At 70.5% G+C, this 114,807-nt stretch carries 100 protein-coding genes and 1 tRNA gene (1 of these 101 only partly in view); 64 read left to right on the forward strand and 37 right to left on the reverse strand.

The annotated features are described in order from the left end of the window. Positions 1-35: 35 nt before the first annotated feature. The 3 genes from OG892_RS27895 to OG892_RS27905 are packed head-to-tail and all read right to left on the reverse strand — an operon-like array spanning position 36 to position 1,371. The gene (locus OG892_RS27895) at positions 36-239 is read right to left on the reverse strand and encodes a DUF397 domain-containing protein (RefSeq protein WP_371630575.1); all 204 of its coding nucleotides are present in this window, start codon (positions 237-239) and stop codon (positions 36-38) included. A 27-nt stretch (positions 240-266) separates the two neighbouring features. Next, positions 267-491: a DUF397 domain-containing protein gene (locus tag OG892_RS27900; protein ID WP_327339025.1), complete on the reverse strand. Its 225-nt coding sequence runs from the start codon at positions 489-491 to the stop codon at positions 267-269. Between the two features lie 4 nt (positions 492-495). Then, the gene (locus OG892_RS27905; protein ID WP_363221593.1) at positions 496-1,371 is read right to left on the reverse strand and encodes a helix-turn-helix transcriptional regulator; all 876 of its coding nucleotides are present in this window, start codon (positions 1,369-1,371) and stop codon (positions 496-498) included. A 255-nt stretch (positions 1,372-1,626) separates the two neighbouring features. Between OG892_RS27905 and OG892_RS27910 the strand changes: the two genes are divergently transcribed. The 3 genes from OG892_RS27910 to OG892_RS27920 all read left to right on the forward strand — a co-directional run bounded on the left by OG892_RS27910 (position 1,627) and on the right by OG892_RS27920 (position 4,359). Then, entirely contained in the window at positions 1,627-2,274 is a 648-nt protein-coding gene (locus OG892_RS27910) for an ATP-binding protein (RefSeq protein ID WP_371630576.1), read from the forward strand. Positions 2,275-2,566: 292 nt separating this feature from the next. After that, complete coding sequence (locus OG892_RS27915) at positions 2,567-2,941, forward strand: type II toxin-antitoxin system VapC family toxin (RefSeq protein WP_371630577.1); 375 nt, start codon at positions 2,567-2,569, stop codon at positions 2,939-2,941. Between the two features lie 134 nt (positions 2,942-3,075). Then, the gene (locus OG892_RS27920; RefSeq protein WP_371630578.1) at positions 3,076-4,359 is read left to right on the forward strand and encodes a hypothetical protein; all 1,284 of its coding nucleotides are present in this window, start codon (positions 3,076-3,078) and stop codon (positions 4,357-4,359) included. A gap of 110 nt (positions 4,360-4,469) precedes the next feature. On the opposite strand, the gene OG892_RS27925 is transcribed toward OG892_RS27920, so the two are convergent. The 3 genes from OG892_RS27925 to OG892_RS27935 form a co-directional block, all read right to left on the reverse strand. After that, a complete protein-coding gene (locus tag OG892_RS27925; RefSeq protein WP_371630579.1) occupies positions 4,470-7,052 on the reverse strand; it encodes an FUSC family protein in 2,583 nt (860 codons plus the stop codon). Positions 7,053-7,309: 257 nt separating this feature from the next. After that, entirely contained in the window at positions 7,310-7,780 is a 471-nt protein-coding gene (locus tag OG892_RS27930; RefSeq protein WP_371630580.1) for a MarR family winged helix-turn-helix transcriptional regulator, read from the reverse strand. A gap of 90 nt (positions 7,781-7,870) precedes the next feature. After that, positions 7,871-8,467 (reverse strand): TetR/AcrR family transcriptional regulator, encoded by a 597-nt coding sequence (locus OG892_RS27935; RefSeq protein ID WP_371630581.1) that lies wholly within the window; start codon positions 8,465-8,467, stop codon positions 7,871-7,873. 135 nt (positions 8,468-8,602) lie between these two features. On the opposite strand from OG892_RS27935, the gene OG892_RS27940 reads away from it, so the two are divergent. Further along, a complete protein-coding gene (locus OG892_RS27940) occupies positions 8,603-8,899 on the forward strand; it encodes a putative quinol monooxygenase (protein WP_371630582.1) in 297 nt (98 codons plus the stop codon). A 65-nt stretch (positions 8,900-8,964) separates the two neighbouring features. On the opposite strand, the gene OG892_RS27945 is transcribed toward OG892_RS27940, so the two are convergent. Together OG892_RS27945 and OG892_RS27950 are read right to left on the reverse strand one after the other, a co-directional pair. Continuing rightward, positions 8,965-9,558, reverse strand: a complete 594-nt coding sequence (locus OG892_RS27945; protein WP_371630583.1) for a GNAT family N-acetyltransferase — start codon at positions 9,556-9,558, stop codon at positions 8,965-8,967. A 130-nt stretch (positions 9,559-9,688) separates the two neighbouring features. Then, positions 9,689-10,126 (reverse strand): VOC family protein, encoded by a 438-nt coding sequence (locus tag OG892_RS27950; RefSeq protein WP_371630584.1) that lies wholly within the window; start codon positions 10,124-10,126, stop codon positions 9,689-9,691. A 249-nt stretch (positions 10,127-10,375) separates the two neighbouring features. Here OG892_RS27950 and OG892_RS27955 point away from each other — a divergent pair, with 249 nt between their 5' ends. Genes OG892_RS27955 through OG892_RS27970 form a run of 4 tightly spaced genes read left to right on the forward strand, consistent with a single transcriptional unit; the run spans position 10,376 to position 16,585 of the window. Then, the gene (locus OG892_RS27955) at positions 10,376-10,891 is read left to right on the forward strand and encodes an SseB family protein (protein ID WP_371630585.1); all 516 of its coding nucleotides are present in this window, start codon (positions 10,376-10,378) and stop codon (positions 10,889-10,891) included. After that, complete coding sequence (locus OG892_RS27960; protein ID WP_371630586.1) at positions 10,891-11,538, forward strand: hypothetical protein; 648 nt, start codon at positions 10,891-10,893, stop codon at positions 11,536-11,538. The genes OG892_RS27955 and OG892_RS27960 overlap by 1 nt, the downstream gene beginning before the upstream one ends. Further along, positions 11,538-16,148: a putative T7SS-secreted protein gene (locus OG892_RS27965; protein WP_371630587.1), complete on the forward strand. Its 4,611-nt coding sequence runs from the start codon at positions 11,538-11,540 to the stop codon at positions 16,146-16,148. Before OG892_RS27960 ends, OG892_RS27965 begins: the two co-directional genes overlap by 1 nt. Continuing rightward, positions 16,145-16,585 carry a hypothetical protein gene (locus OG892_RS27970; protein WP_371630588.1) on the forward strand — a complete coding sequence of 147 codons (441 nt, stop codon included), beginning with the start codon at positions 16,145-16,147 and terminating at the stop codon, positions 16,583-16,585. The genes OG892_RS27965 and OG892_RS27970 overlap by 4 nt, the downstream gene beginning before the upstream one ends. Before the next feature lie 342 nt (positions 16,586-16,927). On the opposite strand, the gene OG892_RS27975 is transcribed toward OG892_RS27970, so the two are convergent. Then, positions 16,928-17,923 (reverse strand): LD-carboxypeptidase, encoded by a 996-nt coding sequence (locus tag OG892_RS27975; protein ID WP_371630589.1) that lies wholly within the window; start codon positions 17,921-17,923, stop codon positions 16,928-16,930. Between the two features lie 168 nt (positions 17,924-18,091). Here OG892_RS27975 and OG892_RS27980 point away from each other — a divergent pair, with 168 nt between their 5' ends. After that, positions 18,092-19,078, forward strand: a complete 987-nt coding sequence (locus OG892_RS27980) for a linear amide C-N hydrolase (protein WP_371630590.1) — start codon at positions 18,092-18,094, stop codon at positions 19,076-19,078. 11 nt (positions 19,079-19,089) lie between these two features. Here the strand turns inward: OG892_RS27980 and OG892_RS27985 are convergent, their stop codons facing one another. The 3 genes from OG892_RS27985 to OG892_RS27995 are packed head-to-tail and all read right to left on the reverse strand — an operon-like array spanning position 19,090 to position 24,615. Continuing rightward, positions 19,090-20,406 carry an MFS transporter gene (locus OG892_RS27985; RefSeq protein WP_371630591.1) on the reverse strand — a complete coding sequence of 439 codons (1,317 nt, stop codon included), beginning with the start codon at positions 20,404-20,406 and terminating at the stop codon, positions 19,090-19,092. Further along, entirely contained in the window at positions 20,396-23,485 is a 3,090-nt protein-coding gene (locus OG892_RS27990) for a DUF6271 family protein (protein WP_371630592.1), read from the reverse strand. The genes OG892_RS27985 and OG892_RS27990 overlap by 11 nt, the downstream gene beginning before the upstream one ends. Next, positions 23,467-24,615: a phytanoyl-CoA dioxygenase family protein gene (locus OG892_RS27995; protein WP_371630593.1), complete on the reverse strand. Its 1,149-nt coding sequence runs from the start codon at positions 24,613-24,615 to the stop codon at positions 23,467-23,469. The genes OG892_RS27990 and OG892_RS27995 overlap by 19 nt, the downstream gene beginning before the upstream one ends. 534 nt (positions 24,616-25,149) lie before the next feature. Here OG892_RS27995 and OG892_RS28000 point away from each other — a divergent pair. The 4 genes from OG892_RS28000 to OG892_RS28015 all read left to right on the forward strand — a co-directional run bounded on the left by OG892_RS28000 (position 25,150) and on the right by OG892_RS28015 (position 28,057). Continuing rightward, positions 25,150-26,007, forward strand: coding sequence for an aminoacyl--tRNA ligase-related protein (locus tag OG892_RS28000; RefSeq protein WP_073736903.1), 858 nt, complete (start codon positions 25,150-25,152; stop codon positions 26,005-26,007). Between the two features lie 93 nt (positions 26,008-26,100). After that, positions 26,101-26,361, forward strand: coding sequence for an acetyl xylan esterase (locus OG892_RS28005; protein WP_073736902.1), 261 nt, complete (start codon positions 26,101-26,103; stop codon positions 26,359-26,361). Between the two features lie 10 nt (positions 26,362-26,371). After that, positions 26,372-27,022, forward strand: coding sequence for a 4'-phosphopantetheinyl transferase superfamily protein (locus OG892_RS28010; protein ID WP_371630594.1), 651 nt, complete (start codon positions 26,372-26,374; stop codon positions 27,020-27,022). A gap of 300 nt (positions 27,023-27,322) precedes the next feature. Further along, the gene (locus OG892_RS28015) at positions 27,323-28,057 is read left to right on the forward strand and encodes a hypothetical protein (protein WP_371630595.1); all 735 of its coding nucleotides are present in this window, start codon (positions 27,323-27,325) and stop codon (positions 28,055-28,057) included. Positions 28,058-28,111: 54 nt separating this feature from the next. On the opposite strand, the gene OG892_RS28020 is transcribed toward OG892_RS28015, so the two are convergent. Both OG892_RS28020 and OG892_RS28025 read right to left on the reverse strand, forming a co-directional pair. Beyond that, complete coding sequence (locus OG892_RS28020) at positions 28,112-28,495, reverse strand: hypothetical protein (RefSeq protein WP_371630596.1); 384 nt, start codon at positions 28,493-28,495, stop codon at positions 28,112-28,114. 129 nt (positions 28,496-28,624) lie between these two features. Beyond that, positions 28,625-35,986, reverse strand: a complete 7,362-nt coding sequence (locus OG892_RS28025; protein WP_371630597.1) for a hypothetical protein — start codon at positions 35,984-35,986, stop codon at positions 28,625-28,627. A 436-nt stretch (positions 35,987-36,422) separates the two neighbouring features. Between OG892_RS28025 and OG892_RS28030 the strand changes: the two genes are divergently transcribed. Next, on the forward strand, positions 36,423-37,793 hold the full coding sequence (locus OG892_RS28030; RefSeq protein ID WP_371630598.1) for a cellulase family glycosylhydrolase: 1,371 nt from the start codon (positions 36,423-36,425) through the stop codon (positions 37,791-37,793). Between the two features lie 19 nt (positions 37,794-37,812). After that, on the forward strand, positions 37,813-38,286 hold the full coding sequence (locus OG892_RS28035) for a HEAT repeat domain-containing protein (RefSeq protein WP_371630599.1): 474 nt from the start codon (positions 37,813-37,815) through the stop codon (positions 38,284-38,286). A gap of 122 nt (positions 38,287-38,408) precedes the next feature. Here OG892_RS28035 and OG892_RS28040 read toward each other — a convergent pair whose 3' ends face one another. Beyond that, positions 38,409-38,750: an immunity 53 family protein gene (locus OG892_RS28040; RefSeq protein WP_073736897.1), complete on the reverse strand. Its 342-nt coding sequence runs from the start codon at positions 38,748-38,750 to the stop codon at positions 38,409-38,411. A 109-nt stretch (positions 38,751-38,859) separates the two neighbouring features. Here OG892_RS28040 and OG892_RS28045 point away from each other — a divergent pair, with 109 nt between their 5' ends. After that, complete coding sequence (locus OG892_RS28045) at positions 38,860-39,255, forward strand: VOC family protein (protein ID WP_073736896.1); 396 nt, start codon at positions 38,860-38,862, stop codon at positions 39,253-39,255. Between the two features lie 144 nt (positions 39,256-39,399). Here OG892_RS28045 and OG892_RS28050 read toward each other — a convergent pair. Beyond that, positions 39,400-39,471, reverse strand: a tRNA-Arg gene (locus OG892_RS28050). Between the two features lie 251 nt (positions 39,472-39,722). Here OG892_RS28050 and OG892_RS28055 point away from each other — a divergent pair. The 25 genes from OG892_RS28055 (at position 39,723) to OG892_RS28175 (ending at position 65,767) form a co-directional block, all read left to right on the forward strand. Continuing rightward, positions 39,723-40,157, forward strand: a complete 435-nt coding sequence (locus tag OG892_RS28055) for a response regulator (protein WP_242436760.1) — start codon at positions 39,723-39,725, stop codon at positions 40,155-40,157. Between the two features lie 66 nt (positions 40,158-40,223). After that, positions 40,224-41,306, forward strand: a complete 1,083-nt coding sequence (gene nrtL, locus OG892_RS28060; RefSeq protein WP_371630600.1) for an ArgS-related anticodon-binding protein NrtL — start codon at positions 40,224-40,226, stop codon at positions 41,304-41,306. Positions 41,307-41,332: 26 nt separating this feature from the next. Continuing rightward, positions 41,333-42,724: a diaminopimelate decarboxylase gene (gene lysA, locus OG892_RS28065; RefSeq protein ID WP_327339054.1), complete on the forward strand. Its 1,392-nt coding sequence runs from the start codon at positions 41,333-41,335 to the stop codon at positions 42,722-42,724. Positions 42,725-42,850: 126 nt separating this feature from the next. Further along, positions 42,851-44,152 (forward strand): homoserine dehydrogenase, encoded by a 1,302-nt coding sequence (locus OG892_RS28070; protein ID WP_328865373.1) that lies wholly within the window; start codon positions 42,851-42,853, stop codon positions 44,150-44,152. A 6-nt stretch (positions 44,153-44,158) separates the two neighbouring features. After that, positions 44,159-45,229: a threonine synthase gene (gene thrC / locus OG892_RS28075; protein ID WP_073736893.1), complete on the forward strand. Its 1,071-nt coding sequence runs from the start codon at positions 44,159-44,161 to the stop codon at positions 45,227-45,229. Positions 45,230-45,604: 375 nt separating this feature from the next. After that, positions 45,605-46,522, forward strand: a complete 918-nt coding sequence (thrB, locus tag OG892_RS28080; protein ID WP_073736892.1) for a homoserine kinase — start codon at positions 45,605-45,607, stop codon at positions 46,520-46,522. 391 nt (positions 46,523-46,913) lie between these two features. Beyond that, on the forward strand, positions 46,914-48,998 hold the full coding sequence (rho, locus tag OG892_RS28085) for a transcription termination factor Rho (RefSeq protein ID WP_371630601.1): 2,085 nt from the start codon (positions 46,914-46,916) through the stop codon (positions 48,996-48,998). Positions 48,999-49,354: 356 nt separating this feature from the next. Continuing rightward, the gene (locus tag OG892_RS28090) at positions 49,355-50,455 is read left to right on the forward strand and encodes an LCP family protein (RefSeq protein WP_371630602.1); all 1,101 of its coding nucleotides are present in this window, start codon (positions 49,355-49,357) and stop codon (positions 50,453-50,455) included. 142 nt (positions 50,456-50,597) lie between these two features. After that, a complete protein-coding gene (gene rpmE / locus OG892_RS28095; protein ID WP_073736889.1) occupies positions 50,598-50,822 on the forward strand; it encodes a 50S ribosomal protein L31 in 225 nt (74 codons plus the stop codon). A 151-nt stretch (positions 50,823-50,973) separates the two neighbouring features. Beyond that, a complete protein-coding gene (gene prfA, locus OG892_RS28100; protein WP_073736888.1) occupies positions 50,974-52,050 on the forward strand; it encodes a peptide chain release factor 1 in 1,077 nt (358 codons plus the stop codon). A 45-nt stretch (positions 52,051-52,095) separates the two neighbouring features. Then, positions 52,096-52,941: a peptide chain release factor N(5)-glutamine methyltransferase gene (prmC, locus tag OG892_RS28105; RefSeq protein WP_073736887.1), complete on the forward strand. Its 846-nt coding sequence runs from the start codon at positions 52,096-52,098 to the stop codon at positions 52,939-52,941. Positions 52,942-53,005: 64 nt separating this feature from the next. After that, positions 53,006-53,653, forward strand: a complete 648-nt coding sequence (locus tag OG892_RS28110) for an L-threonylcarbamoyladenylate synthase (RefSeq protein ID WP_024490827.1) — start codon at positions 53,006-53,008, stop codon at positions 53,651-53,653. Further along, positions 53,650-54,291 (forward strand): protein-tyrosine-phosphatase, encoded by a 642-nt coding sequence (locus tag OG892_RS28115; protein WP_073736886.1) that lies wholly within the window; start codon positions 53,650-53,652, stop codon positions 54,289-54,291. Before OG892_RS28110 ends, OG892_RS28115 begins: the two co-directional genes overlap by 4 nt. Before the next feature lie 125 nt (positions 54,292-54,416). Further along, positions 54,417-55,670 (forward strand): serine hydroxymethyltransferase, encoded by a 1,254-nt coding sequence (gene glyA / locus OG892_RS28120; RefSeq protein ID WP_371630603.1) that lies wholly within the window; start codon positions 54,417-54,419, stop codon positions 55,668-55,670. 115 nt (positions 55,671-55,785) lie between these two features. Further along, positions 55,786-57,171, forward strand: coding sequence for an MraY family glycosyltransferase (locus tag OG892_RS28125; RefSeq protein ID WP_199884455.1), 1,386 nt, complete (start codon positions 55,786-55,788; stop codon positions 57,169-57,171). Between the two features lie 259 nt (positions 57,172-57,430). After that, positions 57,431-57,868, forward strand: a complete 438-nt coding sequence (locus OG892_RS28130) for a hypothetical protein (RefSeq protein WP_328695560.1) — start codon at positions 57,431-57,433, stop codon at positions 57,866-57,868. 225 nt (positions 57,869-58,093) lie between these two features. Further along, on the forward strand, positions 58,094-58,909 hold the full coding sequence (atpB, locus tag OG892_RS28135) for a F0F1 ATP synthase subunit A (RefSeq protein WP_311303188.1): 816 nt from the start codon (positions 58,094-58,096) through the stop codon (positions 58,907-58,909). A gap of 73 nt (positions 58,910-58,982) precedes the next feature. Beyond that, positions 58,983-59,225, forward strand: a complete 243-nt coding sequence (atpE, locus tag OG892_RS28140; protein WP_024490833.1) for an ATP synthase F0 subunit C — start codon at positions 58,983-58,985, stop codon at positions 59,223-59,225. A gap of 41 nt (positions 59,226-59,266) precedes the next feature. Continuing rightward, positions 59,267-59,812, forward strand: a complete 546-nt coding sequence (locus tag OG892_RS28145; protein WP_371630604.1) for a F0F1 ATP synthase subunit B — start codon at positions 59,267-59,269, stop codon at positions 59,810-59,812. Continuing rightward, positions 59,809-60,624, forward strand: coding sequence for a F0F1 ATP synthase subunit delta (locus OG892_RS28150; protein WP_371630605.1), 816 nt, complete (start codon positions 59,809-59,811; stop codon positions 60,622-60,624). The genes OG892_RS28145 and OG892_RS28150 overlap by 4 nt, the downstream gene beginning before the upstream one ends. Before the next feature lie 140 nt (positions 60,625-60,764). Beyond that, complete coding sequence (gene atpA, locus OG892_RS28155; RefSeq protein ID WP_073736880.1) at positions 60,765-62,336, forward strand: F0F1 ATP synthase subunit alpha; 1,572 nt, start codon at positions 60,765-60,767, stop codon at positions 62,334-62,336. Positions 62,337-62,339: 3 nt separating this feature from the next. After that, positions 62,340-63,254 (forward strand): F0F1 ATP synthase subunit gamma, encoded by a 915-nt coding sequence (locus OG892_RS28160; protein ID WP_073736879.1) that lies wholly within the window; start codon positions 62,340-62,342, stop codon positions 63,252-63,254. Then, positions 63,254-64,696 carry a F0F1 ATP synthase subunit beta gene (gene atpD, locus OG892_RS28165; protein ID WP_073736878.1) on the forward strand — a complete coding sequence of 481 codons (1,443 nt, stop codon included), beginning with the start codon at positions 63,254-63,256 and terminating at the stop codon, positions 64,694-64,696. The genes OG892_RS28160 and atpD overlap by 1 nt, the downstream gene beginning before the upstream one ends. A 109-nt stretch (positions 64,697-64,805) precedes the next feature. Further along, complete coding sequence (locus OG892_RS28170) at positions 64,806-65,180, forward strand: F0F1 ATP synthase subunit epsilon (RefSeq protein ID WP_371630606.1); 375 nt, start codon at positions 64,806-64,808, stop codon at positions 65,178-65,180. 140 nt (positions 65,181-65,320) lie between these two features. After that, positions 65,321-65,767, forward strand: a complete 447-nt coding sequence (locus OG892_RS28175) for a DUF2550 domain-containing protein (protein ID WP_327340723.1) — start codon at positions 65,321-65,323, stop codon at positions 65,765-65,767. 96 nt (positions 65,768-65,863) lie between these two features. Here the strand turns inward: OG892_RS28175 and OG892_RS28180 are convergent, their stop codons facing one another. The 3 genes from OG892_RS28180 to OG892_RS28190 form a co-directional block, all read right to left on the reverse strand. Next, complete coding sequence (locus OG892_RS28180; protein ID WP_073736876.1) at positions 65,864-67,747, reverse strand: glycoside hydrolase family 18 chitinase; 1,884 nt, start codon at positions 67,745-67,747, stop codon at positions 65,864-65,866. A gap of 179 nt (positions 67,748-67,926) precedes the next feature. Beyond that, positions 67,927-68,574, reverse strand: a complete 648-nt coding sequence (locus OG892_RS28185) for a response regulator (RefSeq protein WP_371630607.1) — start codon at positions 68,572-68,574, stop codon at positions 67,927-67,929. Next, positions 68,571-69,767, reverse strand: a complete 1,197-nt coding sequence (locus OG892_RS28190) for a sensor histidine kinase (protein ID WP_371630608.1) — start codon at positions 69,765-69,767, stop codon at positions 68,571-68,573. The genes OG892_RS28185 and OG892_RS28190 overlap by 4 nt, the downstream gene beginning before the upstream one ends. A gap of 151 nt (positions 69,768-69,918) precedes the next feature. On the opposite strand from OG892_RS28190, the gene OG892_RS28195 reads away from it, so the two are divergent. Next, positions 69,919-70,506: a hypothetical protein gene (locus OG892_RS28195; RefSeq protein ID WP_328865368.1), complete on the forward strand. Its 588-nt coding sequence runs from the start codon at positions 69,919-69,921 to the stop codon at positions 70,504-70,506. Positions 70,507-70,584: 78 nt separating this feature from the next. On the opposite strand, the gene OG892_RS28200 is transcribed toward OG892_RS28195, so the two are convergent. The 3 genes from OG892_RS28200 to OG892_RS28210 are packed head-to-tail and all read right to left on the reverse strand — an operon-like array spanning position 70,585 to position 72,712. Next, positions 70,585-71,157 carry a cob(I)yrinic acid a,c-diamide adenosyltransferase gene (locus tag OG892_RS28200; protein ID WP_073736872.1) on the reverse strand — a complete coding sequence of 191 codons (573 nt, stop codon included), beginning with the start codon at positions 71,155-71,157 and terminating at the stop codon, positions 70,585-70,587. A 13-nt stretch (positions 71,158-71,170) separates the two neighbouring features. Next, on the reverse strand, positions 71,171-71,920 hold the full coding sequence (locus OG892_RS28205; RefSeq protein ID WP_371630609.1) for an ABC transporter permease: 750 nt from the start codon (positions 71,918-71,920) through the stop codon (positions 71,171-71,173). Positions 71,921-71,932: 12 nt separating this feature from the next. Beyond that, positions 71,933-72,712 (reverse strand): ABC transporter ATP-binding protein, encoded by a 780-nt coding sequence (locus OG892_RS28210; RefSeq protein WP_073736870.1) that lies wholly within the window; start codon positions 72,710-72,712, stop codon positions 71,933-71,935. An 82-nt stretch (positions 72,713-72,794) separates the two neighbouring features. Between OG892_RS28210 and OG892_RS28215 the strand changes: the two genes are divergently transcribed. The 4 genes from OG892_RS28215 to OG892_RS28230 all read left to right on the forward strand — a co-directional run bounded on the left by OG892_RS28215 (position 72,795) and on the right by OG892_RS28230 (position 77,702). Further along, on the forward strand, positions 72,795-73,436 hold the full coding sequence (locus OG892_RS28215; protein ID WP_073736869.1) for a TetR/AcrR family transcriptional regulator: 642 nt from the start codon (positions 72,795-72,797) through the stop codon (positions 73,434-73,436). A gap of 130 nt (positions 73,437-73,566) precedes the next feature. Further along, on the forward strand, positions 73,567-74,415 hold the full coding sequence (locus OG892_RS28220) for a 3-hydroxyacyl-CoA dehydrogenase family protein (protein ID WP_073737058.1): 849 nt from the start codon (positions 73,567-73,569) through the stop codon (positions 74,413-74,415). Positions 74,416-74,653: 238 nt separating this feature from the next. Continuing rightward, positions 74,654-74,977, forward strand: coding sequence for an STAS domain-containing protein (locus OG892_RS28225; RefSeq protein ID WP_018102617.1), 324 nt, complete (start codon positions 74,654-74,656; stop codon positions 74,975-74,977). A 241-nt stretch (positions 74,978-75,218) separates the two neighbouring features. Continuing rightward, the gene (locus OG892_RS28230) at positions 75,219-77,702 is read left to right on the forward strand and encodes an ATP-binding protein (RefSeq protein WP_371630610.1); all 2,484 of its coding nucleotides are present in this window, start codon (positions 75,219-75,221) and stop codon (positions 77,700-77,702) included. Between the two features lie 168 nt (positions 77,703-77,870). Here the strand turns inward: OG892_RS28230 and nucS are convergent, their stop codons facing one another. Next, the gene (nucS, locus tag OG892_RS28235) at positions 77,871-78,542 is read right to left on the reverse strand and encodes an endonuclease NucS (RefSeq protein WP_024490851.1); all 672 of its coding nucleotides are present in this window, start codon (positions 78,540-78,542) and stop codon (positions 77,871-77,873) included. A 263-nt stretch (positions 78,543-78,805) separates the two neighbouring features. Between nucS and OG892_RS28240 the strand changes: the two genes are divergently transcribed. Continuing rightward, positions 78,806-79,198, forward strand: coding sequence for an SCO5389 family protein (locus OG892_RS28240; protein WP_024490852.1), 393 nt, complete (start codon positions 78,806-78,808; stop codon positions 79,196-79,198). Positions 79,199-79,288: 90 nt separating this feature from the next. Here OG892_RS28240 and OG892_RS28245 read toward each other — a convergent pair whose 3' ends face one another. Continuing rightward, entirely contained in the window at positions 79,289-80,332 is a 1,044-nt protein-coding gene (locus OG892_RS28245) for an LLM class flavin-dependent oxidoreductase (RefSeq protein WP_073736867.1), read from the reverse strand. 210 nt (positions 80,333-80,542) lie between these two features. Between OG892_RS28245 and OG892_RS28250 the strand changes: the two genes are divergently transcribed. Further along, positions 80,543-80,872 (forward strand): ATP/GTP-binding protein, encoded by a 330-nt coding sequence (locus OG892_RS28250; protein WP_073736866.1) that lies wholly within the window; start codon positions 80,543-80,545, stop codon positions 80,870-80,872. Positions 80,873-80,910: 38 nt separating this feature from the next. On the opposite strand, the gene OG892_RS28255 is transcribed toward OG892_RS28250, so the two are convergent. From OG892_RS28255 to mce, 7 genes are all read right to left on the reverse strand, one after another. Continuing rightward, entirely contained in the window at positions 80,911-81,801 is an 891-nt protein-coding gene (locus OG892_RS28255; RefSeq protein WP_371630611.1) for an ABC transporter permease, read from the reverse strand. Then, on the reverse strand, positions 81,798-83,033 hold the full coding sequence (locus OG892_RS28260) for an ATP-binding cassette domain-containing protein (protein ID WP_371630612.1): 1,236 nt from the start codon (positions 83,031-83,033) through the stop codon (positions 81,798-81,800). Before OG892_RS28260 ends, OG892_RS28255 begins: the two co-directional genes overlap by 4 nt. A 191-nt stretch (positions 83,034-83,224) precedes the next feature. Continuing rightward, complete coding sequence (locus tag OG892_RS28265; protein ID WP_073736863.1) at positions 83,225-84,004, reverse strand: ABC transporter permease subunit; 780 nt, start codon at positions 84,002-84,004, stop codon at positions 83,225-83,227. Positions 84,005-84,008: 4 nt separating this feature from the next. Beyond that, positions 84,009-85,025 carry an ATP-binding cassette domain-containing protein gene (locus OG892_RS28270; RefSeq protein ID WP_371630613.1) on the reverse strand — a complete coding sequence of 339 codons (1,017 nt, stop codon included), beginning with the start codon at positions 85,023-85,025 and terminating at the stop codon, positions 84,009-84,011. Between the two features lie 120 nt (positions 85,026-85,145). After that, positions 85,146-86,084, reverse strand: coding sequence for a cellulose-binding protein (locus OG892_RS28275; protein WP_073736861.1), 939 nt, complete (start codon positions 86,082-86,084; stop codon positions 85,146-85,148). Between the two features lie 188 nt (positions 86,085-86,272). Beyond that, on the reverse strand, positions 86,273-90,055 hold the full coding sequence (gene scy / locus OG892_RS28280) for a polarized growth protein Scy (RefSeq protein ID WP_371630614.1): 3,783 nt from the start codon (positions 90,053-90,055) through the stop codon (positions 86,273-86,275). Between the two features lie 224 nt (positions 90,056-90,279). Then, entirely contained in the window at positions 90,280-90,708 is a 429-nt protein-coding gene (gene mce, locus OG892_RS28285; protein ID WP_073736859.1) for a methylmalonyl-CoA epimerase, read from the reverse strand. Between the two features lie 134 nt (positions 90,709-90,842). Here mce and OG892_RS28290 point away from each other — a divergent pair, with 134 nt between their 5' ends. From OG892_RS28290 to OG892_RS28305, 4 genes are all read left to right on the forward strand, one after another. Beyond that, the gene (locus OG892_RS28290) at positions 90,843-92,045 is read left to right on the forward strand and encodes an acetyl-CoA C-acetyltransferase (protein ID WP_328865362.1); all 1,203 of its coding nucleotides are present in this window, start codon (positions 90,843-90,845) and stop codon (positions 92,043-92,045) included. Between the two features lie 49 nt (positions 92,046-92,094). Beyond that, on the forward strand, positions 92,095-93,054 hold the full coding sequence (gene meaB, locus OG892_RS28295; RefSeq protein WP_073736857.1) for a methylmalonyl Co-A mutase-associated GTPase MeaB: 960 nt from the start codon (positions 92,095-92,097) through the stop codon (positions 93,052-93,054). Positions 93,055-93,239: 185 nt separating this feature from the next. Then, positions 93,240-95,696, forward strand: a complete 2,457-nt coding sequence (locus OG892_RS28300) for a protein kinase (protein ID WP_371630615.1) — start codon at positions 93,240-93,242, stop codon at positions 95,694-95,696. Continuing rightward, complete coding sequence (locus OG892_RS28305; RefSeq protein WP_371630616.1) at positions 95,693-97,927, forward strand: protein kinase; 2,235 nt, start codon at positions 95,693-95,695, stop codon at positions 97,925-97,927. Before OG892_RS28300 ends, OG892_RS28305 begins: the two co-directional genes overlap by 4 nt. A gap of 21 nt (positions 97,928-97,948) precedes the next feature. On the opposite strand, the gene OG892_RS28310 is transcribed toward OG892_RS28305, so the two are convergent. Beyond that, positions 97,949-98,575 carry a PepSY domain-containing protein gene (locus tag OG892_RS28310; protein WP_371630617.1) on the reverse strand — a complete coding sequence of 209 codons (627 nt, stop codon included), beginning with the start codon at positions 98,573-98,575 and terminating at the stop codon, positions 97,949-97,951. 119 nt (positions 98,576-98,694) lie between these two features. On the opposite strand from OG892_RS28310, the gene OG892_RS28315 reads away from it, so the two are divergent. Beyond that, the gene (locus OG892_RS28315) at positions 98,695-99,354 is read left to right on the forward strand and encodes a response regulator transcription factor (RefSeq protein ID WP_371630618.1); all 660 of its coding nucleotides are present in this window, start codon (positions 98,695-98,697) and stop codon (positions 99,352-99,354) included. Then, entirely contained in the window at positions 99,351-100,805 is a 1,455-nt protein-coding gene (locus tag OG892_RS28320; RefSeq protein WP_371630619.1) for a sensor histidine kinase, read from the forward strand. Before OG892_RS28315 ends, OG892_RS28320 begins: the two co-directional genes overlap by 4 nt. Positions 100,806-100,866: 61 nt before the next feature. On the opposite strand, the gene OG892_RS28325 is transcribed toward OG892_RS28320, so the two are convergent. The 4 genes from OG892_RS28325 to OG892_RS28340 all read right to left on the reverse strand — a co-directional run bounded on the left by OG892_RS28325 (position 100,867) and on the right by OG892_RS28340 (position 103,502). Further along, positions 100,867-101,337 carry a MarR family winged helix-turn-helix transcriptional regulator gene (locus OG892_RS28325; protein ID WP_073736851.1) on the reverse strand — a complete coding sequence of 157 codons (471 nt, stop codon included), beginning with the start codon at positions 101,335-101,337 and terminating at the stop codon, positions 100,867-100,869. A 124-nt stretch (positions 101,338-101,461) separates the two neighbouring features. Then, a complete protein-coding gene (locus OG892_RS28330; protein WP_073736850.1) occupies positions 101,462-102,223 on the reverse strand; it encodes an AIM24 family protein in 762 nt (253 codons plus the stop codon). Beyond that, complete coding sequence (locus tag OG892_RS28335) at positions 102,220-102,870, reverse strand: AIM24 family protein (RefSeq protein WP_073736849.1); 651 nt, start codon at positions 102,868-102,870, stop codon at positions 102,220-102,222. Before OG892_RS28335 ends, OG892_RS28330 begins: the two co-directional genes overlap by 4 nt. Beyond that, positions 102,870-103,502, reverse strand: a complete 633-nt coding sequence (locus tag OG892_RS28340) for an AIM24 family protein (protein WP_371631704.1) — start codon at positions 103,500-103,502, stop codon at positions 102,870-102,872. The genes OG892_RS28335 and OG892_RS28340 overlap by 1 nt, the downstream gene beginning before the upstream one ends. 177 nt (positions 103,503-103,679) lie before the next feature. On the opposite strand from OG892_RS28340, the gene OG892_RS28345 reads away from it, so the two are divergent. The 10 genes from OG892_RS28345 (at position 103,680) to OG892_RS28390 (ending at position 114,116) form a co-directional block, all read left to right on the forward strand. Next, positions 103,680-104,030 (forward strand): DUF3817 domain-containing protein, encoded by a 351-nt coding sequence (locus OG892_RS28345; protein ID WP_073736847.1) that lies wholly within the window; start codon positions 103,680-103,682, stop codon positions 104,028-104,030. Next, a complete protein-coding gene (locus tag OG892_RS28350; RefSeq protein ID WP_073736846.1) occupies positions 104,027-104,320 on the forward strand; it encodes an MTH1187 family thiamine-binding protein in 294 nt (97 codons plus the stop codon). The genes OG892_RS28345 and OG892_RS28350 overlap by 4 nt, the downstream gene beginning before the upstream one ends. Before the next feature lie 46 nt (positions 104,321-104,366). Beyond that, the gene (locus OG892_RS28355) at positions 104,367-105,224 is read left to right on the forward strand and encodes a helix-turn-helix domain-containing protein (protein WP_371630620.1); all 858 of its coding nucleotides are present in this window, start codon (positions 104,367-104,369) and stop codon (positions 105,222-105,224) included. A gap of 232 nt (positions 105,225-105,456) precedes the next feature. After that, on the forward strand, positions 105,457-106,545 hold the full coding sequence (locus tag OG892_RS28360) for an iron-siderophore ABC transporter substrate-binding protein (protein WP_371630621.1): 1,089 nt from the start codon (positions 105,457-105,459) through the stop codon (positions 106,543-106,545). A gap of 44 nt (positions 106,546-106,589) precedes the next feature. Then, positions 106,590-107,672: a FecCD family ABC transporter permease gene (locus OG892_RS28365; RefSeq protein WP_371630622.1), complete on the forward strand. Its 1,083-nt coding sequence runs from the start codon at positions 106,590-106,592 to the stop codon at positions 107,670-107,672. After that, the gene (locus tag OG892_RS28370) at positions 107,669-108,802 is read left to right on the forward strand and encodes a FecCD family ABC transporter permease (RefSeq protein ID WP_371630623.1); all 1,134 of its coding nucleotides are present in this window, start codon (positions 107,669-107,671) and stop codon (positions 108,800-108,802) included. Before OG892_RS28365 ends, OG892_RS28370 begins: the two co-directional genes overlap by 4 nt. 80 nt (positions 108,803-108,882) lie before the next feature. Further along, positions 108,883-109,707: an ABC transporter ATP-binding protein gene (locus tag OG892_RS28375; RefSeq protein WP_073737057.1), complete on the forward strand. Its 825-nt coding sequence runs from the start codon at positions 108,883-108,885 to the stop codon at positions 109,705-109,707. Further along, positions 109,704-111,398: an ABC transporter ATP-binding protein gene (locus OG892_RS28380; RefSeq protein WP_079193511.1), complete on the forward strand. Its 1,695-nt coding sequence runs from the start codon at positions 109,704-109,706 to the stop codon at positions 111,396-111,398. The genes OG892_RS28375 and OG892_RS28380 overlap by 4 nt, the downstream gene beginning before the upstream one ends. Further along, positions 111,395-113,149, forward strand: coding sequence for an ABC transporter ATP-binding protein (locus OG892_RS28385; protein WP_371630624.1), 1,755 nt, complete (start codon positions 111,395-111,397; stop codon positions 113,147-113,149). Before OG892_RS28380 ends, OG892_RS28385 begins: the two co-directional genes overlap by 4 nt. Before the next feature lie 73 nt (positions 113,150-113,222). Then, a complete protein-coding gene (locus OG892_RS28390) occupies positions 113,223-114,116 on the forward strand; it encodes a siderophore-interacting protein (RefSeq protein WP_073736841.1) in 894 nt (297 codons plus the stop codon). A 10-nt stretch (positions 114,117-114,126) separates the two neighbouring features. Here the strand turns inward: OG892_RS28390 and OG892_RS28395 are convergent, their stop codons facing one another. Further along, positions 114,127-114,807 carry the 3' portion of a DUF5937 family protein gene (locus tag OG892_RS28395; protein WP_371630625.1) on the reverse strand. Its footprint extends 309 nt past the window's final position, so only the last 681 of its 990 coding nucleotides appear in the window; the start codon falls outside the window, past its right edge; its stop codon occupies positions 114,127-114,129.

Raw genomic sequence — 114,807 nt, forward strand, 5'->3', positions numbered from 1 at the left:
GTGCGAGCCTGCCCGTGCCTCGGGTGCGGGCAGGCTCAGCCCAGCACCCCGATGAACGTGCGCCAGGCAGCGGCGCCGAAGGCGATCACGGGGCCGGTGGGGCGCTTGCTGTCGCGGACGGAGACGAGGTGGGGGGTGCCGCGCCCGACCTCGACGCACTCGCCTTGGCCCCCGCTGTACGTGCTGGTACGCCACCTCGCGCCCGAGAGGTCTGGAGTGCTGCGGCGTGCGCCGTTCATATCGCCCCTCAGGTGAGTGTTCCTCGCCTACAGGTTGTCGAAGTCCCCTGCTGTCATCCCCGACTTGAAGGCGCGCCACTCGCCGGGGGTGAAGCAGAGGTGCGGGCCGGACGGGTTCTTCGAGTCGCGGACGGCCACGCCACCGCCGGGCAGGGGGGCCAGCTCGAAGCACTGGCCGTTGTTGGCCGTGAAGCTGCTTTTTTGCCAGGACAGCGCGGAGGCATCGATCGAGTAGAGGTCTGCCTTCTCCATGAGTTCAGTCATCCTTGTGTCTGGTGAATGCGATGATGTCGCGGCTCTCGTCCGGGGAGAGCGCCGCGTCCGTGAGACTGCGGAAGAGGCGGTGCAGGCGCCGCAGGTCTCGGGGATCGTCCATCGTCAAACTACCAGCGACCGACTCGCCGAAGGCCACGTCGGGCACGTCCTCGTCCGCGAACTGCAGGATCATGAAAGCGCCGATCTGAGCTGCTTCTTCGCCCTTGGCGTAGGGAACGACGCGGAGTTCGACGCTCGCATGGGCTGAGATCTCCAGCAGGTGGTCCAACTGCTCCCTGTGCGTGCGCTCGCCGCCCACCTGGAAGTCCAAGGCGGCCTGCGTGATGACATAGCGGCACTCCAGAGGCGTGGCCGCCTCAAGCAGGCAGTGCCGCTGTCGCAGGCCACGTACCTCGACGAGCGCTTCGATCTGATCCGGTCCGAGCGAGGTGAACCCCACACCGGTCACCGCCTGTGCGTACGCCTCCGTCTGCAACAGGCCCGGCAGAATGCCGACTTGAAACTCATGAACGGTCGACGCCGCCGCCTCGAATCCGAGGAACCGTTCGTACTGCGCGCTGATCACGTCGCTGTACGTGGACCACCACGGTGGGCGCCGCTCGCGCGTGGCCGCGTGCAGTTCGGCAAGCTCGTCGCGCTGGGCGGCGGGCACTTCGTAGATATCCATGAGCTGGGCGAAGTGGGCCTTGGAGCACACGCGTTTGCCGGTCTCGATCCGGCTGACCAAGGAGAGATCGCAGGCGAGAGCCGTGGCGACCTCCGCGAGGGTCAGTTGGTCGGCCTCCTTACGGAGGCGCCGCAGAGCGCGCCCGAATGTGACTCGGGACATGAGCAAGGTGCTGCTGCTGTCGGACATGTCTTCTCCCTGGAGCTCAGAGGGCGTAGAGGCCGTAGAGGCCGGTCAGTTGGCGGCAATGCGCGAACGTGATCGGGGTGGGATCGATCAATTTCTATCTGCGTTGTCAATTGCCAGGCAGGCGACTTGACGATGTGTGGCAGAGCGGCCAGTTTAGCTTCCGTGACGTTCCGCATTCAGGAGAATGCCGAGAGTGGTCACTTCCGGTGGGCTGCGCGGGATGCGCGCGACGAGTGACGGACGGCGGGTACGGAGATGAGCGAACCGAACGAAGTGAAGTTCAGGCTGCCTCGTTGCCACGACAGCGTTCCCCGGGCGCGGGCGGAGCTACGGGCCAAGCTCGGGGAGTGGCGGGCGGGCCGGGCGTCGGCGGAGGACGGTGAGTTGGTGCTCTCCGAGCTGGTGACCAACGCGGTGCGCGTGCCCGTCCCCGGTGACCGCCTGGTGGGCGTACGCATCGAGTGCCGGGGGAGGGGCGAGTTCCTGCGGCTGGAGGTGAGCGACGCGGGGGAGGGAAGGCCGGAGGTGCGGCAGCCCGGCGAGCTGGACAAGGGCGGGCGCGGGCTCCTGCTCGTCGAAGCGCTGGCCCACCGCTGGGGCGTGGAGGAGCGACGGGCCGGGATCGGTAAGACGGTGTGGGCAGAACTGCTGGCACCGGGAGCCGACTTCACCCCCGCAGAGAGCCGGATCGCGGCGGTGTCCGTCCGGCCCGGACAATGCGTACGCGCGTGGGGCGCCTGGCACCCGGTCCGCTCGGTCCGGAGCGAGCGGTTCGCGTCGGGAGGGCCGACGGTCGTCATCGTCCTCGACGACGGGGGCCCGGTGCTACGCCTGCACGCCGCGGAGCCGCTGACCGTGCGAACGACACCGGCAGCCGAGGCGGCCCCGGTGGTCCCGTCGTGAGGACGCTCTGGAAGAGGTGGCTCCGAGGCCAAGGCCGAGGCCGAGGCCCTGTACGTGACCGGGCGCCGCGCTTCACCGGCACGCTGACGCAGGTGGTCGACGGCCGAGTGATCGTGATCAGCAGGGCGGGACGGCCCGCTGCGAGGCCGCTTCCCTCGCCGCCACAGCCTCACCCGCAGGTGCCGCCACAGGTGCGACGGCCGGGCCGGGGCTCGCTCCGGGGCCGCCTCCGTATCCCGGCGGACTTCGACGATGCCCGCGCATCGGTGACGGAAGCCCTGGGGATGCGCTGATGCGACTACTTCTCGATACGCGCGTGGCCATGTGGTGGATCGCCGACGCGCCCCAGCTGTCCGCGTCGTACAAGGAACTCCTGGAGACCGAGCCCGCCGTGTACGTCAGCGCGGTGTCCGCCTGGGAGATCACCGTCAAACAGTTCCTCGGCGGCTTCGAGGGCCCCGGAGACCTGGCAGAGCAGGTGCGGGATCTCCGGTTCAGGGACCTGCCGATCACAGCCGCGCACGGCGTACGGGCAGGCCGGCTGCCGATGGTGCACACCGATCCCTTCGACCGGATGCTGATCGCCCAGGCGCAGGCCGAAGGGCTGGCGCTGGTCACCCGGAGCCCGTGGATTCCGCAGTACGACGTACAGGTCATGCCGGTCTGACCGGTGCGCGGGCCGAAGGTGCACACATAAGTGGTGTCACACCCATCATGACAGGTCAGTGAGCGATCTCGTAGGAGCAACGGCACAGGTGAACAGCCTTGTTGGGCCCTCGCCGCGCGCCCAGAATCTCCACCATGAATCAGCTGCGGAAAGTCGATCAGGACGACATCGTGCGAGCCCGCAATGTGCTCCTCGCGTCGGGACGCCGCACGCCGAGCGAGGAGGTCGACGCCTACCGGGTGCTCGCTCACGTCAGCCCCGTCTCGTACCTGCCACTCCTGGCCTCCGCGCTGCAACGTCTGAGCTACGACGGTGGCTCCGGCAAGAGGCATGCGTCCTGTCTGGCGCTGTGCGAGGAGGCGGTGGCCGTGGCGCGGTCCATCGACCCGGCCGAACCCGGCCGTGCGGACGTTCTGTACCGGGCCCTCGATACGTTCCAGGGAGAGCTGTACAGGGTGGGCCGGCACAGCGAAGGGCTCGCCCTGCGCGCCGAGATGCTCGCCATGGGCCGTGCACAGGCCGAACTGTCCGGAGACCCCGTGGTCAAAGGGCTGCATGAATGGGCCGCCGGACTCTCCGAGGAAGGCCGGTATGCCGAGGCTGCCGATGCCATGACCGAGCTGGTCACGGCGATGCTGTCCTACGAGCCCCGCAGCGGGACTCTCGTCTGGTCACTCCTTGAGTGGATCGCCGCTCTCCATGACGCCGGCCGGTCCGGCGAGGCACTCGCCGCATTCGAGACACTCGTCGGCACGGAAGCGGCCGAAGCCGCGGACGACCGCAGGTCGATGGCCGGCCATCTCTACTCGCTCATTGGGTACGCACAGATGCTCGACGCCTACGGCCGGGCCGAGCAGGCGGCTCTCGCGCGGCAAGAGGCACTCGTCCTGCTGGAGCGGCTGGCCGATACCAGTGAGCGGAAATCCTGGAGTGGCTATCGGACCTCGTTCTGGGCGGTGTTGCTGTCCATGTCCGGCGCGGAAAGCGGTCGTCCCGCGTCCGACGGCCCGCATCCGTCTTCGGGTGCCGATCCCATGCACTGGTCGCCCAGAGCCAAGCAGCGCTACTTCGACAGCCGCCATGCCCTCCGCGAAGAGGTGGACACCCTTGCTCTGCGAGCCGCCGAGGACCCGGACCGGCATCTGGCCGAGTTGGTCCGGCTCAACCGCGTCCTCACCATTCGCTCCGCCGTCTACTGGCAGAGCCGCGACCATCGGTTCGCGGAGGAAGCGCACTCCCTGTTCGACGACGGAGTGAGCCTGGCCCGCCGACTGGCCCGGCACGACCCGGGGGAGGGAAAGCGGGCACTGGCCAGGAACCTGATCGACCGATCGACCTTCCACACCGCCGCCGGCGAGTTCGGGTCCGCCCTCGATGACTTCCGTCAAGCCCTGAGCTGTCTGGGGGAGGCCGACTGACCAGTCCTCCCGAAGGAGCGACGCTGCCGGTCCGGAGCCCTGCGGTCCCTGAGCCAGAACGATGACCCGCAGGCGCTCCAACCGTCCGTTCCGTCCGTTACGTTGCCCGGCTACAGCCGCATGTCGTGGTCGATCCGGCCGGTCCCGCCCGCACTCGGCACAGTCAGGAGCTCCGCGTGCGGGGCGTGGGCGGACGCCGACACGATGAGTGTGTGCGGGCCCGGCCGCAGTCCGTCGACGCGGTAGCGGCCCGACTGCACGGACCCCGCCGCGACCCGTTTCCCGCGCCCGTTGATCACCGTGATCCATCCCGCGCAGCCCGCCGGGTGCCGGTCGCACCGGATGCTTCCGGCGACGGTGACGGTGAGGGTGGCTCCGCCGGACGGTGTGGCCGAGGAAGCCGGAGGAACCGGCAGGACGCGTTCCGGCGAGGCCGTCCCCGTTCCCGGACCGGCGGTTGCCGTGACGGTGGCGGAGCGCTCGGAGGCGGCAGCGCTCCGGGGCGCCCGCCGGGTGCCCCACTCCGCCACGAGTGCCTGCGTGCGCCGTTCCATCGGCGAACTCACGATGCCCTGCGGCGAAGCGCTGCGCACGGTGAGCCCGCACCGTTCCGCGTACCCGGCGAGCGAGTCGTCGAGCGCGGCCAGCTCCCGCAGGGCCGTTCGGATGCGCTCGGCGCGGGGTCCGGACGGTGCCGTGTCCAGCTCCGCCTTCAGTTCCCGTACCAGCGGGCCGACCCGCTGCCAGGATTCCTCGGGCTCGCCGGTGGCCAGCGCGTGGTCCAGGGCCCGAAGCGAGCCGGTCAGGACCGTGGTGATGCGGGTGAACCGTTCGGCCTGCCGGGGCGCCAGGTCGATGTCGATGTCGGCCGCAGCCGCGAGGGCGCGGGCGTGACCGGTCGCCGTGGTGAGCAGGGCGGTCCGATTGTCCGCGTCCCGCCCGCGCACCCCGAGCGGCATCCTGACCAGCGGCCGGACCAGGCTCACGACCTGGAACAGCGCGGAGTCGAGCGCGCGAGCCGCTCCCCGCAGCCGGACGGGGGCGTCGGGGTCCTCCCAGCGCAGGGCCAGCTGCGAGACGAGGTCGTCCACGGCGGACACGTAGCCGCGCTCCGCCTCCCGCGTGATCCTGCGGCCGGACAGCGGGAAGATCAGTGCCGCGCACAGGGTCGCGATCAGTATGCCGAGACCGTTGTCCAGCAGCCGTTCGCCGAGCAGGTGGTCCATGCCGGCGTCGGGTGTCGTCATCCCGTACAGCTGCACGAGTGCGACGACCAGGCCCACGACCCAGAGCGCGTAGGCACGCTGCATTCCCCAGGCGCCGAGCGTGATTCCCGCGACGATGATCGTGAGCATCACGTAGACGTGACCGTGGCCCACCAGGTGGAGCAGAGCGATGCCGATCACCGCGCCGATCACGGTGCCCGTCATGCGGTGGCCGAATTTGCGCAGCCGCTCGTGGGTCGTGTTCGTACCGAAGAGGGTGATCATCACGCCGACCAGACCCCAGTAGAAACGCTGCGGGTCTATGGCGTCGGTGATCGGGCAGACGATGGCGGCGGCGACCCCCGCGTGCAGCGGTGCACGGACGAAGGGGACGGCCCGTCGCCAGCTCGTCTCCGTCCCTGCCGCGAGCACGCGCCGCGTCGCCGCGGCGGATCCGGCGGGACGGTCACGCTCCAGCGCGACGGTCGGCTGGAAGGGGACCTTCGCCGGTGACTGCGGGGAGCTCCAGCCCAGCGCGAGCCAGTGGGAGAGCGAACCGGCCAGGGAGTCGAGCAGCTGGGCCACGCGGTAGGCGGGTTCCACGGCCTCCGCCCGCCGGCTTCCGGCATCGGAGCCGTTCAGCGTGGCATCGGCCTGCCGGCGGATGATCTCGGCGGCGGGGCGCAAACCCTGGGCACTGCCGAGGGGAGTGTCCCGCGCGACGACGAGTCCGACCACCAATGCCTCGCGCAGGTGCGGATCCACCGCGAGCCCGGTCAGGTCCTGGACGGCCCGGCCTATCCCCCGCAGGGCGAGTTCCGCGTCGAAGAGGTGGCGATGGAGAAGCTCGGCCATGTCGGGGTCGGCCGCGACCTCCGGCTGGGCGAGCCGTCCGTCGATGGTGACGGTGGTGACGTTGAGACGGCGCAGTGCGCGCGTCATGCGGCGTACGGCACGTTCCTGGTCGGCGTCGGGGTCCAGCGCCTCGACGGCAGCGTCCGCGACCCGGCGGGCTTCCACGACGAAGGCGCGCTGGGTGCGCAGCAGGTCCTCGCGCGGCATCGGGTAGCACAGCAGCAGCCGGGTCCCGAGGACCGCTGCGGCGGACACCAGGGCGACGAGCAACGCCTTGCCCGACATCCCCGCGGGGATGTTCGCCATCATGCCGACCATCAGGCCGTTGAAGAGCATCATGCCCGTGAGCAGGTACATCTGACCGAATCTGGCGAGGAAGAACGTCAGCGCCAGCGCACCGACCATCAGCCCGATCTCCAGACGGCGGTCATCGTGCAGTTCGGCGGCCAGCCACAGGACCGCGGCGTAGGGGAACGGCATCCACAGGATGGCCCGGGTGAGCCGCTGCCAGGTGTTCTCAGCCACGGCGAAGGCGCTCATCAGGCCCATCATCCCGCCGATCATCATGCCGATCATGGCCGGGATGTCGAGGGCGCCCGCCATCGCGTAACCGACCGCGAGGGAGGTCACCATGGCGACCAACGTGCGCCAACCCGACTGCAGTTGACCCAGACCGGGATCTGCCGCCAGCACCCAGTCCCAGCGCCGCCGGGGTCCGCCCACCCGACGCGGCGCGACGGCGCGCGGAACGCCGGCCCCGGATGCGGGGGTGCGCGGCACAGCCGTCCCCGGGGTGGAGGTGGGGGTTGCGATGGGAGTGGGTGTGCCGGTGGGTGGTGCGGGCGCTGCTGGGGCCGATGCCGTGTCCGACGGCGCGGTGCCTGGGCTGATCAACTGGTCTCCGATTCCATCGCGTTCAGCAAGGTGGTGAGGGCTTCGCGGGCGGCGGCCACAGCGCGTTCGGAGTCCTCGACACCGGCGTCGAGTCCCCTCAGGAGCGCCGCGGCCATCCGTCGGCGCCCTTCTTCGAGCAGGGCCCGGCCGGCCGGTGTCAGAGCCGCTTCGACGACACGCCGGTCGGGTGCGCAGCGTTCGCGCGAGGCCAGGCCGCGTTCTTCGAGGCTCTGCAGGACCACGGTCACGCGCGGCTGGGCCATGCCCGTGTACGCGGCGAGGGCGGTCACCCGGAGGGGGCGGTTTTCCAGTGCGTCCAGTACGGCCGCCTGGCTGCGGGTGAGTTCGAATTCGCCCGCGCGGAAGAGTGTCTGCGCCAGTCGTCCGATGCCTCTGAGGAGGCCCCGGGCAGCGCTCTCGATGCGCTGCTCGTCGGTGAGCCCTGAGGCGGATGACGATTGATGCATATGGCAATTATATATATGTCAAGAGGGGTGTCGGAACCATGCGCGGGCAAAATGCCCGGCCTCGTCCTGTCCTGCCCGGTGCCGGACCTCCTACTCGCTCCCACGCGTCCGAGGAGAGTGCCTGGTCAGAAGGGGCAGGGCGATGCCGTCGACGATCCGGACGATCACTTCTTCCGGCACGGGCTTCAGCGTCATCAGGACCTCATGGCGAAAGAGGTCGAACGGAAGCGAGACGAGGCGTGGCTCCAGGACCGAGGGATCGACCTCACCCCGTTCCACGGCCCGCCGCACGATGGACTCGGCTGCCGAGCGGCGGCTGCCGAGTATGTGCTCACGCAGTTGCTCCGGGCTCGATCCCCTCTCGGTGAAGTAACCGTCGAGGAGTACCGCGGTCGCGACGAGAAGACCGACGCGCGACTCGTTGGCCGTCCGCATGATCGCGATCAGATCACCACGGAGTGTTCCGGTGTCGGGGACCTCGATGGCACGCAACGAGCTGGCGTGCGCAATGGCGGCCTCCACCATGACGGCCCTGTTGGCCCAGCGGCGGTAGATCACCGGCGTGCTCGTACCGGCCCGCTTCGCCACCGCCTCCAGCGTGAACGCCGCGTATCCGCGCGCTGTCAGTTCGTCCCACGCGGCATCGAGCAGTGCCGCCTCAAGGGCTTTGCCCCGTCTGCGCTGCATCCGGAAACCTCCAAGACGTGTTGGTGCATCTTATGGCGGCGATGTACGGTCGAGAAATAGGAAGCGTCAGTACTTCTTATTTGACCGCCGGAGCCCCTCCGGTCCTGGAACCAGCGAACGACGGGCGGGACAACCATGAGCAGCCAGGACACAGCGACCGTCCTCATCGAGATCCACGCCAAGGACGGACAGGAGAAGGACGCACGGCACGCCCTGCTGCACGCGATCGAGACCTCGGCGAAGCCTGGCCTCATCAGCTCCACGGAGTACGAGGACATCGACGACTCGGGCGCCTTCTACGCCATCCAGGTATGGGAAGACATGGAGGCGTTCCACGCACACATGGAGGACGCCTCGGAGAACGGCATGAACGAGGCCATCCAGGTCCTGCGCGTTCAGCCGAAGACGGCAGTACTGCGCACCATCGGCTGAACGACCGCCGGTGAACGCCGAACGCTGCACGCCGCACGCCGCACGCCGCGATCAGCGGGTGGCGGTCACAGGTCGAGGATCATGTCGAGTGCCCGCGCGCCGTCGGCATCGGTGAACGAGCCGACGGTTCGGAAGCCCTGCTTCTCGTAATAACGAATGGCGCGCGGGTTGTTGGCAAGCACGCCGCCCCACAGGATGATCCGCTTCCTGCCGAAGCGCCGTGCGACGTCAGCGATGAGTGGGAAGACCTGCGTCCCCACGCCCTTCCCCTGATAGTCGTCAGCCAGGGTCGGGCCGAAGCGGCAGTCCGTCGCCGTCAGGGATACGCCGGCCTCGCGGTAGCGGGTGATGTCCGAGGGGTGCAGATCGAGGCTGAGTTCCAGGAGGCCGACGATCCTGCCGGACACCACCTCGGAGAGCACCAGCCTGAGCTTGTCGTAACGGGCGATTGCGTCACAGAGCTCGCGGGCGGCCCTGAGGTCGTACCCGTCGAACGTGGCCAGTCTCTTCGATGCGGCTGACAACCCATCGAGGAAGGCGGCCAGAGCGTCCGCGTCTCTGTGTGTGAGCGGGCGGAAGACGACTTCCGAACCGTCAAGCAGCCTCACGGACCGCGTCAGGACCAGCGGGTTCTCGGCAACCGCCGACAAGGTGAGCATTCAACCCCCTCCGCTCCAGCATTCGGTGACACGAACCTACTGATCGTCCCACCTCGCCCGCGTAGACGGCCGGTACGCACAGCAGCCGTGTGAACCGATCAGTCGTCAGTTCCGGTCCTGAGCAGGCCCGTCAGCCCTTCTTCAGCTCTTCGGCCAGCATGACAAGGATGCCGCTGGGACCGCGGAGGTACGTGAGCTTGTAGACGTCCTGATAGGTCGCCACACCACGAAGCGGATGGCATCCGTGCTTTGCGGCTGCATCGAGGGCCTTGTCGATGTCGTCGACCGAGAAGGCGACGCGATGCATGCCGATCTCATTGGGAAGCGTCGGCTCCGTCTCGATCGCCTCGGGGTGGATGTACTCGAAGAGCTCAAGACGACCCTGACCGTCCGGAGTCTGGAGCATCGCGATCCTGGCGTGATTGCCATCAAGACCGACGGCGGTGTCGGTCCACTCACCACTGACCGTGTCACGGCCGACGACCGTGAGCCCGAGGTCCGTGAAAAAGGAGATCGTTGCTTCGAGATCGCGAACGGCGATGCCGACGTTCTCAAGTTTGATGGCCATGTTCCGCATGCTAGCGATCCGGTCCGACAGGCGGCCTCAGCCGCAGACGCGGCCGAGGTGTCGTGTTGGCCGACGGGGGTTCCCATCCGTGCGACGGCTCCGAGCCCACACCTCCCCTGTCCATATCCCGCACGCACACACGTGATCCATGGCTCATCGCGCGCTCCCGATTCAGCTACCGGGGCCGGAACACGGCTGACTATTTTTCGTCGTTGCTCTTGGGAAGCGTGACGTGACAGTCTGCAATGTATGTTCGATAACGGGGATGATCTGGCGTATGCCTCTGCCTGGCGTTCGAAGCAGGCCGGTGCGGCGGGATGGACCGACCGGCCTGCTGGCGCAGGGGTTCCCGCGTCGGGTGAGACACCGGACAGGGTCGGTGCCGTGACGGCGGCCGATGATCCGTTGGCGATGGCGCGTCATGAGTTTGCTGTGTTGCTGGGCGAGTTCCGGCGTACGGCGGTGCTGGTGCCGCTGGATGAGGCCGGGGATCTGTGGTCGGCGGAGCAGGGCGGGGTCCGCTGGATCTGTGCGTTCTCGGACGAGGCGGCGTTGGCCCGGTTCGCGCGGGTGCGTGGGGAGGCCGGGCGGGAGTGGGCCTACCGGGCGGTGCTGGGTGCGCGGTTGCTGGACGTGATGGTGCCGTTGTTGCCGGGGCCTGCTGGGGTGGCTCTGGATGCGGGAAGTGAGGACGGCGGGATGCTGTTTCCGCCGGTGGCGGGGATTGTTCCGGATGCGGTCGCTGTGGATCTCGGGGGGCTGTGATGAGCGGGGACGGTGCGGAGCTTCGGGTGCCGCCGGAGGCGTTGGCGGAGATCGCGAAGGGGATCGATCTGGCGCATGCGGAGTTGAAGGATCTCGGCATGATCGGCCAGGCGTCGATGGGTCGGGGTTTCTCCGATCTCGCTTTGTCGGGACTGGAGTTGGGGCATGGCGGGCTCACGACCGAGTTCGGGACGTTCTGCGACCGCTGGGAGTGGGGTGTACGGGCTCTCACGCAGAAGGGCAACGGCTTCGCTCGCGGCGTAGGTCTGTCGGCCGGGGCGTTCGCTGAGCAGGAGCAGTACGTCAAGGACTCGGTCAAGATCGGCGTGAACTCCGTGAACGGGAATCCGCACCTGTCAGAGGACGAGGTCAAGGAGCTGAGCTGGGACACGGTCAGCACCCAGACCGCGTACGACAACCCGGACTGGAGCGGGAAATCGATGCTGGAGGCACAGGAAGAGGTGAAGCAGACCTGGAAGGACACGACCTACGACGTGCAGGATTCCCTGCTCGACTCGATGGAGCGGTCCGGGATGGTGGACCCGGATGTGCGGGAGGCGGCGGACGGGGAGCTGAGGGAGCGGCTTGATCCGTCGCAGGAGACGATCGATCAGGCCGAGAAGCCACGGTGGGGGGAGAACCGCTGATGGTGGACTGGGGGAAGCTCGGCGGAGACCTGTACGACGGTGCGGGCAAGCTGGTCGACAAGGGCAAGAAGGTCGTCGGTGAGGTCGTCGACGAGGGCACCGACATTGTCGGCTCGGGACTGGAGAAGGTCGGTGCGCACGAGTGGGCGGACGCGGTTGAGGACTGGGGGGATGAAACCGCGTCCTCGCTCGGGGCGGAGATCGGGGAGCAGCAGCTCGGGCAGAGCGAGGAAGCGGACGAGCTGGTCCATGGCAGGCCGGAGAAGATCAGTGCGGCGGTGACTAACCTCCGCGACTTCTCCCGGGCGTTCGAGCTTGTCGGCGGGGGGATGAAGCGGCTCGACTCCGGTCACTGGAAGGGTGCGGCGGCCGATGCCTTCCGGGCGAAGTTCGAGACGCTGCCCACGGACTGGATACGTGCGGCGGACGCGTGCGAGGACGCGGCCGCGGCGCTGGAGACGTACGCCGGGACGGTCACAAGTGCGCAGGCCAAGGCCACCGAGGCGATTGCTCTCTACAAGGAGAGCAAGCAGGACTACGAGACCGCGGCTGCCGCGTTCAAGGAGAAGGCGGAGGCGTACAACGCGGTCCGCAACACCGACCATCCGCTCCCGCATCCGGGAAAGTTCACCGATCCGGGCGTGGGAAAGCGCCGTCATGCCCAGGAGATCCTGGAAGACGCGCGGCGGGCCCGCAACGAGGCTGCCGAAACGGCCAAGGCAGCGATCACCGCGGCGATGGCGCATGCTCCCAAGGAGCCCACCGGCCTGGACCGCGCCAAGCAGGAGTTCATCGACTACGAGGTGGGCCAGGGCGTCGAGCTGGCCCACTTCGGCGGCGGCGTCATCAAGGGCACCGCAGGCCTGGTGAACTTCGTCCGGTCGGTCGATCCGCGGGACCCGTACAACCTGACCCACCCGGCCGAGTACTACAAGGGCGTCAACATGACGCTCGCCGGTCTCGCATCCACCGCCGCCAACCCCGACCGGGCGCTGCAGAACGCCTGGTCCGCGGCCAAGGGCGACCCCTCCGAATTCCTCGGCCGACTCGTACCCGAACTCTTCGGTACCAAGGGCGGCGGCTTCCTCAAGGGCGGCCTGCGGGCCGGTATGAAGGACCTCCTCGAACGCCGGAAGGGAAAGAGCCGACAAGGCCACGAGAGGAATCCCGACTCCAACGCCAACCCGTGCAGCAAAGTCAAATGCGCCGGGGACCCCATTGATGTCGCGACGGGCCGCATGCTGCTCCCGCAGACGGACATCGTGCTGCCCGGTTCGCTGCCCCTCGCCTTCGAGCGGGTCTTCGACTCCTCCTACCGGGCCGGTAACTGGTTCGGGTCCGGCTGGTCGAGCACCGTTGACCAGCGTCTGGAGATCGACGCGGAAGGCGTGGTCTTCAGCGGCGAGGACGGCAGCCTGCTGGCCTACCCGCATCCCGCGCCCGGCGTTCCCGTCATGCCGACGCACGGCCGGCGCTGGCCCCTGGACCGGGTCGACGACGGCTACACCGTCACTGACCCGGAAACCGGCCAGGTGCGTTACTTCGCAGACCACTCCAACGGCGAGCTCGCGCTTCTGGCTCAGATCGACGACCGCAACGGCCGATGGATCGCCTTCGAGTACGACGAAGGCGGCGCTCCGACGTCGATCGTGCACCACGGCGGCTACCACCTGAAACTCACCACGGACGAAGGCAGAGTCACCGCCCTGCACTTGGCGGGCGCCGCCCCGGACGGCACCGACCAGGAGATCCTCCGCTACGGCTACACCAACGGCCACCTCACCGAGACCACCAACTCCTGCGGCCGCCCGCTACGGTTCGACTGCGACGAGCTGGGCCGCATCACCGCGTGGACCGACACCAACGGCAGCCGTTACGAGTACGTCTACGACGAGCACGACCGCTGCGTGTACCAGGCCGGCACCAACGGATACCTCGAAGCCCACTTCACCTGGGACGACACCGACCCCGCCACCGGCCTGCGCATGACCTCCATGACGAACGGCCTCGGTCACACCACGCGATACGTGATCAACAACCGCTCCCAGGTCATAGCCGAGATCGACGCCCTGGGCGCGGTGACCCGCTTCGAGGACGACCGGTTCCACCGGATGCTGTCGATCACCGACCCACTGGGACACATCAGCCGCTCTACCTACGACGAGCATGGTCGTCTGACTGTGGTGGAGCGCCCAGACGGACGACAGACACGAGCCGACTACAACGAACTCGGATGCTTGATACGCGTTGTCGGTGCCGACGGCAACGCAACCCAACAAGACTTTGACGACCGCGGCAACTGCACGGCAGTCATCGATTCGAGCGGAGCGACGACGCACTACGCGTACGACGAGGCAGGTCACCTGCGCCAGGTCACCAACACTCTGGGTAGCAGTTCAGCCGTTCGGTGCGACAAGGCGGGGCTGCCGGTCTCGATCACCGACCCACTCGGTGCGAGCACTCGCTACATCCGCGAGGCGTTTGGCCGTCCGGTGTCAGTGGTGGACGAGCTCGGTGCGGTCACCTGTTTCGAGTGGACCGTGGAAGGAAGAATCGCTCGCCGTCTGGACGCCGACGGAAGCGATCAGCACTGGAGCTACGACGGTGAGGGTAACTGTGTCAGCCACACTGATGCCATAGGCGGAGTCACCGTGTTCGAGTACACGGGATTCGATCTGCTGGAGCGTCGAACCGACCCGGAGGGAGCGTGTTTTGCGTTCAGATACGACTCGAACCTCCGGTTGACCGAGGTCACCAATCCGCAGGGACTGACCTGGAGGTACACATACGACCCAGTCGGCCGCCCCTTCCGAGAGACCGACTTCGACGGTCGGACCCTCTTTCAGGCCTACGACCGGGCTGGCCGACTGGCGTCCCGGACGAACGGCCTTGGGCAGGCCATCCGGTTCGAACACAACGAACTGGGCCAACTGGTACTCAAGGACGTTGAGGGCGACATCACCGTGTTCGAGTACGACGCTTTCGACGAGCTGAGCCTGGCGACCAATAATAGTTCCGTGCTTATACGCACACGGGATCGCTACGGACGACTCAAGTCTGAAACCGTGAACGGGCGTACGACCAGATTCGAACACGATGAGCTGGGCCGGCGAACTGGAAGGACGACACCCGCCGGTGCAGTTAGCGCGTGGGCGTACGACCCAGCAGGGCGCCGGACCTCGCTCACGACCTCAGGGCGCAGGCTCTCCTTCGATTATGACTCCGCAGGGCAGGAGGTGGTCCGTCACATTGGTGAGAACATCACGCTCAGGCATTCCTTCGACACCATGGGCCGTCTCGCGGACCAACATGTTATTGGCCGTGGTCGGACCCTTCAGCGGCGCGCATATGAATATCGACAGGATGGCGGTCTCCTCGCCATTGATGACCGATTCTCCGGCATCCGCCGGTTGGACCTCGATCCGATCGGTCGGGTGACTGCGGTTCAATCAGCCCACTGGGACGAACGCTATACCTACGACACTGCCGGGAATCAGATTTCGGCTTCCTGGCCGAATTCGCACCCTGCCCACGAAGCCACTGGCTCTCGCAGCTACTCCGGTACCCTCATTCGCCAAGCCGGCAACGTCCGCTACGAGCACGACGGGCAAGGGCGGATTATTGTGCGTCACAAGACGAGGATTTCACGCAAGGCCGACATCTGGCACTACGAATGGAATGCGGAAGACCGACTGGTTGCGCTAAAAACACCAGACGGCACTCTGTGGAGATATGAATACGATGCCCTGGGTCGTCGTATCGCTAAGAAGCGGCTTTCCGGTGATGGGCAAACTGTGTTGGAGCAGGTAACCTTCGTCTGGGACGGTACTACGTTGTGTGAGGAGGTGAATCAAGGGGTTGAGATGCTCAATGTGGTGACTCTAACCTGGGATTATGACGAACTTCGCCCCCTTGCTCAACTAGAACGCGTCGCTACTACAAATGATCCGCAGGAGGTCGTGGATGAGCGATTCTTGGCCATCGTCACCGATCTGTTGGGCAGCCCCGACGAACTTGTCGAGGAGTCAGGAGACCTGTCGTGGCGAACTCGACGTACGGTATGGGGGTGCACGGCGTGGGCCAAGGACAGCACGGCCTATACTCCGCTGCGCTTTCCGGGGCAATACTTTGACCGAGAAAGCTTGCTCCATTATAACTATCTTCGCTACTACGACCCCGATGTGTCTCGTTACATCAGCTCGGATCCGATCGGTTTGGAGGGTGGTCCGAACCCCCGCTGGTACGGGCCGAATCCATACACTTGGGTGGACCCACTCGGGCTGGCTTTGTGCCGGACAAAGCCGAGATTGGAAGACGGAAACGGAAAGGAGGGGTGGAAGCATATCTATGAGCGTCACATCGGTGGCACGTCCCCCCGTGGGCACGGCGACCTAATGCCGCCTTCTACGACCCGAGCGCAAGTGCAAGAGGCGGCGGATCAGATTGTTAAAAAGGGAAAGCGAGTGTCAGAACCGGAACGCGACATACAGACGCTAGAGAAGCGAATGAAGGTCAATGGCATGCGAGCTGTCTATCGCCTGATTGTTGATTCTTCGGATGGGAATCGCATTATCACCTTGTTTCCGGTAGGAAAGAGTTACGTTCCGTGATTGAGATGATGTTCTCGGTGCGCCCAGGTCAGGGAGAATCGAGTGGGTTTGATCTCGGTGACATTACTTGCAAGGGGGAAAATGGGGTAGCGGGGTCCTTCGGTCATACCCCCGACCAGGGGATGATGATCTATATTTCTGTGACCCTCCTGCTCGACTCGTTGAGAATATTTTTTTCTGGCAAAGAAAGCGCGGTCTCATTCACGGGTGCCGACACGTCGTTTCAACTCGATTTCAGGCGGGATGGAAAGGGGGTCGTTTCGGTGTCGACCAAAGGTGAATTGCTAGGTAAGTCGAGCCTAGATGATCTCGCGCATGCAGTTCTTCGTCCGGCTCTAGAGCTCGCAGATGGGCGACTGTCGGATCTTCCGTTGAGGGACTCCGTGAGAAGGGACTACATTTCGGCCGTGCAGGATTTTGGCGCGGCGATGCCATGAGCTTTCTCCGGCCTCAGACTGAAGGATGAGGCCCGTGAATGACACTCGCGGTTGCCCTGATCACGTCCCTGTCCACGCTGAGGGTGGCAGGGCTCGCAGGTGCCGCTTCGGCTTGGGTGGCCGGTCTGTAGTTGCGTCACGAGTGTGTCCTGGCCCGCGTGGAGCGGGCCGAGCGACGAGCGATCGAGCATCGGGAGATGCGCCGGGAAGCGTACGAGAAGTTCTTGAACACAGGTCCCGGGTTGCTCAATCCGTACAGGGCAGACCCGCTGGGAGGGAAGCCTGGTCGAGAGGCCGGCCCGCATTGGACGCCGATCCGCGTGGCCCAGCCACCCGATCCCGTCAACGTACCGCCGGTTCGAGCAGTGACAAGGTCCGCTGCCGTGCGTCGAGGGCGGCGCGGGTGCCGACGGGCATCGGGAGGTTCGGGCCGGCGTGGCCGAACTCGACGTTGCCCAGGACCGGGATGTCGCGGTCGCCGAGGGCGTCGAGGACCAGCTCTTGCAGTGTGGGGGATTCCTCGGGTGAGCCGAGTCCTTCGATCGCGGTCGGGATGCCCACGACCATGCCGGAGATGCGGTCGAGGATGCCGGCGTGCCGCAGGACCTGGAGGTAGCTCCACACGTGTGAGGCGAGGCCGCCCAACTCCTCCCAGAACAGCACCGCTCCGTCGAACCGTTCGAGCGGCAGCGCGTACCGCGTCGCCTGGTTCAGAGCGATGCGGTTGAGGACCCCGCCGATCAGGTGGCCTTCGGTGCGACCGGTGCGCCAGCACTCCCAGGACGGGCCGGGTGGCAGTGGGCCGATCGGGACCGTGCTGGTCAGCAGCGTCGCGTAGAGCTTTTCGAGTTCCGCCCTGCGTGCGGCGGGCGCGGTCTGCCAGTGTCCGCCGAGTCCGGGTGTGGCCAGGTCGGCGTGGAACCCCACCAGCCCCGTTTGTGCGTAGAGCACCAGATGCAGCAGCGAGATGTCGCTGTAGCCGAGGATCGGCTTGGGGTCGGAGCTGATCGCCTCGACGTCGATCAGGTCGAGGTAGCCGAAAGCCGTCTGGCCGCCGTCGTGCGCGATGATCGCGCGTACCTCGGGATCACGCAGGAGAGCGTTGAACTCCCCGACGATCTCCGCCGGTGTCGCCGCACTCCACCAATGGCGCCTCCCCGCTTCGAGCAGGGGTGCCCGCCGCACGCGGAACCCCATCCGATCGAGTACGGCTACCGCCTCCTCCAGGTCGGGTTCGTACTGTGCGTGCAGCGGCCCGGAGAGCGACGCGATCACGACGAGGTCTCCGGGCTTCAGGGCGCGAGGCAGAAGCGGTTGGGACTGCGTAGTAGTGGTCACCGAGGCAGTATCCAGACGCCCTCGGCACCCTGCGACCCAATTTCCGATCAACCGACCGGTGGGCCCTGCACGGGTGTGTCGCCAGGCTCGGCCTCGCACGAGAGACGATCATGGCTTCTGCCCACTACGGGCCAGTTCGGATCTCTGACGGGCGGAAAGCGAGAACGTATGTGTACGCGAGCACTCTGGGCCGACGCCGGCGGGGCGGTTCTTGCCGGACGCAACATGGACTGGATGGAGGAGATGGCGACGAACCTCTGGGCGTTTCCACGTGGCATGGCCCGTGAGGACGGCCTCGACGGGACGCTGACCTGGGCCTCCGCATACGGCAGTGTGGTCGCCGCCGCACATGACCTGATGACCGTCGACGGGGTGAACGAAGCCGGTCTCGCGGCGCATCAGCTGTTCCTCCCGGAGTCCGACTACGGCGAGCGGGACGAGAGCCGGCCGGCGTTGAGTGTGGCGGTCTGGATGCAGTACGTACTCGACAACTTCGCGACCGTCTCCGACGCGGTCGCCTGGATCGAGAGCTCTCAGCTCCAAGTCGTCGCGCAGACCGACCCGTCGAGCGGGAAACCGGTGACCCTGCACATGGCGCTGGACGACCGGACGGGTGACTCGGCGGTCGTCGAGTACCTGGACGGGACGCCTCGGGTGCACCATGACCGGGCCTACACGGTGGTCACCAACTCGCCTCCGTTCGAGGAGCAGCTCGCTCGCCTGCGCACGGTCGAGGGCTTGGGCGGAGCTGAGCCGCTGCCGGGCGGGACCGACCCCTCGGACCGCTTTGCGCGCGCGGCGTACTACCTGTCCAGGCTCCCGCAGCCCGGTAGCACCACTGAGGCCGTCGCATCACTGCTGAGCGTGATGCGTAACGCCGCTCAGCCCTTCCGCGTGGCCGACCCTGACAAGCCCTACGCCTCGCAGACCATTTGGCGCACCCTCGTGGACCTGACCAACGGCATCTACGTCTACGAGTCGACGTCACGGCCCAACATCGTCTGGGTCCGTATGTCCGGACTCGATCTCTCGGACGGTGCGCCCGCGCTGAAGCTCGATCTGGCCGGCGACACCGGCCTCGAAGGCGGACTCGTCGGAGATGTCACCGGCAGCTTCACCCAGGCACCGCCGATGTCCTTCCTGCCGGCGCGGTAGGACCGGCTCTTTCAGGCAGGCCCGGCCGGACCGACCGCCGGGACCTCCTCCGCGGTGATCGGTGGTTCCGGGGCGTCGGCCTCCCCCGGAGCCCGGCCCAGTCTCCGGATGGCGGGCACGCTCAGCATGACGGCGAGGCACACCACGGAGACGGCCGAGGAGAACAGCAGTACGCGGTCCGCGCCGAAGGCCTCGGACGCCGGGCCGGCCAGGGCCCTGCCCAGCGGGATGGCCATGATGGACCCGGCGACGTCATAGGCGTACACGCGGCTCAGCACGGCGAGCGGGATGTGGGACTGCACACTGGTCGCCCACATCACCCCCCAGAAGGCGAATCCGCAGCCGGCCAGGACCCCGGTGAGCATGGTGACGGTGAAGGACCAACCGAGCGCCGGGGCAAGCGGGTTGAGGGCGAAGCAGAACATCGCGCAGGCGCCCGCGACGAGCGGGCGGGTGGGCCGTACCCGCATGCCGAGCAGACCGCCGACGATCGTTCCGGCGCCGTCGGCGGAGGCGATCCAGCCGTAGCCGTCCGCCCCGTGCTGCTCGGTGAGCAGGGCGGCGCCCAGCGGCAGGGCCGGGCCGAAGACGAACAGGCCGTAGATCGCCCAGATGACGATGACGCCCCACAGCCAGGAGCGGGAGCTGAACTCGTGCCAGCCCGCCTTCAGGCGGTGCAGCACCGGGTCGTCGCCCTCCTCCCGGACGACGCTGAGCCTGCGCAGCGGTACGAGGACCAGCGCGCTGAGCCCGTAGGCCGCCGCGATCACGAAGTAGGAGCCCGCCACCTGCCAGTAGCCGACCAGCAGTCCGGCCAGGCCGGGGCCGACCAGCGCGCTCATCGCCTCGGATATCCGCAGCAGTGCGTTGGCGCGCTGGATGTCCGGCGCGACCTGCGGAACCATGCTGGCCACACCCGGCTGGAACATGGCGGTCGCGGCGCCGCTGAGCGCCATCAGGGCCATGATCTGCCACAGGCGCACCTCGGTGGTGAGGAGCAGCGCCGCGAGCGCGAGCATGGCCAGCATCCGCACCATGTCGGCGGCGACCATCATCAACTGCGGGGTGAACCGGTCCGCGAGTACACCGCCGAACAGCACGAGCAGGGCGATCGGTGCCATCCACGCGGCCAGCGCGTATCCCACACCCCCGGCGCCGTATCCGGCCCCCAGCACGGCCGTGGTCAGCGAGACCATCAGCATGCCGTCGGCGAGCAGCGAGGCACTTCGGGCGGTGAAGAACAGCCGGAAGGTACCCGACTTCCAGGGGCTGGGGAGCTGGGCGGAATCCGGTGACTCCGGCCGGTCCAGCAGTTCGTCAGTGGTCATCTCGCGTCGGCCGGAGACGGCCGTTCCCTTCCATGAGGACCCGCTGCCGGAGCCACGCGGAGCTGTCGCCCGGAGCGGCCGGCGGATCGTGAACGATGACGTACCGCACGGGCGCCAGAAGTCCCGAGGGACTGGGCCCGGAGATCGTTTCCATCAGCGCGGTGTGGGCTCCGTCCGGAGTGAGCGGCGCGCCGCCCGACGCGATGAAGGCCGTCATGCGCTCCCCGTCCGGCGCGGGCACGGAGCCGTCGTCCGTCGTGATGTGTACGGGCAGGCCGCCCAGGGCGCCGCTCAGCGCGTCCGCCACCGCCGCCGGTGAGACCCAGCAGCCGTCGACCTGCCGCCAGTCGCCTTCGCGCTCGGCGGGCCGGATTCCGGTGATCTCCGTCAGTGCGGCCAGCGGTACGTCCTCGTAGGCGACCGCCTCCAGCAGCTTCACCAGACCGGTGAGGAAGGTCTCCGCCTCCTCCCGGGGGAACAGCGCGGGGTCGGCCCACATCCCGAGGTGCAGCAGCGGCTGCGTCCGGTAGGCGAAGCACAGCAGGCGGGTCGGCAGCACCTGTACCGGACCCCAGTCGAGGTCGAGTTCGGCATCCTGCGCGTCGTCCCGGGTGTCCTGGCCCGGGGCGGGTCCGCGGGCCTCGGTGAGTCCGCTCACGTCGTTGAAGACCACGTCGCGCGCGAAGTGGCTGCCCCGCTCGAAGGTGGTTTCGCCGATCGCCTCCCACAGCCGTACCGAGTCGAACTGGCTGTGGCGGTAGGCGCCGAGCGCCGCCCCCCACGCTTTGCGCAGTACGGCGTCGAAGGACGGGCCCCGCACGTCGAGGGAGAGGAGCGCGTCCTGGGACAGGGTGTTCACCGAGCGGGCGAGCCCCGGGCGGGACCGGTTGGACAGCGGTGCGGCGGCGACGCAGGTGGACTGGCCCGCGCGGTGCGCGACGAGCGTGCACCAGGCGGTCAGCAGCACGGTGGGGGAGGGGCTGCCGGTGCGCTTGGCCGCCTGGGCGAGTGCGCGGGCGCCCCGCAGCGAGCGCAGGGTGAGCTGCGGCTGCTGCCCGTCGGCGCGGGTGGCCGCCGGTTCGGCGAACATCTCCTGGGGCCCGGTGCCGATGATCTGCTTCCAGTACCGCAGCGACGCCTCCGACCTGCGCAGTCCTGCCGGCGTTGCCTCTTCTGCGGCGAGGTCGAGCGGGGTGAGCGCCTCCACCGGGGGCAGCACGGCGCCGCCCAGCAGGGCGAGCCACTCCTCGTGCAGGACGGCGAGGGCGCTGCCGTCCGTCACCGCGTGGCTGGAGGACAGGGAGACGAAGGCCGGTGCTCCGCGCAGGCTGAGCACGGTGATGCGGAGGGGGAAGTCGCGGTCCAGCCGGAACCGCCCCGCACGGGCCTGGCGGGCCACCGTCTCCGCGTAGTGCGCGGGATCGGAGCCGAACTCCTCGTGGTCCAGCAGGCGTACGGTGAAATCGCCCTCGGCGGCGACCACTTGGGTGCGGGGCGCACCGGTGGGCGGTTCGGGGAAGGTGGTGCGCAGCGCTTCGTGGCGTACGACCAGTTCGCGCAGCGCGTCGAGCACCCGCTCCGCGGCGGTGCCCGCGGGCACCGGCCAGACGGCGTGGTTGTTGATGTGCAGGGGGTCGTCCCGCAGGATGCAGCGGATCATGTTCGCCTGCCCCATCGTGACGGGGCCCCGGCGTTCCTCGCCGCCCGCGTAGGCGACGGTGACGGTACGTTCCCGCCCCGGCCGGGGTACCCCGCTCGTGGTGGCAGTGGCGGTACCGGTGCCGAGGCCGGCGCGTCCGGCGGCCCGTACCAGGGGTTCCCAGGCATCGATCAGCAGCGCGAAGTCCTCCATGTCCGCCCTGGCCTCGTCGAGGAGGCGCCCGCGGCGCTCGGCGAGGGCCTCCGCGACCGCCGTGTACCGGCCGCCGAGCGCACGGTAGGAGCGCTCGATGACGTCGAACCGCTCTGCGTTCCCCGCCGGGTCGAGCTGTGTACTGCCCCGGACCAGCGCGGCGACGGCGCGGGAACGGACCCGGCCCGCCGGGTCCAGCAGGGTGTCGCCGGCCGCTGCCGCCGCCGCGTACACGGCGTTGAAGTACGGCATCGACAGCAGGAACTTCGCCAGCCGCACCTGGTAGGCGACGAAGCCGGCACCGGTACGGCGTTCACCGGTGTGGTAGTTGACTATGTGGCGGTTGTGCAGCACGCCGGGGAGGCGGGCGTCGTGGACCAGGTGGATGAGGAAGTAGTCGCTGCCGATGGTGTCGGTGGCGGGCGGCAGCGGAACCGCCCCGTAGACCCGGCTGTCGAAGCCGATGTTGCACATGTCCACACGGTTCGGGGCGACCCTGGTGAGGGTCGTGAGGTCGGCGGCGAACGGGCTCTTCCCGGCGCCGCGGAAGGACTCCTCGATCAGGTTCCGCCGCCAGATCTCCGGATAGCCCTCGGGCACCGACAGCCCGACGAGGTCGTGGTGCACGGCGGGGTCGAGCCGTCGGATCTCCTCGACGTCCACGGACATCTCGCCGATGAAGGAGCCCCCGACCATGGCCACCGGCCGGCCGGTGCAGGCGGGGTCGAGTCTGCCGCGCGATACCAGGTCCGCCACGTCGGCGGCCCGCCGCCCCAGGTAGGTCAGTTCCTGGTGGAGAGGGAAGACCGGCTCGCCGTCCAGGCTCTGGTACCGGCTGTCCGAGTCCCGGCGGTGCACCGATTCGCAGCCGAGCGCTTCCGCGATCAGGAAGGCCCGGTTGGTGCAGGCCCCGTACGACACACGCTCGGGCAGCATCAGGTCGAGCACCCGGTCCGCCTCTGCGATGCCGGATCTGGTGGCGATCTCCCGCAGGAAGGCCCGCTGCCGGTCCTCGTCGAGGTGGTGGACGACCACGCCGGGTTCCCGGGGCAGGCCGGAGACGGCCGCCCGGTGCCCGGTGAGCGTCGGGGCGTCGGACGAGTCCAGGATCAGCAGGTGCACCTCGACGCCGAAGTGCCGGGCGCCGTGGGCCGCCTCCGCGGCGACCGCGGCGATGGTCTCGGCGCAGGGCCGGTTGGTCGGGAGGGTCAGGCAGACGCGGCGCACGACGGCTCCTCGCTCCGTCCGCCGGCGAGCGGCTCCTGGTCCTGGCTCCGGCCCTGCTCCTGGCCCTGGCTCTGCTCCTGGCCCTGCTCCTGGTCCCCGTCGCTCCACGAGGTGAGGCCCAGCAGCCGGCTGCCGAGCCCGTCGAGCGTGGCGGTGGGGTAGCGCTTGGACTCGTGCCGGGTGAGATCGCCGACCAGGGTGCGGTTCCAGCGCGGGGTGCGCAGGTGCCGCCAGGACTCGACGCGTGAGTGCCGCAGCCGCTCGTGCTCCTCCAGCGCGGGCATCATGGACAGGTACTGGACCGCCCGGACCCCGTCGCGCGAGGTGTTGCGCGCCACCCCGTGGGCGAGCAGGCCGTTCCAGATCAGCAGATCGCCGGGGTGCAGGTCGGGCCGTACGACCGGGAACTCGGAGCGGTCCACCGAAGGGCGGATCGGGTCCCGGTCCGAGGGACTGGCGGTCTTCCACTCCTCGAACCGCCGGAACAGCTCGGGGTTGCACTGGAAGCCGCCCGTCTCCGGGCTGGTGTCGTTGAGCGCGATGATGCCCTGCACCCGCTGCGGCGGGACGCCCAGCGTGGTGTCGATGTCCCAGTGCAGCTCGATGTCGAAGCCGCGGTCCGTGGGGTCGATGAGGGCGCGGTCCCGGTTCCCGACGTTGGGCGGGTTGAGGTTGAGACGGTCCAGGGTGACCCACAGCTCCTCGCAGTCCCACACGTCGACGAAGGCGTCGTACACCCGCTGGGCCTGGCGGTTGTTCCAGAGCAACTGGTGGTGGTAGGCCTCGACGAAGCCGTAGACGTGCAGCTGACGGTCCAGTTGCGAACGGAACGGACGGTCCTCGTACCAGCTGTCCGGCCGGTCCGGGTCGAGACCCTGGAAGTCCCACGTGAAGTCCAGCAGTTGACGGGCCGTCTGTGCGGGCACCGCCTCACGGACGACGACGTAGCCGTAGGTCTGCCAGTGGGCGAAGTCCTCCTCGGACAGCACCCGCAGCGGCCGCGACTTGCTCAGCTCCCGCAGGGTGGTCTGCGCGAGGTAGGACTCGCCGTCGGCGCTGAAGTAGGGGCGGTCGGACGCCGCCCGGTGCAGCCGGGGGCGGCGGGGGCCTTGCGGGGTGTTGGGTATCACTCTGACCTTCTGGGCAGGGGGCCTTGGGCGTCCTGACGGTGGCCCGGGGTCCGGTTGGCAGGCGCCGGAGGAAGAGCGCGCGGGGGGCGTGAGAAGGGCATGGCGGACACGGACTCCTTCTCGGCCGGGGGCAGCGCGCCGCAGCCCGCGGGGAGGTGCGGACAGCAGGATCGGGGGCGGTCACTCCGGCGGATCGGTGGAGATCCCGCGATCAGCACAGTGGTCCAGACCATTACCTCTGTCAAGCGACGCGCCGGAGCGGGCATACGGGCGGGTTTCGCCGTCGGGGGCAATGTGCCCCTGCCGTAAGGGGTTTCGTCATCTTTGGTCTAGACAAATTATGGAGACCCGTCCTAAGGTCCCTACGTGGCACGGCCCCTGATGGGGCGTCCGCCGGCGCACTGCGTTGCGTTCCGGTGAAATCGCCACCTTCCCGCAGGACTTCACTCCGCCCTGACCAGCGGAGCGGGACGTTCCGCCCTGCCGATGGACCAGCTCCTCGGCGCTTCGCCACCCTCAGAGGGAGCGGTCTGCATGAGCACATCCGACACCACGACGCCGCCGGGCATCACCCTGAAGAGCCCGGCACCCGGACTGGTCCCGCTGGACCCGGTCCACACCGCACTGCTGCACGGCCTCGACTCCCTGCTGACGGGGCTGGCGGCCAGACTCTCGGCCCCTGAGGTGGTGGGCCCGCCGCTGCTCGCCGCGGAGGGGCTGTCCCGGCTCGACTACTTCCGCAACTTCCCCCATCTCGGTGTCGCCGCCGGACGTTTCGCCCCGGACGCCTTCGACGGACTGGCCGGCGGGCAGCAGCCGGGCGGCCTCCCGCTGGAGCCGACCGGCCACCTCCTGCCCTCCGCCACCTGCTACGGACTGCTGCTCTCGCTCGAGGGGCAGGACATCGGCGCCGACGGACTGAGGCTCTCGGCGACCGGCCGCTGCTACCGCAACGAGACCCACTACGACGGGCTGCGGCGGCTCTGGGGCTTCCACATGCGTGAGGTGCTGTACCTCGGCACCCAGGACGGGGCATCCGAACACCTGGACCGGGGAGCGGAGTTCATCCGCGAGGCCGCCGCCCTGCTCGGCCTGGAGCTGACCCGGGCCGCGGCCGACGACCCGTTCTACGACAAGGGCGGCTCCCGTGCCCGCCTGATGATGCTGGACCCGGTGAAGCACGAGTTCAGCGCCCCGGACGGCACCGCGATCGCCTCGGTCAACCGGCACCGCAACTTCTTCGGCGAGCGGCTGGACATCCGCGCGGGCTCCCCGGACCCCGTGTACAGCTCCTGCGTCGCCTTCGGCGTCGAGCGCTGGGTCCACGCGATGGTCCTCGCCCACGGAACCCCCGAGCGGGCCCTCGACCGCCTCCGCCGCGCCCGCGACTGAACGCCTTCCGGCCCGGCGACCGGCCGGTCCGCCCCCGGGCCCCGGCCGGTCCGCCCCCGATAACACCCGTACGACAAGGAACGGTTCCACACCATGGACAGCATCACCGCCTGGCTCCACGAGAAGAACCCCGGCCTCACCGGCACTGTCGCCCCGGACGAGGACCTGATCGAGGCGCGGCTCATCGACTCCATGGACTTCCTGGAGTTCATCGACCTGCTGGAGGAGCTCTCCGGCAACAGCATCGACCTCCAGGAAGTCACCATCGACGACTTCCGGACCCTCGACCGCATACAGCGAACCTTCCTGACCCCGCCCGTCCCCTCGGCGGCCTCCGGGGCGGTGTCCGGTTGAGCGTCCGCCGTTGATCGCTGGTCTCCCACCGCGCCAGGACCACGTGGTGGCCGCGGTGGCCACCACGGCGGAGGTCCTGTCCCACCCGGACCTGGACGCGGACATGCTCGCCCCCTGGGAGCACCGACGCCTGGACCGGATACGGGTGCCGGCCCGCCGCGACGACGTTGTGGCGGCGCGGCTCCTGCTGCGCCTGTGCGCCTCGCGCTTCACCGGCCGCGCCCCGGACGCCCACGAGCTCATCCAGTTCTGCCCCGAGTGCGAGCGGTACGAGCACGGCCGCCCCTCGCTCCGGGACAGCCCCCGCACCGGCGTCAGCATGAGCCATGCCCACGGCCTGGTCGCGGCGGCGGCCGGTCCCGGCGCCGTGGGCATCGACGTGGAGCCCTCCACCCGCCGGCCCGGCCCGATGGCGGTGCTGCGACGGATGCTGCCCGAGGCCGATCTGGAAGCGGCCACCTCGCAGGACCCCGGTCCCGGACTGCTCCGGGCCTGGGTACGCCGGGAGGCCCTGCTGAAGGCGGGCGGCGCCGGTCTCCCGCTGCTGGAATGGGAGGACCCGGGCCGTGGCGCCACGGCGGCGGTGGCGAGCGCCGCACCGGTCGACGTCCTGCCCGGGATTGACGTCCTGCCCGGGATTACGGCCCCCGGCTGCCGGTGAGCCGGCGCCCCCACTACGCAGGATGCCTCCGGCCGACCGGCCGCGGGCGCTACGGCGGCCCGCACAAGCCCTGTTGGGGTTGTGCGGGCCGCCGTCGTGTTGGTTCCCTCCGTGCCCGGCGAGTTCCGTTCCCGTCCGGTTGCGTCCCGCTTTCCCACGACCCGGCCGGCGTTGAGCGGGAGCGTGGTGAAGCCCCGGGGGACCGACCTGCGGCGTAGTCAAAACGTGACTGGAACTCGGCTTATCCCTCGGTAAGATCGTTTCTCCAATGCGTTACTCCGTGAAAATGTCAGGAACAAAATGAGATTGCGAAGGATCCTGCCGGCCGTCGCCGTACTTCCGGCCCTCCTGGTGATATCCGCGTGCAGCAGTGATGCGGACGGGTCCGACGCCAAGAAGGCCACGCCCAGCGCGAAGAGCAAGCAGAGTGCCGAGGAGAAAGAGGCGGCAGAGGCGAAGCGGATCGGGGCCCTTGACACCAAGCACCTCGAAAAGGTGACTCTCACGGGGACGACCAAGGGGATCAACGCCAAGAAGGTGGCCAAGGCGGAGGTTGAGGCCGGGCGGGGAATGAAGGCGGACAAGAAGGCATGCCAGCCCCTCGCCAGCCTCATCGGCGGATTCACGCACATCCCTGCCGTGGGTGAGACGCACCGATCCCTCCAGCCCGTCGAGGCGACCAATGCGACAGTGGGCTCGATGTGGCTCGCCTCGCATTCGGAGGAGAACGCCACCCAGGTCATGAAGGACCTCCGCGCCGCGATTACCGCGTGCCCCAAGGGATTCAAGACGCTGGGCCTTACGTACGGCAAGGTCGAGAAGCTTCCCGCGACGAATCTCGGCGACGAGAGCGTCGACTACCGGATCACCGGTGACATCGGCAAGCAGAAGGTGCCGATGACGTACACGGTCGTGCGGGAAGACGGCGTTGTCGCCGTCTTCTACGGCGTGAACATGCTCGATGCGAAGAAGGCCGCGATCTCGAAGAGCTTCATCCAGACGCAGCTCGACCGGATCGCGGGACAGTCGGGCTGACGCGGACTGCCTGCGCGGGACGGGGGCTCGGTCCCTGTCCCGCGCAGGCGCTGGTCAAGAGCCGTTGACGAACTCTTCCAAGGCTGGGCCCGTCATCTCGACGACGACGGCTTCGTCCCGCCAGGCTTCGTCGGGAAGGTGGGGCCGGTCATCCTCCGCGCGCAGAACCGCCGGCCGGTCCGTCAGGGTGAGACTTGCCCCGAGACGATCCACCAGCCGAGCCAGTATTTCGAAGAACTGGCCGGGCGGGAAACGACTGACTGCGATGCAGACCTCGTTGATGTCGAGCTCCACCTCGTGGCCATCGGCCGTCCGGATCCGGACGCCGGCCGTCAGGTCCTCGTCGGCATCGACGATGTACGGCGTCAGAAGCTGCCGTAGGAGCTCCATATCGAGGGGCTCCGGTTCGCCATTCCGATAGCGGAGCACAAACAGCATACGACTCATTTTCTGGACCTCACCGCAGTCTTTCCTCGAACGATTCCGGTAAAGAATTCCGGCAAACGATTCCGGTGAGGCTTTCCCTGAAGAGTCAACTTCCAGGAAAAGCCTCACCGGTAAAGCATTCTACGGCATGTAGATTACGTCGATCTTCCCTGCGAGTTCAGGGGTGTCGGCGACCATGTGCCGAAATGCGGTCGCGGCTTCGGGTGTGCTCACGTAGTACACGATGGGCGTGTACGTGTTGCTGCCCGCAGCCTTGGCTCCTGCTACCTGGGCCTTGGCCTCCGTCACAGGGGCGGTGATGAACGGTTTGAACTTACCCGTGGCCGGGTCGATGATCTTGCTGTCCTCCCAGAACTTGGCGTCAATCAGCTTGCCGTCCTGATAGCCGTCGAGCTTTACGTACTCGCCCTTCCGTCCGGCCACCGGGTACTTCATCTTGAGTTTGTAGACGAAGCCTTCCGGCACCCCGCCGGTAACCCGCTGCTGGTAGGCGGCGGCACCGGCGGACATGCCTTCGTTCGCCTGCGACCAGGCCCCGGGCCCGTTGAGTCCACCGACCCAGCAACCGGGCCCGGTCTTGCCACCGCTGGACGCGGCGGCGGAGAAGGACGCCTGTCTGAAGGTCGCGGTGCTGACCGTCTCGCACGCATCGTTGAGCTTCCGGACGATGCGGCTGACCATGCCCTCGACGGCAGCCTCGGTCAGGCCGACGGACCGGAGCGCCTTCCACGCGTCGACGAAGCCGATTCCGGTCCTGGCGGCGGCGTCCATCGCCGTCACCGCGGTCTTGGCCGCCTTGAAGAGCGCGCCCGCGACGAACCAGCTGGCCGCCCAGGCGCAGTCGCCCCAGCTGCCGCCCGACACACCAGGGGTGATCAGCTTGGCGCAGCCGATGAAGTCGCCGAGCAGGATGTCGACCGGATCAATGCCCGAGTTGAAGTCGACCATCGACAGCGTGTAGGACATCCGCTTGGTCTCGGCGTCCGAGACCTCCGGGCCGAGGTAGACCGTCTCCGCGTTCGGGCAACTGCCCGAATAGGACTCCGGGGTGGCCATGCACATGAACAGGTCGACGTGCGACTTGTACGTGACATCAGCCGTGATCGTGCAGTCCCCGAAGTGAATGATCGGGTTGCAGTTGTCCTTGACGACGTTCTTGGGATCACCGATGTACTCGATGTGGTCGAGGACCGCCCACACCCCGCCGATCCCAGTGGTGACTCCCTGTGTGATCTGGTCGGTGTTGCCGCTCTTCTCCGTCCGGTCCGCGGCCTCCTGAGCCTCGTTCGCCGCGTCCCACGCGCCCTCGGAGGCCTTCTCCGCCGCCGTCGCGTCGGTCTCCGCCTTGGTGGCGGTGGAGCGGGCACTGGCCGCGTCCTCCTCGGCCTTGGTGGCCGTGGCGCGGGCCGAAGCGGCATCGTGCTCCGCCTCGGTGGCCGCGCTGTCCGCTGCGGCCGCGTCCGTCTGAGCGTCGTTCGACGCCGTCCAGGCCTTCGCTACGTCCGCGCCCGCCGACTGGGCATAGCCGTCGGCGCGCTTGGCCGAGGCCTGAGCGAGCTTCGCGTCCGCCGCGGCCTGGGTGGCCGAGGACTGGGCCCGCTGGTACGCCTTGGCGGCGCGGACCGCGTCGGACGCCGCTGCCGCGGACGCCTCCGCTGCGAGCTTCATGTCCGCCGCGGCCTTCGCGGCGAGGGCCTTCGCCTCCGCGGAGAACCCCTCGGCCATGTCGGCCGTGGCGCCGGCCGCGGCTGCCTGCTGCTGTGCGACCGTCAGGGACTGCTGGCCGAGGAGCGTCGCGAACGCGGCCGAGCTGTCGGTCTCCTGGTACGGGCCGCCGAGGCTGATCGCCTCGTTCGCCGGCTTGTTCACCGCTGCTGCGGAGTCCCGCGCCGCGAGTGACGACTGCACCGCCGCGAGCGCCTTGCCCGCGGTGGTCGCCGCCCAGGACGCTGTCTGGACCGCTTCACTGCGAGCGGCCGCCGCCTCCTCCTTCGCTGTCTTGGCCGCGGCGGAAGCCTTCTCCGACTCCTCCTTGGCTCCCTTGGCGTCGAGCGCCGCCGCCTCCGAGGCGTCGATGGCCTCGGCCGCCGCGGCGTGGGCTGCCGCGGCGGAACCGGCCGCCACCAGGTAGGACGCCCAGGTGGCGTCGGACGCCGCCTTGGCGCGCGCTGCCGCGCCCTGTGCCTTGGTGGCAGCCTCACGGGCGTTGGTGGCCGCGGTCGTGGCCGCGTTCGCCGACGCGCGTGCGTTGGTGGCCGCCGTCGTCGCGGTGTCGGCGGCGCTACGGGCGTCGGTGGCCGCGGCACGGGCCGCCTCCGCCGCGTCCGTACTGTCCACCGCGTCGGCGTGCGCCTCCAGTGCCGCGGCCTTGGCCTTCAGCGAGTCCCGCCGCTGCTCGGCCTCAAGGGCGTCGCCACGGGCGGCGACCGCGTCGCGCTCCGCCTGCTCCGCGTCGGCCCTGCGGGACGACGCCGTGGCTCCGGACGCCTCCGCCGACGCACGCGCGTCCGAGGCTATCCGGCCCTGCGCGACCGCATCCGCCTCATGGCCGGCGGCCTTGTCCCGCTCGCTCTCCGCGGTGGCCCGGTAGGCCGCCGCGTTGGCGCGCTCCAACTCGGCTACAGCACGCGTCCGTTGAGCCTCGGCTGCGGCCTTGCGGGCGTCCTCCTCCTCCGCCAGGGCGGTTTCCTTGGCCTTCTTGGCCGTGGCGGCGTTCGCCGCGGCCGAGGCTGCGTAGGCGTCGGCGCTGTCCGCCGCGGCCTTCGCCTGGGAGGCGGCCTCCTGCGCGGCGATCCGGCGGAACTCGGTGTTGACCGCGTGCGCCTCGGTCTTCGCCAGGGCGAGCAGCGCCTCGGACGTCGACACGGTCGCGTTCGCCGCGTTCAGCGCGGTCTCGGTCGCCTTCGCGGCGGCCGTGGCGGCCGCACCGGAGGCGCGGGCTACCTGGACCGACTGCTGGGCGTAGAGCAGCCCGCGCCCGCGCGGCACCTCTGCGGCGTCTGCGATCGCCCAGGCCTGCTGCTGGCCGGTCACCGCGCGTTGCGCGGCGGCCTTGGCAGCGGTGGCCTGCTGCTGGGAGGTGGTGACGAGCGCCTGGACCTTGCCCCGGGCCTTCGCGAGGTCCGTCTTCGCCTTGTCGAAGAGGGCCTGCTTCGGCTTGAGGATGTCGTCCGGGTCGTTCTCCAGCTGGTCGTGCCAGTACTTCTGCCAGCGCAGGATCTGGTCGGCGAGCCACGCCTGGCCGATGGCCTCGACCATGTTGTCCGCGGTGGACCGGGTCGCGGCGGCGGCGTCCGCCTCCGCCTGCATGATGACCGCACGCGGGGCCGCCTGGCCGGCGTACTCCGCGTCCCACTCGGCCGAGGCCTGCGAGACGACCTCGCTCAGGGAGTTGCGCGGGTCCACCGGGTCCTGGTGGTTGCACGAGGCCCAGTCCTGCTTGAGGCTCTCGACCTCGACGCGGAACTCGGGGGAGTCCTCGGCGACCTTCTTGCCGAGGAAGCCGCCGTGCCGCAGGTAACTGGCGATGTCGGCCGAGGTCGTACCGCCGGAGTACCGGGTGTTGCTCACATTCGAGGGCCGCAGCATGACGTCGGCCTCGAAGTCGTGCCAGCTGTCCTTGCCCCGGTTCTGCTCGGTGACCTCCCGGGCCTTCGCCAGCGCCTCGTCGCCCGCGTTGGTGTGGTCGTCCCAGCCCAGCCGCTGGGACAGCTCGGCCTGGGAGGCCAGGGTGAACCCGAGGATGTCCTCGCCGAACTCCGGCGCGTGCAGGGTGATCCCGTCGTCGAACGAGCTCATCGCGTACGGCCGGTTGGCGTCCTCCAGGAGGGCCTCACGGGCCGCCATCGCGTCCCGGAAGGCGTAGCCGGCCTTCTCGTCCTGGTCTCGGGCCTGCCCCAGGGGCATGAACCCGATCCAGCCGACGTCACCGATGACGGCGTCCAGCTGCTCGTTCGTGCCGGTCAGGCCCTCGATGGCCTTGGCCTTCATCTTGGCGCCGCCCGCGTGCAGGGCGACTCCGGCGAGGCACTGGTTGAGGCGCGGGGTGGAGCGGACGTCACTGATGACCGCGGTCAGCTCGGTGAGCCGGCGCAGGGCGTTGTCGGCGTCGACGAAGATCTGCCGCACGCCTTCGGACACCTTCTCCACCGCCTGGGCGAGCGCGGGCACCCTGCCCACGATCGCGACGGAGGAGGCGATGTCGACGAGATCCCAGAGGCAGTCCTCGACGTCGTAGCCGGCCAGACACTCCTTAACGTCGGCCGCGTCGAGCTGATCGAACAGGATCTGTCCGCCGTTGGCCTTCACCCACGCCACGAGGTCCACCGAGACGGCCTTCAGGCCGCCCCGGTAGTCGTCGACACAGGTCTGGCCGCACGCGTCGAGGAGGATCTTCTCCTCGCGCTCGCCCAGGACCGGCCAGTTGTCGGCGCCGCCCTTGATGGGCGTGACGCCCTCCGCGAGGGCGTCCTGGTGCGCGGCCTCGTTCTTCTCGCGCTGTTCCTTCTCCGCCTGCTCGGCCGCATCCTCGGCGGCGGTGCTGTCGCCCTGTGCGTCGGACGCCTTGCCCTCGGCGTCCTTGGCGTCCTTCTCCGCCTGATCCGCCTTGTCCTGGGCGCCCTTGGCGGCTTCCCCGGCCCGGCCCGCCTTCTCGTTCGCCTCCGCGACGTGCCGTTCGGCGTCGGTCGCCTCGCGGTCCGCCGCGTCGGCGGTGTCGCGCGCGTCGGTCGCGAGGAGAGCGGCACTGGCCGCGTCGGTACCCGCCTGTTCCGAGAATCCGGCCGCTTCGGTCGACGCGCTCTTGGCACCCTTGTGGGCGGCCGACGCCTCGGCGGCGGACGCCTGGGCGCGGGTCACGGCCTCGACGGCACGCACCGAATCGCTCGCGGCACGTGCGGCGGCCTCCGCGGCGAGCTTGGCGTCGCCCGTGGCCTGCGTGGCAGCCTGCTGCGCGGACTCGGACGCCGCTGCCGCCTCGGTGGCCTTGGCCTCGGCAGCCGCCGCCTGCTGCTCGGCGATTGTCTTCGACGACTGGCCGACGAGTACGGCGAACGCGGCCGAACTGTCCGTCACCCGGTAGGGGGTTCCCACCGCGATGGCCTCGTTGGAGGCGGTGATCGCCTCCTTCGCGCTGTCACGCGCAGCCAGCGCCGCCTGTCCGGCCGCGTAGGCGCGGCCGACCGCGGTCGCGGCAGTCTTCACAGCCGCGGCCGCGCCGGTCCCGGCCGCCACCGACTCCTGCTCGGCCTTCTTGGCCAGTTCCGTGGCGTTCCCCGACGCCGTGGCGGCGTTGTCGGCGAGGAGCGCCGCGTCCTGCGAAGCGTCCAGGGCCACGGCAGCGGCGGCGTACGCGGAGGAGGACGCGTCGAGGGACGTGCGGTATGCCGACCACGCCTTGACCGCGTCGGCCTCGGCACGCTTGGCGGCGCCCTCCGCCTTGGTCGCGGCGGTCCGCGCGCCGACGGCGGCGGTGGTCGCCTCGTCCGCCGCGGTCTGCGCGGCGGTGGCGGCCTGGGCCGCCTGGCTCGCCGCCGTACGGGCGGCGGTGGCCGAGGCCCGGGTCTCGGTGGCAGCGGCGGTGCCCTCGGCAGCGGTGGCCGCCGCTTCGAGTGCGGCGGCGCGGGCCGCGACGGCCTGCTTCGCCCGGAGCGCGACGACGGCCTTCTCACGCGCGGTCTGCGCGGCCTTCGCCTTCTCGGTGGCGACCTTGCGCTTCGCCGTCGCGTCGGTGGTCGCGGTCTCGGCAGCCGTATCGGCGCTACTGGCCGTCGTCTGCTGGGTCGCCGCCCGCTGCTCGGCCTCCTGCGCCTTGGCCCGCTCGGTGGCGGCAGTGGCGCGGGAGGCGGCCGCGTTGGCCTTCTCCGTCTGCGCCTTGGCGCGTTCGGAAGCGGCGGTGGCGGCGGCCGTCTCGGCCTTGTTCCGCTTCTGCTCCGCCGTCGTGCGGGCGTCCTTCGCCGTCTTCGCGCTGTCGGCGGCGGCCCCGGCGTTGGTCTCGGCGCTGTCGGCGGCGGCCTTCGCCTGGGCGGCGGCCTCCTCGGCGGCGACGCGGCGGAACTCGGTGCTGATGGCGTGCGAGTCGGTCTGCGCCTTGGCGAGCAGGGCGTCCGCGTTCGCGATCGTCGCGTTGGCGGCGGAGAGCGCGGTCTCGGTCGCCTTCGAGGCGGCTGTGGCGGCGGCCGCGGAGGCGCGGGCCACCTGGACCGACTGCTGGGCGTACATCAGGCCCCGGCCGCGCGGAACATGGGCGCTGTCGGCGACGGCCCAGGCCTCCTGCTGCGCGGTCGCGGCCTTCTGCGCGGCCGTGGCGGCCTTGCCCGCCTGCGCCTTGGCCGAGACGACCAGGGCGGCCACCTTGGTGCGGGCGGCGCTCAGGTCGGCCGTGGCCTTGTCGTAGAACGCCTGGTCGGGCTTCTCGAAGATCGTGTCCGGGTCGTTGGCGAGCTCGTCCTGCCAGTACTTGCGCCAGATCAGGATCTGCTCGACGATCCAGGCCTGCCGGATGGCCTCGACCATGTCGTTGGTCGCGGACTGGGTCGCCGCGGCGGCGTCCGCCTCCGCCTGGATGACCGCGGCCCGCTGGGGGGCCTGCCCCGCGTACTCCGACTCCCACTCGACCATCGCGGTCATGAGCGGGGCGTTGAGCTTGCGGCGCGGGTCGATCGGGTTCTGGTAGTCACAGGCCGCCCAGGCCTGCTTGAGGTCCTCGACCTCGACGCGGTACTCGGGCGAGTCCTCGGCCGGTGCCTCGGTCGAGTATCCGCCGCGCCGCAGGTAGGAGGCGATGTCGCTGGAGGTGGTACCGCCCGAGTAGTCGTATCCGACGTCCCGCAGCATGTCGCTCGCCGCGGCGTCGTTCCAGCTGTCCTTGCCCTCGTTCTCGTCGGTGATGACCCGGGCGCGGGCGATTGCCTCGTCGCTGGCCTCGCTGTGGCCGTCCCAGCCGAGCGGGGAGACGAGCTGGACCTGGTTGATCGCGGTGAAGTAGTTCACGTCCGCGCCGAACGCGGGCGCGTGCCACTCCATGTCGTCGCTGGCCCACGCGGACTCGCGGTAGGGCTTGTTGGCCTCGTCGAGCTCCTCGGTACGCAGGTCCATGGCGTCCCGGTAGGCCTTGCCGTCGTCCTCGTCGGCGGTTCCGGCCGTGCCCAGGGGGCCGAAGCCGATCCAGCCGATGTCGCCGATGGCCTCGCGGAGCTGCGCGTCGGTGCCGGTCAGGGCCTCGATGGCCTTGGCCTTCATCTGCGGTCCGCCGACGTGCAGCGCCACACCCGCGAGGCAGCGGTCACGCCGGGGGGACTCGCCGACGCTGTTACGGGTGTACCCGGTGTCCTCCTCGGGCGCCGGGGCGGCCAGCGCCTGCGGAGCCTGGATCACACCCATCAGTACGGCCGCGGCGGTGACGAGCGCCGTCGCACTGGTGGCTCTTGCCAGTGTGGAACGTATGCGACGCCGGCGTCTGCCGACGTCTCTGAGCATTGACATGTCTGCCTTGCAATCTCTAGACCGTTCGGCAGCACCTCTGCATGAGCATGACAGGCGGCCCGCTGTCCGGGTCAGACTCCCCGCGGCGCGACAACTGCCGGCGTGCTCGCCTCTTCCACACGTCGACGCTGCCGCTTGCTCCGTGAGAGTGCCATGAACACGCCTTCACGTGAAGGTTGAATGATCTTCACTAACCGGGCACAGGATTCAGTAGTGGGCAAAGTGATCCACTTATTGATCATCTTGTTATCCGGTGGGACGCCCGAACCCCGGGCGCGGGCCGGGTCGTCGGAATCTCCCGGTGTCGGATGCCTTCTGCGCCATCGGCGTACGGGTGTACGGTCTCGGGCCAACGGAGAAATGGGAGCGCTCCCATATCCCGCACAACTCCCATGGCTCCCATCGTCGTTGTCCGCTTCGCACGAGGAGGAACGCCTTGAAACGCTTTCTCGCCTTACTGGCGACCTGCGCGACGGTCCTGGGCCTCACGGCACTGGTCACTCCCCAGGCGGCGGTGGCCGCCACCGGCTGCCGGGTCGACTACACCGTCACCAACACCTGGCAGGGCGGCTTCCAGGCCGCGGTGAAGATCACCAACCTGGGCGCCCCCGTAGCCGGCTGGAAGCTCGGATTCGCCATGCCTGACACGGGGCAGCGGCTCGCGCAGGGCTGGAACGCCACCTGGTCGCAGTCCGGCTCCGCCGTCACCGCCACCGCCCCGGACTGGAACGCCGCGCTGGCCACCGGCGCGGCGGCCGACCTGGGGTTCACGGGCTCCTTCACGGGCGCCAACCCGGCCCCCTCCGCGTTCACGCTCAACGGCGTCACCTGCACGGGCTCCGACGGGCCCCCGCCGGTCGTGGACGACGGCACCCCCGTGGGGATCAACGGACGGCTCCACGTCTGCGGAGTGAACCTGTGCAACCAGTACGACCGCCCCGTACAGCTGCGGGGCATGAGCACCCACGGCATCCAGTGGTTCAGTCAGTGCTACAACGCCGCCTCGATGGACGCGCTGGCCCATGACTGGAAGGCGGACCTCCTGCGCATCGCGATGTACGTGCAGGAAGACGGCTACGAGACCGACCCGGCGGGCTTCACGGACCGCGTGAACGGCCTCGTCGACATGGCCGAGGACCGGGGCATGTACGCCCTGATCGACTTCCACACCCTGACGCCGGGCGATCCGAACTACAACCTCGACCGCGCCAGGACGTTCTTCGCCTCCGTCGTCGCCCGCAACGCCGACAAGGCGAACGTGATCTACGAGATCGCCAACGAGCCCAACGGCGTGAGCTGGTCGGCCATCAAGAGCTACGCCGAACAGGTCATCCCGGTCATCCGGGCCGCCGACCCGGACGCGGTCGTCATCGTCGGCACCCGTGGCTGGTCCTCCCTGGGAGTCTCCGACGGCTCGGGCGAGAGCGAGATCGTCAACAACCCCGTCAACGCCGCCAACATCATGTACACGTTCCACTTCTACGCCGCGAGCCACAAGGACAACTACCGCGCGGCCGTGAGCCGGGCCGCCACACAACTGCCGCTGTTCGTGACCGAGTTCGGCACGGTGAGTGCCACCGGCGGTGGGACGATGGACCGGGCGAGCACCACGACCTGGCTGGACCTCCTCGACCAGCTGAAGATCAGCTACGCGAACTGGACCTACTCCGACGCTCCGGAGAGCAGCGCCGCGCTCCGGCCGGGTACGTGCGACGGCACGGACTACAGCACCAGCGGCGTGCTGACCGAGTCCGGAGCACTGCTCAAGGACCGGATCAGCACTCCGGACCACTTCCCGACCGGCTGACCCTTCCTAAGCTCTGGTCATGGACGGATATCAGGGCCTGACGGCATTGATCGAATCGGCCTGGGAAGAACTGAACGGCTCCGATGCGGGCCGCCGGGACCTCTGCCTCGATGTCATCAGCGACGTCCTGGAAACGGGTCGCCTGACGCCGGGTGACGCCGAGCGGGCCGTCGAACACCTCGTCGCAGTCGCGCTTTCCGACGAGAGCCACCCGGTACGGGAGTCCGCGCTGCACGCGGTTCTCACCGCCTCCACGCACTACGAGCTCCCCTACCGGGTGGTGGAGCCGCTCGCCGTCGGTGCGGATGCCTTTGAGCCTGTGCTCCTGGACTACGTCCTGGGCGTACTCGGCTCGACTCATGACCAGGCGGTGCTTCCGGTCGTTGAACGGTTCCTTCAGCATCCCCACCCCGAGGTGCGCCGGGAGGCCGCGGAGGCGGTGAACGAAGTGCGCCGGAGCCGGGAGACCGCTCAGGGAGAGGCTGTCCAGTAGCTCCGGAACTCAGCGGCTGGGCCGCACAGCAACCGCTTCGGCCTGGGGTACACCCCGACGGACTACCTCTCGGCGCGGGCGACTCCCAGCCAGGTGCCCACAGGGTGCGCCGGCCCCTCAGGTCACCGGTTCGGCGTCTCCGGCTCCGCACCGGTCCAGGGAGCGGTCGTTGTCGCCCACGTTCGGAACAGGGCGAGGGCCTCAGTGAGGTTTCCGGGGCCGCACGCGGCGTGGAAGGTCTTCTCGGCGGTCCAGGTACGGACCCAGTCCTGCGTGCTGCGGCTGAACCCCTGGAGGCTGTACTCGCGTTCTTCCAGGTCCGTCTCCTCAAGATCGATCTCGATGGTCCAGCCCGGGTTGTCGAGCGTGGCGATCTTCACGCCCCACTCGTGCTCCCAGTCGCCGTCGCACTGCTGCGCGTACCAGTTCTGCAGCCAGTCGAGAAGGGGCTCCGCATCGCTCATGGCCGGAGATGCTAAGTGAGTCGCGCACAGAGGGCCCGGCCGGTACCGGCCGGGCCCGCAGGCGGCCTGGACAGTACGCTGGCCCCCGTCCGTACGGTCTGGGGGAGTCATGGCGAGTAGGTTCACCGAGTTGTCCGTCGACTGCCACGATCCGGAGCGGCTCGCGGCCTTCTGGTGCGAGGTGCTGGATTTCCAGGTGATCGACCGGAGTGAGGGCAAGGTCGAGATCGGCTCCTGGGCGCCGACCGTCGAAGACGTCCGGACCCGCCAGATGCCGCCCACCCTGGTGTTCATCCAGGTGTCCGAGGGCAAGGCCGTGAAGAACCGGCTCCACCTCGACGTCAGCCCGATCGACGACAGCACCGAGGGCGAGGTGAGCCGCTTGCTCGGTCTCGGTGCCACCAGGACGGACGTGGGTCAGGGCTCGGACCGGAACTGGGTGGTCATGGCAGATCCCGAGGGCAACGAGTTCTGCGTCCTGCGCACCCTGGCGCCGCAGAACTAGGGCCTGGACGCGGGCCTGACAGCGCTGGTCACCGGTCACTGGTCACGCAACGACAAAAGAGCCGGACCCAGTGACACTGGGTCCGGCTCTCGAAGTCTGGCACTTCACCTGTCCAGCGCCGTAATCACGCTGTTCCGGTGGAAGTGCCCCCGGCAGGATTCGAACCTGCGCACCCGGCTCCGGAGGCCGATGCTCTATCCCCTGAGCTACGGGGGCGTATCGCGGTGTTGCTCTGCGACGGGTGAAACACTACCAGCTTCGACGGGGTGGCCGTGAACAGGTATTTCCGCGCCGCCACAGAGTCGCCGCGCAGGCACCACAGAGACAGCGCGGAGCCGCCGCGAAGGGGCTGGACGGCGCGCCCGGACCGTCGCACACACATCCGGCCAACCTTCGCCGCCACCCCTCCGGGGACGGAAGTGGGCAAAACCCGGACGCAGCCACTCCGGCCCGCCTACTCTCGAAGAGTGTCAGTGGCGTCCGGCCGCGTGCTTGTTGTCGACGACAACAAGGTCATCCGGCAGTTGATCAGGGTCAATCTTGAGCTTGAGGGCTTCGAGGTCGTGACCGCGGCCGATGGTGTCGAGTGTCTGGATCTGGTGCATCGGGTCAGCCCCGATGTCATCACGCTCGATGTCGTCATGCCCCGGCTGGACGGTCTGCAGACGGCCACCAGACTCCGCTCCGATCCGCGGACCCGGCATCTGCCCGTCGCGATCATCAGTGCCTGTACGCCGTACGAGGTGGACAACGGCGTGGCGGCGGGGGTCGACGCGTTCCTGGCGAAGCCCTTCGAGCCGAGCGAGCTGGTGCGGGTCGTACGACAGTTGATGGAGCGCGGCCGGCCGCCCGCGCTCGACGGCAGGCAGGGTGCGGGGCGGGCGGAGAGCGCCGCCGGCTGACCGGATGCTGACCGGATGGCGAAACCGGTTCGCGAAAGGCCCCCCTCCCTCCCATACGCTTGTCCCGTGACCCCCGCCGATCTCTCCTCGACCGTGCTGCACGCCGTGCGCCGCGCGGTCGACGAGGACGCCTTGCGCGCGCCCGTGCCCGCGCGCGTGCGAGTGGAGAGGACGCGGCCCGGCGGGCGCGGCGACTACGCCAGTGCCGTCGCCCTCCAGCTGGCCGGGCCCGCCGCACTGCCCGCACGCGAGGTGGCCGAGATCCTTCGGATGCGCATCGCCGGGGCGCCCGGGATCGGGCGGGTCGAGATCACCGGCCCCGGCTTCCTGAACTTCACGCTCGACGCCGCCACCGACGCCGCCGCCCACGGCGCACTCGTCCGCCAGGTGCTGGAGCGCGGGACGCGGTACGGGCACGGCGACGCGCTCGCCGGGGCACCCCTGCAATTCAGCCACGCCCGCGAGGTCCGGGCCGCGGTCACCGCCGACGCGGTGCGCCGGCTGGTACGGGCCCAGGGCGCACCCGTACGCATCAGCTGCGACGAGGCCGCCGACCCGGACTGGGCAGGGCTGGGGATCACCGTCGACGCCCACGGACGGCCCCCCGTACCCCTCACGGAGATACGGCCCGTCCCGGCCGGTGCCGCCGCCGGTGAGCTGCTCGCACGGCTCGGGCCCGACGCCACCCGCTGGGGGCTGCTCCGGCCGGCCGGGCACGACCGCGCCCCGCTCGGGGGCGAGCTCCTCGTCCAGGGCGAGGGCAACCCGCTGTTCCTGGTCCGCTACGCGCACGCCCGCACCCGTGCGCTGAGCCGCGGCGCGAAACTGCTCGGGTTCACGGGCGACCCCGGCCAGGACGCAGGTGAGGCGCCGGGGCCCGAGGCGCTCGCGCTCCTCGCCGTCGTCGCCGACCACCCCGCCGTCCTCGCCGCCGCCGCCCGCCACCGCGCACCCGACCGGCTCGCCCGCCACCTCGAAGCGGTCGCGCACGCGTTCTTCGACTTCCACGACGCCGCGTCACCGCTTCCCGCCGGGGACGAGAAACCCTCGGCCGCCCACCGCACCCGGCTCGCCCTCGCCGAAGCCGCCGGGACGGTGCTGGCAGGCGGCCTGTCCCTGCTCGGCGTCAGCGCGCCCCCGTACCTCTGAGAGACCCGAGAGAGCAGAGCAACACGATGAGCCGATCCGCACACCCCGCCGGTCCCCGTCACGCCGACGTCATGACCGAGGGCCACTACTCCGCCCCGGCCGAGGACCTCAACGTCCTCGACGAGAAGGTCTGGTCCCGCACCGTCACCCGCGACGAGCACGGCGCCCTGACCGTCGGCGGGATCGAAGTCGCCCGGCTGGCCGAGGAGTTCGGGACCCCGGCCTACTTCCTGGACGAGGCCGACTTCCGGGACCGCTGCCGCGCCTGGTCCGACGCCTTCGGCCCCGGCGCCGACGTCTTCTACGCGGGCAAGGCCTTCCTCTCCCGCGCGGTCGTGCGCTGGCTGAAGGAGGAGGGACTCAACCTCGACGTCTGCTCCGGCGGCGAGCTGACCACCGCGCTGGACGCCGGGATGCCCGCGGAGCGCATCGCCTTCCACGGCAACAACAAGACGGTCGACGAGATCGAGCGGGCCGTCACGGCGGGCGTCGGGCGGATCGTCCTCGACTCCTTCCAGGAGATCGTCCGGGTCTCCCACATCGCGCAGCGGCTCGGCCGCCGCCAGCCCGTGCAGATCCGGGTGACCGTCGGCGTCGAGGCCCACACCCACGAGTTCATCGCCACCGCGCACGAGGACCAGAAGTTCGGCATCGCGCTGGCCGGGGGACAGGCCGCGGAAGCGGTCCGGCGGGCGCTCACCCTCGACGGGCTCGAACTGATCGGCATCCACTCGCACATCGGCTCGCAGATCTTCGACATGGCCGGCTTCGAGGTCTCCGCCCGGCGCGTGGTGCAGCTGCTGGCCGAGGTCCGCGACGAGCACGGCGTCGAGCTGCCCGAGATCGACCTCGGCGGCGGCCTCGGTATCGCGTACACCTCGGAGGACGACCCGCGCGAGCCGCACGAGATCGCCAAGGCCCTCGGTGACATCGTGACCCGCGAGTGCGAGGCCGCCGGGCTCGCCACCCCCCGGATCTCCGTCGAGCCGGGCCGCGCCATCGTCGGACCGACCGCCTTCACGCTGTACGAGGTCGGCACGATCAAGCCCCTGGAGGGGCTGCGGACGTACGTCAGCGTCGACGGCGGCATGTCGGACAACATCCGCACCGCCCTGTACGACGCCGAGTACAGCGTCGCGCTCGTCTCCCGCACCTCGGACGCGGAGCCGATGCTCGTCCGGGTCGTGGGCAAGCACTGCGAGAGCGGCGACATCGTGGTCAAGGACGCCTTCCTGCCGTCCGACCTGGCCCCCGGCGACCTGATCGCGGTCCCCGCCACCGGCGCGTACTGCCGTTCCATGGCGAGCAACTACAACCACGCGCTGCGCCCGCCGGTCGTCGCCGTGCGCGACGGCGAGGCGCGGGTCATCGTCCGGCGCGAGACGGAGGAAGATCTCCTGCGTCTCGACGTCGGCTGACGCCGTATTTCCCGGGGCACACCCCAGGTCCCCGGTAAACATCTCAGGATCCGGACGGGTGGCGGGGAACGCCCGTCCGGTGAGTGAGACTGGTCCATACATCAGATGTAAAGGAAACGAGGTCGGATGATGCGTACGCGTCCGCTGAAGGTGGCGCTGCTGGGCTGTGGAGTGGTCGGCTCAGAGGTGGCGCGCATCATGACGACGCACGCCGACGACCTCGCCGCGCGCATCGGCGCGCCGGTGGAGCTCGCCGGTGTCGCCGTGCGCCGGCCCTCCAAGGTGCGCGAGGGCATCGACCCCGCACTGATCACCACCGACGCGACGGCCCTGGTCAAACGGGGCGACATCGACGTCGTCATCGAGGTCATCGGTGGCATCGAGCCCGCCCGCACGCTCATCCGCTCCGCCTTCGAGCACGGCGCCAGCGTGGTCTCCGCCAACAAGGCGCTCCTCGCGGAGGACGGCGCCGCCCTGCACGCCGAGGCCGAGAAGCACGGCCGGGACCTCTACTACGAGGCCGCCGTTGCGGGCGCCATCCCGCTCGTCCGGCCGCTGCGAGAGTCCCTCGCCGGCGACAAGGTCAACCGGGTCCTCGGCATCGTCAACGGCACCACGAACTTCATCCTCGACAAGATGGACACCAGTGGCGCCGGGTACTCGGAGGCGCTCGACGAGGCCACCGCGCTCGGATACGCGGAGGCCGACCCCACCGCCGACGTCGAGGGCTTCGACGCCGCCGCCAAGGCCGCGATCCTCGCCGGCATCGCCTTCCACACCCGGGTGAAGATCGGTGACGTGCACCGCGAGGGCATCACCGAGGTCACGGCCGCCGACATCGCCTCCGCCCGCCGCATGGGCTGCACCGTCAAGCTCCTCGCTATCTGCGAGCGCGCCGCCGACGGCCGCTCGGTCACGGCCCGCGTGCACCCCGCGATGATCCCGCTGAGCCACCCGCTCGCCTCCGTCCGCGAGGCTTACAACGCGGTGTTCGTCGAGGCGGAGGCCGCCGGGCAGCTGATGTTCTACGGCCCCGGCGCCGGTGGCGCGCCCACCGCCTCCGCGGTCCTCGGCGACCTCGTCGCGGTCTGCCGCAACAAGCTCAACGAGGCCCCGGGCCCCGGTGAGTCCGCGTACACGCGTCTGCCGGTCAGCCCGATGGGCGACGTGGTCACGCGGTACCACATCAGTCTCGACGTGGCCGACAAGCCTGGCGTACTCGCCCAGGTCGCGACGGTCTTCGCCGAACAGGGCGTATCCATCGATACGGTCCGCCAGAAAGGCCGTCAGGAAGGCGGCGGCGAGGCTTCGCTCGTCGTCGTCACCCACCGCGCGCCCGACGCCGCCCTCTCCGGGACCGTCGAGGCGCTGCGCAAGCTCGACACCGTACGCGGTGTCGCCAGCATCATGCGTGTTGAAGGGGAGTAAGGACCCATGACCACCAAGGGCACCCACCAGTGGCGCGGCATCATCGAGGAGTACCGGGACCGTCTCCCGGTCACGAGCACGACGCCGGTCGTCACGCTCCGTGAGGGCGGTACGCCGCTCGTACCCGCTCAGGTCCTCTCCGAGCGCACGGGCTGCGAGGTGCACCTCAAGGTCGAGGGCGCCAACCCCACCGGTTCCTTCAAGGACCGCGGAATGACCATGGCGATCACCCGGGCCAAGGAGGAGGGCGCGCAGGCCGTCATCTGCGCCTCCACCGGCAACACCTCCGCCTCCGCCGCCGCGTACGCGGTCCGCGCGGGCATGGTCTGCGCCGTCCTCGTACCGCAGGGCAAGATCGCGCTCGGCAAGATGGGCCAGGCGCTCGTGCACGGCGCGAAGATCCTCCAGGTCGACGGCAACTTCGACGACTGCCTGACGCTGGCCCGCTCGCTCTCGGACAACTATCCGGTGGCGCTGGTCAATTCGGTCAACCCGGTGCGCATCGAGGGTCAGAAGACCGCCGCCTTCGAGATCGTCGACGCGCTCGGCGACGCCCCGGACATCCACGTACTGCCGGTCGGCAACGCGGGCAACATCACCGCGTACTGGAAGGGGTACAGCGAGTACGCCGGGGACGGCCTGTCCACGCACAAGCCGCGGATGTGGGGCTTCCAGGCCTCCGGCTCCGCGCCCATCGTGCGCGGCGAGATCGTCAAGGACCCGTCGACCATCGCCACCGCCATCCGGATCGGCAACCCGGCCTCCTGGCAGTTCGCGCTCAACGCGCGCGACGAGTCGGGCGGCTTCATCGACGAGGTGACGGACCGGCAGATCCTGTCCGCCTACCGGCTGTTGGCCTCCCAGGAGGGCGTCTTCGTGGAGCCCGCGTCGGCCGCCTCTGTCGCCGGTCTGCTCAAGGCCGCGGAAGAGGGCAAGGTCGACCGGGGCCAGCGCATCGTCTGCACGGTCACCGGCAACGGCCTCAAGGACCCGGACTGGGCCGTCGCCGGCGCCCCCCAGCCGGTCACCGTCCCGGTCGACGCGGTAGCCGCCGCCGAGAAGCTGGGCCTCGCCTAGGACACACCTCGCGTCGGCCGCCCGGTGCCTCCTGCGCACCGGGCGGCCGACGCGGCGGCGGATTCGTCAGGAAGACGGCTCAACCGCCCCTTTCGGGGCGGAGAGCGCACCATCGGCGGGCGACACGCATCGTGCGCCTCCTGTGCGCCCTATGTCGCCACAGAACCTTCCTTCGATAAGCTGTACCCAACCCACCCCGCCGCATATGACCGGGGTGCGCGGGCCGTTGCGGCTGTCCGTCCGATCCCGGACTCACGCAATACCCGCCGCCGTAATCGCCCACCCCCAGAAGAAGCCGAAGAGCCGCAAAGAGACCCGAATATCTCGTAGCACTTCGGAATTCCCCGCCGCCTCACAAGGAGAGTCGTCAGAGCGATGGCCGGTCCCGCCTTCCGAGCCGCCGCCGTACGGGTGCGCGTCCCCGCAACCAGCGCCAACCTGGGTCCGGGCTTCGACGCCCTCGGCCTGTCGCTGGGGCTCTACGACGACGTCGTCGTCCGCGTCGCCGACGCCGGACTGCACATCGACATCGCCGGCGAGGGCGCGGACACGCTGCCCCGCGACGAGAACCACCTGCTCGTACGGTCCCTGCGCACCGCCTTCGACCTGCTCGGCGGACAGCCCCGCGGCCTGGAGATCGTCTGCGCCAACCGCATCCCGCACGGCCGGGGCCTCGGCTCGTCCTCCGCCGCCATCTGCGCCGGCATCGTCGCCGCCCGCGCGGTGACGACCGGCGGTGACGCCCGGCTCGACGACGCCGCCCTGCTGGAGCTCGCCACCGAGATCGAGGGCCATCCGGACAACGTCGCGGCCTGCCTCCTCGGCGGGTTCACGCTCGCCTGGATGGACGGCGGATCGGCCCGCGCCATCAGGATGGACCCCGCTGATTCCATCGTTCCGGTGGTTTTCGTCCCCGGCAACCCGGTGCTCACGGAGACCGCCCGCGGACTGCTTCCGCGCACCGTTCCGCACGTCGACGCCGCCTTCAACGCGGGCCGTGCCGCACTGCTCGTCGAGGCCCTGACCAGGCGCCCCGAGCTGCTGCTGACCGCCACGGAGGACCGGCTGCACCAGGAATACCGCTCCCCGGCGATGCCGCAGAGCGTGGAACTCGTGAACCGACTGCGCGCGGACGGCGTCCCCGCGGTCATCTCCGGTGCCGGGCCGACCGTGCTGGCACTGGCCGAGGACGGTGCGGCCGACAAGGTCGCACAGCTGGCGGGCGAGGGCTGGGCGGCCAACCGGCTGACTCTCGACGCCCAGGGCGCGAGCGTGCTGCCGCTCGCCCCGTAGCCGAGAAGTGATTGCCGGTGCGTGAGAGGGGGAATGTTTGTTGGAGCCGGTAGTGTTAACCTCAAGTCTGCAATCGACGTCTATGAGGCGCGTTGCTTCGTGTCCCTTTCCGGGACCACCATTTCTTCCGGGAGCCTCCCCAACTGCCTGAGCAGCCTGCCTGAGCAGTTTCGAGCACGCTCCGGAACCGGCACGACACCCTCTCGCTCGTCCAGGAGTGGGCCGAGCAGGGGGATGCTCGCGCCGGGCCCATGCACACGTTCATCTCTCCGCCGCACCTACCCGGCGGACCACCGCCCCGGCTCGGTCCGCACAACCAAAGACCGTAGTCGGACAGCACAACCGGTCGCCGAGCCAGAAGGCCGACGTCCGCTCCAGGGAAGGACCCTTCGTGAGCGACACCACCGATCTGATGGGCGTGACTGCCGACAAGAGCGTCGACAGTGCCGCGCCCGCCGAAGGTGCTGCCACTGGCACCACCGCACGGCGCCGCCGCTCCGGCACCGGCCTTGACGGCATGGTCCTGGCCGAGCTGCAGCAGGTCGCGTCCGGCCTCGGCATCAAGGGCACCGCGCGGATGCGCAAGAGCCAGCTGATCGAGGTCATCAAGGAGGCCCAGGCCGGCGGCTCCGCCGCCCCCAAGGCCGCCAAGGCCGCCGCCGCGGCCCCCGCGGAAGAGGCCGGGACCAAGCCGAAGCGCCGGGCCACCTCCAAGGCGCGCACCGGTGCCGAGGAGGCCCCGGCCGCCGCTGCCGCCGCCGACAAGACCGCGGACCAGCAACAGATCGACATCCCCGGTCAGCCGGCCAGTGACGAGCAGCCCGCGGGCGAGCGCCGTCGTCGCCGTGCGACCGCTCAGGCGGGCAGCCCGGAGACCAAGGCGGACACCAAGGCGCAGGCCAAGGACCGCACGCAGGACGAGCCGAAGCGCGAGGCCGCCGCCGAGGACCGCTCCGAGCCCAAGGCCGAGGCCGCCGCGGACAACGCGGAGGGCCGCAGGGGCGACCGCCAGGACCGGGGCCAGCGCGGCGAGCGTGGTGACCGCGGCGACCGCGGTGACCGTCGCGAGCGCCAGCGCGACCGTCGTGGCAAGGGCGGCGACGAGCAGGGCGGTGGCCAGGGCGGCCAGCGCCAGCGCCAGGGCCAGGGCCAGGGGCAGAACCAGGGCCAGGGCCAGGGTCAGGGTCAGAACCAGGGCCAGCAGGGTGGCGGCGGTCCGCAGGACGACTTCGACGACGAGGGCGGCCGTCGTGGCCGGCGCGGCCGTTACCGCGACCGCCGCGGCCGTCGTGGTCGCGACGACTTCGCCAGTGACGCACCGCCGGTCACCGACGACGACGTCCTGATCCCCGTCGCGGGCATCCTGGACATCCTCGACAACTACGCGTTCATCCGGACCTCCGGCTACCTGCCGGGCCCGAACGACGTGTACGTGTCGCTCGCCCAGGTCCGCAAGAACGGCCTGCGCAAGGGTGACCACGTCACCGGTGCGGTGCGCCAGCCCAAGGACGGCGAGCGCCGCGAGAAGTTCAACGCGCTGGTCCGCCTCGACACGGTCAACGGCATGGCGCCCGAAACCGGCCGCGGCCGCCCGGAGTTCCAGAAGCTGACGCCGCTCTACCCGCAGGACCGGCTCCGTCTGGAGACCGACTCCAACATCCTGACGACGCGCATCGTCGACCTGGTCGCCCCCATCGGCAAGGGCCAGCGAGGCCTGATCGTGGCCCCGCCGAAGACCGGTAAGACCATGATCCTCCAGGCGATCGCCAACGCGATCACGGTCAACAGCCCGGAGTGCCACCTGATGGTCGTCCTGGTCGACGAGCGTCCGGAGGAAGTCACCGACATGCAGCGGTCGGTCAAGGGCGAGGTCATCTCCTCGACCTTCGACCGTCCCGCGGAGGACCACACCACCGTCGCCGAGCTGGCCATCGAGCGCGCCAAGCGTCTCGTCGAGCTGGGTCACGACGTGGTCGTCCTGCTGGACTCGATCACCCGTCTGGGCCGCGCGTACAACCTCGCCGCCCCCGCCTCCGGCCGCATCCTGTCCGGTGGTGTCGACTCGACCGCGCTGTACCCGCCGAAGCGCTTCTTCGGTGCCGCGCGCAACATCGAGGACGGCGGCTCGCTGACCATCCTGGCCACCGCGCTCGTCGAGACCGGCTCGCGCATGGACGAGGTGATCTTCGAGGAGTTCAAGGGCACCGGCAACATGGAGCTCAAGCTCGACCGCAAGCTCTCCGACAAGCGCATCTTCCCGGCGGTGGACGTCGACGCGTCCAGCACCCGTAAGGAAGAAATCCTGCTCGGCAGCGACGAGTTGGCGATTGTCTGGAAGCTGCGCCGGGTGCTCCACGCGCTGGACCAGCAGCAGGCGATCGAGCTCCTCCTGGACCGGATGAAGAAGACCCAGTCCAACGCGGAGTTCCTGCTCCAGATCCAGAAGACGACACCGGCCCCGGGCAACAACGACTAGTCGCAGCCGCCCGGCAGCCGTACCAGGGCCGCCCCCGCCACTTCGGTGCCGGGGGCGGCCCTGTGCCGTGTCCCGGCCGCTCCCGGCCGTTGCCGATCCGAGACCTTCGCCACACGGCCACCGGGCCCCGCACCCGCCACACGTTGCCTGTACCGGGCAAGAAACCGCAGGTGAACGCCGGATCACCGGCTGTCCCCGGCCTCCGCCCGACTCCCTCCCGCACGCCCCGCGGCCACAGCACGCTGTGCAACCCTTCTTGTCGCCGTGACGTCGTACCCAACAGGGACGACGCGGCGCAGGACCCGCACACCGCAGCAGGGGGTAGCCGGGAGCAGCCGAGGGAACGAGGGAGACGGATGACCGAGCAGAGCGGGAGCACAGGCCGAATACGGGCTACCGGCAAACGCCGGAGGAAGCCGTCCCGCCGTCGCAGGGCGACCGTCATAGCCGCCTGGAGCCTGGCCGGCCTGGTCGTCGTGGGCGGTGGCGGACTCGGTTACGCCTACTTCCAGCTCGACGGCAACCTCAAGGCCGTCGACATCAACAACGCCCTCGGCAAGAACCGCCCCCAGAACGTCGACAACGGCTCCGAGGACATCCTCGTCCTGGGTTCCGACTCCCGCTCCGGCGCTAACAAGCAGTACGGCGCCGACCAGGGCGGCGCCCGCTCCGACACCGCGATGGTCGTCCACGTCAACAAGGGCCACAAGAGCGCCAGTGTCGTCTCCATCCCCCGCGACACCCTCGTCACCCGGCCCGAGTGCACGAGCGACGAGAGCGGCGCGGACGTCTCGGGCGAGCAGCGCGCGATGTTCAACACGGCGTACGAGGTCGGCGGACCGGCCTGCGCGGTCAAGACCGTCGAGTCGATGTCCGGGATCCGGATGGACCACTACCTCGAAGTCGACTTCACCGGCTTCAAGAAGCTGATCGACAAGCTCGGCGGGGTCGAGATCACCACCAAGCAGGCGATCAACGACCCCAAGAGCCACCTGAACCTGGAGCCGGGCACCCACACCCTCAACGGCGAGGAGTCGCTCGGCCTGGTCCGAACCCGCCACAGCGTCGGCGACGGCAGCGACCTCGGCCGCATCCAGCTCCAGCAGGCGTTCATCAAGGCGCTGATGGTGCAGGCGAAGAGCGTCGGCGTCCTCGACGGAACCAAGCTGTACGGCCTCGCGGACACGGCGACCAAGGCCATCACGACCGACTCCGACCTCGGCTCGGTCAAGAAGCTCGCGGGCTTCGCCAACGGGCTCAAGGGCCTCGGCGCCCAGAACGTCCACATGGTGACCCTGCCGGTCGAGTACGACCCGGCCGACCCGAACCGCGTCATACCGCAGGAGAAGGCCGGACAGCAGGTGTGGACGGCGCTCCGGCACGACCGGCCGATCCCCGCGTCCGCCACCGCGAAGTCGGCGGGCGACAAGGGCGACGCGGGCGACATCGTGGGATGACCGGAGCGCCCGGGAATAGTTCCGGGCCGACCCCGGTTTTGGGAGATACGGCCGGTCCTGGCAGACTGGTACGTCGGCCCCGGTTCACGGACGCGCAATCCGCGCGTACGACCCGGCGCCCTCCCGAAACTAGGAGACACCCTTGAAGAGCGAGATCCACCCCCAGTACTTCGAGACCCAGGTCAGCTGCACCTGTGGCGCCTCGTTCACCACCCGGTCCACCCTGGACAGCGGCGCCATCCGTGCGGACGTCTGCTCCGAGTGCCACCCGTTCTACACGGGCAAGCAGAAGATCCTCGACACCGGTGGCCGTGTGGCCCGCTTCGAGGCCCGCTTCGGCAAGGCTGCCGGCTCCGCCAGCAAGTAGCGAGCCAACTGCGCCGGTTCTCGGCGCCCTCTTCCCGGGGGCGCCGAGACCGGCGTTTTTTCCGGCCGGGACACGGCAGCCCCGTATCCCGCCCGGCAGGCATCCCGCCCGGCCGGCAGGCACGTCCAGCGAAGAAACCAGGAGCCCGAAGATGTTCGAGGCGGTCGAGGAACTGATCGGCGAACAGTCCGATCTCGAGAAGAAGCTCGCGGACCCGGCGGTCCACGCCGACCAGGCGAACGCGCGCAAGCTCAACAAGCGCTACGCCGAGCTGACCCCGATCGTCGCCACGTACCGCTCCTGGAAGCAGACCGGCGAGGACATCGAGACGGCCCGCGAGTTCGCCGCCGACGACCCCGACTTCGCCGCCGAGGTCAAGGACCTGGAGAAGGAGCGCGAGGAGCTCACCGAGAAGCTCCGCCTCCTGCTCGTACCCCGTGACCCCAGCGACGACAAGGACGTGCTCCTGGAGATCAAGGCGGGCGCGGGCGGCGACGAGTCCGCCCTGTTCGCCGGCGATCTGCTGCGCATGTACCTGCGCTACGCCGAGCGCGTCGGCTGGAAGACCGAGATCATCGACTCCACCGAGTCCGAGCTCGGCGGCTACAAGGACGTCCAGGTCGCCGTGAAGACCAAGGGCGGCAACGGGGCCACAGAGCCCGGCCAGGGCGTCTGGGCCCGGATGAAGTACGAGGGCGGCGTGCACCGCGTGCAGCGCGTGCCCTCCACCGAGTCCCAGGGCCGCATCCACACCTCCGCCGCCGGTGTGCTGGTCACGCCCGAGGCCGAGGAGGTCGACGTCGAGATCCACGCCAACGACCTGCGGATCGACGTCTACCGCTCCTCTGGCCCCGGCGGCCAGTCCGTCAACACGACGGACTCCGCCGTCCGCATCACGCACCTGCCCACCGGTGTCGTCGCCTCCTGCCAGAACGAGAAGAGCCAGCTCCAGAACAAGGAGCAGGCCATGCGCATCCTGCGCTCGCGGCTCCTGGCCGCCGCCCAGGAGGCCGCGGAGCAGGAAGCCTCCGACGTACGCCGCAGCCAGGTGCGCACGGTCGACCGCTCCGAGAAGATCCGTACCTACAACTTCCCGGAAAACCGCATCTCGGACCACCGCGTCGGCTTCAAGGCGTACAACTTGGACCAGGTGCTCGACGGTGACCTGAACGCCGTGATCCAGGCCTGCGTCGACGCCGACTCCGCCGCGAAGCTCGCCGCCGCGTAAGCTCCACCACCCCGCACCGCTCGTGAACCTGTACGGAGAACCGCGATGAACCTGCTGCTCGCCGAGGTGGCCCAGGCCACCCAGCGGCTGGCCGACGCCGGTGTGCCTTCGCCGAGATTCGACGCGGAGGAACTCGCCGCGTTCGTGCACGGCGTCAAGCGGGGCGAGCTGCACAACGTTCCGGACACCGACTTCGACGCCCGCTACTGGGAGACCATCGCCCGGCGCGAGGCCCGCGAACCGCTCCAGCACATCACCGGACGTGCCTTCTTCCGCTACCTGGAGCTCCAGGTGGGGCCGGGCGTCTTCGTGCCGCGGCCCGAGACCGAATCGGTCGTCGGCTGGGCGATAGACGCCGTCCGAGCGATGGACGTGGTCGAGCCGCTGATCGTCGACCTGTGCACGGGCTCCGGCGCCATCGCCCTCGCCATGGCCCAGGAGGTGCCGCGCTCGCGCGTGCACGCCGTGGAGCTCTCGGAGGACGCCCTCAAATGGACCAGGAAGAACGCCGAGGACTCCAGGGTCACCGTGCACCGCGGAGACGCTCTGACGGCCCTTCCCGAGCTCGACGGACAGGTCGACCTGGTCATCTCCAACCCGCCGTACATCCCGCTCACCGAATGGGAGTACGTGGCCCCGGAGGCCCGCGACCACGACCCGCAGATGGCGCTCTTCTCCGGTGAGGACGGCCTCGACACCATCCGGGGCATCGAGCGCACCGCCCACCGGCTGCTTCGCCCCGGCGGCCTCGTCGTCATCGAGCACGCCGACACCCAGGGCGGCCAGGTGCCGTGGATCTTCACCGAGGAGCGGGGCTGGGCCGACGCGGCCGATCACCCCGACCTGAACAACCGCCCCCGTTTCGCCACGGCCCGCAAGGCCATGCCGTGACCGGCGGACACCACCCGCACGACCCGTACCAGCCCTACCCGTACATGCTTGAGGAGGCCGGCTGATGGCACGGCGATACGACTGCAACGACGCGACCGACCGTACGACGGGTCTGCGCGAGGCCGCGTCCGCCGTTCGCCGCGGCGAACTGGTCGTGCTGCCCACCGACACGGTGTACGGGATCGGTGCGGACGCCTTCGGTTCCGAGGCGGTCGCCGACCTGCTGGACGCCAAGGGCCGGGGCCGCAACATGCCGACCCCCGTCCTGATCGGCTCCCCGAACACCCTGCACGGTCTGGTCACCGACTTCTCCGAGCAGGCCTGGGAGCTCGTCGACGCGTTCTGGCCCGGCGCCCTCACCCTCGTCGCCAAGCACCAGCCGTCCCTGCAGTGGGACCTCGGGGACACCCGCGGCACCGTCGCCATCCGGATGCCGCTGCACCCGGTCGCCATCGAGCTGCTCACCGAGGTCGGCCCGATGGCCGTCTCCAGCGCCAACCTCACCGGACACCCCTCGCCCGAGGACTGCGACGCCGCCCAGGAGATGCTCGGGGACTCCGTCTCCGTCTACCTCGACGGCGGTCCGACCCCGGGCATCGTCCCGTCCTCGATCGTCGACGTCACCGGCAAGGTGCCGGTCCTGCTGCGCGCCGGCGCGCTCTCCGCGGAGGAGCTGCGCAAGGTGGTACCCGACCTTGAGGTGGCCAATTGACCGCCCCTGAGGGGCGTGGCATAGCGGGGCAGACCGACACTTTCCGCATCCTCCACGTCAGCACCGGCAACGTCTGCCGCTCACCGATCACCGAGCGGCTGACCCGGCATGCCCTCGTGGACCGCCTCGGTGACCCGCTCCAGGGCGGCCTGATCGTGGAGAGCGCCGGCACCTGGGGCCACGAGGGCGCCCCGATGGAGGCCAACGCCGAAGTGGTCCTCGCGGACTTCGGCGCCGACGCCACCGGCTTCGTCGGCCGTGAGCTGCTGGACGAGCACGTGATCCGCGCCGACCTGGTCCTCACCGCCACCCGCGACCACCGGGCCCAGGTCATCTCCATGGGGCACTCGGCAGGCCTGCGGACCTTCACCCTCAAGGAGTTCACCCGGCTCGTGCGGGCGATAGACCACGCGACGCTGCCCGACGCCAAGGACGAGGGCGTCGTCGAGCGCGCCCGCGCGCTGGTGCGCGCCGCCGCCGCGCTGCGCGGCTGGCTGCTCGCCCCGACCGCGGAGGCCGACGAGGTGTACGACCCGTACGGCGCCCCGATCACGTTCTTCCGGTCCATCGGTGACGAGATCAACCAGGCCCTGGAGCCGGTCGTCACCGCGCTGACCGGCGTATCGACCCCGCGCTGACCGGCGCGGGGTCCGGCGCCCCCGCCGGACGGGCGTACCGGGAGGCGTGACAGCGGGCAGCGGGCCCGTGGCGGCCCTACATTGGAGCTGACGTCAGCGCACTCCTCCCAGGCCCGGAGCCCCCGATGCCGGTCACCGCTTCCGCCGCACCCCCGGCCACCCTGCCGCAGGACTTCGGCGCGCTGCTCCGGGAGGACCCCGAGATCGCGGACGTGCTGCTGGCGGAGCTGGGCCGGCAGTCCGGCACGCTCCAGCTGACCGCCGCGGAGAACTTCACCTCGCCCGCGGTCCTGGCCGCCCTGGGTTCGCCGCTCGCCAACAAGTACGCGGAGGGCTACCCCGGCAGGCGCCACCACGGCGGCTGCGAACAGGCGGACGCAGCCGAACGCATCGCCGTCCGCCGCGCCACCTCCCTCTTCGGCGCCGAGCACGCCAACGTCCAGCCGCACTCCGGCTCCTCCGCCGTCCTCGCGGCGTACGCGGCGCTGCTACGGCCCGGCGACACGGTGCTCGCGATGGGACTCCCGTACGGCGGGCACCTCACCCACGGCTCACCGGCCAACTTCTCCGGCCGCTGGTTCGAGTTCATCGGCTACGGGGTGGACGCCGGGAGCGGCCTGATCGACTACGACCAGGTCCGGACCCTGGCCCGCACCCACAGCCCCAAGGCGATCGTCAGCGGCTCCATCTCCTATCCGCGCCACCCGGACCACCAGAGGTTCCGCGAGATCGCCGACGAGGTGGGCGCCTACCTCATCGCCGACGCCGCGCACCCAATGGGACTGATCGCCGGGGGAGCGGCGCCCAGCCCCGTCCCGTACGCGGACGTCGTCTGCGCCACCACGCACAAGGTGCTGCGCGGACCGCGCGGCGGCATGATCCTGTGCGGCGCGGAGCTGGCCGAGCGGATCGACCGGGCGGTCTTCCCCTTCACCCAGGGCGGCGCCCAGATGCACACGGTGGCCGCGAAGGCCGTCGCCTTCCACGAAGCGGGGACACCGGCCTTCGCCGCGTACGCCCATCGTGTGGTCTCCCACGCCCGGGTGCTCGCCGCCGGACTGGCCGCCGAGGGCTTCGACGTCACCACCGGCGGCACGGACACCCACCTGATCGTCGCGGACCCGGCCCCGCTCGGCGTGGACGGCCCCACCGCCCGCACCCGGCTGGCCGCCGCGGGCCTGGTGCTGGACACCTGCGCCCTTCCGTACGGAGACGCCCGCGGCATCAGGTTCGGCACCGCGGCCGTCACCACCCAGGGCATGGACGAGGCCGCCATGGCCAGGCTCGCGGCGCTGTTCGGCGCCGCGGTACGCGCGGAGGGCGACGTCCTCGCGGACGTACGGGAACTGGCGGCGAAATTCCCGCCGTACCCGGGGTGACATGCGTCCTATGTCCTGAATGGGGCTGGCTCGTGCAACCATCGCGGGTGGCTTCGTGTCCTCAACCATGAGGCCGACGAAGTTAAGGTGTGGGCTGAGATGGCCGGCGATAGTTGTGGGGCAGCCCGTGCGTGATTACCTGCTGACGCTCTGTGTCACGGCAGCGGTGACCTACCTGCTCACCGGCCCGGTGCGTAAGTTCGCCATCGCGATCGGGGCGATGCCCGCGATCCGGGCGCGCGACGTCCACCGTGAACCGACACCGAGGCTCGGTGGCATCGCGATGTTCGGCGGGCTGTGCGCCGGGCTGATCGTCGCCGATCACCTGGCCAACCTCGACAGCGTCTTCGACCTCTCCAGCGAACCCCGCGCGCTGCTCTCCGGAGCGGCCCTGATCTGGCTGATCGGCGTCCTGGACGACAAGTTCGAGATCGACGCCCTGATCAAGCTGGGCGGCCAGATGATCGCCGCGGCGGTCATGGTCCTCCAGGGCCTGACGATCCTGTGGCTGCCGATCCCCGGCGTCGGCACCGTCGCCCTCACCCAGTGGCAGGGCACGCTGCTCACGGTCGCCCTGGTCGTCATCACGATCAACGCGGTGAACTTCGTCGACGGGCTCGACGGACTGGCGGCCGGCATGGTCCTCATCGCGTCGGCCGCGTTCTTCCTCTACACGTACCGGCTCTGGTACGGGCACATGATCGAGGCGGCCGCTCCGGCGACCCTCTTCACGGCGATCCTGATGGGCATGTGCCTCGGCTTCCTGCCGCACAACATGCATCCGGCCCGGATCTTCATGGGTGACTCCGGCTCGATGCTGATCGGCCTGGTGCTGGCCGCCGGTGCGATCTCGGTGACCGGCCAGGTCGACCCGGACACCATGAAGATCTTCGAGGGCAGCGAGCGGCAGGCGACCCACGCGATGCTGCCGGTCTTCATCCCGCTTCTGCTGCCGCTCACCATCATCGCGATCCCGGCGGCCGACCTGGTGCTGGCGATCGTGCGGCGTACCTGGAACGGCCAGTCGCCGTTCGCCGCCGACCGGGGGCACCTGCACCACCGGCTGCTGGAGATCGGCCACTCGCACAGCCGGTCCGTGCTGATCATGTACTTCTGGTCGGCCCTGATCGCGTTCGGCGCGGTCGGCTACTCCGTGCACTCGGCGTCCATGTGGATCGTCCTGGTGATCGTGGGCCTGAGCGCGCTCGGCCTGATCCTGCTGCTGATGCCCCGGTTCACCCCGCGGGCTCCGCTGTGGGCGCAGCGCATCGTGCCGCCGCGTTACCGGCGCCGGCGCCGCCCGGCCGCGGAGCCGGAAGCGTCCGAGGGCGGTACGGAGAGCCAACAGGGGCCGCTGGATGCCGAGATGGAGCCGGAGCAACAGGAGGCCGCCGCACGGGCCCCGATCGCCGCAGGAGTCTCGGGCGTCAACGGAGCGACCGCCATTGGCCCCCGTTCGCGCTTCGCGGACCGGCGCAAGGCGGATTCCACGCGCCGGTAATTCGGTCATCGCGGGTCATTACCAGACAAGGTGCCGAGTTATCTCGCTCACGCGTGTCAAGTCACTCTCACGTGTGACAGCAACCACACTTTCTTGGTAAAGACCTCATCAAATAGTTTGTGATACCGTTCACGAACCCGGTGACAGAGCCGAAGGACCTGAGTAGCGCGGTCCCTTGGCCCCGAGGCATCGACTCGGACCGGGCCTACGCTCGTCCATGACGACACACTGCCGACCCCCAGCAAGCGGAGCTGCCGCCATGCCGTCCAACGATGTCCGGACCGTCCTTCAAGCCGCCGTACCCACCGCTGTCGCCGGCGCTGTTGCCGCCGCGATCAGTGGTGGCGTCGCCGGCGGCAAGGGGGCTCTGGGATCGGTCATCGGGACGGTGCTGGTGATCCTCTTCATGGGGATCGGGCTCGGCGTCCTGCTGCGGACGGCGCGATCCTTCCCGCATCTGTTCCAGTCCATGGGGCTGATGCTGTACACGGCACAGCTGCTGTTGCTCTTCATCTTCCTCGCCGTGTTCAAGAACACGACGCTGTTCAACCCCCGGGCCTTCGCGATCTCGCTGGTCGTCGCGACCATCGTCTGGGTCGCGGCACAGGCCCGGGGGCACATGAAGGCCAAGATCCTCTACGTCGAACCTGAGTCCAGTAAGGGCGACAAGTCCGAAAAGACGGGCTCTTCGACGTGATGGGTAGGGGCGGAATAAGCGCGGGTGCAGGACCCTGCTATCGTCCGGTTCCAACTGCGGCACTGCGGGCGCGGGCATACGAGCTGACGCCTGCACAATCGCGAGGCTCAATGCCTGACTGCCGCTCACACATCCGTAACACCAGTCCAGTGCCGAACCGCGGCTGCGCGCCGCGCCGACACAACGAGGTTGCCGTACCTATGCGCCACGCTGAAGGAGCCCGCGGTGAGTGCTGACCCGACACAGGTGCTCGCCTTCGAGACCGACTGCCACATCTTCAATGGGTGCGGCTTCCCGGCTCCTGGCCTGCACTCCTTTGTTTTCGAGCCGATGTTCACCGTCGGAGGCGTCGAGATCAACAAGCCGATGCTGCTGGCGGTCCTGAGCACCGTTGTAGTCGTCGGCTTCTTCTGGGCGGCTTTCAACAAGCCGAAGGTGGTTCCCGGGAAGCTGCAGTCGGTCGCGGAGATGGGTTACGACTTCATCCGTACCGGCGTGGTGTACGAGACGCTCGGCAAGCGCGAGGGCAAGAAGTACGTCCCGCTCATGGTCTCGTTGTTCTTCTTCATCTGGGTCATGAACCTCTGGGCGATCATTCCGCTCGCCCAGTTCCCGGTGGTCTCGGTCATCGGCTTCCCGGTGGCGCTGGCCGCGATCGTGTACGTCCTCTGGGTCAGCCTGACCTTCAAGCGCCACGGCTTCGTCGGCGCCTGGAAGAACTTCTCGGGCTACGACAAGACGCTCGGCCCGGCTCTCCCGTTCGTCATGCTCATCGAGATCATGTCGAACCTGCTGATCCGGCCGTTCACGCACGCCGTGCGACTCTTCGCCAACATGTTCGCCGGCCACGTGCTGCTGCTGATCTTCACCATCGCCAGCTGGTACCTGCTGAACGGCATCGGCATCGCATACGCCGGTGTCTCGTTCGTGATGGTCATCCTGATGACCGCCTTCGAACTGTTCATCCAGGCGCTGCAGGCCTACGTGTTCGTCCTCCTTGCCTGCAACTACATCGAGGGCGCTCTCGCCGAGCACCACTGACCAGCCCAGCTCCACCCCGATTGTCGTCCGGTGGCCAACCCCCACCGGTTCTGAAAGAGAAAGAAGAAACGGCATGTCCGCTCTCCAGACCCTCGCCGAAGTCAAGATCTCGGGCAACCTCGGCTCCATCGGTTACGGCCTGGCGGCCATCGGCCCCGGCGTCGGCGTCGGCATCATCTTCGGTAACGGCACCCAGGCGCTGGCCCGCCAGCCCGAGGCCGCCGGCCTGATCCGTTCGAACCAGATCCTCGGCTTCGTCCTCTGTGAGGCGCTCGCCCTGATCGGTCTCGTCATGCCCTTCGTCTACCCGTTCTAGTCGCGGCTTTACAACTGCCCGATGCGACGAAAGGCATTGATGTGAACGCCCTACACCTGGCGGCCGAGGAAAAGATCCAGAACCCTCTGCTCCCGGCGATCCCTGAGATCATCATCGGCCTCATCGCCTTTGTCATCGTCTTCGGCTTCCTCGCCAAGAAGCTCCTCCCGAACATCAACAAGGTTCTGGAAGAGCGCCGTGAGGCCATCGAGGGCGGTATCGAGAAGGCCGATGCGGCGCAGACCGAGGCCCAGAGCGTTCTTGAGCAGTACAAGGCTCAGCTCGCCGAAGCCCGTCACGAAGCCGCTCGCATGCGCCAGGAGGCGCAGGAGCAGGGTTCCGTGATCCTGCAGGAGATGCGGGCGGAAGGCCAGCGGCAGCGCGAGGAGATCGTCGCTGCGGGCCACGCCCAGATCGAGGCCGACCGCAAGGCGGCGGCGTCCGCGCTGCGTCAGGACGTGGGCAAGCTCGCCACCGACCTGGCCGGCAAGCTCGTCGGCGAGTCCCTTGAGGACCACGCCCGGCAGAGCGGCACCGTCGACCGTTTCCTCGACGAGCTCGAGGCGAAGGCCGAGGCCGTCCGATGAACGGCGCGAGCCGCGAAGCGCTGGCTGCCGCGCGTGAGCGCCTCGACGCACTGACCGACAGCACGTCGGTCGACGCGGCGAAGCTCGCCGAGGACCTGGCCGGTGTCACGGCGCTGCTGCACCGCGAGGTGTCGCTGCGCCGGGTCCTGACCGACCCGGCCCAGGCCGGCGAGGCACGGGCCGAGCTGGCCGGGCGCCTGCTGCGCGGCCAGGTGGGCGGCGAAGCCGTCGATCTGGTCTCCGGCATGGTCCGCTCGCGCTGGTCGCAGTCCCGCGACCTGGTCGACGCGGTCGAGGAGCTGGCGAACACCGCAGACCTCACCGCCGCCCAGCGCAACGGAGACCTCGACGACGTCGAGGACGAGCTGTTCCGGTTCGGCCGGATCGTCGCCTCCGACCCGGCGCTGCGCGCCGCGCTCACCAGCCGGACCGCGACCACCGCCGCCAAGGGCGAGCTGCTGCGCAGCCTGCTCGGCGGAAAGGCGCGGCCCACGACCGAGCGCGTCATCGTGCGGCTTGTCACCCAGCCTCGGGGACGTAGCCTGGAAGAGGGACTCGACTCCCTCTCCAAGCTCGCCGCGGAGCGCCGTGACCGCATGGTCGCGATCGTCACCTCGGCCGTGCCGCTGAGCGATCGGCAGAAGCAGCGCCTCGGCGCCGCCCTGGCGAAGATCTACGGCCGGTCGATGCACCTGAACCTCGACGTGGACCCCGAGGTCCTCGGCGGAGTCACGGTGCGGGTCGGTGACGAGGTCGTCAACGGCACCATCGCCGAGCGTCTCGACGAGGCGACGCGGCGGATGGCCGGCTGACCCAGCCCGGCGCAGTAACAGAGACAGAGCAAGACCAGCGGCCCGGTTGGGCCGTGCAGAAATTGCAGAAGATTCCTGGGGGTCGGCCCCCAGACCCCCTTAAGAAACTTCGGGCCCAACAAGGAGAGCAGGGAACCCAGATGGCGGAGCTCACGATCCGGCCGGAGGAGATCCGGGATGCGCTGGAGAACTTTGTCCAGTCGTACAAGCCGGACGCGGCCTCGCGCGAGGAGGTCGGTACGGTCAGCGTTGCCGGCGACGGCATCGCGAAGGTGGAGGGCCTGCCCTCCGCCATGGCGAACGAGCTGCTGAAGTTCGAGGACGGCACCCTCGGTCTCGCCCTCAACCTCGAGGAGCGCGAGATCGGTGCGATCGTCCTCGGCGAGTTCAGCGGAATCGAGGAGGGCCAGCCGGTGCAGCGCACCGGTGAGGTGCTCTCCGTCGGCGTCGGCGAGGGCTACCTCGGCCGCGTCGTCGACCCGCTCGGCACCCCGATCGACGGTCTCGGCGAGATCGCGACCGACGGCCGGCGCGCGCTTGAGCTGCAGGCCCCTGGCGTCATGGTCCGTAAGTCGGTGCACGAGCCGATGCAGACCGGCTACAAGGCCGTCGACGCCATGGTGCCGATCGGCCGGGGTCAGCGTCAGCTGATCATCGGTGACCGTCAGACGGGTAAGACCGCGCTGGCCGTCGACACGATCATCAACCAGCGTGACAACTGGCGCTCGGGCGACGTGAACAAGCAGGTGCGCTGCATCTACGTCGCCATCGGTCAGAAGGGCTCCACCATCGCCTCCGTGCGCGGTGCCCTCGAAGAGGCCGGCGCGCTCGAGTACACGACCATCGTCGCCGCCCCGGCGTCCGACCCGGCCGGCTTCAAGTACCTGGCGCCGTACACCGGTTCGGCCATCGGCCAGCACTGGATGTACCAGGGCAAGCACGTCCTGATCATTTTCGACGACCTCTCGAAGCAGGCCGACGCGTACCGCGCCGTATCGCTTCTGCTGCGCCGTCCGCCGGGCCGCGAGGCCTACCCGGGCGACGTCTTCTACCTCCACTCGCGTCTGCTGGAGCGCTGCGCCAAGCTCTCCGACGAGATGGGTGCCGGTTCGATGACGGGCCTCCCGATCGTCGAGACCAAGGCGAACGACGTGTCGGCGTTCATTCCGACCAACGTCATCTCCATCACCGACGGCCAGTGCTTCCTGGAGTCCGACCTGTTCAACGCCGGCCAGCGTCCGGCCCTGAACGTCGGTATCTCGGTCTCGCGTGTCGGTGGCTCCGCCCAGCACAAGGCCATGAAGCAGGTTTCCGGCCGGCTCCGCGTGGACCTCGCCCAGTACCGTGAGCTGGAGGCGTTCGCCGCCTTCGGTTCCGACCTGGACGCGGCCTCGAAGGCCTCGCTGGAGCGCGGTAAGCGCATGGTAGAGCTGCTGAAGCAGCCGCAGTACGCCCCGATCCCGGTCGAGGAGCAGGTCGTCTCGGTCTGGGCCGGCACCACGGGCAAGATGGACGACGTCCCGGTCGAGGACATCCGCCGCTTCGAGAGCGAGCTGCTGGAGTACCTGCGCCGCGAGCGCAAGGAGCTCCTGACCAGCATCGTCGAGGGCGGCAAGATGTCCGACGACACGCTGCAGTCGATCGCCGACGCGGTCGCCGCGTTCAAGCAGCAGTTCGAGACCTCGGACGGCAAGCTTCTGGGCGAGGGCTGATAGATGGGCGCTCAGCTTCGCGTTTACAAGCGCCGCATCCGCTCCGTCACCGCCACGAAGAAGATCACCAAGGCGATGGAGATGATCGCCGCCTCGCGCATCGTCAAGGCGCAGCGCAAGGTGGCGGCCTCGATGCCGTATGCCACCGAGCTGAATCGTGCGGTCACCGCGGTGGCGACCGGCTCCACCACCAAGCACCCGCTGACCACCGAGGCCGAGTCCCCGGCACGGGCCGCGATCCTGCTCGTCACGAGCGACCGCGGTCTGGCCGGCGGTTACTCCTCCAACGCCATCAAGGCCGCGGAGCAGCTGACCGAGCGGCTGCGCGGTGAGGGCAAGGAGGTCGACACGTATGTGATCGGCCGCAAGGGTGTCGCCTACTACAACTTCCGCGAGCGCAAGGTCGCGGAGTCGTGGACCGGCTTCACCGACAGCCCGACGTACGCGGATGCGAAGCGGGCGGCCGCCCCGATGATCGAGGCGGTCAGCAAGGAGACCGCCGAGGGCGGCGTGGACGAGCTGCACATCGTCTTCACCGAGTTCGTCTCGATGATGACGCAGAACCCGGTGGACAACCGGATGCTGCCGCTCAGTCTCGACCTCACGAAGGACGAGGACGGCAAGGGAGAGATCCTGCCGCTGTTCGACTTCGAGCCGTCGGCGGAGGACGTCCTGGACGCCCTGCTTCCGCGGTACGTCGAGAGCCGTATCTACAACGCGCTGCTGCAGGCCGCTGCTTCCGAGCACGCTGCCCGCCGCCGCGCGATGAAGTCGGCCACCGACAACGCCGGGGAGCTCGTCAAGAGCCTCTCCCGGCTTGCCAACGCGGCCCGCCAGGCCGAAATCACCCAGGAAATCAGCGAGATCGTCGGTGGTGCCAGTGCGCTGGCCGACGCGACCGCGGGGAGTGACAAGTAATGACGACCACAGTTGAGACGGCCGTTGCCACGGGCCGCGTCGCCCGGGTCATCGGCCCGGTCGTCGACGTGGAGTTCCCCGTCGACGCGATGCCGGAGATCTACAACGCGCTGACCGTCGAGGTGGCCGACCCGGCCGAGGACGGCAAGATCAAGGTCCTGACGCTCGAGGTCGCTCAGCACCTCGGCGACGGCGTGATCCGCGCCATCTCGATGCAGCCCACCGACGGTCTGGTCCGCCAGGCCCCGGTGACGGACACGGGCAACGGCATCACGGTGCCGGTCGGCGAGATGACCAAGGGCAAGGTGTTCAACACCCTCGGTCAGATCCTGAACAAGCCCGAGGCCGAGGCCGAGGTCACCGAGCGCTGGCCGATCCACCGCAAGGCCCCGGCCTTCGACCAGCTCGAGTCGAAGACCGAGATGTTCGAGACCGGCGTCAAGGTCATCGACCTTCTCACCCCGTACGTCAAGGGTGGAAAGATCGGTCTGTTCGGTGGTGCCGGTGTCGGCAAGACCGTTCTGATCCAGGAAATGATCTACCGCGTCGCCAACAACCACGACGGTGTGTCGGTGTTCGCGGGCGTCGGTGAGCGTACCCGTGAGGGCAACGACCTCATCGAGGAGATGGCCGAGTCCGGCGTCATCGACAAGACGGCGCTTGTCTTCGGTCAGATGGACGAGCCGCCGGGCACCCGTCTGCGGGTCGCGCTGGCCGGTCTGACCATGGCGGAGTACTTCCGCGATGTGATGAAGCAGGACGTGCTCTTCTTCATCGACAACATCTTCCGGTACACCCAGGCCGGCTCCGAGGTGTCCACCCTGCTCGGCCGTATGCCGTCCGCGGTCGGTTACCAGCCGAACCTGGCCGACGAGATGGGTCTCCTCCAGGAGCGCATCACGTCGACCCGTGGTCACTCGATCACCTCGATGCAGGCGATCTACGTCCCCGCGGACGACCTGACCGACCCGGCTCCGGCCACCACCTTCGCCCACCTCGACGCGACGACGGTTCTCTCCCGTCCGATCTCCGAGAAGGGCATCTACCCGGCCGTGGACCCGCTGGACTCCACGTCCCGGATCCTGGACCCGCGTTACATCGCGAAGGACCACTACGACACCGCCATGCGGGTCAAGGGAATCCTTCAGAAGTACAAGGACCTCCAGGACATCATCGCCATTCTCGGAATGGACGAGCTCGGCGAGGAGGACAAGCTCACCGTCTTCCGCGCCCGTCGCATCGAGCGCTTCCTGTCGCAGAACACCCACGTCGCCAAGCAGTTCACCGGCGTGGACGGTTCGGACGTTCCGCTCGACGAGTCGATCGCCGCGTTCAACTCGATCGCCGACGGTGAGTACGACCACTTCCCAGAGCAGGCGTTCTTCATGTGCGGTGGCATTGAGGACCTCAAGGCCAACGCCAAGGAGCTCGGCGTCTCCTGAGCCTCCGGCTCACCGAGGGGGACGGGCGCGTCCCGTCCCCCTCACCACGCCCCGTAGAATTGACCCAACACCCGGCATGACCGCCGGGTGGTGACCCGAGGAGCCACCCTTGGCTGCTGAGCTGCACGTCGAGCTGGTCGCGGCGGACCGTAGTGTCTGGTCCGGCCAGGCCACCCTGGTCGTCGCGCGCACCACGTCCGGCGACATCGGCGTCATGCCCGGTCACCAGCCGCTTCTGGGTGTGCTGGAATCGGGCCCGGTGACGATCCGTACGAGCGATGGCTCCACTGTCATCGCCGCGGTGCACGGCGGTTTCATCTCGTTCGCGGACAACAAGCTCTCGCTGCTGGCGGAGATCGCCGAGCTGGCGGACGAGATCGATGTCCAGCGCGCGGAGCGTGCGCTGGAACGTGCGAAGTCGGACACGGACGGCGCCGCCGAGCGTCGCGCCGATGTGCGACTGCGTGCGGTGGCGGCGCCCTAGCCACCCCGCGAAACGTCTTTACCCTCAGCCGCGGCCCGAGCTGGAGACCCCTCCAGACCGTGTCGCGGCTGAGGCGATGCAGGTGCAGGTGAAGTTCGGGCGGTATCCGTTTACTCGACGACGCGAGGAGGTCGGTGGAGATGTTCCTCGCGCTGTGGGTGGGCGGGCTGGTCGTCGCACTGGTCGCGGTTGGTCTCTTCGTCTTCGGTCTGCGCCGGCGGCTGATTCAGCGCTCCGGCGGGACCTTCGACTGCAGCCTGCGCTGGGATGTGCCCGTGGAGCCCGATCTCTCGGGCAAGGGCTGGGTCTACGGCGTGGCCCGGTACAGCGGCGACAAGGTGAACTGGTTCCGGGTCTTCAGCTACTCCCCGCGTCCGCGCCGGGTGCTGGAACGTTCCGCGATCGAGGTCGTCGCCCGCCGGATGCCGGAGGGCGAGGAGGAGCTCGCGCTCCTCTCCGACGCCATCGTGCTCGGTTGTCTCCACCGTGAGACCCGCCTGGAGCTGGCGATGAGCGAGGACGCGCTGACCGGTTTCCTCGCCTGGCTGGAGGCGGCACCGCCCGGCCAGCGGGTCAACGTGGCGTAGGGCCTGGCGCCGCACATACGAAAACCGGGGAGACAGGGGGCGGACCTGTCTCCCCGGTGCTTTTCGGGGGTTACGCGGGTTGCGGAGCGGCGGTGACTACTTGAGGCCGCTGTTCATCGCGCTCACGAGTTCACCGTTGCTGGTGTCCCCGCTGAACTCCCAGAAGAACGCGCCTCCCAGGCCCTGGTTCTTCGCCCAGGTCATCTTGGACGAGATGGTGGCGGGGGTGTCGTAGCTCCACCAGTTGGTACCGCAGTGGGCGTAGGCGGTACCGGCGATGGTGCCTGTGGTGGGGCAGCTGTTCTTGAGGACCTTGTAGTCCTCGATGCCCGCCTCGTACGTTCCCGGGGCGGCGCCGGTGGCGGTGCCACCGGGCGCGTCCTGGGTGACTCCGGTCCAGCCCCGGCCGTAGAAGCCGATGCCGAGCAGCAGCTTCGAGGCGGGAACGCCCTGGGCCTTCAGCTTGGCGATGGCCTCTGAGGAGCTGAAGCCGGCCTTCGGGATGCCGGTGTACGGGGTGAGGGGGGAGTGCGGAGCCGTCGGGCCCTTCGCGTCCCAGGCGCCGAAGAAGTCGTAGGTCATCACGTTGTACCAGTTCAGCGACTGTGCGGCGCCCGCGTAGTCGGCGACGTCGATCTTGCCGCCGTCGGAGCCGTCGGCCGTGATGGCGGCGGTCACCAGGTTGTTGCTGCCGAACTTGGTGCGCAGCGCGGACGTGATCGACTTCAGCGCGGCCGGGCCGCTGGTGTCACAGGTCAGACCGCAGGCGTTGGGGTACTCCCAGTCGATGTCGATGCCGTCGAAGACATCGGCCCAGCGGGGGTCCTCCACCAGGTCGTAGCAGGACTGGGCGAACGCGGCGGGGTTCTGGGCCGCCTGGCCGAAGCCGCCGGACCAGGTCCAGCCGCCGAAGGACCAGAGGATCTTGATGTTCGGGTACTTGGCCTTGAGCTTGCGGAGCTGGTTGAAGCTGCCGCGCAGCGGCTGGTCCCAGGTGTCCGCGACGCCGTCGACCGACTGGTCGGCGGTGTAGGCCTTGTCGTAGTCGGCGTACGAGTCACCGATCGCGCACTTGCCGCCGGTCACGTTGCCGAAGGCGTAGTTGATGTGGGTGATCTTCGCGGCCGAACCGGAGGTGTCCAGGTTCTTCACGTGGTAGTTGCGGCCGTAGACGCCCCACTCCGCGAAGTAGCCCAGGTTGACCTTGTCGCCGGTGCCCGGGTTGCCGGGGTCGGTGCCGCCGCCGGTGGTGTGCACCTTGACCGCGCCACTGGCCGGACCGGTCTGGTCGGCGGTGTCGCGGGCCTGCACGGTGTACGAGTAGTCGGTGCCGGCGGTGAGGCCGGTGTTGGTGTACGTGGTGCCGGTGACCGTGGCGACGACCGCGCCGTCCCGCAGGACGTCGTAGTTCTTGATGCCGTGGTCGTCGGTGGCCGCGCTCCAGCTCAGCTTCGCGGAGGTGTTGGTGACGCCGCTCGCGGTGGGGGTGCCGGGCGCGGAGGGGGCGTTGTCACCGGGCACGCTGCCGCCGTCGCAGGAGGCGCCGTTCAGCTTGCAGTTGGTGGCGGCGCCGGAACCGGAGCCGGTGCCGTTGAAGCCGAAGGAGACGCTGGCGCCCGGCGCGACCGAGCCGTTCCAGCCGAGGTTCTTGGCGGTCCAGTGGTTTCCGGAGCTGGTGACGGTGGCGTCCCAGGCGGAACCAACACCGGTGCCGGCCGGGAAGTCCCACTCGATGGACCAGGAGCTGAGGGCGGTGGTGCCGGTGTTCTTCACCGTCCACTGGCCCTCGAAGCCGCTGCCCCAGTCGGACTTCTTCACATAGGTGGCGGTCGCCGAGGTGGCTGCCTGGGCCGGGGAGGCCATGCCGACCATCGCGGCGAGCGGGAGGAGCAGTGCGGTGAGGCCCGCGACGGCTCGTGATCTGGTGGCTTTCCCGGCCCCGAGTCTGAATCGGGTCCGGCGGGGGGTCTCAGTGCTCAACGGTGCTCCTGGGGTGAGGTCCGGACAAACGGGGATGGTCCGTCGACTGCAAACCCTGCGCCGCCCTGAGCACGCCTTGTCATGGCGTACTCACCGCAGTGTGTTCGGTGAGATTAGGAAGGTCTGGACCAATCGTCAAGAGGTCCAGACCAAAGATCGGAGTGCGGCCGGAGTGAACCTCAGATGCCCAACTCCTGTGCCAGTACCGCCGCCTGGACCCGGCTGCGCAGCCCGAGCTTCCCCAGCACCCTGCTGACGTGCGTCTTCACCGTCGCCTCCGCCATCGACAGCCGCACCGCGACCTCGGCGTTCGACAGCCCCTCACCGAGGCAGCCCAGCACCTCGCGCTCGCGCCGGGTGAGGGCGTCCAGCACCGCCCGGTCCGGGGCGTCCGGCGGCGCGGCGGTGGCACCCGCGAACTCCGCGATCAGCCGGCGCGTCACCGCCGGGGCGATCATGCCCTCGCCCCGCGCCACCGTGCGTACCGCTTCGAGCAGGCCGTGCGCCTCGGTGTCCTTCAGCAGGAAGCCCGACGCCCCGGCCCGCAGCGCGCCGAAGACGTACTCGTCCAGGTCGAAGGTCGTCAGCACCAGCACATCCGCCAGCCCCTCCGAGACCACCTGGCGCGTCGCGGACACCCCGTCCAGCCTCGGCATCGACACGTCCATCAGCACCAGATCGGGGCGCAGCTCACGGGCCAGCCGCACCGCCGCCTCCCCGTCGTCGGCCTCCCCGACGACCTCGATGTCCGGTGCGCTGCCCAGGATGAGCACCAGCCCCGCACGCACCGCCGACTGGTCCTCGGCCACCAGAACCCGGATGCTCATGCCCTCACGCTTCCTTCCCCGACGGGCAGTTCAGCCCGTACACGCCAGATCTTCGTCCCGCTCCCGGTGGGCACCGGACCCGCCTCGAACTCCCCGCCGAGCAGCGCCACCCGCTCCCGCATCCCGGTCAGCCCGGCCCCGGAGCCGGGCGCGCGCGGACCGGGCCGGCTCCCGAGGACACTGGTGACCTCCACCGTCAGCCGCTGGTCCGGCTGCCCCAGCCGGACCGTGACCGGCCCCGGCCCGGCGTGCTTGAGCGCGTTCGTGAGGGACTCCTGCACGATGCGGTACGCGGCCAGCTCGACCGGCGCCGGCAGGGGAACGGCTGCGGTGCGGGAGTCCTCCAGCACGCACGTCAGCCCGCTGGAGACGGCGTTCGTACGGTGCTGCTCGATCAGGGCGTCCAACGAGCCGAGCGTGGGCGAGGCGCTGGGCCCGGGATCCGCCGCACCGGTGCGCAGCAGCCCGATCAGGCGGCGCATTTCGGCCAGACCGTCGACGCTGTTCTCCCGGATGACGCCCAGGGCGTTCCGGGACGTCTCCGGGTCGTCGAGGGAGAGCGCGGCGGTGGAGTGGATGGCGATCGCGGAGAGGTGGTTGGCCACCATGTCGTGCAGCTCGCGCGCCATCCGGGTCCGCTCCGCGGTCACCGCCTGCGCCCGGTCCATCTCGGCCAGCAGAGCCGTCTGATCGGCGCGCAGCCGCTCGGTCTCGGCGGCGTCGCGGTGGTTGCGCACACTGACCCCGGTGAGCGCGGGCACGAACGAGACCAGTCCGGTGACGATGCCGATGAGCAGCGCCTCCGCACTGCGGAACCAGGCCAGGAAGCCGATCGTGACGGCGACCGTGATCAGGAGGGTGGTCACCGGGATGCGCCGGGCGGCCGCCGGGGTGCCGTACAGCACGGCGGCGTACATGACGTCGGTGTACAGCAGCACGGTCGCCAGGTTCCCGGCCGTGAACTGGTCCATGACCAGCGCCAGGGTGCCGATGACCAGGGCGGTCTGCGGCGCGCTCCGGCGCAGCAGCGCCAGCGACGCCATCACGGCGAGCGGGACCAGCTCGATCCCGGGGGCGTCGAGGGGCCGGCCGTTCTGCGTGTGCAGGCCGAGCAGCCACAGCACCACGCCGCCGAGCAGGCCGGTGACCGCGATGAGGACGTCGTCGCGGTGGGGGCGGGGATGGATGAGCACCCTTCCATCCAACACGGCGGGCCGTCGGCGGACGTCCCTACCGGGAGTGAGCCGCGAGTACATCGAAGTATGCAGCGGCGGTTCGTCACTCCGGGCGACGACCGGGCGCGCCGGGGCGGGGACGCTGGAGGGGAGCGAAAGGAACAGGACCGTGATCGTCACACTGATCGTTCTCTGCGAGATCGCCTTCTGGGTGCTGCTGGCCGCGGGGCTCACGCTGCGCTACGTGGCGAGGAAGCCGCGGCTCGGTGGCGCGCTGCTGCTGTGCGAACCGCTGCTGGAGGTGGTCCTGCTGGTGGTGACGGCCGTCGACCTGAAGAACGGTGCCGCCCCGGACTGGAAGCACGGACTGGCCGCCGTGTACATCGGCTTCACGGTGGGCCTCGGCCACTCCACGATCCGCTGGGTCGACGCCCGGGTCGCCCACCGCTTCGCGGGCGGGCCGCCCCCGGTGAAGCCGCCGAAGTACGGGATGGCGCGGGCGGTGCACGAGTGGCGGGTGGCCGGGCGGTGGACGCTGGCCGCCGTGACGGCGCTGGCGCTGCTCCAGGGGGCGGTCTGGTACGTGGGAGGGGACGGGGACGTGGCGTCGCTGCGGTCCTGGCAGCAGACGATGCTGTTCGTGATCGGGATCAACCTGGTGATCGCGGCGAGCTACACGGTGTTCCCGAAGCGGGGGCCCGGGCGGGAGCGGGATCGGGAGCAGGACACGAAGAGGGTGTCGGGCCCGCCCGGGTGAGGCCTTGTCCTCAATCGCCGGACGGGCTGGATGGTGCTGGACGGTGCTGGATGGTGCTGGACGGACGGGCTTGTGGCCCTACCGTTCGCCGCCCGGCACCCACAGCACGTCGCCGACCTCCTTGTTCGCCACCCGGGCGAGGATGAACAGCAGGTCGGAGAGCCGGTTGAGATACGTCGCCGTCAGGGCGTTCATCACCTCGCCGTGCACCTCGAACGCCGCCCAGGTGGACCGCTCGGCGCGCCGGACCACGGTGCACGCCTGGTGCAGCAGGGCGGCGCCCGGAGTGCCGCCCGGCAGGATGAAGCTGCGGAGCTTCTCGACCTGCTCCAGGAAGTGGTCGCAGTCCGCCTCCAGCTTGTCGATGTAGAACTGCTCCACCCGCAGCGGCGGGTACTTCGGCTCCTCGACGACCGGGGTCGACAGGTCGGCGCCCACGTCGAACAGGTCGTTCTGCACGCGGACGAGGACCTTCACGACGTCGTCGGTCAGCTGCCCGAGCGCGATGGCCGTCCCGATGACCGCGTTGGCCTCGTTGGTGTCGGCGTACGCGGAGATCCGCAGATCGGTCTTGGCGGTCCGGCTCATGTCGCCGAGGGCGGTGGTGCCCTGGTCGCCGGTGCGGGTGTAGATGCGCGTCAGATTGACCATGTGGTCAGCGTAGTTAAGCCCCGGCCCTGCGGAAGACGCGTGTGCCCACTGTCACGGCGAGCCCCGCGAGTCCGAGGGCGACCAGTACCCCGTACAGCATGTGGGCGCTGGCGTACGAGCCGATGTACGCGTCCCGCACCGCGTCCACGAGATAGCGGAACGGCGTGAAGTGGGAGAGCACGTCCAGCCACGCCGGTCCCAGGGTCATCGGCAGCATCAGGCCGGAGAGCAGCATGGCCGGCATGGTGAGCGCGTTGATCACCGGACCGAACTCCTGCGGTGTGTTCACCTTCATGGCCAGGGCGTACGAGAGCGAGGCCAGCGAGACCGTCAGCAGACCGGTGAACGCGAAGCCGATCAGCACTCCGGGCAGCGGTGCGCGCAGGCCCATGGCCAGGGCGGCCAGCACCAGCAGCACCGCCTGGAACAGGAACAGCAGGGTGTCCCGCAGTACCCGCCCCAGCAGCAGCGCCGGCCGGCTGACCGGCGTCACCCGCATCCGCTCCACCACCCCGGTCGATTTGTCGATGATGATGGCGAACCCGCAGAACGAGGCGCCGAACAGGCCGAGCTGGAGCAGCAGGCCGGGGACCAGGATCTGCCAGGAGTCACCGGATCTGCCGAGCGGCAGGCCGGTGAGCAGCGGGCCGAAGAGGAGCAGGTACAGCAGCGGCATGAGGATGCCGAAGAGGATCTGGAACTTCGAGCGCAGGGTCTGGCGGGCGTACCGCCCGAAGATCAGCGCGGTGTCGTGGAGAAGCATCGGGTTCGGTTCCTAAACGGCGACGGGAGCGGTCTCTGCGGCGGGGGCGCGGCCGGTGATCGCGAGGAAGGCCTCCTGGAGCGAGGCGGCGGGGGAGCCCGTGTGACGGGTCTTCAGCGCGGTCGGCGTGCCCTGCGCGACCACCACGCCGCCGTCGATCACGACGAGCCGGTCGGCGAGGGCGTCCGCCTCGTCGAGGTAGTGGGTGGTGAGCACGACGGTGGTGCCGTACTCGTCGCGCAGCCGCCGCACCAGGTTCCACAGATCGGTGCGGCTGCCCGGGTCGAGGCCGGTGGTCGGCTCGTCGAGGAAGAGCAGCGGCGGCCGGTGGGTGAGCCCCATCGCGATGTCGAGCCGCCGCCGCTGGCCCCCGGAGAGCGAGACCGTCCTGCGGTCGAGCAGCTCCGACAGGCCCAGCTCCCCGGCCAGCTCGCCGGCGCGGGTGACCGCCGCGGCCTTGCCGAGCCGGTACATCCGGCCCTGGGTGACCAGCTCCTCCCGCACCGTGATGTGTGGGTCCACCCCGCCCGACTGGGCGACGTACCCGCAGTTCTCCCGCACCCCGGCCGGGTCCGCGACGAGATCGTGGCCGGCGACGGTGGCGGCGCCGCCGGTGGGGGCGAGCAGCGTGGTGAGCATGCGCAGCGTGGTGGTCTTGCCGGCTCCGTTGGGGCCGAGCAGTCCGACGATCTCGCCGGCCGCGACGGTCAGATCGACGGAGCGTACGGCCTGGACCGGACCGGCCTTGGTGTCGAAGGTCCGGGCGAGCCCGGCCGTGCTGATGATTGGCATAGCGACCACAAAAACAGAGTCACTGAAAAATTGCAATGACACCAAATATTCAGGGACCCCAGCCGAGCTCTACGATGGGTCCATGGCTGAGGGACTCAGGGAGCGCAAGAAGCGCCAGACCAGGCAGCACCTCTCGGACGTGGCCACCGGTCTCTTCCTCGAACGGGGCTTCGACGCGGTCACCATCGCGGAGGTCGCCCGCGCCGCCGACGTCTCGGTGAACACGGTCTACAACTACTTCCCGACCAAGGAGGACCTCTTCCTGGACCGCAGCAGCGGAATCGTCGACCGGCTCTCGCGGTACGTCCGGGGCCGGGACAGGGGCGAGTCCGCCGCCGACGCCGTCCTGCGCGAACTGCGCATCCAGGTGGAGAGCGTGTCGCCCGCCGTCGGCCTGATGGAGGGGTATGAGAGCTTCATGCGGGTCATCCAGGGCGCCGACGGCCTCAAGGCCCGCCTCTGGCACATACAGCAGGAGGCCCTCCTGCGTCTGGAGGAGACGCTCCTGGAGGAGTCGGGTGCGGAGCCCGGGGACCCGGTCCCGGTCCTGGTGGCCGGTCAGCTCTCCTGGGTGCACAGCACGCTCATGGGGTACATCGGACGCGAGATGGTCGCGGGCCGCAGGGCCGCCGAAGTGTCCAGGGACGCCCTGGTCCTGCTCGACGACATCGAGGACCTGCTGGGCGAAAAGGTGCTCAACTACGCCCGGCGCGCCGCCGAATGACGCATCCCGGTGTGATGTCCGTCATTTGAGACGTGACGCGCATCTCTTCGCAGCCCCAGCGCCTCCCACGGGGACTAACCTCCGCCGGAGAGCATGGAACAGAAACCGTATGGAAAGCAGGGGTGTCAACGTGGCCAGGAAGCTCGCCGTTATCGGAGCCGGACTCATGGGGTCCGGCATCGCGCAGGTCTCCGCCCAGGCGGGCTGGGACGTCGTGCTGCGGGATGTCACCGACGCGGCCCTGGACCGCGGCCGTGACGGCATCAAGGCTTCCTACGACAAGTTCGTCTCCAAGGGCAAGCTCGCGGCGGCCGACGCCGAGGCCGCGCTCGCCCGCATCACCACGACCACCGATCTCGACGCGGTCGCGGACGCGGACGTCGTCGTCGAGGCCGTCTTCGAGAAGCTGGAGGTGAAGCACGAGATCTTCCGGGCCCTCGACAAGATCGTCCGGGACGACGCCGTGCTCGCCTCCAACACCTCCGCCATCCCGATCACCAAGATCGCGGCGGTGACCGAGCGCCCGGAGCGCGTCGTCGGTGTGCACTTCTTCTCGCCGGTCCCGATGATGCAGCTCTGCGAGCTGGTACGCGGCTACAAGACGAGCGACGAAACCCTGGCCACCGCACGCGAGTTCGCCGAGTCGGTCGGCAAGACCTGCATCGTGGTCAACCGTGACGTGGCCGGATTCGTCACCACCCGGCTGATCTCGGCACTGGTCGTCGAGGCAGCCAAGCTGTACGAGTCGGGCGTCGCCTCGGCCGAGGACATCGATATCGCCTGCAAGCTCGGTTTCGGCCACGCCATGGGCCCGCTCGCCACCGCGGACCTGACCGGAGTCGACATCCTGCTGCACGCCACCGGCAACATCTACACCGAGTCCCAGGACGAGAAGTTCGCCGCTCCGGAGCTGATGCGCCGGATGGTCGATGCAGGTGACATCGGCCGCAAGAGTGGGCAGGGTTTTTACACCTACTGATCGTTTCTGTTCCTCCGGTGTCTGATCCGCCGTCAATCAGGCCCGGAGGCCACGGGGGCCGCCCCCGGAACCAGTGGATCCACAGGGGGATCCATGGCGGGCCCGGGTCACTCCACGGAGTGAATTCGGTATCGGTTCGCTTACAGACGGCAACTTCCCTGTCGCTGTCGCAGTCAGTTGGGGCAGAGGCAGTTTCAGACAGACGGACCTTGCTACGGAGCATTCCAGGGGAGCGCATATGCACATCAGGGGCGACCACGCCGAGCTGGTCGTCGGGGGCCGCCTCGACGTCCGAAGCGCGGCGGACGCCCGTACGGTCCTGCACTCGGCCCTCGACGACGGAGTCGGCGATCTGGTGCTGGACCTGACCGAGCTGGATTCATGGGATGCCACCGGCCTCGGTGTCATCATGGGCGCGCACAGACGGGCCGGCCGGGCCGGTCGGCGGCTGGTGCTCCGCGGGGTGCCACCGCAGATGCAACGACTTCTGGTGGCCACCAGACTGCACCGCATCCTGGCCATCGAGGGCGGAATCGCGGCGGAGTCCCTGCCACGCGTCTGAGGTGACCGGCGGGCGGCGGACACCCGTCCGCACCCGCGGCCGGTCCCGCACAATCCTCACGAGACCGTGATCTGTCGGGCGGCACGGCACCCCGGATGTTCGTAGATACTGTGCGAAGGTTTAGGGTTCGGCCGTCTGCCGATTGACGGACCCACCTGGCTGACACCGGACCGGAAGCAACAGCTGGACGTGCGAGGCCGGGAGGGACAACCGCGCTCGACGCGTCTTGGGGGCTTTGGCGATGGACCCGACAAACCGGGGGCCGGAAGAGTACGGCCACGACAGCAACGGCTCCGCGCAGGACGCCGGCCGCCGGCGTCCCGCCCGCGATCCGCTGACGCCCGATTTCGGTCAGCAAACACCGCAGCAGGCCCGCATCGTCCAGCTCATATCGGGCAGCCTCCTGCTCACGGTCAACCCCGTCGACGGCAGCGAGGTCGAACCGGTCCGGCCGGGCGAGCACCCCGCGGAACCGGTCCGCCGCACCCCCGCGGAGCGCGCGGAGCGCGAACGCGCCGCCGCACCCCCCGTGCCGCCCGGACCCCCCGTCCTCCAGCTGCCCCTCCTGGAGCGCGCGGACGAACGCGAGCGGCTGGTGCGCCTGCTGGCCCGCGGACGCTCGGTACGGCTCACCGGACCGGCCGGATCCGGCCGAACCGCGCTCCTCGAAGCGGTCGCCTCGGACTGCGCGCAACTCGCACCGGACGGAGTCGTCCGGCTCAGCGGCCACAAGCGGACCGTCACCGACGTGCTGTACGGGCTCTTCGACGCCGTCCACGACGCACCGCTGTACCGCCCGGACCGGGCGGTGCTGCTGGAGAAGCTGCGCACCACCGGCGCCGTCGTCGTCCTGGACGACCTGGAGTTCGGCGGCGCCGCGCTGGACGAACTGTTCGACGCGACGCCCGAATGCGCCTTCCTGCTCGCCGCGACGCCCGACGTCACCGCACCGGACGCCGACTCCCACCTCGAAGAGGTCTTCCTCACCGGGCTCGACCGTGACGCCTCGGTCGTCCTGATGGAGCGGGTGGTCGAACGGCCGCTCACCGAGGAGGAGGCCAACTGGGCGGGCGACCTCTGGTTCGAGTCCGAGGGCCTCCCGCTGCGCTTCGTCCAGGCGGGCGCCCTGCTGCGCCAGCGCGACCTGTTGCGCGCCGACCCCACCGCGTACGACGAGTACGGCTACCTCGACAGCCGGCCGCCCGCGCAGGAGCCGCTGCCGCCCGAACCCCTCGACCTGCCGCTGCCCAGCCTCGGGGAGGGCGCCGCGCCCGCCGCGCTGCTCGCCTCCCGGCTGAGCGACGCCGCGCGCGACACCCTGCGCTTCGCGGTCGCGCTGGGCGGTGAGGTGCCGCACCAGGCGCATCTGCCCGCGCTCGTGGGGGACACCCACGCCGATGCCGCGCTCGGGGAGCTGGCCGGCTGCGGGCTGCTCTCCCCGGCCGGGTCCCGCTACCGGCTGGCCGCCGGGGTGCTCGCCCAGCTGGTGGCCGCCGGATACGGGGACGACGCCACGGTCCGGGCCCGTACGGCCGCCCAGCACTACGCCTGGTGGGCCGGTCACCCCTCGGTCACCCCCGCCCGTACGGTTGCAGAGGCCGACGCGATCGTCGCGGCGATGACCCAGCTGGTGCCGGGGGACGGGGCCGGGCAGACCAGTGTCGCCGTACTACTGGCCCGCAGCGCCGCGCCCGCCTTCGCGGCAGGGCTGCACTGGAGCGGCTGGGAGAAGTCCCTGCGGATCGGCCAGGAGGCGGCCCGGATCGCCGGTGAGGTGGCCGAAGAGGCTTACTTCCACCACGAGTTGGGCGTACTCGCGCTCTGCGCCGGTCATCCGGACCGGGCCAGGGCCGAGCTGGAGACCTCCATCAGCATGCGTGGGGCGCTCGCCGACAAGCCGGGGGCCGTGGCCGGGCGCCGGGCGCTCGCCCTGGTCGAGGACCTCTCCGGCGCTGCGGTGGCCGGGCAGGTCCCGGTGGGCGAGGAGCTGCCCGCGAGCCGCTTCGAGGCGACGCCGTCCGGTGCCACGACGTCCGTCATACCGGTCACGATGCCGTCGGCGCCGTACGCGGACGACGCCACCGCCGTCCTGTCCCGGCAGACCGCTCCGAAGGGCGCCGGCGGGCGTCTCGCGGTGCTGGGCGGGGCGCGCCGCAATCTGGTGGCCGCGGGTGCGGGCGTGCTGCTGGCCGGAGTGCTCGGCACGGTGGTGACGCTCGGGCTGACGTCCAACAGCGATCCGCAGGACGACCCCGCCGTCTCGACCGAGCAGTCGGTGGGCGGGGGCGACGACGACCAGAACGAGGCTCCGGCGCAGGAGCCGGCGGACCGGACGGTTCCGTCCTCCCCGGCGACGAGCTCCACTTCGTCGACGCCGGGGCCGACGGGCACCGGGTCCGCGCCGACCGGGAGCGGGAGTTCGTCCCCGGGGTCGAGTACCCCGCAGGACACCCCGTCCTCCTCGGGGAAGCCGTCGAGCGACCGGCCGAGCCCGTCCGACACGTCGTCCAAGTCGTCCGAGCCGCCGGAATCGGATCCGCCGCCGGTGAGCGAGTCCCCGAGCACCTCTGTGCCGCCGACGAGTGAGCCGCCGTCGCCCACGGACCCCGCGACGGACGATCCGGGTGAGCCCGATTCGTCGGACTCGGCGAGTGGGCCTTCGGGGGCGATGAGTGCGAGCGCGGAGGGGTCCGGGGCGCCGTCGGAGAGCCCGTCGGTGGCCTGAGCGGAACGGACGCGGACGTGGGTGGGGGGTGTGGGGTGCGGGCGCCCGGGGCGGGCGCCTTGTCCTCAATCGCCGGACGGGCTTGATATGAGCGCCCGTCCGGCAGGGTCCCGGTCTCCGGGCGAGGGTGCGTCCTCAATCGCCGGACGGGCTTGATGTGCCCCCGGGTCAGAACAGGCGGAGTTTGTCGTCCTCGATGCCGCGCATCGCGTTGTAGTCGAGGACCACGCAGCCGATCCCTCGGTCCGTTGCCAGTACGCGGGCCTGGGGCTTGATCTCCTGGGCGGCGAAGATGCCCTTCACCGGGGCGAGATGCGGATCGCGGTTGAGCAGCTCCAGGTAGCGGGTCAGCTGTTCCACGCCGTCGATGTCGCCGCGTCGCTTCAGTTCGACGGCCACGGTCCCGCCGTCGGCGTCGCGGCACAGGATGTCGACGGGGCCGATGGCGGTGAAGTACTCGCGGCGGATCAGCGTGTAGCCCTCGCCGAGGGTCTCGATCCGGTCAGCGAGCAGTTCCTGGAGATGAGCCTCCACGCCGTCCTTGATCAGACCGGGATCGACGCCCAGTTCGTGGGACGAGTCATGGAGGATTTCTTCCATGGTGATGATCAGTTTTTCGCCCGCCTTGTTCACCACGGTCCAGACGCCCTCGGTGTCGCCGGCGCCCTCCTTCAGGGTGCAGGGCGGTGACATCCAGTTGAGCGGTTTGTACGCCCTGTCGTCGGCGTGGATCGAGACGCTCCCGTCCGCCTTCACCAGGATCAGACGGGGAGCGGAGGGCAGGTGGGCCGTGAGCCGGCCCGCGTAGTCCACGGAGCAGCGGGCGATGACGAGACGCATGGTGGGCAACGCTACTCGACGAAGTGTGGTCGACGCGATTCACCCACCCGTCACTCCATCCCCGCCCCTACCTGACCGAATCTGGCTTGTCCGTCTTTGAACCCCTTCGTTATTGGCCGGTTGTGTTCCCAATCTCCTGGTGCGGCCCGGACTGCACCCTTACCGTGGATGCAGGAGGTCGCCGTCTGTGCACGCTGCGTCGCCGTCCTCCTTCCCTGCCCGTAAGGCCCCGGCACTCTGCCGGGGTCGCGAGAGGAGAACCCATGTCGCTCGACGTCTCACCGGCGCTGTTGGAACAGGCCGAGCGAGGCGAGGTCGACGAAGCCGACTTCGTCGACTGCGTCCGGACCTCCCTGCCCTTCGCGTGGGAGATGATCAGCTCGCTGGTGGCTCAGCTGAAGGTCGACGGCGGCGAGTTCGCCGACAACCAGACGCCGCCGCCCAGCGAGCAGGCACGCGGCCAGCTGCTGCGCGCACTCGCAAGTGACGCGATCCGCGGCGCGCTGCAGCGGCACTTCGGAGTGCGTCTGGCATTCCAGAACTGCCACCGCGTCGCGGTGTTCCCGCTGGACGCCTCGGTCGACGACCGGCTGGCCAAATTCACCTCGGTGAGGGGCCAGTTGCTCAACCAGTCGCCCGAACTACGGGACTGCTGAACGTCGTTGCTGTCGCTCCGGGCCGCGGGAGGTGCGACTGGTCCGGGGCGGCAGCTCCCGTTCGTACACCGGAAGTGCCCTTTCCGGCGGTCATTTCAGGAGCGGCAGTACTTCGGTGCCCAGCCGCGCTACGTTCTCCTCCGTGGCCACCAGATCTCCCGAGCCCTCGACCAGGAGCGCGAAGCGCGTGATACCCGTGCGCTCCCTCGTGGCCGCGAGCCGGTCCGCCGCGAGCCGGGGCGGGCCCACCGGGTGAATGCCGCACAGCATCTCCGTATAGCCGACCGGGTCGCGCATCACCCGGTGCCGGCCGTCGACCGTGACATGGGCGTCCAGGCCCTGCCGCAGCCAGCCGGGCATCGCCTTCACGAGCGTCTCGGTGGCGTCCTCGGCGCGGTCCCCGATCTGGGCCACCCCCGCCGAGACGTGCCCGGCCTCCCGCACGCTCTCGGGCGAACGGCCCGCGGCCAGCGCGGCGGTCCGCCAGAGGCCGACCATCTCGGCCTTCTCCTCGTCCCCGCAGTGCATGCCGAGCAGCATCGGCAGGCCGTTCTCGGCCGCGAGCCGCACGCTCTTCGGCGAGGTGCACGCGACGACCACCTCGGGACCGCCGGGGTTCTCACCGCTCTCCGGCTCGTACAGTTCGTCGGCCCGGGGGACCACCGCCACCTCGGGGAAGCCGTAACGCTCCCCGCGGCCCGCCACGCGCGGTTCGCGCAGCCAGTCGAGCAACAGGCCCAGGGACTCCGGGAAGCCCCTCTCGTAGGCCTCCAGGCCGCCGCCGAACACCTCCAGGTCGATCCAGGGGCCGCCCCGGCCGACGCCCAGGATGAACCGGCCGCCACTGGTCAGATGGAGCAGCGCGGCCTGCTCGCCGAGCGCGACGGGGTGCTGCGTCGGGAGCACGCTCACCGCCGTGCCCACCCGGATTCTGCGGGTGCGGCCGAGCAGCAGCGCGGCCAGCGTGACCGCGGACGGGCAGACCCCGTACGGCACGAAATGATGTTCTGCCAGCCAGACCGAGTCGAGTCCGGACTCCTCCGCGACCTCGGCGGACCGGATCGCGCGGTGCAGCGCTTCCCCCGGGCCCTGCCCCGGGAACTGGGCTGCCAGTACGAACGTTCCCACACGCATCGCCTATTGCCTCCTTGCGGCCGACGCGGCTCTCCCCTGCTGGCAACAACGTCTGACACGTGCCAAAGGCACGGTCGGGCCGGAAGTTGTTGCGATTTTCCGGTAACCCGTCCCGTCAGTGGCCCGGCCGCGCGCGGTGCGGTACGTATGCCCCGGCCGAATGGCCCTACGCTGGACGGGAACTGCCCAGCCTGCCCCGTGAGGTGTCCCGTGTCCCCGCGCCGCAACCGCCCCCGAGGCGGCGAGAGCCCCACCGATAGCGCCGGCGCGGTGGGGGACCGGTACGGGGGTGGCGGACGCGCGGAGGAGTGGCAGGGCGAGGACTGGTCCGTCCGCCCGGTGAGCGGCGCGAGCGCGGCGGGCAAGCGCTACCGGTGCCCCGGCTGCGACCAGGAGATCCCGTCCGGCGTCCCGCACCTGGTGGCCTGGCCCCAGTACGGCGGCATCGACGACCGCAGGCACTGGCACAAGGCGTGCTGGAACGCGAAGGACCGCCGCACCACTCGGGTGCAGCGGTCCAGGAACGCGCCTCGGTACTGAACGTCCCCCCGGTGCGCGGCACCGGCGCGGTGGCCCGGTCAGACGTCGCGGCGGCTCATCGCGAGGTAGGCGCCGCCCATGGCCACGGCGGTCACCCCGAGGATGATCCACAGCGGTTCCCAGCCGGACGGCCCGGTGCCGGTGACCGAGGTGTCGTAGAAGTTGCTGAGCTGGTTGGGGATGGAGTATTCCAGGAGCCACTCCTGGAGCTTCGCGAGCGACTCGGCGAACATGAAGATCGCCAGCACGAGCGGCAGCAGCACGACGCCGATCATGATCGTGATCGCGCCGGCGGAGTGCCGGATCAGCGCACCGATCGCCAGCGAGAGCAGCCCCAGCGTCGCGATGTAGAGGCCCACGCCGACCGTGCTGCGCAGCCAGTCGGAACCGCTGGGGGCGTCGGCGTCCAGGATGGCCGTCTGGAGCACCGCGACGATCGAGGTCATCACGGTCGTGAGGACGAAGGCGAGCAGGAAGAAGACGATGGCCTTCGCGCCGAGCACCCGGCCGGGGCTGGGGCAGGCCGTCATCGTCGTACGGATCATCCCGGTGCCGTACTCGGAGGCGATCGTCATCACGCCGAGCGTGATCACGCAGATCGAGCCGAGCAGAACGCCGAAGAAGCCGAGGCTGAGCACCGGGGTGGAGCCCAGATCGGTGTCGGACGCGTCGACCGCGATCGCGACGAGCAGACCGATGACGAGCAGCAGCACGATCTGGACGCCGAGCGTCCACATCGTCGAGCGGACCGAACGGATCTTGGTCCACTCCGAGGCGATCGCGTCGGCGAGGGTGGCCCGGCGCACCGGGATCGGCGAGGTGTAGAAGCCCGCCCCCGCGCCCTGCTGCGGTGCGGGCGGCTGCTGGTACGCCTGCGGCTGGAACGGCGCCTGCTGGAACGGCGTCTGCGGCGTGGACGGCGTTGTCATCGGGGGTCCTCGCTGGTGTCGCGCGCGGTCGGGTCTGCCGGAGCCGCGGCGGGCGCAGCCGGGGCGGGAGCAGGAGCGGTGGGGGCGGGGGCAGGGGTACTGGGCACGGGCGGCGCCGCCGGGGCGTGGGCCGGGACCTGGTCCGTCGCGCCGCCCGGTGCGGGGGCTGTCGCGTACGGGTTGTCCCCGGGCGGCGGCGGGGCGTACCAGCCCTGCTGCGGCACGTCGGGGACGGCGGGCTGCGGCGGGGCGTACCCGGGGTGCTGGCCGTATCCCATGCCCGGCGGGGGCGGTTGCAGCCCCGCCTTCTGGTCGGCCGTCGAGCGGTAGTCCACGGCGCCCTGCGTCATCCGCATGTACGCCTCCTCCAGCGAGGCCTGGTGCGGCGAGAGCTCCCACAGCCGTACGTCGGAGTCATGGGCGAGATCGCTGATCCGGGGCAGTGCCAGCCCGGTGATCCGCAGGGCGCCGTCCGGCTCCGGCATCACCTGGCCGCCCGCCTCCGTGAGGGTGGCGGTGAGCTTCTCCCGCTGCTCGGACCCGTTGTCCTGGACCCGGACGCGGGCGAAGTCGGCCGAGTTGGCCGAGATGAAGTCCGTGATGCTCATATCGGCCATCAGCTGGCCGCGGCCGATCACGATCAGGTGGTCGGCGGTGAGCGCCATCTCGCTCATGAGGTGACTGGAGACGAAGACCGTACGGCCCTCCGACGCCAGCATCTTCATCAGGTTGCGGACCCAGAGGATGCCCTCAGGGTCGAGGCCGTTGACCGGCTCGTCGAAGAGCAGCACCTGAGGGTCGCCCAGCAGCGCGGCCGCGATGCCGAGCCGCTGCCCCATGCCGAGCGAGAAGCCCTTGGAACGCTTGCGGGCGACGTTCTGCAGGCCCACGACCCCGAGCACCTCGTCGACCCGGGCGGCCGGGATGCCGGCGAGCTGGGCGAGCGACAGCAGGTGGTTGCGGGCGCTGCGGCCGCCGTGCACCGCCTTGGCGTCCAGCAGGGCGCCCACCTGGCGCGGTGCGTTCGGCAGGCTGCGGTAGGCGTGGCCGCCGATCGTCACACTGCCCGCGGTCGGCCGGTCCAGGCCGAGGATCATGCGCATGGTCGTCGATTTGCCCGACCCGTTGGGACCGAGGAATCCGGTGACGGAGCCCGGCCGCACCTGGAAGGAAAGGTTGTACACGGCCGTCTTCGCGCCATAGCGCTTGGTCAGGCCGACTGCCTCGATCATGCTCCAGCCCCATCGACTTATCTGTCGTCGGGGCCCAGGCCGTCCGGCCGCACGCCCCCCGTAAGAGTTAGGAGGATAACCAGGCCTTTACGGTTCCGGCCAAGCGGCGCTGCGGCGGCGCGTCCGCGGCGGAGGCCGCGGACCGGGGTCCGCGGCGCTCCGCCGGCGCCAGGGATCGGACGCTTGCGGCGTCAGGCGTCCCGCTTCTTGAGTACGAGGAAACCGCCGATCACCGCGGCCGCCACCCAGGCCACCATGATCAGCAGCCCGGCCCACGGCCCGTAGGGCGCCGGATCGCTGTTCATCGCGTCCGGCACCACCTGCATGATCTTGGACCCGGCCTGGTCGGGGAAGTACCGGGCGACGCTCTTGGCGCCCGGCACGGCCGACAGGATCTGCGAGACCAGGAAGAAGAACGGCATCAGGATGCCGAGCGACAGCATCGAGCTGCGCAGCATCGTCGCCACCGCCATGGAGAACAGCGCGATCAGCCCCATGTAGAGGCCGCCGCCGACCACCGCCCGCAGCACGTTGTCCGCGCCGATGTCCGTGCCGTGGTCACCCAGCAGGGCCTGGCCGAGGAAGAACGTCACGAAACTGGTGGCCAGACCTACCACCAGCGCCAGCACAGTGGCCACCAGCATCTTGCTGAAGAGGAACGTGGCGCGCTGCGGCACGGCCGCCAGCGAGGCGCGGATCATGCCGGAGCTGTACTCCGTACCGACCACCAGGACACCGAAGACCACCATCGCCAGCTGGCCGAGAATCATTCCGGAGAAGCTGACGAACGTGGGGTCGAAGGTGGCCCGCTCCGCGTCGGAGAGGTCGTTGAACTGGGAGTTCATCACCGCACAGAGCGCGGCGCCCATCGCGACGGTGACGACGAACGCGGAGATCAGCGTCCAGGTGGTCGAGGAGACCGTACGGATCTTGGTCCATTCGGAGGTCAGGACCGCGGGTACCGATGCCATGTCGTCACGCCCCCTTGCCGGTGCCGGACCCGCCGGGAGCCCCGGGGGCGGCGCCGGGCGGCTGATTGGACTGGTCGCCCCAGTGCGGTCCCACCGGCGGCGGCGCGTCTCCTCGTTCCGAGTGCGCGTGGTACTCCACGGAGTCCGCCGTCATCTGCATGAACGCCTCCTCCAGCGAGGCCCGCTGGGAACTCAGCTCATGCAGCACGATGGAGTGCCGGGCGGCGAGCTCGCCCAGGTCCTCCGAGGCCGCGCCGTCGACCTCCAGCGTGCCGTTGCCCGACTCGACGACGACGACGCCCTCCGCGTGCAGGACGTCGCGCAGCCGCTCCTGGTCCGGCGAGCGCAGCCGCACGTAGCTGCGGGAGTTCTGGTGGATGAAGTCGGCCATCGAGGTGTCGGCCAGCAGCTTCCCCTGGCCGATCACGATCAGGTGATCCGCCGTCAGCGCCATCTCGCTCATCAGGTGCGAGGAGACGAAGATCGTCCGGCCCTCCGCGGCGAGCGCCTTCATCAGGTTCCGGATCCAGTGGATGCCCTCCGGGTCCAGACCGTTGACGGGCTCGTCGAACATCAGGATCTCGGGATCACCGAGCAGCGCCGCGGCGATGCCGAGGCGCTGACCCATACCGAGGGAGAAGCCCTTGGACTTCTTCTTGGACACCGCGGTCAGGCCGACGGTGTCCAGGACCTCCGTCACCCGGCTCCGCGGAATGCGGTTGCTCTGCGCGAGACAGAGCAGGTTGTTGTACGCGCTGCGACCGCCGTGCATCGACTTGGCTTCGAGCAGCGCGCCGATGTACTTCAGGGGTTCTTCCAGCTCGCGGTAGCTCTTCCCGTCGATGCGTACCGATCCGCTGGTCGGGTTGTCGAGATCGAGCATCATCCGCATCGTGGTGGACTTGCCCGCCCCGTTGGGGCCCAGAAAACCCGTCACCATTCCCGGTCTGATCCGGCACGACAACTGGTCGACGGCAACCTTTCTGCCGTAACGCTTGGTGAGGCCATCGAGCTCGATCATGCGTTCACGCTAGAACGGCCGCGCGCCCGGCGCCACCAGAAAGGCGGAACCGGGCGCGTCGGGCTCTTACCGGCCGGTGTGTCGGGGGACCACCGGTCGTTACCGCGTTGCTCCCTGGCGTCAGCGGGTCTGCTGGGCCGGGACGCCGCGCGAGGCGGGCTCCTCGTCGGCGGGGGTGCCGGCGGCGGCCACCGCGGCGCCGGTCAGCGTCGCCAGCATCTCGCGGACGTTGGTCAGCTGGGCGTTGATCGAGTCGCGGCGGTTGGTGAGCGCCGCCAGCTCGCGCTCCGACTCGCTGCGGATCCGGTCGGCCTTGGCGTTCGCGTCGGCCACGATGTCCTCGGACTGGCGCTGCGCGGTCTCCACCGTCTGGCGGGCCCGGCGCTCGGCGTCCGTGCGGAGCTTCTCGGCCTCCAGGCGGAGCTGCTCGGCGCGGTGCTCGATCTCGGCCAGACGCTTCTCGGCCTTGGCCTGACGGGACGCGAGGTCGCGCTCCGACTGGTCGCGGCGCTTGGCCAGGTTGGTCTCGAAGTCCGCGGCGGCCTGGGCGGCCTTGGCGCGGGTCTCCTCGAACAGCGCGTCGGCCTCCTCGCGCTTCTGCGCGGCGTCCTTCTGCGCGTCCGAGCGGAGCGTGGTGGCCTCGCCCTTGGCCTTCTCGACGATGCGGACGCCGTCGTCCTCGGCCTTGGCCTTGCGCTCGGAAGCGAACGTCTCGGCGTCGTTGCGGACCTGCTGGGCGGCGGACTCGGCCAGCTCGCGGTGCTGCTCGGCGGCGCGACGGGCCTCTTCTCGCAGGTCCTTCGCCTCCTCCTCGGCCAGGCGCAGAATCTTCTCCACGCGCGCTCCGAGACCGGCGTACGACGGCTCCGCGTCGTTCACCTGGGCCTGGGCGTTCTGCGTTTCGAGGTGCAGCTCCTCGATGCGCTTTTCCAGAGACGTGATGCGGGCGAGAGCACTATCACGGTCGGCGACGAGCTTGGTAATGCGGTCATCCACCTGACCGCGGTCGTAACCACGCCGCACGAGCTCGAAGCCGAAGGGGGAGGAAGGGTCACTCATGGGGTTCCTGTCGAAGTAAGACCGGTGAGGTGATAGAGGGAATCCTAGGGGCCCGGACGGCGTGTCATCGAGCAGATGACTGTTTGATCTGGAGAATGACACCCCTTTTGAGTGGCTAACCCGCGCAGGCCTTGCCACTCGGAGGGCTGAATGTTCCCGCCGGACCGCGGAAGCCCGCCGGACACGTCCTACCCATCGGACGGCTTGCCACTCGAACGAGTGCCCGCTGTCGCGCCTGCCTTGACGCTGTCGGCGGCCTTACCGCCCGCCGCGGGGGTCTCGAAAGACTCCAACGCCTCCAGCACGTCCTGGACACGGGAGATCTCCGTGTTGATGTCGGCGCGCCTGCGTACCAGGACGTCGAGTTCGCGCCGGCCCTCGTCCACCGTCCGCTTGGCCTCGGACTCGGCGTCGGACCGCAGCTTCTCCGCCTCGCGCACCAGGCTGGCCTTCTTCTGCTCGGCCTCCTTGAGCAGCGACTCGGCCCGCTTCACGGCGGCGATCCGGACCTTGCTCGCCTCCGAATTCGCGTCGGCCAGCAGCTCCTTGGCCTTCTCCGCCGCTTCCTCGCGCTGTTCGGTCGCCGCCCTCATCAGGTTGTCGACGCGCTCGCCGGCCGTCTTCATCTGCTCGGAGGTCTCCCGCCGGGCCCGGTCGTGCATCTCCTCGATCTCGCTCTCCAGGCGGGTCCTGAGCTCCTCGGCCCGCTCCCGGATCGCGGTGGCGTCCCGGCGCGCGCCGACCAGCAGCTCGTCCGCGTCCGTCCGGGCCCGCTCCACCAGGGAGTTGCCCTCGACGGTGGCGTCGGAGGTGATCCGGACCGCCTCGTTCCGAGCCGCTCCGACCATGGTGTCGGCCTGCTCCTCGGCCTCGGTGGCGGCGCGGAGCGCCTCCTCCTGGGCCTTGTTGATCAGCTGGTCGGCCTGGACCGCGGCGTCGGCCCGGCGCTTCGAAGCCGATTCGCGGGCCTCGTCCAGCAGCCGGTCCGCCTCCTGGCGGGCCTCGGCACGCATCTGCTCGGCCGCCGCCTCCGCGTCGCTCCGCAGCCGCTCCGACTCCTCGCGGGTGCGGGCCGCGTGCTCCTGCGCGGAACCGACGGTGGCCGCCGCCTCCGCCCGCAGCCGCTCCGACTCGGCCGCCGCCTCGTCGCCGACCCGGGCCGCCTGCTGCGCCGCCTCGGTACGGAGGCGCTCGCTCTCGGCGGTCGCCTCGGACATCAGACGGTCGGCCTGGACCGCCGCCTCCGAGCGCATCCGGTTGGCGTCCTCGCGGGCCTCGGCCCGGCTGCGCGCCGCGTCCTGCTCGGCGGAGGCCAGCGCGTCGGATGCCTCGGTCCGCATCCGCTGGCTGTACTCCGCGGTGTCGGAGCGCAGCTTCTCGGACTCCGTGATCGCGTCGGAGACCGTCCGCTCGGCCATCGCCTTCGCGGCCTCGGTCTCCTCGTTCGCGACCGAGCGGATCCGGGCGGCGTCCTCACCGGCCCGCTCCCGCTCGGAGTGCGCGTCGGCGCGGAGCCGGTCCGCCTCCTCCTGCGCCTCGGACTTCGTCCGCTCCGCGACGTGCTCCGCGGTGGAGCGCAGCCCGGCGATCTCCGCCTCCGCCTGCTCCTGGAGCCCGCTGACCGCGTCCCGTACCTGCTGGGCGGTCTGCTCGGCGGTGGAGACCATCTCGGTCGCCCGGCCGTCCGCCTCCTCGACCAGCCGCTGGGCCTCCGCCTGCGCCTCCTCGACCCGCTTGCGGGCGGAGGCGAGGAGCTCCTCGCTCTGCTCGCGGGCCCGCTCGCGCTCCTGGTCGGCCTCGCCGCGCGCCGCGTCGAGCGTCTCCTGCGCCTCGCGGCGGCGCCGGTTCGCCTCCTCCTGGGCGGCGGCCAGCGCCTCCGCGGCCTCCGTGCCCACCCGCTCGGCGGCGGCAGAGGCCTCTGAGCGCACCCGGTCGGCACTCTCCTGCGCCTCGGTCTTGAGCCGTTCCGCCTCCGCGGCCGCCTCGCTCCGCAGCCGTACGGCGACGGACTCGCCCTCCGCACGGGACTGCGAGGCATCGGCGGCGGCCTCGTCGCGCAGCCGCTGGGCCTCGGCCTCCGCCTGCTCCTGGAGGGTGCGCAGCCGCTCGGCGGCCTCGGACCGCAGCCGCTCGGCCTCCTCGCTCGCCTCGCGCCGGACGCGCTCCGCGTCGGTGCGCGCCTCGGTCAGTGCCTGCTCGGCCGCGGTGACCCTGGACTCGGCCTCCGTGTGCAGCCGGGTCAGCTCCTCTGCCGCCTCCGCCTGCCGTGCCGCGACCGCGCGCTCGGTCTCCTCGCGCAGCTCCGTCGCGGCCTGCTCGGCCGCGGACGTCGTCGCCTCGACCAGCTCCTCGGCCTCGGCACGCAGCGTCTCCGCCTCGGCGTGGGCCCGCTCCAGGGCCTCCTCCGCCTGCTTCTTCAGCGTCGCCGCGCGCTCGGTGGCCTCGGTGCGGACCCGCTCGCTCTCGGTTCCGGCGGCGCCGCGCAGCTCCTCCGCGTCGGCCTTCGCCTTGGCGAGGAGCTCCTCCGCGGTCTTCGCGCCCTCCTCGATCTGCTGGACGGCCTCCCGGCGGGCCTCGCCGCGGATCCGCTCGCCCTCGGCGACCGCCTCGGAGCGCAGCTGCTCGGCCTCGCCGCGCAGCCGGCGGGCCTCCTCCTGGAGCTCGACCGTCTTGGCCCGGTACTCCTTGGTGTCGTCCTTGGCCGCGCCCTTGAGCTGGTCGGCCTGCTCGGTGGCCTCACCGCGCAGCCGGTCCGCCTCTGCCTCGGCCTCGCGGCGGATCCGGTCCGCCTCCTCGCTCGCCGCGCGGGTGGTCGACTTCGCGTCGTCCGACGCCTTGGTCAGCACCTCCTCGGCGGCGCGGGCCGCCTTGGCGAGCTGGGCCGCGGCGTCCTCCGCGGCGGCGGTACGGGCGTCGTCGGCGGCCTCGGAGCGGAGCCGGTCCGCCTCTGCGCGGGCGTCGGCGAGCGCCTGCTCGGCCTCCGCCTTCAGCGATTCGGCGTCCTTGGTGGCCTCGCCGACCAGCCGGGCGATCTCCGACTTGGCGGTACGGGTGCGCTGCTCGTTCTGCGACTCGGCGCCGGCCAGCCGCTTGACCGCGGCCTCCTTGGCCTCCGAGAGGACCTTCTCGGCCTCCACGCGGGCCTCGCGCAGCTGCGTCTCGGCCTCCTGCATGCGCTGCTCGGCCGTCCGGTTCAGCTCGGCGGTCCGCTGCCGGGTCTGGTCGGTCTCGGCCGTCGTGGACGAACGCAGCTGCTCGGCGTGGGTGGTGGCCTCCTGCGCCTGGCTCGACGCGGCGTTCAGCATCCGCTCGGCGTCCTTGCGGGCCCGCAGCAGGATCGACTCGGCCTCCGAGCGGGCGGACTCCGCCTCGGAGCCCAGCCGCTGCCGCGTCTCGTCCGCCAGCCGGCCGGCCTCCGCACGGGCGGCGGCCAGCGCCTGCTCGGACTCGGCCCGCGACTCCTCCAGCAGCCGGCGGGCCTGGGACTCGGTCCTGGCCCGCAGCTGCTCGGCCCACGCGACGTTCTCGTTGACATGCGACTCGACGGTCTGGCGGCGCTCCGCCAGCTCCTGGTCGAGCCGCTGGCGCCGCTGCACGGCCTCGTTGTGCAGCTCGGCCTGGAGCCGCGCCTGGTGCTCGGCGTGCTCCTGGAGGATCCGCTGCGTCTGCGCACGGGCGTCGCGCAGCTCGCGCTCGGCGTCGGTGCGCAGCTGCTCGGCCTGGATCTGGGCGTTACGGAGCAACTGCTCCGCCTGGTAGCCGATGTCCGCGCTGTCGTACGCGGGACGGGTCGCCAGACTGCGGCGGGCCTCGTGCAGCTTGGCGCGCAAGACCTCGACCTGGTAACCGAGGTCCTCGGCGTGCTGGACGGCCTTCTCCCGGTCGGTCTTCAGCCGGTCCATCTCGGCCTCGAACCGCGAGAGATGGTCGTCTTCAGCCCGGTGGCTCTCCTGGCGTTCGTAGCCCCGCACTGCGCGGTCCCATCCTTCCCGAGCTCTCAACTCTGTTCGAGTCTGTTCGAGCAGGGGAGACCCCAACCCTGGTCGCAAACTCCACACGAGCACCGTCCGCCGGCGAACGGTCCCCCGGGGAATGGTGACAGATCAACGGCTGAGGACGCGGCGCGGCCCCGATCCGGCCCCGGCCCGGAACAGCCCACTCTACCGGGCCGGGTATCCCTGAGAAGATGCTGTCGTCAGTGCTCTGGCTTGGACGTGACCAGTTCGGTCAGGACACCGTGGCAGTCCTTGGGGTGCAGGAAGGTGATCCGGGACCCCATCGAACCCGTCCTGGGCTCGTCGTACAGCACCCTGACGCCCTTCTCCCGGATGTCCGCGGCGTCCGCGTCCACGTCGGCCGTACCGAAGGCGATGTGGTGCACGCCCTCGCCGTTCTTGGCCAGCCATTTGCCGACCGCGGAGTCCTCGCGCACCGGTTCCAGCAGCTGGAGGTAGGAGGCGCCGCCGTCCGACGTCTCGTTGATCTTGAGCATGGCCTCGCGTACGCCCTGCTCCTCGTTGACTTCGGTGTGGAAGACCTCGAACCCGTAGGTCGAGCGGTAGAACTCGACGGTGGCGTCGAGGTCGAAACAGGCGATCCCGATGTGGTCGATTCGCGTCAGCATGGGAACAGTGCAGCGCTCCACGGGTGGTTACGCAACGTGCGCGCGATCACACTCGCAGCCGGATGACGGGTGCGGTACCGCTCAGTACATTCAAGTAAACCCTCGTTCACTTCTAATCCAAGGGGCTGCGCCTCATGTCAGGAACGACCGGTACGACTTCTGTGATCGTCGCGGGCGCCCGTACGCCCATGGGCCGTCTCCTCGGCTCGCTGAAGAGCTTCTCCGGGGCGGACCTCGGCGGCTTCGCCATCAAGGCGGCGCTGGAGCGGGCCGGCATCGGCGGCGACCAGGTCGAGTACGTGATCATGGGCCAGGTGCTGCAGGCCGGGGCGGGGCAGATCCCGGCACGGCAGGCCGCGGTCAAGGCCGGCATCCCTTTGAGCGTCCCGGCGCTCACCGTCAACAAGGTGTGCCTCTCCGGGCTCGACGCCATCGCGCTGGCCGACCAGCTGATCCGCGCGGGTGAGTTCGACATCGTGGTGGCCGGCGGCCAGGAGTCCATGACGAACGCCCCGCACCTGCTCCCGAAGTCGCGCGAGGGCCACAAGTACGGCGCGATCGAGATGCTCGACTCGATGGCGTACGACGGCCTGACCGACGCCTACGAGAACATCCCGATGGGCGAGTCCACCGAGAAGCACAACACCCGCCTCGGCCTTGACCGCGCCGCCCAGGACGAGATCGGCGCCCAGTCCCACCAGCGCGCCGCCGCCGCCCAGAAGAACGGGCTGTTCGAGGCCGAGATCACCCCGGTCGAGATCCCGCAGCGCAAGGGCGACCCGGTCCTCTTCGCCAAGGACGAGGGCATCCGCCCCGAGACGACCGCCGAGTCGCTCGGCAAGCTGCGCCCCGCCTTCGCCAAGGACGGCACGATCACCGCCGGCACCTCCTCGCAGATCTCCGACGGCGCCGCCGCGGTCGTCGTCATGAGCAGGGCCAAGGCCGAGGCGCTCGGCCTCGACTGGATCGCGGAGATCGGCGCCCACGGCAATGTGGCGGGCCCGGACAACTCGCTCCAGTCCCAGCCGTCCAACGCGATCCGGCACGCCCTCAAGAAGGAGGGCATCGGCGTCGAGGACCTCGACCTCATCGAGATCAACGAGGCGTTCGCGGCCGTCGCCGTCCAGTCCATGAAGGACCTCGGCGTCACCTCGGAGAAGGTCAACGTCAACGGCGGCGCCATCGCGCTCGGTCACCCGATCGGGATGTCCGGCGCCCGGGTGGTGCTGCACCTGGCGCTGGAGCTGAAGCGGCGCGGCGGCGGTACCGGGGCGGCGGCGCTGTGCGGCGGCGGCGGTCAGGGCGACGCGCTGATCCTCCGCGTTCCGGGCAAGTAGCGGGCAGTACGCAGAACACGCAGCGAGCGAGCGAGTGAACGGAGCGGTGATGGTGGACGTCCCCACCCTGGTGGAGCAGGCCCGCGAGGGCAGGCCCCGGGCCGTGGCCCGGCTGATCTCCCTGGTGGAGGGGGCGTCGCCGCAACTGCGTGAGGTGATGGCGGCCCTCGCGCCGCTGGCGGGCAACGCCTACGTCGTCGGACTGACCGGCTCGCCCGGTGTCGGCAAGTCGACATCGACCTCGGCGCTCGTCTCCGCGTACCGGCGCCAGGGCAGGCGGGTCGCCGTGCTCGCCGTCGACCCGTCCTCACCGTTCTCCGGCGGCGCGCTCCTCGGCGACCGGGTCCGGATGTCGGACCACGCCTCCGACCCGGGCGTCTACATCCGCTCCATGGCCACCCGGGGCCACCTGGGCGGCCTCGCCTGGTCGGCCCCGCAGGCGATCCGGGTGCTGGACGCGGCGGGCTGCGACGTGATCCTGGTGGAGACCGTGGGCGTCGGCCAGTCCGAGGTGGAGATCGCCTCCCAGGCCGACACCTCCGTCGTCCTGCTCGCCCCCGGTATGGGCGACGGAATCCAGGCGGCCAAGGCCGGGATCCTGGAGATCGGCGACGTGTACGTGGTCAACAAGGCCGACCGGGACGGCGCGGACGCCACCGCCCGCGAGCTGAACCACATGCTGGGCCTCGGGGCGTCCCGGGGCCCCGGCGACTGGCGGCCGCCGATCGTGAAGACGGTCGCCGCCCGGGGCGAGGGCATCGACGAGGTCGTCGAGGCGCTGGAGAAGCACCGGGCGTGGATGGAGGAGCACGGGGTGCTCGCGGAGCGCCGCGCCTCCCGCGCCGCCCACGAGGTCGAGACGATCGCGGTCACCCGGCTCCGCGAACGCATCGGGGACCTGCACGGCGACCGGCGCCTGGGCGCCCTCGCGGAACGCATCGTGGCGGGCCGGCTCGACCCGTACACGGCGGCGGACGAACTGGTGGCGGGACTGACGGGGGAGGCCTGAGGCTCGCCCCCTCCCCTCCCCGGCGCGGCGTGCGGGCAGCGCCGGGGAGGGGGTCCGCCGCACTGAGGCGACGTCAGTTATGGGCCAAGGAAGTGCTGTTCGCGTATCTCGCCCTGCCGCACCCGCCCCGTACGTGACACGATTGCCGCCGGTCACGTGTCATGCGCGCCAGGGGGGAGTGGCACATGCTGAGTCCGCTGCGGGAGGACTCGCCCAGACGGATCGGCCCGTACGCGATACGGGCCCGGCTCGGGGCGGGCGGCATGGGCGAGGTCTTCCTCGGGGACCGGGGCGACGGCTCCGGTCCCGCCGCCGTCAAGACCGTCCGCCGCGACGTGGCCCAGGACCCCGGCTTCCGCAGCCGCTTCCGCCGCGAGATCACCGTCGCCCGGTCCGTCACCGGCCCCCGCCTCGCCCCGCTGCTCGACGGGGACGCCGACGCCGAAGTGCCCTGGCTCGCCACCGAGTACGTCGCCGGGCCCACCCTGTCCGCCGCCGTCCGGGGCGCGGGCGCGATGGGCGGGCCCGAGGTCCGGATGCTGGGCGCCGGACTGGCTCTGGCCCTGGCGGCCGTCCACGCGGCGGGCATCGTGCACCGCGATGTGAAGCCCGGCAACGTGATGCTCGCCGCCGACGGACCGCGCCTCATCGACTTCGGGATCGCCCGGGACCCCGGCGGCACCCCGCTCACCACCACCAGCCGGATGGTGGGCAGCCCCGCCTTCATGTCGCCGGAGCACGTGGCGGGCAGCGGACGCGTCGTACCGGCCTCCGACGTCTTCTGCCTCGCCTCCGTGCTCTGCTACGCCGCCACCGGCCGCGACCCGTTCGGGGACGGGCCCGTCGCCGCGGTCCTGTACCGGGTCAAGTACGTCGAAGCCGATCTGACGGAGGTCCCCGAGGGGCTGCGCGCCGTCCTGGAGGAGTGCCTGACCGCGGACCCCGCCGCGCGCCCCACCGCCGCCGCGCTGGCCGGCCTGCTCGCTCCCGGCGCCGCCGACGGGTGGCCCGCACCGGTGACCGGACAGATCGCGGAGTACCGGAGGGAGCTGGCCAGGGTCGGCGCGCTGGACGGGCCGCTGCTGCCGGGATACACGCCCACGGAGGCGGCCACCGGCAGCCGGGAGGCGCCCCGCCACCCCACCGTGGCGACGGACTTCGTGCTGCGCCCGCCCCAGACGCCCGCACCCGCACCCGCGCCGGAGCAGACCGCGCCGCCCCGCTCCCGGCGCCGCCGCAACCTCCTGGCGGCCCTCGCCGCGCTCGTCCTCCTCGGGGCCGCGACCGGTGCCCTGCTGGCGCTGCGCGAAGGCGGCCGGGGCGGCGGCGATCCGAAGGAACCGGCCGCCGTGCTCGCCGGCATAGACGCCCAGGGCGGCCGGGAGGGCGCCGGCACCGTCCCGTACGGCCGTGACGTCCGCCCGGCCGGGTGGCACACCTGGCAGGGCAAGGTGACCGGGCGCCCGTTCGGCTGCGCGGCGGGCCGCGACGTGCTGGTCTGCCGCACCACGGCCGGCTCCTACGAGGCGCTCTCGCCGTCCGACGGAAAGAAGCTGTGGGACTACTCGGCCCGGCTGGACGCCGATGAGGTCGGCGCCCGGATCAGCCCCACGGGGCAGGTCTTCATGCCGTCCGGATCGACCCGGCCCGCCGTCTACGGCGATCAGGTGCTGCTCGCCACCGGGGGCCGGATCGTCTCGCTGGACTCCCGTACGGGCGAGCCCCGTTGGGATACCCGAGCCGGATCGACACACGGCTTCGAGAGCGCGCCACTGGTCGCCGACGGACTGGTCTTCGCGGACATCGGCCCCACCCCGCAAGGAGCCCAGGTCGCCGCGTTCGATCTCGCCACCGGCAAGGAGAAGTGGCGCAAACCGCTGGTGGGCGACAACCTCGCGAAGGTCGACGAGTACGACTTCTGGCCGCTGACCACCAGGGACGGGGTGCTCTACCTGCGCGGCCAGGACGGACTGCGCGCCCTGCGCACCAAGGACGGCGCCGAGCTCGGCCGCAGGGAGGAGGGGCAGGACTCCCGGTGCTACGACGCGCTGATCAGGGCCCCGCACGTCTACTGCGCCGCGTACACCTACGCCGACGACGGCCCGCACATGGCCGTCCAGCGGCTCCGCATCCCCTCGCTCGCGTCCGACGGTGAGATTCCGCTGCCGGACGGGGTCACCGACGATGCCGCCCTCGCCGCCGTCGACGACCACGTGGTCGTCCTGGTCCGCACCGGCCTCCCCTGGGCGGAGGACGACATCGACCCGGAGATCGTCCTGGCCGGCCGGGACGACGGCAGGATCCTCGCCCGCTATCCGCTGGACCGGCGGTCCTTCAGCGACCCCGTCAACGCCGTCTCGCTCCCCGTGATCGTCGCGGACACCCTGGCGTGGGCGGACAGCACCAGCCTGTACAGCGTCGCCCTGCACGGCACGGGGAAGCCCGGCCCGCTGCGCACGACCGCGCTCAAGGGCGCTCCGGGGCCCGAGACGCGCAAGGACTACGACACGCTCCAGTGGGGCAACGTCCTGTCCGACGAGGTGCTGCCGCCGGAGGTGCTGCCGGTCGGCGGGGCCGTCTACGTCATCCAGCACGGCGGCCAAGTGCTCTCCGTCCCGCTGCCCGGTGCGTCCGCCTCATGATCGAACGGCCGGCCCCCGGCACCCGGACCCGGATCGGGCCCTACCACATCCTCGGCCTGCTCGGCACCGGCGGCATGGGCGAGGTGTACCTGGCGCGCCCCGCCGGGGTGCCCGGCGGTGCGCTCGTCGCGCTGAAGACCGTACGGCTCGAACTCGACCTGGACGACGGGTTCCGGGTCCGGTTCCGGCGGGAGATCGAGGCGGCGGCCGCCGTGCGCAGCCCCCGTACCGCCGCCTTCCTCGGCGGCGACGCGAGCAGCCGCACGCCCTGGCTCGCCACCGAGTACGTCCCCGGCCCCTCGCTGGCCGAGGCGGTGACCCGGGACGGGCCGCTGCCGGAGCCGGTGGTCAGGGCCATGGGCGCGGGTCTGGCCCTGGCGCTCGCGGACATGCACGCCGTACGGGTGCTGCACCGCGACCTGAAGCCGGGCAACGTGCTCCTGGGCCCCGACGGTCCCAAGGTGATCGACTTCGGCATCGCCCAGGCCTTCGACGCCACCCAGCTGACCCGGACCGGTGTCGTGGTCGGCAGCCCCGGCTACATCTCGCCCGAGCACGTCAACGGCTCGGCGGCGCTGGTGCCCGCGTCCGACGTGTTCTGCCTGGGCGCGGTGCTGGCGTTCGCGGCGGCGGGACGCGGTCCGTTCGACGACTCCGACATGGCGGCGGTGATCTTCCGGATCGCCCGGGGCGAGGCCGAACTCTCCGGCGTGCCCCCGCTGTTGCGCGAGGTGGTCTCCCGGTGCCTCGACGCACGGCCCGAGCGGCGCCCCGGCTCCCGGGAACTGGCCGCGCTGCTGCTCCCGGAGGGGCCCGCTGTCCCGTTCCCCTGGACACCGGGGGTACGGGAGCAGCAGGCCGACTACGGGCGGGCGGCCAGGGAGTGCGCCGAATCGGCTCCGGCCGAGCCCGATCCCGTGCCCAACGCGGCGCCCCCGCTGCCGCCCGGTCCGCCGCTCGTCGCCTTCCCCCTTCCCGGGAAGGCCGGGACCGGCGGTCCGCGCCGGGCGCCCCAGGCGGTTTTGGCGGCCGTCGCGGTCACGGTCTGCCTGCTGCTGGGCTACGTGCTCTGGCCGGACCCGCCGCCTGCCGAGGGCGGTGGCCCGGGGAGCGGCGCCCGGTCCTCGGGTCCCGGCGCCGGTCCGTCCCACGCCGCCGACACCGTCGGCGTCCGCGCCGTTCCCCGGGCCGACAGCGGCCGTACGGGCGACTTCGGCAAGGCCGCGACCGACCAGTCCGTCCGGCCCGCCGGCTGGAAGGCGTGGAAGTCCACCGTCCAGGGCGGCTCGGGCGACTGCAGCTTCGCGGAGTCGGCCCTGCTGTGCGGCGGCACGAAGGGGCTGACCGCGCTCGACGCGGCCGACGGCAAAAAGCGCTGGCGGGCCCCGAAAAGCGCCACCAGGTCTGTCGTCGCGGGCTTCACGAAGGGGACCGTGTACGCGTTCGTCGGCCAGGCACTGGTCGGCTACCGGATCACGGACGGCGCGGAGCGATGGCGCGCGAAGCTGCCCGCCGGACACACCGGTTCGGCCGCCGTCCAGGACGGCGACACCCTCTTCTACGTCACCGCGGGCAGCGCCCCCGGCACCGGCAGGCTGGCCGCCCGTCGGCTGACCGGCGACCGGGGCGAGCTGTGGCACAAGCCCTACGACGGCACCCGGCCCGTCCTGGTCGCCGACGCCGGGCGGCTGGTCGTGGTCGCGGGCGACACCCGGATCGTCGACGCGGCGACGGGCACCGTGAAGGAGCGGCTGTCCGCGAACGACTTCCCGTGCCGGGACCCTGCGCTCAGGGGCCGCGTGCTGGTCTGCCGGGCGGCGACGGGGACGGGCCTCGCCGCCATGAACGACGTGAACCGGCCCCGGGAACACCGGATCATCGCCGGCGGGATCGCGGTCCGGGGCCCGGTGGCGCTGACCGACGACGGAACCGTGGTGGTCAACGACGACGAGAGCCTCCGCGCCTTCTCCGTGGCCGGCGATGTGCCGAAGTGGCCCACGGACCAGTTCGCGGGCGGGGGCGGTTCGCCCTCGGTCGCCGGGGACGTGGTCCTCGCGGCCACGGGCGCGGGGGTGGGCACGTACCGGCGGACGGACGGGGAGCCGGAGAACACCACCAGTTACACCGGCGTCCCCTATCCGCCCAAGGACCCGCCGCAGCTGCTGGCCGTCGGTGACGTCGTGTTCCTCGGCTTCCGCGACGGCACGGTCGTCTCCGGCTACGTGCCCTGAGCCAGGAGCGCGGGGGCTTGCTCAGTCGTCGTCCCCGTCGTCGTCCCCGTCGTCCCCGTGGTCGCTGTCCGGCCGGTCCACCGTGACCTTCGCCGTCTTCGCGTCCACGTTCCGCTCGTGCTTCGCGCCGTCCTTGCCCCGGATGTCGATCTCCCAGTGCACCGCCCGGCCGCCGCGCCCGTCGTGGTCCTCCAGCTCGACGGAGGTCACCGTGCCGGGCGCGGAGCCGAGCGCGGCCCGGACCGCCTCGTCGAGCGTCACGGCGGTCCTGCGGGGTGCGTGCCGGTCGCCGTCGTCGTCGATGTCGACGTGCTTGCCGATCACCTTGCCGCTGCCCGGGTCCACCGTCACGTCGTGCCAGGCCCGGTCCGAGCCGTACACGTCGAGCTCCCAGACGAGCCGGCCGTCCTCCTCGTCGAGTTCGGCCTCGGTCACCGTGCCGGGGACGGCCCGGACGGCGGCTCCGGCCGCGTCCCCGACGGTGACGCGGGCGCTGTCCCGGCTCGCCGTGCCGCTCGTGCCGCTTGTCCCGTTCGTTCCGCTCGTTCCGCTCGCGGAGCCACTGCCCGCCAGGGCGACGGCGGTGGCGGCCCCGCCGCCTACCAGTACGGCTGCGGTGACGGTGGCGATGACGATCTTTCGCTTCATGAGGGGTCCTCCCCGATCGGATGGTCCGTTGCGACGGGACCCACCCTGCCGGGGTGATGCTGAACGCAGCCTGAAGCCACCTGAAGCCGTCTTCAGCTTCGGTTTGCGAGGCTGTGCGCATGCGCCTGTTGATCGTGGAGGACGAGAAGCGGCTGGCGATCTCCCTGGCCCGGGGGCTCACCGCCGAGGGATTCGCCGTGGACGTCGTGCACGACGGGCTCGAAGGGCTGCACCGGGCCTCGGACGGCGCGTACGACCTGGTCGTCCTCGACATCATGCTGCCGGGGATGAACGGCTACCAGGTCTGCGCCGCCCTGCGCGCCGCCGGACACGAGGTGCCCATCCTGATGCTGACGGCGAAGGACGGGGAGTACGACGAGGCGGAGGGGCTGGACACCGGCGCCGACGACTACCTCACCAAGCCGTTCAGCTACGTGGTGCTGGTCGCCCGGGTCCGCGCGCTGCTGCGCCGGCGCGGCGGCTCCGCCTCGCCCGTGGTCACCGTCGGCGCCCTGCGGATGGACACCGCCGCCCGCCGGATCCACCTCGGCGGGGACGAGATCGTGCTCACCACCAAGGAGTTCGCCGTGCTCGAACAACTCGCGCTGCGGGCCGGGCAGGTGGTCAGCAAGGCGGAGATCCTGGAGCACGTCTGGGACTTCGCCTACGACGGCGACCCGAACATCGTCGAGGTGTACGTCAGCACCCTGCGCCGCAAGCTCGGCGCGGCCGCCATCCGCACGGTGCGCGGCGCCGGATACCGGCTGGAGGCGCTGTGAGGTCGGTACGGGCCAGGGCGGCGCTCGGTGCCACGGTGGTCGTCGCCCTCGCCCTCGTCGCCGCCGGGCTGGCCGCCCTGCTGGTCCTGCGCGCCAACCTCACCGACCAGGCGGGCCTCCAGGCCGAGGTGGCGGCCCGCGAGACCGCCGGGCAGCTGGCCCTCGACGTCCCGTACGGCCGGCTGGAGACGGGCGACGAGGAGGACCACCCGGTCCAGGTGACCGACGAGGACGGGCGGGTGGTCGCCGTCTCCAAGGACCTGGAGGCGATCAGCGGCACCGGCACGGACCGGGTCACCCCGCAGCCCCCGCCCGCCGCCCCGGAAAAGGGTGGCGACGACGGTGACCGCGACGACGACGATGACGACGACGGCGCGGGCGCCGACCCCGGCCGGGGCGAGGTCTCCACCGACGAGCCGGACTTCAGCAACGGCACCGCCACCGTCGACGGCGACCGCGCCGACTACCGCTTCGCCTCCGTCGAGGCGACGGACTCCGCCGGGCTGACCCTGACCGTCCACGCCGGCGCCCCGCTCGCCGCGGAGCAGCGGGCCGTCGCGAGCGTGCGCGCCGCGATGCTGGCCGCGCTCCCCGTGGTGCTGCTCGTCGTCGCCGGGGTGACCTGGCTGGTGACCAGGCGGGCGCTCCGCCCGGTCGAGGACATCCGGCGCGAGATGGCGGCGATCACCGCGTCGGAGGATCTCAGCAGGCGGGTGCCGGAGCCCGCCTCGCGCGACGAGGTCGCCCGGCTGGCCCGTACCACCAACGAGACGCTCACCGCGCTGGAGTCCTCCGTCGACCGGCAGCGCCGGTTCGTCGCGGACGCCTCGCACGAGCTGCGCTCCCCGATCGCCTCGCTCCGCACCCAGCTGGAGGTGGGCGCCGCGCACCCGGAGCTGCTGGACGTGCAGGGCGCGGTGGCCGACACCGTACGGCTCCAGGTGCTGGCCGCCGATCTGCTGCTGCTGGCCCGGCTGGACGCGGGGGAGCGGCCCGGGAACGCGCGGCTGGAGCTGGGCGCGCTGGTGCGGGAGGAGGTCTCGCAGCGCACCGGTGACCGGATTCCGGTGGCGGTGGTGGTGTCGGCGCCCGAGCCCGGCGGGCTCGAAGTGACCGGTTCACGCGGTCAGCTGGCCCGGGTGATCGGCAATCTGCTGGACAACGCCCAGCGGCACGCGGTGAGTTCGGTCACCGTGGAGGTGCGGGCGGAGCGCGGTGGCGCGGTCGTCGCGGTCACGGACGACGGGGCCGGGGTGCCGGAGTCGGAGCGGACGCGGATCTTCGAGCGCTTCGTGCGCCTCGACGACGCCCGCGCCCGGGACGACGGCGGGGCCGGACTGGGCCTCGCCATCGCCCGCGATGTGGCCACCCGGCACGGGGGCCGGCTGACCGTGGCCGGTGCGGGGGAGCGCGGCGCCCGGTTCGAGCTGTGGCTGCCCGGCCCGCGCTGAGCGCCGCCCCCGGTGGAGCGGAGCCCCGGGTAGTGCGGGGCCCCGGTGATGTGGAGCTGTATCAGGCGCGGCGTGCGCGCAGGTGGTCCGCGACCGGGGCGAGGGCCGCGTGCAACTGTTCCAGCGCCTCCGGGGTCAGCAGGTCCATGAAGTGCTTGCGCACCGATGCCACGTGGTGCGGTGCCACCTTCCGCATCGTCTCCGCGCCGGTCTCCGTGAGGACCGCGTACAGCCCGCGCCGGTCGGACTCGCAGTTCTCCCGGCGGACCAGGCCCGCGCTCTCCATGCGGGTGACCTGGTGCGAGAGCCTGCTCTTGGACTGCAGAGTGGCGGTGGCGAGATCACTCATCCGCAGCCGCTGGTCCTGCGACTCCGAGAGGTTGACGAGGATCTCGTAGTCGTTGTTGGTCAGGCCGAACGGCTGGAGGTCCTTCTCCAGCTGGTGCATCAGCAGCCTGCTGACATCCAGGTGGGTGCGCCAGGCGCACTGCTCCGCGTTGCTCAGCCAGCGGGTGGCCGTCTCGGTCTCCATATATGGATTCTACCTAAGAAGTTGAAATCCGGACGAAGTTAGTTGGTGTGACGCCCGGCACGCGTCGGCCGGGTCCCGCGAGTGAGGTGCGGACGGTTCGGCGTCACACTCCGCAGAGTACCGTTCACAACCCGAAGCGCCGTTGGAGGTCCCCCGGCCGGCCTGGGGTGCGGGGGCTGGACCCAGGTTGACCCCCGCCCGGAACGCCCGCCTGCTGCGGCGTCGCCCCGGTCGGCTGCTCGGCCATCAGCACCTCGGTGGACTGGAGCAGCACCGTACCCGCGCCCACGAACTCGAACTGGTGCTCCTCGCCGGAGGCGCCGCCGATCCCGGTGAGCGCCCGCAGCCCGCCCAGCACACCGGACATATAGCCGTGGTCGTAGTGGTGGCAGGGCGAGGGGCAGTCCGCCCAGCCCACCAGCGCCTGCGGATCGACCCGCAGTGGCGGCTCCATGAAGACCACCGGACCGTTGGACGCGGCGACGAACTTCCCGGTGCCGATCAGCGTCAGGAACCCCGGCACGATCGACTGCTTCAGCGCCAGCGTCGGCTGGTAGGCCAGCAGGTTGCCGGACCGGATCGTGAGGTTCCCGTCCTCCAGGTCGTAGGAGTTCACATCGAAGGCCCGGTCCGCGAGCAGCATCTTCCCGCTGCCCTCTGCCACCACCCAGTCGCTCGCGTGCAGCGGCGAGTGGAAGCTCGTACGGACCAGCCGCTCGAATCGGCCGTGCCCGATGCCGTTGAACTCGATCCGCCCGTAATAGGCGATCATCTTGCCCTTCTGCAGGAACCACTGGCTCCCCTTGAGCTCCACACAGAAGGTGTACGCGTTGACGTTGTCGTCCGACGGCAGTGTCATCGGATCGAAGACCACGGGCGTGCTCACAGCTTCTCCTCGGAGGCCTGGACGTACACCGCACCACTGCCGCTCAGCTCCAGCTGGAACCCCTCGCCGGAGCCGCGCCCCACCATCTCGCGCCAGCCGAGCGCGGTGGAGAGCTTGTTGCGGACGTCGCCGTGGTGGGCGACGTACGCCTGCGGGTCCACGTGCACGTCGCGGCCCGGCGTGATCGGCAGCTCGATCACCCCGCCGTGCGCCATCACCGCCACCGCGCCATGCCCCTTCAGCGTCGTGGTGAACAGGCCCTGGCCGCTCACCTGGCCGCGCACCATGCCCATCACGCCGCCCTGCGAGCCCATGAACATCGTGCCCTGCTGGAGCGCGCCGTCGAAGGCGAGCAGCCGGTCGGCCTCCACGTAGAGGGTGTCCCCGGACAGGTTGATCACCTGGATGTGGTGGCCGCCGTGACCGAACATCACGGTGCCGTTTCCCTCGACCGTCATCAGCGGGGTCGCCTCGTTCGCCACCCGGCGGCCGATCATCGACATCACCCCGCCCTGGCCGCCCTGGATGTTCGGTGTGAAGGACACCTCGCCCCGGTAGGCCAGCATGGCGCCGCGCTGGCTGAACATCTTCTGGCCGGGGACCACCGTCGCCTCGACCATCTTCGAGTTGATCTCGCGGAACGGCATCAGAGATCGCCCCCGATCGTGTTCCGCTCGCTGGGCTGGACGTAGACGAGTCCCTCGCCCTCGAAGCGGATCTGGAAGGACTCGCCGGACCCCTCGCCCATCAGCGTCCGGAAGTTCACCCCGGACTGGAGGTGCTGCTGGAGGCTGCCCTGGTGGGCGATGTAGGCGCCGGGGTCGACGAAGAGCGGGTACTGGGCGGAGACCCGCAGGGCCACGGCCGAGCCGTCCGACATGATCGCCGCCTGGCCGGTCCCCTCGACGGTGGTGGTGAACAGGCCGTTGCCCGACCCGCCGCCGCGCAGCCCGGTGAAGGTGGTGCCGGTCCGCAGCCCGGCTTCGGTGCAGAGCAGATTGCTCGCCTCGACGTGCAGCTTCTCGCCGCGCAGCGAGACGAGGCTGATGTCGCTCGCCCGGTCCGCGAAGTAGCAGGTGCCCTCCCCCTTCACCTCCATCACGGCCATCTGCTCGCCGGTCAGCCGACGGGTCACCATGCCGCGCAGGCCCTCACCGCCGCCGGTCATCTTCTTGAACGCCATCCGGCCGTCGTACGCGACCATCGAGCCGTTCTTCGCCTTGACGGCGTCGCCGGTCAGGTCGACGGCGAGCGTCTTGCTGCCTTGGAGTCGGAACATTGCCACGGTGCGACGGTAGCCGCCGGAAATCCGGCCCGTCCCGCGAATGAGGACAAGGAGTGCCCGAAGGGCGCGAAACGGCCCCCGCTACACGGCTGGACGGCGGCCGGTGCCACAATGGTCGCGCTTGTGCCTGCGTTCACAAGCTGTCACCGTCCTCCCACCGAAGGTGCCCCCGTGGACATCAAGACCGCCACCGCCCTGCACCGGCTGCGCCTCATCTCGATTCCCGAGGCGCTGTCCTTCCCCGCGCTGATCCTCTTCGGCTCGGTGCTGAGCCGGATCTCCGACATCGACTTCCTGATGATGCCGCTCGGCATGCTGCACGGCGTGCTCTTCGTGATCTACGTCGTGGCTCTGCTGGACGTCTGGAACAAGACAAAGTGGCCGCTCAAGCGCGTCGCGTTCTTCTTCCTGCTCTGCGTGCTCCCCTTCGGCGGCCTGTACGGCGACAAGGTGCTCAAGCGCTACGAGGCCGACGGCGTCATCGCCGCCCGCGCCCGCCGGGAAGGGACGGTCAGCGCATGATCGTCGCCTTCTCCGTCAGCCCGCTGGGGGTCGGTGAGGACGTCGGCGAGTACGTCGCCGACGCCGTCCGCGTCGTCCGCGAGTCCGGGCTGCCCAACCGCACGGACGCCATGTTCACCTCCATCGAGGGGGAGTGGGACGAGGTCATGGACGTCGTCAAGCGCGCCGTCGCCGCCGTCGAGGCGCGGTCCGGACGGGTCTCCCTCGTCCTCAAGGCCGACATCCGCCCCGGTGTGACGGACGGTCTGAACTCCAAGGTCGAGACGGTCGAGCGGTACCTGGCCGACTGACACCGGGGCACTCCGGGCGAGCGGCAAGTTAGGGTAACCTAACTTCATGCTGGCTACAGTCCCGGGCCGTGAGCGCGGCGAGCCGCTCCCGGCGGCCGCGCTCCGATGGGCCGAGCCGTCGGCGGGCGGCGCCCAGGTGTCCGCCCCCTATCTGCTCACCACCGCCGTCCTCGGCGGGAACCCCCTGGCGGCCCCGGTCGCCGCCGGGGTGCACACCCACTCCGACGGGCTCCTGGTCTGGCCCCGGCACGGTTCGCTGACGCTGCACACCCGCAACACCGTGCGCCGGCTCGTGCCGGGGCAGGGGATCTGGCTGCCGCCCGGCACCCCGCACGACTCCTCGGCCGACCCGGGCGGCGTGAGCTGCTACACCTACGTGACCAGTGCGGCGATTCCGCCGCACTGGTCGGGCCTGCGCCCGCTGCGGGTGCTGCGCGCGCTCCAGGAGATGCTGCTCCACCTCGACACCACGTCGATGCCCGACGATCTCCGGCTGCGGACCCAACGCGTCGTCCTGGACCTGCTGGAGGACGATCCGCATCCGGCCATCGACGTCCCCGTCCCCGAGGACGCGCGCATTCGCGCCCTGGCCGACGACGTCATGCGTGATCCGGAGAGCGAACTCTCGCTGGAGGCGTGGGCGGCGCGGCACGCGCTGAGCGTGCGTACCGTCACCCGTGCGTTCGGCCGCGACATCGGTATGTCCTTCGCGCGGTGGCGGTCGCTGGTGCGGATGTCCGCGGCGACGACGCTGCTGGCCCAGGGTCGTCCGGTCGGTCTGGTCGCGCACCGCTGCGGCTACTCCACGACGAGCGCGTTCTCCGCCGCCTTCCGACGGGTGACCGGGGTCAGCCCGACCGGGTACCTGCGCGATCAGGCGGTACCAGCACAAGCGGGCCGCTGACGGCCCCACCGCGTGCTGCCCCGTGCGCCGCCGATTCGGCGGGTGGCCGAATCACGACACACCCTGGCCAGTACGCGCCCCCTTCGAGCGACTCCGCTCCTTAGCGTTCACTTAGGTGAGGGTTACCTAAGTTGAAGTGCGGGTCGGTCGCGTACGCGTCGTCCCGCCACGGCCGCCCTCCCCGTACATCCGCCGTCGCTCCACCGCGACGCGCGCAGATCCGAGGAGAAGCATGTCCATTTCCATCCCGTCCGGACGCGGAACGGGCGCCGTCGCGCGCCTCACGGCGCTGATGCTCGCGGCCGTCGTGGTGCTGGCGGGCTGCGGCAGCGGCGGCTCCGGACCGGACACGGCGGAGGCGAAGCCGGGCAGCGCTTCGGGCGCGTTCCCCGTGAGCATCAAGCACGGCCACGGGACCACGACGATCAAGGCGAAGCCCAAGCGGGTCGTGGCGGTCAGCTGGATGTCGCTGGACGTGGTCGCGGCGCTGGGCACGGTCCCGGTCGGCGTCGACAAGCAGTGGGGCGGCGACAAGCAGGGCTACACCCCGTGGTTCCGCAGCACGGTCGAGAAACTGGGCGGACCGCTGCCCGAGACGCTGAACTACGGTGACGCGGGCGAGATCGACTTCGAGCAGATCCTCTCGCTGAAGCCCGACCTCATCGTCGGCCTGTACTCCGGCATCTCGGACGTCGACTACAAGCGCCTCTCCGGGATCGCCCCCACCATCCCGTACCTGAACAAGCCCTGGGACGGCGGGACCTGGCAGGAGATGACCCGCACCATCGGCAAGGCCATGGGCGAGACGAAGAAGGCCGAGAGCCTCGTCACCGACGTCCGGGGCCGGCTGACCGCGGTCACCGAGGAGCACCCCGAGTTCAAGGGCAGGACGTTCACCTACGGAGTCGCCCTCACCCCCGGCTCGACGGAGGTCGGGTTGTACCTCAACTACGACGCCCGGGTCCGGCTGCTGACCGAGATGGGCTTCCGGAACACCCCGTCGATGAAGGCGATCGCGTCCACCGCCAAGGGCACCAACTGGTACGGCGGGGTCAGCCTGGAGAAGCTCGACACGATCGACGCCGACATCTTCGTCGGCTGGGCCAACGGCGCCGACGAGGTCCCCTACACCCTCAAGGACCCGCTGTTCTCGCGCTGGAAGCCGATCGCCGGGACGAACTACGCCTTCGTGCAGGACCCGGCGATGGGTATGGCCACCAGCGGACCCTCGGTGCTCTCCATCCCCTGGGCCCTGAAGCGCTACGTCCCGATGCTCGCCGACGCCGTCGCGGGCAGGGGCAGCACCGGCGCGGACTCCTGACCGCCGTCCGCCGCCCCATGTGACGCCCTCTCCCAAGGACAACCATGACGACCGCCCCACCCACGGGTGACCTCACCGCCGGCACGGAGCGCGAGGTGCCGGACCCGCGCGGCGCCGCGGGTCCGGCCCGGCGCACCCGGTACCGCCCGCTGATCCTGCTGACCGCGATCGCGCTGCTGCTCGTCGTCGCCGTCCTCAGCGTGATGGTCGGCGCCCGCTCCATCGCCCCCGGCACGGTGTGGGACGCGCTGTTCCACTTCGACGACTCCGACGAGCACGTGATGGTGCGCGAACTACGGGTGCCCCGCACCGTGATCGGGCTGGTCGTCGGTGCGGCCCTCGGCCTGAGCGGCGCGCTGATCCAGGCGTTCACCCGCAACCCGCTGGCCGACCCCGGCATCCTCGGCGTGAACGCGGGCGCGAGCCTCGCGGTGACCTTCGCCGTCGCCGTCCTCGGGTACACCGGAGCCGGCCAGTTCATCTGGTTCGCCCTGGCGGGGGCCTTCGGGCTCACGGTGCTCGTCTACACGCTCGGCTCGATCGGCGCGGACCGGGGCAGCCCGGTCAAACTCACCCTCGCGGGCGTCGCGTTCACCGCCGTGTGCGGCGGCTTCACCTCCGCCATGGCGCTCAAGAACACCACCACGTTCGACGCCATGCGGTTCTGGGGCGTCGGCTCCATCGGGGGCCGGTCGCTCGACATCCTCCCCGTCGCCCTGCCCCTGATCGGTGCCGGTCTCGTACTCGGGCTGTGCAGCGCGGGCTCGCTCAACACCCTGGCGCTGGGCGACGACCTCGCCCGGTCGCTGGGCACCCGGCTCGCCCTGACCCGGGTGGTCCTGGTGCTCGCCGTCACCCTGCTGGCCGGGACCTCGGTCGCCGTCGCCGGCCCGATCTCGTTCGTCGGGCTGATGGTGCCCCATGTCGTCCGCTGGTTCACGGGACCCGACCAGCGCTGGATCCTGCCCGTCACGATCGTCGTCGCGCCCGCCTTCCTGCTGGCCGCCGACATCATCGGACGTGTGGTCCTGCCCTCCGGCGAGATGCGGGTCGGGCTCGTCACCGCGCTCGTCGGCGCACCCGTCCTCGTCGCGCTCGTCCGGCGCCGGAAGGTGAGCACCCTGTGAGCGCCGCGACGGCGAAGGACGCCGTACCGCCGAAGGACGCCGCACCGGCGAAGGACACCGCACCGGCGAGGCACGCCGCACCGGACCGGGTCGACTTCGGCCGGACCGTCTGGGCCTGGCGGCGCGCCGGACTGGCCCTGCGCGTCGAGCGGCGGACCGTCCTCGTCTGCGCCGCCCTGGCCGTCACCGTGGCCGCCCTCGGCGTCCTCACCCTCGGCACCGGGTCCATCCGGCTGACCCCCGCCCAGGTGCTGTCCGCCCTGTTCGACCCGGACGCCGACCCCCGCGACCGGCTGGTGGTCGTGACCTGGCGGCTGCCACGCCTGCTGTTCGCGGTTCTCTGCGGAGCGGCGCTCGCCATCAGCGGCGCGCTGTTCCAGTCGCTCACCAGGAACCCGCTCGGTTCGCCCGACGTGATCGGCTTCGCCTCCGGCTCCTACGCGGGGGCGAGCGTCGTGATGCTCGTGCTCGGCACCGCCGACTACCTCGCGGTCGCCTCGGGTTCCCTGATCGGCGGGGCGCTGACCGCGCTCCTGGTGTACCTGCTGGCCTACCGCAAGGGGCTGGCTCCCTTCCGCCTCATCATCGTGGGGATCGCCGTCGGCGCCTTCCTCTCCTCCCTCACCTCGATGCTGCTGCTCTCCGTCAACCCGCAGCAGGCGATGCTGGCGGCGACCTGGGGAGCGGGCTCCCTCAGCGGACTCGGCTTCGAGCAACTGCGGCCGACCGCAGCCGTGTTCGTCGTCCTGCTGATCTGCTCCGCGGCCGTGGCGCGGCCCCTGGTCCATCTGGAACTGGGCGACGACGCGGCCGTGGCCCTCGGGGTCCGCGCCCAGCGCGCACGCCTCGCGGCCACGCTCACCGGGGTCGCGCTCACCGCGCTCGTGACCGCGGCCGTCGGCCCGATCTCGTTCATCGCGCTCGCCGCGCCGCAGATCGCCCAGCGGCTGACGCGCGGCTCCACCACGGTCCGGATCGGGCCGGCCGCGCTGACCGGCGCCGCCGTCCTGACCGGCGCCGACTTCATCGCCCAGCGCGTCGACCTGCCCGTGGGCGTCGTCACGGTGTGCGTCGGAGGCGCCTATCTGGCCTGGCTGCTCGCCCGCCGTTACGCGGGGCGGCGGGGATGAGCGCACCGGCCCCGCCGCCCCCGGCGCCCGGCCCCCCGAGCCCGCCCGCCGCCCGTCCGCGAGGAGTACCCGTGACCGTCATGACGCAGCCCACCCGCACCCACACCCCGGCCCCGGCACGCCTGGAGGTGCTCGACGCCTCCATCGGCTACGGCCGGCATCCGGTCTCCGAGCACCTGGACGTAGCCATCCCGGACCGCTCGTTCACCGTCATCATCGGCCCCAACGCCTGTGGAAAGTCGACCCTGCTGCGCGCCGTGTCCCGGCTGCTGCGGCCCACCGCGGGCAAGGTCGTCCTCGACGGCCGGTCCATAGCGGAGTACGGCTCCAGGGAAGTGGCCCGGACGCTCGGGCTGCTGCCGCAGTCCTCGGTGGCGCCCGACGGGATCACCGTGGCCGACCTGATCGCCCGCGGACGCCACCCGCACCAGAGGCTGATGCGCCAGTGGACCCGGCAGGACGAACAGGCGGTCCTGGACGCCATGGCGGCCACCTCCGTCACCGAGCTCTCCGGCAGAGCGGTCGACGAACTCTCCGGCGGCCAGCGCCAACGCGTCTGGGTGGCGATGGTCCTCGCCCAGCAGACCCCGATCCTGCTGCTGGACGAACCGACCACGTTCCTCGACATCGCCCACCAGATCGACCTGCTGGAACTGTTCACCGATCTGCACCGCGCCGGGCACACCCTCGTCGCCGTACTCCACGACCTGAACCACGCCGCCCGCTACGCGAGCCATCTCATCGCCATGCGCGACGGCCGCGTCGTCGCCGAGGGCACTCCGCAGGAGGTCGTGACCGCCGCCCTGGTGCGGGAGGTGTTCGACCTGCCCTGCCAGGTCGTCCCCGACCCGGTCACCGGCACCCCCATGGTCGTCCCGCTGACCCGCCGACGGGACGCCCGGTGAACCCGGCCACCACCGCCACCACCGGCGGACCCGGTCCGGACGGCGGTGCCCGGGGGCCCAACTCCGTCGCGGCGCTGTTCCGGGTCGCGCTGCTGCGCGACGGCCGGGGCCGCCTGCTCGCCCTCACCACCCTCGCGTTCATGGTCCATCAGCTGTGCGAGGCACTGGTGCCGGTCCTCATCGGCGTGGTCATCGACCGGGCACTCGCCCCGCAGGACCGCTCCGCCCTGCTCCAGTGGCTCGGCGTCCTCGGCGCCGTCTTCGTCGTACTGTCCCTGTCGTACCGGCGGGCGTCGGCGGCCATGGTGGACGTCTACGGCCACGGCGAGCACGAGCTGCGGCAACGGGTGATGGCCCGGCTGCTGCACCCGCGCTCCCTGCGCCGTCGGCCCGGACCCGGAGAGGCGCTCTCGCTGGTCTCGTCCGACACCTACCGCGTCGCCGGGGTCTCCTGGAGCGTCGTGCAGCAGGCCTCGACGGTCACCGCGATCCTCACCGCCTCGACGGCCCTGCTGGTGATCTCCGTGCCCCTGGGCCTGGGCGTCATCGCCGGCACGGTCCTGGTGCTCGTCGTGATGCGCCGGGTCTCGATGCCGCTGGAGGCGCGGGGACTGGCCGAGCAGAGTACGGCGGCCAGGGCCGGCGAGGTGGCCACCGACATGATCACCGGACTCCGGGTGGTCATCGGCATGAACGCCCGAGCGGAGGCCGCCCGCCGCTACCGCGCCGCGAGCGGGGAGTCCAGGCGCGCGGCCGTGGCCACCTCGCGCTCCGTCCTGGCGTACGGCAGCCTCAGCCGGCTGCTGTCAGGAGCGCTCCTCGCCGCGCTCTCCACGGCGTCGGGATACCTCGCACTCGACGGCAGCATCACCATCGGCCAGCTCGTCACCGTCCTCGGACTCGCCCAGTTCCTCCAGGGCTCGCTGACCCACGTCGGCACGTTCGCCGCCAACTGGTTCCACAAGCGGGCCTCCGCCCGCCGGCTGGGCGACCTGCTGGACGAACCGCACCTGATCGGACCCGCCGGGACCGGCACCGGCGACAGCCCCGCCCACGTCACCGCCGGCTCCCTCCCCGCGCTGCGGTGGCACCCGCCCGAGCACGGCGAGCCCCTCGACCTGCGGCCCGGCGAACTCCTCGGCGTCGTCCCCCGCCACCCCGGGCACGCACGCGAGCTCAGCGACCGGCTCGGCTACCGCGTCCCGCTCCGCCGGGGCGAACTCCTGATCGACGGCACCGACGCCGTCGACCTCGGACCGGAGCCGGTGCGCGCCCGGATCGCGGCGCCGCCCCACCACGGCGCGGTGTTCTCCGGCACCCTGCGCTCCAACCTCACCCCCACGGGCGGTGACGGTGACCCGGCCGTGCTGCGGGCCGCGATGCTCGACGACGTACTCGAACTGGTCGGCGGCGACCAGGCCGAAGTCGGTGAGCACGGCCGCAGGCTCTCCGGCGGCCAGCGGCAGCGCCTGCTGCTCGCCCGCGCCCTGCACACCGACGCCGACCTCGTCGTCCTCGACGAACCCGCCACCGCGGTCGACCCGGTGACCGAGCAGCGCATCGCCGCAGGACTGCGGGGACTGCCCGCCACCACGCTCCTCATCACCACCAGCCCGATCCTGCTCGCCGCCTGCGACCGGGTCGTCGACCTCGGCGGCGCCCGCCCCGGACCGAACGGAACGACCAGGTGACCCCCGCCCACGGCACCCTGCCCATCGCCGGCCCCCGCCGCACCCGCGAGGAGATCGTCCGCCGGTTCGGCGCGCACCGCGCCCGGCTCGCCGCCGCGCTGCTGACGCTGCTCTGCGGTACGGCCGTCACACTCGCGACGCCCCCGGTACTCGGCGCCGTCGTGGACGCCGTCGCGGACGGGGAGGGCCGGGGCCGTGTCACGGTGCTCGGCGCGGTCCTCGTGCTCGTCGCCCTCGCCGGGTCCGCACTCGCCTACGCCGGTGGCCGGATGCTGGTCGTCCTCGTCCAGGGTGTTCTCGCCGCGCTGCGCGAGGACGTGTTCGAGACCGCGGTGCACCTTCCGGCGAGCACGCTGGAGTCCTCGGACAGCTCCGATGTCGTCTCCCGGGTGACGCGCGACGTGGAAGCGGTCTCCGAAGCAGCCTCCGACGTGCTTCCCGATGTCACCGACGCGAGCTTCACGATCGGCCTGAGCCTGGTGGGCCTCGCGGTCCTCGACATCCGCCTGGCCCTGGCCGGCCTGGTCTGCCTGCCCGTCCACATCCTCGCGACCCGGCAGTTCCTCGCCCGCTCGCACGTCGTGTACGCGGACATCCGGCGGCTGGAGTCCACCCGGGGCCAGTCCGTCATCGAGGCGGTGCACGGCGCCGAGACGATCCGGACCTACCGCTCGCAGGACCGCCACCTCGGCGCGCTGGCCGCACACAGCGAACTGGCCATCGCACGGCAGCGCGACGGCGTACGGCTGCGCAACCGGTTCACGGGCCTGCTCAACGCGGCGGAGTTCCTCGGCCTCGCGGCCGTACTCGCCACGGGTTTCGCGCTCCTCGGCTCGGGCGCCGTCTCGGTGGGCGCCGCCACGGCCGCGGCCCTCTACTTCCACCGCCTCTTCGGCCCTGTCGGAGCGCTGCTGGGGAGCCTGGACGACATCCAGCGGGCGACGGCCGGGCTGTCGCGGCTGGTCGGCATCACAGACCTGGACCGGTCCGGTGCCGGGCACGGGCGGCCCGGCACGGGGGACGCGCGCCACCGCCCGGCGATCGACGTCAAGGGCGTCTCGTTCTCGTACGACGGCACCCGCGACGCCGTGCGTGACGTCTCGTTCCACGTACCGCCGGGTTCGAGCCTGGCGCTCGTCGGCGCCAGCGGCTCCGGGAAGAGCACCCTGGCCCAGCTGATCGCCGGCCTGGCCGAACCCGACCGGGGCGAGATCACCGCGGGAGAGGCGGCGGCCGGACGGGTCCCGTCCCGGTACCTGGTCACCCAGGAGATCCATCTGTTCGGCGGCACCCTGGCGGACAACCTGAGGCTCGCCCGGCCCACCGCCACCGACGACGAACTCCGCCGGGGCCTGGCCGAGGCCGGGGCCGACTGGGCGCTGGGGACGCGGGCGGGGCTCGACACCGTCCTCGGCACGGGGGGCACCCCCGTCGACGACGGCTCCGTCCAGCACCTCGCGCTGGCCCGCGCGCTGATAGCCGACCCGGACATCGTCGTCCTCGACGAGGCCACCGCCCAGTCCGGCCAGCAGACGCGTGGTCCGCTCCAGCAGGCCCTCGAACGCGTCACCCGTGGGCGTACCAGCGTGATCGTGGCGCACCGTCTGGAGCAGGCGCGCGACGCGGACCGCATCCTCACCCTGCGGCGCGGCGAGGTCGTCGAGCAGGGCACGCACGACGAACTACTGGCTTCCGGGGGCGAGTACGCGGCCCTCTGGCAGGCGTACACGGGCAGAACCGGCCGTCCCTAGTCGACTGCGGCCGATCCGACGACCGAACCCGAACCCCCACCTCCACCCCCTCACACCCGAAGGAGCAGCACCCATGACCATTCACCGCGCCGTGGTGGCCCGCGTCCGGCCGCTCAGCACGACCATGGCCCGCATCACATTCCACGGCGAGGGCCTTGCCGCCTTCACCTCCACGGGCGTCGGCGACGAGTACGTCCGGCTGTTCCTCCCGCACGGCCCGGACCGGACCGATGTCTCCCTGCCCGACTCGACGGAGAACGGCGGCTGGCGGACCCCCGAGGGGCGGCCGGAGGCCCCGGTGCGCACGTACACGATCCGGTCCGCCCGTCCGGAGGCCGGCGAGATCGACATCGACTTCGTGCTGCACGGCCACGGGACGGCGTCCGGCTGGGCCGCCGCCGCCCGCCCCGGTGATGTCATCGGCCTCAACTCCCCGACCGGCCTCTACAGCCCCCCGGCCGACCTCGCCCGGCAGGTCCTGGTCTCCGACCTGAGCGGTCTGCCCGCCGTCGGACGCCTCATCGAGAACACCCCGGACCACGTCATCACCCGGGCCGTCCTGGAGGTCCCCGACCCGTCCTGCGTCCAGCCGCTCCCGGACCGGCCCGGTGTCCGGGCGACCTGGACCTACGGCGGCAACGGCCACGGTCCCAGCCGGCTGGCCGAACTGGTCGAGGCCGCGATCCCGCCCGGCACGGACCCGGCCGGCGGCTACGTGTGGGTCGCGGGGCAGACGGACGCCCTGCGCGCGGTGCGGCGCTACCTGCGCAGGGAACTGCGGCTCCCCGCCGAGCGCTTCAAGGTCGTCGGCTACTGGATGCCGGACGGCGAGTCCTGGACCCGGCGCTACGAAGCCCTGCCCGCCGCGGTCCGGTCCGAGCTGGAGAACATGTGGCACGACCCGGCCGACGAGCCGGAGGACCTCGCCATCCGCTACGAGGACCGGCTCAGCACGCTCGGCCTGTGACCCCGGCCGGTCACGGGGGCTGCGGCACGGCCAGCGCGATCCCGAGCGGCGTCCGCTCGTACAGCACCTGGTGCCCGTATCTGCGCGAGGTCAGCAGCCCCGAGGACCGCAGCACCGACAGGTGTTCGGAGACGGAGGACGGCGCGAGGGCGAGCCGGTGGGCGAGCGCGGTGGTGCCGGCCGGCTCGTCCAGCGCGCACAGGACGTCGGCGCGGGCCCGGCCGAGCAGCCGGGCCAGCGCCTCCGGGGTGCGGTCGCCCGGCTCCGTCCAGAGGCCGCCGATCCCGCGTGCCGGATAGATGACCGCGGGCAGCCAGGGGGCCTCGAACCCGCCGACCACGTTCGGCCAGGCGAACACGCTCGGCATCAGCACGAGGCCCTGCCCGCCGAGCACCCGGGAGTGCCGGCCGGCCGTGCGGGCGATGGTGAGCGTCGAATCCGCCCAGCTCAGCTGCGGGCTCAGCTCGCTCAGCAGCCGCTCGAAACCCACCGCCGCGAGCCGCCGCGAGTGGTAGGCCACATCCGCCTCCAGCAGCGCCCGCAGCCGGGGCCAGTGCGGCTCGATCAGCGCCCGCCAGGCCCGCTCCAGCAGATCGGCCAGCTCCCGCACGGTCCGCGCCGGATCGGCCAGCAGCGCCCGCCCGGCGGTGGAGTCCAGCGCCCCGGGCCGCTCCGACAGCGCCCACGCGAT

Origin of the sequence: Streptomyces sp. NBC_00341, assembly GCF_041435055.1 — a bacterium.
Lineage (GTDB): Bacteria > Actinomycetota > Actinomycetes > Streptomycetales > Streptomycetaceae > Streptomyces.

What these genes read in the sequence shown, in the direction of transcription:
- OG892_RS27895 (WP_371630575.1), bottom strand. Translation starts at nt 239, where the DNA reads ATGAACGGCGCACGCCGCAGCACTCCAGACCTCTCGGGCGCGAGGTGG.
- OG892_RS27900 (WP_327339025.1), bottom strand. Translation starts at nt 491, where the DNA reads ATGGAGAAGGCAGACCTCTACTCGATCGATGCCTCCGCGCTGTCCTGG.
- OG892_RS27905 (WP_363221593.1), bottom strand. Translation starts at nt 1,371, where the DNA reads ATGTCCGACAGCAGCAGCACCTTGCTCATGTCCCGAGTCACATTCGGG.
- OG892_RS27910 (WP_371630576.1), top strand. Translation starts at nt 1,627, where the DNA reads ATGAGCGAACCGAACGAAGTGAAGTTCAGGCTGCCTCGTTGCCACGAC.
- OG892_RS27915 (WP_371630577.1), top strand. Translation starts at nt 2,567, where the DNA reads ATGCGACTACTTCTCGATACGCGCGTGGCCATGTGGTGGATCGCCGAC.
- OG892_RS27920 (WP_371630578.1), top strand. Translation starts at nt 3,076, where the DNA reads ATGAATCAGCTGCGGAAAGTCGATCAGGACGACATCGTGCGAGCCCGC.
- OG892_RS27925 (WP_371630579.1), bottom strand. Translation starts at nt 7,052, where the DNA reads ATGGTGACCTCCCTCGCGGTCGGTTACGCGATGGCGGGCGCCCTCGAC.
- OG892_RS27930 (WP_371630580.1), bottom strand. Translation starts at nt 7,780, where the DNA reads ATGCATCAATCGTCATCCGCCTCAGGGCTCACCGACGAGCAGCGCATC.
- OG892_RS27935 (WP_371630581.1), bottom strand. Translation starts at nt 8,467, where the DNA reads ATGCAGCGCAGACGGGGCAAAGCCCTTGAGGCGGCACTGCTCGATGCC.
- OG892_RS27940 (WP_371630582.1), top strand. Translation starts at nt 8,603, where the DNA reads ATGAGCAGCCAGGACACAGCGACCGTCCTCATCGAGATCCACGCCAAG.
- OG892_RS27945 (WP_371630583.1), bottom strand. Translation starts at nt 9,558, where the DNA reads ATGCTCACCTTGTCGGCGGTTGCCGAGAACCCGCTGGTCCTGACGCGG.
- OG892_RS27950 (WP_371630584.1), bottom strand. Translation starts at nt 10,126, where the DNA reads ATGGCCATCAAACTTGAGAACGTCGGCATCGCCGTTCGCGATCTCGAA.
- OG892_RS27955 (WP_371630585.1), top strand. Translation starts at nt 10,376, where the DNA reads ATGTTCGATAACGGGGATGATCTGGCGTATGCCTCTGCCTGGCGTTCG.
- OG892_RS27960 (WP_371630586.1), top strand. Translation starts at nt 10,891, where the DNA reads ATGAGCGGGGACGGTGCGGAGCTTCGGGTGCCGCCGGAGGCGTTGGCG.
- OG892_RS27965 (WP_371630587.1), top strand. Translation starts at nt 11,538, where the DNA reads ATGGTGGACTGGGGGAAGCTCGGCGGAGACCTGTACGACGGTGCGGGC.
- OG892_RS27980 (WP_371630590.1), top strand. Translation starts at nt 18,092, where the DNA reads ATGTGTACGCGAGCACTCTGGGCCGACGCCGGCGGGGCGGTTCTTGCC.
- OG892_RS27985 (WP_371630591.1), bottom strand. Translation starts at nt 20,406, where the DNA reads ATGACCACTGACGAACTGCTGGACCGGCCGGAGTCACCGGATTCCGCC.
- OG892_RS28000 (WP_073736903.1), top strand. Translation starts at nt 25,150, where the DNA reads ATGAGCACATCCGACACCACGACGCCGCCGGGCATCACCCTGAAGAGC.
- OG892_RS28005 (WP_073736902.1), top strand. Translation starts at nt 26,101, where the DNA reads ATGGACAGCATCACCGCCTGGCTCCACGAGAAGAACCCCGGCCTCACC.
- OG892_RS28015 (WP_371630595.1), top strand. Translation starts at nt 27,323, where the DNA reads ATGAGATTGCGAAGGATCCTGCCGGCCGTCGCCGTACTTCCGGCCCTC.
- OG892_RS28020 (WP_371630596.1), bottom strand. Translation starts at nt 28,495, where the DNA reads ATGCTGTTTGTGCTCCGCTATCGGAATGGCGAACCGGAGCCCCTCGAT.
- OG892_RS28025 (WP_371630597.1), bottom strand. Translation starts at nt 35,986, where the DNA reads ATGTCAATGCTCAGAGACGTCGGCAGACGCCGGCGTCGCATACGTTCC.
- OG892_RS28035 (WP_371630599.1), top strand. Translation starts at nt 37,813, where the DNA reads ATGGACGGATATCAGGGCCTGACGGCATTGATCGAATCGGCCTGGGAA.
- OG892_RS28040 (WP_073736897.1), bottom strand. Translation starts at nt 38,750, where the DNA reads ATGAGCGATGCGGAGCCCCTTCTCGACTGGCTGCAGAACTGGTACGCG.
- OG892_RS28045 (WP_073736896.1), top strand. Translation starts at nt 38,860, where the DNA reads ATGGCGAGTAGGTTCACCGAGTTGTCCGTCGACTGCCACGATCCGGAG.
- lysA (WP_327339054.1), top strand. Translation starts at nt 41,333, where the DNA reads ATGAGCCGATCCGCACACCCCGCCGGTCCCCGTCACGCCGACGTCATG.
- OG892_RS28070 (WP_328865373.1), top strand. Translation starts at nt 42,851, where the DNA reads ATGATGCGTACGCGTCCGCTGAAGGTGGCGCTGCTGGGCTGTGGAGTG.
- thrC (WP_073736893.1), top strand. Translation starts at nt 44,159, where the DNA reads ATGACCACCAAGGGCACCCACCAGTGGCGCGGCATCATCGAGGAGTAC.
- thrB (WP_073736892.1), top strand. Translation starts at nt 45,605, where the DNA reads ATGGCCGGTCCCGCCTTCCGAGCCGCCGCCGTACGGGTGCGCGTCCCC.
- OG892_RS28090 (WP_371630602.1), top strand. Translation starts at nt 49,355, where the DNA reads ATGACCGAGCAGAGCGGGAGCACAGGCCGAATACGGGCTACCGGCAAA.
- prfA (WP_073736888.1), top strand. Translation starts at nt 50,974, where the DNA reads ATGTTCGAGGCGGTCGAGGAACTGATCGGCGAACAGTCCGATCTCGAG.
- prmC (WP_073736887.1), top strand. Translation starts at nt 52,096, where the DNA reads ATGAACCTGCTGCTCGCCGAGGTGGCCCAGGCCACCCAGCGGCTGGCC.
- OG892_RS28110 (WP_024490827.1), top strand. Translation starts at nt 53,006, where the DNA reads ATGGCACGGCGATACGACTGCAACGACGCGACCGACCGTACGACGGGT.
- glyA (WP_371630603.1), top strand. Translation starts at nt 54,417, where the DNA reads ATGCCGGTCACCGCTTCCGCCGCACCCCCGGCCACCCTGCCGCAGGAC.
- OG892_RS28130 (WP_328695560.1), top strand. Translation starts at nt 57,431, where the DNA reads ATGCCGTCCAACGATGTCCGGACCGTCCTTCAAGCCGCCGTACCCACC.
- atpE (WP_024490833.1), top strand. Translation starts at nt 58,983, where the DNA reads ATGTCCGCTCTCCAGACCCTCGCCGAAGTCAAGATCTCGGGCAACCTC.
- OG892_RS28150 (WP_371630605.1), top strand. Translation starts at nt 59,809, where the DNA reads ATGAACGGCGCGAGCCGCGAAGCGCTGGCTGCCGCGCGTGAGCGCCTC.
- atpA (WP_073736880.1), top strand. Translation starts at nt 60,765, where the DNA reads ATGGCGGAGCTCACGATCCGGCCGGAGGAGATCCGGGATGCGCTGGAG.
- OG892_RS28160 (WP_073736879.1), top strand. Translation starts at nt 62,340, where the DNA reads ATGGGCGCTCAGCTTCGCGTTTACAAGCGCCGCATCCGCTCCGTCACC.
- atpD (WP_073736878.1), top strand. Translation starts at nt 63,254, where the DNA reads ATGACGACCACAGTTGAGACGGCCGTTGCCACGGGCCGCGTCGCCCGG.
- OG892_RS28175 (WP_327340723.1), top strand. Translation starts at nt 65,321, where the DNA reads ATGTTCCTCGCGCTGTGGGTGGGCGGGCTGGTCGTCGCACTGGTCGCG.
- OG892_RS28185 (WP_371630607.1), bottom strand. Translation starts at nt 68,574, where the DNA reads ATGAGCATCCGGGTTCTGGTGGCCGAGGACCAGTCGGCGGTGCGTGCG.
- OG892_RS28200 (WP_073736872.1), bottom strand. Translation starts at nt 71,157, where the DNA reads ATGGTCAATCTGACGCGCATCTACACCCGCACCGGCGACCAGGGCACC.
- OG892_RS28205 (WP_371630609.1), bottom strand. Translation starts at nt 71,920, where the DNA reads ATGCTTCTCCACGACACCGCGCTGATCTTCGGGCGGTACGCCCGCCAG.
- OG892_RS28210 (WP_073736870.1), bottom strand. Translation starts at nt 72,712, where the DNA reads ATGCCAATCATCAGCACGGCCGGGCTCGCCCGGACCTTCGACACCAAG.
- OG892_RS28215 (WP_073736869.1), top strand. Translation starts at nt 72,795, where the DNA reads ATGGCTGAGGGACTCAGGGAGCGCAAGAAGCGCCAGACCAGGCAGCAC.
- OG892_RS28225 (WP_018102617.1), top strand. Translation starts at nt 74,654, where the DNA reads ATGCACATCAGGGGCGACCACGCCGAGCTGGTCGTCGGGGGCCGCCTC.
- OG892_RS28230 (WP_371630610.1), top strand. Translation starts at nt 75,219, where the DNA reads ATGGACCCGACAAACCGGGGGCCGGAAGAGTACGGCCACGACAGCAAC.
- nucS (WP_024490851.1), bottom strand. Translation starts at nt 78,542, where the DNA reads ATGCGTCTCGTCATCGCCCGCTGCTCCGTGGACTACGCGGGCCGGCTC.
- OG892_RS28240 (WP_024490852.1), top strand. Translation starts at nt 78,806, where the DNA reads ATGTCGCTCGACGTCTCACCGGCGCTGTTGGAACAGGCCGAGCGAGGC.
- OG892_RS28245 (WP_073736867.1), bottom strand. Translation starts at nt 80,332, where the DNA reads ATGCGTGTGGGAACGTTCGTACTGGCAGCCCAGTTCCCGGGGCAGGGC.
- OG892_RS28255 (WP_371630611.1), bottom strand. Translation starts at nt 81,801, where the DNA reads ATGACAACGCCGTCCACGCCGCAGACGCCGTTCCAGCAGGCGCCGTTC.
- OG892_RS28260 (WP_371630612.1), bottom strand. Translation starts at nt 83,033, where the DNA reads ATGATCGAGGCAGTCGGCCTGACCAAGCGCTATGGCGCGAAGACGGCC.
- OG892_RS28265 (WP_073736863.1), bottom strand. Translation starts at nt 84,004, where the DNA reads ATGGCATCGGTACCCGCGGTCCTGACCTCCGAATGGACCAAGATCCGT.
- OG892_RS28270 (WP_371630613.1), bottom strand. Translation starts at nt 85,025, where the DNA reads ATGATCGAGCTCGATGGCCTCACCAAGCGTTACGGCAGAAAGGTTGCC.
- OG892_RS28275 (WP_073736861.1), bottom strand. Translation starts at nt 86,084, where the DNA reads ATGAGTGACCCTTCCTCCCCCTTCGGCTTCGAGCTCGTGCGGCGTGGT.
- mce (WP_073736859.1), bottom strand. Translation starts at nt 90,708, where the DNA reads ATGCTGACGCGAATCGACCACATCGGGATCGCCTGTTTCGACCTCGAC.
- OG892_RS28290 (WP_328865362.1), top strand. Translation starts at nt 90,843, where the DNA reads ATGTCAGGAACGACCGGTACGACTTCTGTGATCGTCGCGGGCGCCCGT.
- meaB (WP_073736857.1), top strand. Translation starts at nt 92,095, where the DNA reads ATGGTGGACGTCCCCACCCTGGTGGAGCAGGCCCGCGAGGGCAGGCCC.
- OG892_RS28300 (WP_371630615.1), top strand. Translation starts at nt 93,240, where the DNA reads ATGCTGAGTCCGCTGCGGGAGGACTCGCCCAGACGGATCGGCCCGTAC.
- OG892_RS28305 (WP_371630616.1), top strand. Translation starts at nt 95,693, where the DNA reads ATGATCGAACGGCCGGCCCCCGGCACCCGGACCCGGATCGGGCCCTAC.
- OG892_RS28310 (WP_371630617.1), bottom strand. Translation starts at nt 98,575, where the DNA reads ATGAAGCGAAAGATCGTCATCGCCACCGTCACCGCAGCCGTACTGGTA.
- OG892_RS28315 (WP_371630618.1), top strand. Translation starts at nt 98,695, where the DNA reads ATGCGCCTGTTGATCGTGGAGGACGAGAAGCGGCTGGCGATCTCCCTG.
- OG892_RS28325 (WP_073736851.1), bottom strand. Translation starts at nt 101,337, where the DNA reads ATGGAGACCGAGACGGCCACCCGCTGGCTGAGCAACGCGGAGCAGTGC.
- OG892_RS28335 (WP_073736849.1), bottom strand. Translation starts at nt 102,870, where the DNA reads ATGCCGTTCCGCGAGATCAACTCGAAGATGGTCGAGGCGACGGTGGTC.
- OG892_RS28340 (WP_371631704.1), bottom strand. Translation starts at nt 103,502, where the DNA reads ATGTTCCGACTCCAAGGCAGCAAGACGCTCGCCGTCGACCTGACCGGC.
- OG892_RS28350 (WP_073736846.1), top strand. Translation starts at nt 104,027, where the DNA reads ATGATCGTCGCCTTCTCCGTCAGCCCGCTGGGGGTCGGTGAGGACGTC.
- OG892_RS28355 (WP_371630620.1), top strand. Translation starts at nt 104,367, where the DNA reads ATGCTGGCTACAGTCCCGGGCCGTGAGCGCGGCGAGCCGCTCCCGGCG.
- OG892_RS28360 (WP_371630621.1), top strand. Translation starts at nt 105,457, where the DNA reads ATGTCCATTTCCATCCCGTCCGGACGCGGAACGGGCGCCGTCGCGCGC.
- OG892_RS28365 (WP_371630622.1), top strand. Translation starts at nt 106,590, where the DNA reads ATGACGACCGCCCCACCCACGGGTGACCTCACCGCCGGCACGGAGCGC.
- OG892_RS28375 (WP_073737057.1), top strand. Translation starts at nt 108,883, where the DNA reads ATGACGCAGCCCACCCGCACCCACACCCCGGCCCCGGCACGCCTGGAG.
- OG892_RS28390 (WP_073736841.1), top strand. Translation starts at nt 113,223, where the DNA reads ATGACCATTCACCGCGCCGTGGTGGCCCGCGTCCGGCCGCTCAGCACG.